Annotated in this window: 84 protein-coding genes and 1 riboswitch (1 of these 85 only partly in view); of the genes, 36 read left to right on the forward strand and 48 right to left on the reverse strand. The window is 38.2% G+C overall.

Annotated elements, in window-relative coordinates; genetic code table 11:
* The 9 genes from apaG to glgB all read right to left on the reverse strand — a co-directional run.
* Positions 1–320, reverse strand: partial view of a Co2+/Mg2+ efflux protein ApaG gene (apaG, locus tag AOB46_RS13210; RefSeq protein ID WP_241489210.1) — the 5' portion only. Its footprint begins 55 nt before the window's first position; the window shows 320 of its 375 coding nt (coding positions 1–320); the start codon lies at positions 318–320; the stop codon falls past the left edge of the window.
* A 94-nt stretch (positions 321–414) separates the two neighbouring features.
* Positions 415–1,668, reverse strand: a complete 1,254-nt coding sequence (gene odhB / locus AOB46_RS13215; RefSeq protein ID WP_062700101.1) for a 2-oxoglutarate dehydrogenase complex dihydrolipoyllysine-residue succinyltransferase — start codon at positions 1,666–1,668, stop codon at positions 415–417.
* A gap of 39 nt (positions 1,669–1,707) precedes the next feature.
* Positions 1,708–4,518: a 2-oxoglutarate dehydrogenase E1 component gene (locus AOB46_RS13220; protein ID WP_062700103.1), complete on the reverse strand. Its 2,811-nt coding sequence runs from the start codon at positions 4,516–4,518 to the stop codon at positions 1,708–1,710.
* Between the two features lie 124 nt (positions 4,519–4,642).
* Positions 4,643–5,683 carry an SRPBCC domain-containing protein gene (locus AOB46_RS13225; RefSeq protein ID WP_062700105.1) on the reverse strand — a complete coding sequence of 347 codons (1,041 nt, stop codon included), beginning with the start codon at positions 5,681–5,683 and terminating at the stop codon, positions 4,643–4,645.
* Between the two features lie 151 nt (positions 5,684–5,834).
* Positions 5,835–7,316, reverse strand: a complete 1,482-nt coding sequence (locus AOB46_RS13230) for a hypothetical protein (protein ID WP_062700107.1) — start codon at positions 7,314–7,316, stop codon at positions 5,835–5,837.
* Between the two features lie 438 nt (positions 7,317–7,754).
* Complete coding sequence (locus AOB46_RS13235; RefSeq protein WP_062700109.1) at positions 7,755–8,882, reverse strand: hypothetical protein; 1,128 nt, start codon at positions 8,880–8,882, stop codon at positions 7,755–7,757.
* A gap of 539 nt (positions 8,883–9,421) precedes the next feature.
* Positions 9,422–10,690: a glucose-1-phosphate adenylyltransferase gene (locus tag AOB46_RS13240; RefSeq protein WP_062700111.1), complete on the reverse strand. Its 1,269-nt coding sequence runs from the start codon at positions 10,688–10,690 to the stop codon at positions 9,422–9,424.
* A 78-nt stretch (positions 10,691–10,768) separates the two neighbouring features.
* A complete protein-coding gene (locus tag AOB46_RS13245) occupies positions 10,769–12,175 on the reverse strand; it encodes a glycogen synthase (protein WP_062700114.1) in 1,407 nt (468 codons plus the stop codon).
* A gap of 32 nt (positions 12,176–12,207) precedes the next feature.
* Entirely contained in the window at positions 12,208–14,157 is a 1,950-nt protein-coding gene (gene glgB, locus AOB46_RS13250) for a 1,4-alpha-glucan branching protein GlgB (RefSeq protein ID WP_062700116.1), read from the reverse strand.
* A gap of 199 nt (positions 14,158–14,356) precedes the next feature.
* On the opposite strand from glgB, the gene AOB46_RS13255 reads away from it, so the two are divergent.
* The 9 genes from AOB46_RS13255 to AOB46_RS13295 all read left to right on the forward strand — a co-directional run bounded on the left by AOB46_RS13255 (position 14,357) and on the right by AOB46_RS13295 (position 24,025).
* Positions 14,357–15,478, forward strand: coding sequence for an alpha/beta hydrolase (locus tag AOB46_RS13255; RefSeq protein WP_062700118.1), 1,122 nt, complete (start codon positions 14,357–14,359; stop codon positions 15,476–15,478).
* Positions 15,479–15,482: 4 nt separating this feature from the next.
* Positions 15,483–16,898 (forward strand): M17 family metallopeptidase, encoded by a 1,416-nt coding sequence (locus tag AOB46_RS13260; protein WP_062700120.1) that lies wholly within the window; start codon positions 15,483–15,485, stop codon positions 16,896–16,898.
* Positions 16,899–17,038: 140 nt separating this feature from the next.
* Positions 17,039–18,250: an acetyl-CoA carboxylase biotin carboxylase subunit family protein gene (locus AOB46_RS13265; RefSeq protein WP_062700122.1), complete on the forward strand. Its 1,212-nt coding sequence runs from the start codon at positions 17,039–17,041 to the stop codon at positions 18,248–18,250.
* 99 nt (positions 18,251–18,349) lie between these two features.
* Complete coding sequence (locus AOB46_RS13270) at positions 18,350–19,063, forward strand: alpha/beta hydrolase-fold protein (protein WP_062700124.1); 714 nt, start codon at positions 18,350–18,352, stop codon at positions 19,061–19,063.
* 63 nt (positions 19,064–19,126) lie between these two features.
* Complete coding sequence (locus tag AOB46_RS13275; RefSeq protein WP_062700126.1) at positions 19,127–20,080, forward strand: RimK family alpha-L-glutamate ligase; 954 nt, start codon at positions 19,127–19,129, stop codon at positions 20,078–20,080.
* A gap of 30 nt (positions 20,081–20,110) precedes the next feature.
* On the forward strand, positions 20,111–21,229 hold the full coding sequence (locus AOB46_RS13280; RefSeq protein WP_062700128.1) for a carboxylate-amine ligase: 1,119 nt from the start codon (positions 20,111–20,113) through the stop codon (positions 21,227–21,229).
* Positions 21,230–21,264: 35 nt separating this feature from the next.
* The gene (locus tag AOB46_RS13285; RefSeq protein ID WP_062700130.1) at positions 21,265–22,098 is read left to right on the forward strand and encodes a type 1 glutamine amidotransferase; all 834 of its coding nucleotides are present in this window, start codon (positions 21,265–21,267) and stop codon (positions 22,096–22,098) included.
* A 218-nt stretch (positions 22,099–22,316) separates the two neighbouring features.
* On the forward strand, positions 22,317–23,501 hold the full coding sequence (locus AOB46_RS13290) for a hypothetical protein (RefSeq protein WP_062700132.1): 1,185 nt from the start codon (positions 22,317–22,319) through the stop codon (positions 23,499–23,501).
* Between the two features lie 29 nt (positions 23,502–23,530).
* Entirely contained in the window at positions 23,531–24,025 is a 495-nt protein-coding gene (locus tag AOB46_RS13295; protein ID WP_062700134.1) for a MepB family protein, read from the forward strand.
* Positions 24,026–24,157: 132 nt separating this feature from the next.
* Here the strand turns inward: AOB46_RS13295 and cphA are convergent, their stop codons facing one another.
* Positions 24,158–26,788, reverse strand: coding sequence for a cyanophycin synthetase (gene cphA / locus AOB46_RS13300; protein ID WP_062700136.1), 2,631 nt, complete (start codon positions 26,786–26,788; stop codon positions 24,158–24,160).
* Between the two features lie 202 nt (positions 26,789–26,990).
* Between cphA and AOB46_RS13305 the strand changes: the two genes are divergently transcribed.
* The 3 genes from AOB46_RS13305 to AOB46_RS13315 all read left to right on the forward strand — a co-directional run bounded on the left by AOB46_RS13305 (position 26,991) and on the right by AOB46_RS13315 (position 29,162).
* Entirely contained in the window at positions 26,991–27,878 is an 888-nt protein-coding gene (locus tag AOB46_RS13305; RefSeq protein WP_062700138.1) for a cyanophycinase, read from the forward strand.
* A 101-nt stretch (positions 27,879–27,979) separates the two neighbouring features.
* Entirely contained in the window at positions 27,980–28,822 is an 843-nt protein-coding gene (locus AOB46_RS13310; protein ID WP_062700140.1) for an isoaspartyl peptidase/L-asparaginase, read from the forward strand.
* A gap of 103 nt (positions 28,823–28,925) precedes the next feature.
* Positions 28,926–29,162: a YtxH domain-containing protein gene (locus AOB46_RS13315; protein WP_062700142.1), complete on the forward strand. Its 237-nt coding sequence runs from the start codon at positions 28,926–28,928 to the stop codon at positions 29,160–29,162.
* A 165-nt stretch (positions 29,163–29,327) separates the two neighbouring features.
* Here the strand turns inward: AOB46_RS13315 and AOB46_RS13320 are convergent, their stop codons facing one another.
* The 4 genes from AOB46_RS13320 to AOB46_RS13335 form a co-directional block, all read right to left on the reverse strand.
* Complete coding sequence (locus AOB46_RS13320; RefSeq protein ID WP_062700144.1) at positions 29,328–30,119, reverse strand: class I SAM-dependent methyltransferase; 792 nt, start codon at positions 30,117–30,119, stop codon at positions 29,328–29,330.
* A 13-nt stretch (positions 30,120–30,132) separates the two neighbouring features.
* Entirely contained in the window at positions 30,133–30,630 is a 498-nt protein-coding gene (locus AOB46_RS13325) for a hypothetical protein (RefSeq protein WP_131724376.1), read from the reverse strand.
* Positions 30,627–31,154: a PH domain-containing protein gene (locus tag AOB46_RS13330; protein ID WP_062700148.1), complete on the reverse strand. Its 528-nt coding sequence runs from the start codon at positions 31,152–31,154 to the stop codon at positions 30,627–30,629. The genes AOB46_RS13325 and AOB46_RS13330 overlap by 4 nt, the downstream gene beginning before the upstream one ends.
* Positions 31,155–31,252: 98 nt before the next feature.
* On the reverse strand, positions 31,253–32,347 hold the full coding sequence (locus AOB46_RS13335) for a leucine-rich repeat domain-containing protein (protein ID WP_062700150.1): 1,095 nt from the start codon (positions 32,345–32,347) through the stop codon (positions 31,253–31,255).
* 278 nt (positions 32,348–32,625) lie between these two features.
* Here AOB46_RS13335 and AOB46_RS13340 point away from each other — a divergent pair, with 278 nt between their 5' ends.
* Positions 32,626–33,591 carry a dimethylarginine dimethylaminohydrolase family protein gene (locus tag AOB46_RS13340; protein ID WP_062700152.1) on the forward strand — a complete coding sequence of 322 codons (966 nt, stop codon included), beginning with the start codon at positions 32,626–32,628 and terminating at the stop codon, positions 33,589–33,591.
* Positions 33,592–33,622: 31 nt separating this feature from the next.
* Here AOB46_RS13340 and AOB46_RS13345 read toward each other — a convergent pair whose 3' ends face one another.
* From AOB46_RS13345 to AOB46_RS23395, 5 genes are all read right to left on the reverse strand, one after another.
* Positions 33,623–34,957 (reverse strand): leucine-rich repeat domain-containing protein, encoded by a 1,335-nt coding sequence (locus tag AOB46_RS13345; protein ID WP_062700154.1) that lies wholly within the window; start codon positions 34,955–34,957, stop codon positions 33,623–33,625.
* An 8-nt stretch (positions 34,958–34,965) separates the two neighbouring features.
* Positions 34,966–36,318, reverse strand: coding sequence for a histidine--tRNA ligase (gene hisS, locus AOB46_RS13350; RefSeq protein WP_062700156.1), 1,353 nt, complete (start codon positions 36,316–36,318; stop codon positions 34,966–34,968).
* A gap of 280 nt (positions 36,319–36,598) precedes the next feature.
* On the reverse strand, positions 36,599–37,054 hold the full coding sequence (locus tag AOB46_RS13355) for an HRDC domain-containing protein (RefSeq protein WP_241489211.1): 456 nt from the start codon (positions 37,052–37,054) through the stop codon (positions 36,599–36,601).
* A 14-nt stretch (positions 37,055–37,068) separates the two neighbouring features.
* On the reverse strand, positions 37,069–37,401 hold the full coding sequence (locus tag AOB46_RS13360; RefSeq protein ID WP_062700158.1) for a single-stranded DNA-binding protein: 333 nt from the start codon (positions 37,399–37,401) through the stop codon (positions 37,069–37,071).
* Between the two features lie 184 nt (positions 37,402–37,585).
* Complete coding sequence (locus AOB46_RS23395) at positions 37,586–37,753, reverse strand: hypothetical protein (RefSeq protein ID WP_157845063.1); 168 nt, start codon at positions 37,751–37,753, stop codon at positions 37,586–37,588.
* Between the two features lie 409 nt (positions 37,754–38,162).
* Here AOB46_RS23395 and AOB46_RS13365 point away from each other — a divergent pair, with 409 nt between their 5' ends.
* Genes AOB46_RS13365 through AOB46_RS13395 form a run of 7 tightly spaced genes read left to right on the forward strand, consistent with a single transcriptional unit; the run spans position 38,163 to position 42,753 of the window.
* Positions 38,163–39,068, forward strand: coding sequence for an arginase family protein (locus AOB46_RS13365; RefSeq protein ID WP_062700270.1), 906 nt, complete (start codon positions 38,163–38,165; stop codon positions 39,066–39,068).
* Positions 39,069–39,662, forward strand: a complete 594-nt coding sequence (locus tag AOB46_RS13370) for an HPP family protein (protein WP_062700160.1) — start codon at positions 39,069–39,071, stop codon at positions 39,660–39,662.
* A gap of 8 nt (positions 39,663–39,670) precedes the next feature.
* A complete protein-coding gene (locus tag AOB46_RS13375) occupies positions 39,671–40,015 on the forward strand; it encodes a hypothetical protein (protein WP_062700162.1) in 345 nt (114 codons plus the stop codon).
* Positions 40,016–40,031: 16 nt separating this feature from the next.
* On the forward strand, positions 40,032–40,946 hold the full coding sequence (locus tag AOB46_RS13380) for a TIGR01777 family oxidoreductase (RefSeq protein WP_062700164.1): 915 nt from the start codon (positions 40,032–40,034) through the stop codon (positions 40,944–40,946).
* Positions 40,947–40,973: 27 nt separating this feature from the next.
* Positions 40,974–41,555 carry a GDP-mannose pyrophosphatase NudK gene (gene nudK, locus AOB46_RS13385; protein ID WP_062700165.1) on the forward strand — a complete coding sequence of 194 codons (582 nt, stop codon included), beginning with the start codon at positions 40,974–40,976 and terminating at the stop codon, positions 41,553–41,555.
* 35 nt (positions 41,556–41,590) lie between these two features.
* The gene (locus tag AOB46_RS13390; RefSeq protein ID WP_062700167.1) at positions 41,591–42,049 is read left to right on the forward strand and encodes a DUF2750 domain-containing protein; all 459 of its coding nucleotides are present in this window, start codon (positions 41,591–41,593) and stop codon (positions 42,047–42,049) included.
* Positions 42,050–42,054: 5 nt separating this feature from the next.
* Positions 42,055–42,753, forward strand: a complete 699-nt coding sequence (locus tag AOB46_RS13395) for a DUF2306 domain-containing protein (protein WP_082377134.1) — start codon at positions 42,055–42,057, stop codon at positions 42,751–42,753.
* A gap of 233 nt (positions 42,754–42,986) precedes the next feature.
* Here AOB46_RS13395 and AOB46_RS13400 read toward each other — a convergent pair whose 3' ends face one another.
* A complete protein-coding gene (locus tag AOB46_RS13400) occupies positions 42,987–45,443 on the reverse strand; it encodes an SEL1-like repeat protein (RefSeq protein ID WP_062700272.1) in 2,457 nt (818 codons plus the stop codon).
* Between the two features lie 261 nt (positions 45,444–45,704).
* Between AOB46_RS13400 and AOB46_RS13405 the strand changes: the two genes are divergently transcribed.
* Positions 45,705–46,469: a hypothetical protein gene (locus AOB46_RS13405; RefSeq protein WP_062700169.1), complete on the forward strand. Its 765-nt coding sequence runs from the start codon at positions 45,705–45,707 to the stop codon at positions 46,467–46,469.
* Between the two features lie 229 nt (positions 46,470–46,698).
* Positions 46,699–47,592: a retropepsin-like aspartic protease gene (locus AOB46_RS13410; protein WP_062700171.1), complete on the forward strand. Its 894-nt coding sequence runs from the start codon at positions 46,699–46,701 to the stop codon at positions 47,590–47,592.
* Positions 47,593–47,719: 127 nt separating this feature from the next.
* Here AOB46_RS13410 and AOB46_RS13415 read toward each other — a convergent pair whose 3' ends face one another.
* Positions 47,720–48,181, reverse strand: coding sequence for an Lrp/AsnC family transcriptional regulator (locus tag AOB46_RS13415; RefSeq protein WP_062700174.1), 462 nt, complete (start codon positions 48,179–48,181; stop codon positions 47,720–47,722).
* Between the two features lie 154 nt (positions 48,182–48,335).
* Positions 48,336–48,522, forward strand: a riboswitch (cobalamin riboswitch).
* Positions 48,523–48,698: 176 nt separating this feature from the next.
* Between AOB46_RS13415 and metE the strand changes: the two genes are divergently transcribed.
* Together metE and AOB46_RS13425 are read left to right on the forward strand one after the other, a co-directional pair.
* A complete protein-coding gene (gene metE, locus AOB46_RS13420; RefSeq protein ID WP_062700176.1) occupies positions 48,699–51,038 on the forward strand; it encodes a 5-methyltetrahydropteroyltriglutamate--homocysteine S-methyltransferase in 2,340 nt (779 codons plus the stop codon).
* Between the two features lie 187 nt (positions 51,039–51,225).
* Positions 51,226–51,672, forward strand: coding sequence for a KTSC domain-containing protein (locus AOB46_RS13425; RefSeq protein WP_062700178.1), 447 nt, complete (start codon positions 51,226–51,228; stop codon positions 51,670–51,672).
* Between the two features lie 252 nt (positions 51,673–51,924).
* Here AOB46_RS13425 and AOB46_RS13430 read toward each other — a convergent pair whose 3' ends face one another.
* From AOB46_RS13430 to recQ, 12 genes are all read right to left on the reverse strand, one after another.
* Entirely contained in the window at positions 51,925–55,110 is a 3,186-nt protein-coding gene (locus AOB46_RS13430) for an efflux RND transporter permease subunit (RefSeq protein ID WP_062700180.1), read from the reverse strand.
* 7 nt (positions 55,111–55,117) lie between these two features.
* Positions 55,118–56,179: an efflux RND transporter periplasmic adaptor subunit gene (locus AOB46_RS13435; RefSeq protein ID WP_062700182.1), complete on the reverse strand. Its 1,062-nt coding sequence runs from the start codon at positions 56,177–56,179 to the stop codon at positions 55,118–55,120.
* 9 nt (positions 56,180–56,188) lie between these two features.
* A complete protein-coding gene (locus tag AOB46_RS13440) occupies positions 56,189–57,541 on the reverse strand; it encodes a TolC family protein (protein ID WP_062700185.1) in 1,353 nt (450 codons plus the stop codon).
* A gap of 98 nt (positions 57,542–57,639) precedes the next feature.
* Positions 57,640–58,233 (reverse strand): TetR/AcrR family transcriptional regulator, encoded by a 594-nt coding sequence (locus tag AOB46_RS13445; RefSeq protein ID WP_062700187.1) that lies wholly within the window; start codon positions 58,231–58,233, stop codon positions 57,640–57,642.
* Positions 58,234–58,601: 368 nt separating this feature from the next.
* Entirely contained in the window at positions 58,602–59,426 is an 825-nt protein-coding gene (locus tag AOB46_RS13450) for a S1 RNA-binding domain-containing protein (protein WP_062700189.1), read from the reverse strand.
* Between the two features lie 108 nt (positions 59,427–59,534).
* Positions 59,535–60,386 (reverse strand): DUF4476 domain-containing protein, encoded by an 852-nt coding sequence (locus AOB46_RS13455; protein WP_062700191.1) that lies wholly within the window; start codon positions 60,384–60,386, stop codon positions 59,535–59,537.
* A 102-nt stretch (positions 60,387–60,488) separates the two neighbouring features.
* Positions 60,489–61,892: a dihydrolipoyl dehydrogenase gene (gene lpdA, locus AOB46_RS13460; RefSeq protein WP_062700193.1), complete on the reverse strand. Its 1,404-nt coding sequence runs from the start codon at positions 61,890–61,892 to the stop codon at positions 60,489–60,491.
* Positions 61,893–62,019: 127 nt separating this feature from the next.
* The gene (locus AOB46_RS13465; protein ID WP_131724377.1) at positions 62,020–62,367 is read right to left on the reverse strand and encodes a hypothetical protein; all 348 of its coding nucleotides are present in this window, start codon (positions 62,365–62,367) and stop codon (positions 62,020–62,022) included.
* A gap of 61 nt (positions 62,368–62,428) precedes the next feature.
* Positions 62,429–63,508, reverse strand: coding sequence for a glycosyltransferase (locus AOB46_RS13470; RefSeq protein ID WP_410470270.1), 1,080 nt, complete (start codon positions 63,506–63,508; stop codon positions 62,429–62,431).
* On the reverse strand, positions 63,508–64,287 hold the full coding sequence (locus tag AOB46_RS13475) for a formyl transferase (protein WP_062700199.1): 780 nt from the start codon (positions 64,285–64,287) through the stop codon (positions 63,508–63,510). The genes AOB46_RS13470 and AOB46_RS13475 overlap by 1 nt, the downstream gene beginning before the upstream one ends.
* Positions 64,274–65,254 (reverse strand): polysaccharide deacetylase family protein, encoded by a 981-nt coding sequence (locus AOB46_RS13480; RefSeq protein ID WP_062700201.1) that lies wholly within the window; start codon positions 65,252–65,254, stop codon positions 64,274–64,276. Before AOB46_RS13480 ends, AOB46_RS13475 begins: the two co-directional genes overlap by 14 nt.
* 67 nt (positions 65,255–65,321) lie before the next feature.
* The gene (recQ, locus tag AOB46_RS13485; RefSeq protein WP_062700203.1) at positions 65,322–67,526 is read right to left on the reverse strand and encodes a DNA helicase RecQ; all 2,205 of its coding nucleotides are present in this window, start codon (positions 67,524–67,526) and stop codon (positions 65,322–65,324) included.
* Positions 67,527–67,684: 158 nt separating this feature from the next.
* Here recQ and AOB46_RS13490 point away from each other — a divergent pair, with 158 nt between their 5' ends.
* The 4 genes from AOB46_RS13490 (at position 67,685) to tatC (ending at position 71,332) form a co-directional block, all read left to right on the forward strand.
* Positions 67,685–68,644 (forward strand): SIS domain-containing protein, encoded by a 960-nt coding sequence (locus AOB46_RS13490; RefSeq protein ID WP_062700205.1) that lies wholly within the window; start codon positions 67,685–67,687, stop codon positions 68,642–68,644.
* Positions 68,645–68,659: 15 nt separating this feature from the next.
* Positions 68,660–69,223 (forward strand): Crp/Fnr family transcriptional regulator, encoded by a 564-nt coding sequence (locus tag AOB46_RS13495; RefSeq protein WP_062700207.1) that lies wholly within the window; start codon positions 68,660–68,662, stop codon positions 69,221–69,223.
* A gap of 323 nt (positions 69,224–69,546) precedes the next feature.
* Positions 69,547–70,233: a type 1 glutamine amidotransferase domain-containing protein gene (locus tag AOB46_RS13500; RefSeq protein ID WP_062700209.1), complete on the forward strand. Its 687-nt coding sequence runs from the start codon at positions 69,547–69,549 to the stop codon at positions 70,231–70,233.
* 271 nt (positions 70,234–70,504) lie between these two features.
* Positions 70,505–71,332: a twin-arginine translocase subunit TatC gene (gene tatC / locus AOB46_RS13505; RefSeq protein ID WP_185113869.1), complete on the forward strand. Its 828-nt coding sequence runs from the start codon at positions 70,505–70,507 to the stop codon at positions 71,330–71,332.
* A gap of 15 nt (positions 71,333–71,347) precedes the next feature.
* On the opposite strand, the gene gwsS is transcribed toward tatC, so the two are convergent.
* The 5 genes from gwsS to AOB46_RS13530 form a co-directional block, all read right to left on the reverse strand.
* Positions 71,348–72,430 carry a grasp-with-spasm system SPASM domain peptide maturase gene (gene gwsS / locus AOB46_RS13510; protein WP_062700211.1) on the reverse strand — a complete coding sequence of 361 codons (1,083 nt, stop codon included), beginning with the start codon at positions 72,428–72,430 and terminating at the stop codon, positions 71,348–71,350.
* Positions 72,412–72,648, reverse strand: coding sequence for a hypothetical protein (locus AOB46_RS13515; protein WP_062700213.1), 237 nt, complete (start codon positions 72,646–72,648; stop codon positions 72,412–72,414). Before AOB46_RS13515 ends, gwsS begins: the two co-directional genes overlap by 19 nt.
* 2 nt (positions 72,649–72,650) lie before the next feature.
* A complete protein-coding gene (locus tag AOB46_RS13520) occupies positions 72,651–73,637 on the reverse strand; it encodes a hypothetical protein (RefSeq protein ID WP_062700215.1) in 987 nt (328 codons plus the stop codon).
* 53 nt (positions 73,638–73,690) lie between these two features.
* Positions 73,691–73,930: a hypothetical protein gene (locus AOB46_RS13525; protein ID WP_062700217.1), complete on the reverse strand. Its 240-nt coding sequence runs from the start codon at positions 73,928–73,930 to the stop codon at positions 73,691–73,693.
* 121 nt (positions 73,931–74,051) lie between these two features.
* On the reverse strand, positions 74,052–74,645 hold the full coding sequence (locus tag AOB46_RS13530; protein WP_062700219.1) for a Crp/Fnr family transcriptional regulator: 594 nt from the start codon (positions 74,643–74,645) through the stop codon (positions 74,052–74,054).
* Positions 74,646–74,871: 226 nt separating this feature from the next.
* Here AOB46_RS13530 and AOB46_RS13535 point away from each other — a divergent pair, with 226 nt between their 5' ends.
* Entirely contained in the window at positions 74,872–76,503 is a 1,632-nt protein-coding gene (locus AOB46_RS13535; RefSeq protein ID WP_062700220.1) for a M1 family metallopeptidase, read from the forward strand.
* A gap of 167 nt (positions 76,504–76,670) precedes the next feature.
* Positions 76,671–78,527 (forward strand): peptidase M61, encoded by a 1,857-nt coding sequence (locus AOB46_RS13540; RefSeq protein ID WP_062700223.1) that lies wholly within the window; start codon positions 76,671–76,673, stop codon positions 78,525–78,527.
* 183 nt (positions 78,528–78,710) lie between these two features.
* On the opposite strand, the gene AOB46_RS13545 is transcribed toward AOB46_RS13540, so the two are convergent.
* The 3 genes from AOB46_RS13545 to pepE all read right to left on the reverse strand — a co-directional run bounded on the left by AOB46_RS13545 (position 78,711) and on the right by pepE (position 82,062).
* On the reverse strand, positions 78,711–79,877 hold the full coding sequence (locus tag AOB46_RS13545) for a sensor histidine kinase (protein ID WP_062700225.1): 1,167 nt from the start codon (positions 79,875–79,877) through the stop codon (positions 78,711–78,713).
* Between the two features lie 7 nt (positions 79,878–79,884).
* A complete protein-coding gene (gene dacB, locus AOB46_RS13550) occupies positions 79,885–81,252 on the reverse strand; it encodes a D-alanyl-D-alanine carboxypeptidase/D-alanyl-D-alanine-endopeptidase (protein WP_062700227.1) in 1,368 nt (455 codons plus the stop codon).
* A 117-nt stretch (positions 81,253–81,369) separates the two neighbouring features.
* Entirely contained in the window at positions 81,370–82,062 is a 693-nt protein-coding gene (pepE, locus tag AOB46_RS13555; protein WP_062700229.1) for a dipeptidase PepE, read from the reverse strand.
* A 193-nt stretch (positions 82,063–82,255) separates the two neighbouring features.
* Here pepE and AOB46_RS13560 point away from each other — a divergent pair, with 193 nt between their 5' ends.
* The gene (locus AOB46_RS13560; protein WP_062700231.1) at positions 82,256–82,813 is read left to right on the forward strand and encodes a tetratricopeptide repeat protein; all 558 of its coding nucleotides are present in this window, start codon (positions 82,256–82,258) and stop codon (positions 82,811–82,813) included.
* Positions 82,814–82,926: 113 nt separating this feature from the next.
* On the opposite strand, the gene AOB46_RS13565 is transcribed toward AOB46_RS13560, so the two are convergent.
* Positions 82,927–83,424, reverse strand: coding sequence for a YdeI/OmpD-associated family protein (locus AOB46_RS13565; RefSeq protein ID WP_062700233.1), 498 nt, complete (start codon positions 83,422–83,424; stop codon positions 82,927–82,929).
* A 268-nt stretch (positions 83,425–83,692) separates the two neighbouring features.
* On the opposite strand from AOB46_RS13565, the gene fsa reads away from it, so the two are divergent.
* Positions 83,693–84,346, forward strand: a complete 654-nt coding sequence (fsa, locus tag AOB46_RS13570; RefSeq protein WP_062700235.1) for a fructose-6-phosphate aldolase — start codon at positions 83,693–83,695, stop codon at positions 84,344–84,346.
* A 59-nt stretch (positions 84,347–84,405) separates the two neighbouring features.
* On the opposite strand, the gene AOB46_RS13575 is transcribed toward fsa, so the two are convergent.
* The 5 genes from AOB46_RS13575 to AOB46_RS13595 all read right to left on the reverse strand — a co-directional run bounded on the left by AOB46_RS13575 (position 84,406) and on the right by AOB46_RS13595 (position 89,164).
* Positions 84,406–85,272, reverse strand: a complete 867-nt coding sequence (locus tag AOB46_RS13575) for a GLPGLI family protein (RefSeq protein WP_157845064.1) — start codon at positions 85,270–85,272, stop codon at positions 84,406–84,408.
* An 8-nt stretch (positions 85,273–85,280) separates the two neighbouring features.
* Entirely contained in the window at positions 85,281–85,853 is a 573-nt protein-coding gene (locus AOB46_RS13580) for a sugar O-acetyltransferase (RefSeq protein WP_062700239.1), read from the reverse strand.
* A gap of 121 nt (positions 85,854–85,974) precedes the next feature.
* Entirely contained in the window at positions 85,975–86,880 is a 906-nt protein-coding gene (locus AOB46_RS13585; protein ID WP_062700241.1) for a GLPGLI family protein, read from the reverse strand.
* A gap of 58 nt (positions 86,881–86,938) precedes the next feature.
* The gene (locus tag AOB46_RS13590; RefSeq protein WP_062700243.1) at positions 86,939–88,792 is read right to left on the reverse strand and encodes a M56 family metallopeptidase; all 1,854 of its coding nucleotides are present in this window, start codon (positions 88,790–88,792) and stop codon (positions 86,939–86,941) included.
* Positions 88,793–88,798: 6 nt separating this feature from the next.
* The gene (locus tag AOB46_RS13595) at positions 88,799–89,164 is read right to left on the reverse strand and encodes a BlaI/MecI/CopY family transcriptional regulator (protein WP_062700245.1); all 366 of its coding nucleotides are present in this window, start codon (positions 89,162–89,164) and stop codon (positions 88,799–88,801) included.
* Between the two features lie 341 nt (positions 89,165–89,505).
* Here AOB46_RS13595 and AOB46_RS13600 point away from each other — a divergent pair, with 341 nt between their 5' ends.
* From AOB46_RS13600 to AOB46_RS13610, 3 genes are all read left to right on the forward strand, one after another.
* The gene (locus tag AOB46_RS13600; protein ID WP_062700247.1) at positions 89,506–90,087 is read left to right on the forward strand and encodes a hypothetical protein; all 582 of its coding nucleotides are present in this window, start codon (positions 89,506–89,508) and stop codon (positions 90,085–90,087) included.
* Between the two features lie 110 nt (positions 90,088–90,197).
* Positions 90,198–90,755: a Crp/Fnr family transcriptional regulator gene (locus tag AOB46_RS13605; RefSeq protein WP_157845065.1), complete on the forward strand. Its 558-nt coding sequence runs from the start codon at positions 90,198–90,200 to the stop codon at positions 90,753–90,755.
* Positions 90,756–90,847: 92 nt separating this feature from the next.
* Positions 90,848–91,981, forward strand: a complete 1,134-nt coding sequence (locus AOB46_RS13610; RefSeq protein WP_131724378.1) for an alpha/beta hydrolase family esterase — start codon at positions 90,848–90,850, stop codon at positions 91,979–91,981.
* 437 nt (positions 91,982–92,418) lie between these two features.
* Here the strand turns inward: AOB46_RS13610 and AOB46_RS13615 are convergent, their stop codons facing one another.
* Positions 92,419–92,871 carry a GNAT family N-acetyltransferase gene (locus AOB46_RS13615; RefSeq protein ID WP_062700253.1) on the reverse strand — a complete coding sequence of 151 codons (453 nt, stop codon included), beginning with the start codon at positions 92,869–92,871 and terminating at the stop codon, positions 92,419–92,421.
* Between the two features lie 89 nt (positions 92,872–92,960).
* On the opposite strand from AOB46_RS13615, the gene AOB46_RS13620 reads away from it, so the two are divergent.
* Positions 92,961–94,403, forward strand: a complete 1,443-nt coding sequence (locus tag AOB46_RS13620; RefSeq protein WP_062700255.1) for a PLP-dependent aminotransferase family protein — start codon at positions 92,961–92,963, stop codon at positions 94,401–94,403.
* Positions 94,404–94,790: the final 387 nt, after the last annotated feature.

A 94,790-nucleotide genomic window follows, 5' to 3' on the forward strand; every position in this document is an offset into this window, starting at 1 on the left:
AATTCCTGTGTCTCCATGTTTTTAACCTGGTATTTTCCGCTCATGCTTCCTACCCCGGAACGGAGCATCACATTGGAAAAATAAGCGAAATTTTCGCCCACGGAGATCTCAGGGGTTAAACCGATTACACCGTCACCTATAATCTCGGTATATCCAAAACCTACGTCAAAGATCAGCCATTTTCTTTTGAGCACCTTAATGGGGAACAATCCGTCATTTTCAATGGTGATATTATACTTAAAGACATAGCGGTTTTCGGATGGATAACTGTTTTTACTATCATATTCAGGAATTACTGAAACTTTGATATTAGAGGTCATTTTTGAAAACATCATTTTGAGTATTTCCTTAATAAGTACAAAAATCTCGCCTTTTTAGGCGAGATTGTAAAGTTATATTATATTTTTAACAAAATTATAATCCAAGGCCTTTTCTTTCGTCACCTCCCATTAATACTCCAACAGGATTGTCGATACCTTCTTTTACCGCTACAAGGAATCCTACAGATTCTTTTCCGTCGATAATTCTGTGGTCATAAGACATGGCAACATACATCATTGGTCTGATAACAACCTGCCCATCAACAGCAACCGGTCTCTGGATAATGTTGTGCATACCAAGGATTGCAGATTGCGGAGGGTTGATAATTGGAGTAGACATCATAGATCCGAAAGTACCACCGTTGGTAATGGTGAACGTACCGCCAGTCATTTCATCAACTGTAATTTTACCGTCTCTTACTTTTGTAGCAAGGTCTTTGATATTGGCTTCAATTGCACTGAAAGACATATTTTCTGCATTTCTCAATACAGGAACCATTAATCCTTTAGGACCTGAAACCGCAATTGAAATATCACAGAAATCGTAGTTTACTTTGAAATCTCCGTCAATAGATGCATTTACATCCGGGTACATCTGAAGAGCTCTTGTAACCGCTTTGGTGAAGAAAGACATGAAACCAAGTCCTACACCGTGCTTCTGAGCAAATTCTTCTTTATACTGCTTTCTTAATCTGAAGATTTCAGACATGTCAACCTCGTTGAAAGTAGTTAACATTGCTGTTTCATTCTTCACAGAAACTAATCTCTGGGCAATTTTTCTTCTAAGAACAGAAAGTTTTGTTGTAGTAGTAGATCTTGAACCGGTAGCAGTAAGAGGATTTCCTCCTAATGCAGGAACAGCTGCTAATTCAGCATCAGTTTTAGTGATTCTTCCGTCTCTTCCTGTTCCTGTTACCTGTCCTGCATCCATTCCTTTTTCGTCAAGAATTTTCTTAGCAGCCGGAGATGGAGCTCCTGTAGCATAAGTTTGCGGAGCGGCAACCGGAGCAGCCGGCTTCGGAGCCTCTTGTTTAGCAGGTTCAGCAGCTTTCGGAGCTTCTTCCTGTTTTGGAGCTTCAGCAGCAGGTGCAGCACCTTCTGGTTTTGCAGCATCCATATCAATTAAACAAACTACCTGACCTACTTGTACTACATCACCTTCTTCTGCTTTTAAAGTGATGATCCCACTTTGTTCTGCAGGTAATTCCAGGGTTGCCTTATCTGAGTCTACTTCAGCGATAGGTTGATCTTTTTCTACATAATCACCATCTTTTACAAGCCAAGTTGCAATTTCAACTTCTGTAATGGATTCGCCCGGTGAAGGAACTTTCATTTCTAAAACTGACATATTGAGTATTTTTTATTTTTTAATTGATTATTATTTAAATTAAGCTGTTACAGGTCTTTTTACAGGAGCATCGTCTCTGTCGAAAACTCTGTTGATTACAGCATTCTGGTTCTTTTCAAACATTTTGTGGCTTCCCGGAGCAGGAGTACCGCTTGGTACCGGAGCAATAACTTCAATTCCTGTGTTTCTGAAGTTTCTCAGGATATAAGACCAGGCTCCCATATTTTCTGGTTCTTCCTGAGCCCATATCAATTGTTTTCTGTTCTCATATTTGCTGAAGATTTCTTCAATAGCATCTGTCTGAAGCGGATATAGCTGCTCGAATCTTACCAGTGCAATATTTTCACAGTTCAGTTCTTCTTTTTTCGCTAATAATTCGAAATACAGTTTACCTGAGCAAAGAACTAATTTTTCTACTTTTTTAGGATCTGCTGTAGGATCGTCCAAGATTGGCTGGAATGATCCTGTTGCAAAATCTTCAAGCGGAGAAACTACTTTCGGATGTCTTAATAAAGATTTAGGGCTCATTACCACCAATGGTTTTCTGAACGCCCATTTCAACTGTCTTCTTAACAGGTGGAAATAGTTGGCAGGGGAAGTAACATTAGCTACAACCATATTTTCATTGGCACAAAGGGTAAGGAATCTTTCCAGTCTTGCTGAAGAGTGTTCTGCCCCCTGTCCTTCTGAACCGTGAGGTAAAAGCATTACCAATCCGTCCTGAATTTTCCATTTTTCTTCTGCCGCAGCCAGATATTGATCTACAATGATCTGAGCACCGTTCACGAAGTCCCCGAACTGAGCTTCCCAGATCGTCAATGTATTAGGAGAAGCCATTGCATATCCATAATCAAAGCCTAAAACCCCGTATTCTGAAAGGTGAGAGTTATATACATCAAATCTGCTTTCTGAAATGTGTCTTAGCGGGATATATTCTTCTTCCGTATCTTCTGTTTTTACTACGGCATGTCTGTGAGAGAAAGTACCTCTTTCCACATCTTCTCCGGAAATTCTTACATTGTGTCCTTCCACAAGAAGTGTAGCATAAGCCAACCACTCTCCCAGCGCCCAGTCTAATGAATTTCCTTCAATAGCCTTGATACGGTTTTCGAAAAGTCTTGTAATTTTATTGATGAACTTTTTATCAGCAGGAAGCGTTGACATTTTAAGGGCAAGTTCTTTCAATTTAGCCAGGTCGTATTTTGTATCAACCGGTAACTGAACTGCTCCTTTTTTTCCGATCGGGTAGTTTACCCAGTCTTCAGCCATGAACACATCCATTACGTTTTTCTCGATCTCTTTGGAAGCATCAAAGTCCTTATCTAAAAGTGCTTTAAAGTCTACCTCCATCTTTTTGATGATATCGTTAGAAATTACACTGTCGTTGATTAATTTCTCTTTATAAATTTCTCTTGGATTCGGGTGCTTAGAGATTGCCTTGTACAGGTTAGGCTGAGTAAATCTTGGTTCGTCCCCTTCGTTATGACCATATTTTCTGTATCCTAAAAGGTCAATGTATACATCTTTTCCGAATTTTGCTCTGAAATCAGCAGCAAAGTGCATTGCATGAACCACTGCTTCTGCATCATCTGCATTTACGTGCATTACAGGAGATTCTGTAACTTTCGCAATGTCTGTACAGTAAGTTGAAGATCTGGCATCATGGAAGTTGGTGGTGAAAGATACCTGGTTGTTGACAACGATGTGTACAGTACCTCCTGTTCTGTATCCTTCAAGCGTCATCATCTGTGCCACTTCATAAGCAATCCCCTGACCTGCAATAGCACCGTCACCGTGGATGATGATTGGTAAAACCTTAGAATATTCTTTATACTTATCATCAACCTTTGCACGGCAGATCCCTTCTACAAGAGCTGCTACGGTTTCAAGGTGAGACGGGTTCGGGGTAAGGTTAATACAAACTTCTTCACCTGAAGCGGTTTTCACTTTCTTTGATGATCCCAGGTGATATTTAACATCTCCGGAGAATACGTCTTCTTCAAATTCTTTTCCTTCAAATTCTGAGAAGATCTGTTTGTATGATTTCCCGAAGATATTGGATAATACATTCAGTCTTCCTCTGTGGGCCATTCCTAATACCACTTCATCTACTCCCAGCTGAGAAGATCTTGAGATCAGCTGATCCAGAGCGGGAATCAATGTTTCTCCTCCTTCCAGTGAGAATCTTTTCTGTCCTACAAATTTGGTGTGAAGATAATTTTCAAAGGCTACCGCCTGATTTAATTTTAATAAGATTTCTGTTTTTTCGTTGGCAGAAAGACTTGGATGGTTTTCATTAACCTGAAGCCATCTTTTGATAAAATCTTTTTCTTCAACATTGTTGATGTGCATATATTCCACTCCGATAGAATCGCAATAGATGTTTTCCAGGTGCTTGATAAGATCTGCCAATGTTGCAGGTTCTTTCATCCCTGTTTCAACAGCACAGTTGAATTTGGTATTTAAATCTTCTTTAGAAAGTCCGAAATTCTCGATGTCTAAAGTAGGAGTGTAATGTCTTCTTTCTCTAACCGGGTTTGTTTTAGTGAACAGGTGTCCTCTTGTTCTGTAAGCCTCAATAAGGTTTACTACTTTGAACTCTTTTTTGATGTGTTCCGGAACTTCTCCGCCTGCTACGGCCTGAGAAATCTGCTGTACTGGTGCAGCGCTGGCCGGAGCCTGGGTGTATTGGATGTTATCGTCATCTCCGTAGTTCTCCAAAGCAAAATCGAAACCTTGAAAAAAGGCTTTCCATGATGGCTCTAAAGAATCCGGGAATTTTAAGTACTGTTGGTATAAATCCTCAATTAACTGAGAATGAGCTGCGTTTAGGAATGAAAATCTGTCCATTATTACAGTTTATCTATTATTAAAATTTATTTGTAGAATTAATCTTCAAATTTAATAAAAAAAACCGATTTGGAACAGCCTGAAGGCATTAAAAAAAATTATCGAAAAAATTATTTTTTTAAATTTACTTAAATACTGATAATGAGAGCTTAACATTCACTTCCTGCCCTTCTATCGGACGCTCAATGAAAGTCACACGAATATCTCCGAAGCGCATCTCGTCTTTTTTGGCTTTCTGAATCAGCTGCTGAATTGCCCTTATTCTGCCTTCGTAACTTCCTTTGTAGTATATGATGTAATTCTGAGACGGATTTACGGTTCTGAAATTAAAGTTATTATCCGTCACACCAATCTTCCTGGAAAGCGGGATTCCCAGAAAGTACGATATTTCTTTGTCTTTATAATTATCTGCATCCGTAATCAGCACCGGATATCCGAATTCATCATCTTTTTTACCCAGATCCATCGTTACATAATTGTAGACTTTGCTGTAGTTCATGACGATATTTTTGTACAGTGCATCTTTTTTGTTCGATGCACTTACATTGGTTCCCAAAAGCACTTTATCTTCTTCATTTTCCACCATAAGGCTGTCATATTTGATGGAAGCCATCTGATTGTCTTTTTCTACCTTATTACCCAGAACATTTTTCAGATTGACCATGCTTTTATTGATATTTTCAGCAAAACGGTCCTCAGTCCAGAAATTCTCAACCCTTCTGAGAACAGAAAGCTTGGGAGTATGTACATTCCAGATAATTCTGGTTTTTTCAGCGGAAACAGCTTTGAACTTCACTTCTACCACTGTAGGATTTTCATTACGGTCCTCAAAAAGCTGATATCTTAACGATCTGTTAGGATTTTCATAGCGGATGAACATTTCTCCGTCTGTATCATTTTTAGGGTCTACATAGCTGATAGCGCTCCCCTGTCCTTCATAGGGAGTGTAGTAATCAATATCAATAGACGGCGAACTTGTAAAAAAGTTATTCCATCGGGTAAAATGCTGCAGATTATTAAACTGGGAAAAGACTTTATCAAGGGGATAATCAATCTCTTTTTCAATTTTAAAATCTTTATTTTCATCCACAAAATAATACATGGAAGCAGCATAAGCTCCAACCAGAAGAACAAGAATTACGGCTGTTATTTTAAAAAAACGCATCACACAAAAGTAATACAAATAAAAAAAGTGACCAATAAGCAGATCATTTTGTAGTATAAATTGTAGTATAAAAACAGCTCAAAAATATTCTTTTAAGCTGTTTTATATCAATTTTTCAGGCAGCAGGGGTTCTTTTATTATTTTTCAGCTATTATTTATAATCTGCTTTAATTTGCAACTGATCAAACCATTGTCCAAAAGTTACTCTAACATTTCGCCCTGAGGCACACACTGCATATCCGGTCATATCAAGCCGGTAGGTTCCAGCAGGCAGATCAATCATAGCGGTTGATGTATTGTAGGTATAGCCATTGAGAATGGTATTACTAGTTGCACCATTGGTATAGTTACTTGCGCCATATCCAAAATTGTCCTGAATAATTGTATTTGTTACCGTATTAGTTACTTTAAGGCTTGTTTGTGCAAGATAAAAAGCTGAATCTGTAAGTCTTACCCCTGACGTATTCAAAAAACCTGAAGATACACTGTAAGAGATAGTAATTATTGCCGGCCTTGCTATAGTAAATGTTGTATTATAAATATTACCTGTCCCGGTACTGATTGCTGTGTTTCCTGCAGTAGTACTTACACTAACTCCGGTGTTACTGATAAAGTCATAGTTGGCAAAAAGCAGTTCTGAAGATTTTCCCTGATAGATATCCCCTGTAGTATTATCAATCACTAAAGGAACGGTACCGGAAGAAGGAACTGTAGAAGTAACAACCGGTAAAGTAGTTACTCTTATAGGCGCTGAAGCAGCATTCACTTCCAATGCTCTGCTTGGTGCAGTAGTCCCTATTCCAACCCTGTTCCCCGAAGCATCTACGGAAAGGGTAGTTCCGTCCACTGAAAAGGCATTGGCTGAGGTTCCGGTAAAGGCTAGCGTATTGGCTCCCTGTGTTACGGTTCTGTTGCCGGTAAGGGTTCCATCGGTGTTATAAATATTCGTGTTGGTATCTACAGGGGCATTTACCCAGGTCGGGGCTGCTCCAGGACCACCGGAAGTAAGTACCTGACCTGCTGTTCCTGCACTTCCTGCCGTTGTGGCATTACCGCCTACGTTAAGCTCATTAGTAACCTGAAGGCTTCCGTTTACATGCTGGGTTCGCTGAGGTGTGGATGTTCCTACCCCAACCCTGTCATTTTGGGTGTCAATTGAAAATAATGATCCGTCAACACTAAACTGATTAACAGAAGGTGTTGTAACTGTAAACCCTAAGGTCTTATCATTCATTGCCACAATACGATTAGCCTGCAGGGTACCGTTGTTGGTATAAATATTATTCACTCCAGAGCCGGAGCCTGCGGACATCCTCTGCCATAAAGTTCCGTCAAAATAATAATATCCTACTGTTGTAATATTAACCGTTTTCCCTGATGGGGTAGCATTAGAGGCATCCGTTACATAAATTAAAGTCCCGGTCTGGGCTATTGTGTAAGCAGAAGATTTTTGATTAAGGTCCAAAAGCGTTAAACGTGGAGAGATAAGCCCTTCAGGTGTTCCTGCTGTTGCTCCTGTTGTCTTTGAAGTCACATCAAGCGTTGCCGCCGGTGAAGAATTGTTGATTCCCACCTGGGCTTTTGGAAGAAAAATGCCTCCCAAAACCACCAGCAAAATAATTTTTTTGTTCATCTTTTGAAGATTTTATTTGATATCGCAAAATTACAAACATAAAAAGCCAGCAACAAAAAAACCAACAAATAAATAACTGAAATACAATACGTTACAAATTTATTGTATTTAAAATTTAAACCTTAAAGATTAAAAAAATTAAAAATATGCATAACAATATTAAAAACACAAATCAAATCAATACAACATACAAGCATCATAGAATATTATACAAAATATTTGATCTTGACTCAAACAGGATTTTTTTCATATAAGATAAATCATTCATTGAAATTTATTCTATAAATGAACGTTAAAAAAATGAAAAAACAGATTATTTTTTAATCTCAGATAGTTAAAACGACCCTATATTTATAAAATTTGAATATTTTTTCATCTATAAAAATAAAACAGACCACCAGAGGCAGCCTGTAAACACGTTTCAATATGATAAAAAATTTAAAATACTTCAACAACCTGGGAGAGCTCGTTGTTACCACTAACCGAAATAAGATTCATCTCATATCTGTACATTTTATCGGTGACTGGATCATATATTCTGATAATATTTAATTCATTAACCTGCCCAATAACAGTACTCCCCGCAATATTCGCAAAAGTGCCGTTGGCCGTTCCTGAACTTGACGCTACAAAATATCCATTTGATGACCAATGTTCTGTTACAAAGGAATTGTATGCCCTGCTTCCGGTTCCCGTAAAACGAATCTGAATAACATTTCCTGTCGTTACACGGAATTCAAAATCTCCAACATTAAGCACCGGTACATTGGATTGAGACTGTAAAGGAGTTTTAAAGACCTTGCTACCTGCTGTCTGGCTTATGGCCTGTAACTGAACCCATACTGTTCCATCAAAATAATAAGATCCGGGAGAGGTAACATTCACAGTCTGTCCGCTGGGGGCTGTATCTGCAGCTGTTGCATATACAATAGTACCGGCATGAGAAGCCGTATAGGTTTTGGCTCTCAGCTGGGCCCCGGTAATTCTTGGCGGGATAATCCCGTCAAATCTGGAAGTATTAGCGGGCTCACCTGCAACATCTAATGTTGCCAGAGGAGCTGTTACAGTTATTCCCACCCTGTTATTCACGGCATCTACACTAAATGTTGAGCCATCAACATTAAAGTGGCTGGTCCCCGTAGTGGCCGTACTGTTGAAAGAAAGCGTATTGGCTCCCTGTGTTACGGTTCTGTTGCCGGCAAGGGTCCCGTCACTGGTATAAATATTATTTGAATTATTAATTATTCTTTGCCATACGGAACCGTCAAAATAATAGTAACCTGTGGTTATAATATTAACCGTTTTCCCTGATGGGCTAGCATTAGAGGCATTTGTTACATAAATTAAAGTCCCGGTCTGGGCTGCTGTGTAAGCGGAAGATTTTTGATTAAGGTCCAAAAGCGTTAAACGTGGAGCGATAAGCCCTTCAGGTGTTCCTGCTGTTGTTCCTGTTGTCTTTGAAGTCACATCAAGCGTTGCCGCTGGTGAAGAATTGTTGATTCCCACCTGAGCTTTTGGAAGAAAAATTCCTTCCAAAAAAACCAGCAAAATAAATTTTTTGTTCATCCTTTGAAGATTTTATTTGATATCGCAAAATTACAAACATAAAAAGTCTGCAACAAAAAAACAATCAAATAAACAACTGAAAAACAATAAGTTACAAATTTATTTTATTTAAAATTTAAACCTTTAAAGATTAATAAATTAAAAATATACAAAGCAATATTAAAAACACAAATCGAATTAATATAATTCGAAAATATCATAGGATATTATACAAATTATCTGATCTTGACTAAAACAGGATTTTTTTATACAAAAAAAATCATTTATTAAAATTTATTCTATAAATAAACATTTAAAAAATGAAAAAACAGACTATTTTTTTATCTCAGATAGGAGAAATACAATATATTATATTTAATATTTAGAAAATTTTGGATATTTTTTCATCTATGAAAACAAAACGGACCATCCGGGGACAGTCTGATCAATAATAAAAAAGTGACCAACATATTGATCACTTTAGTAGTATATTTTAACGTATATCTCTGTTTCAGAGAAATTAATTACACAAAATTTTGAAACCGTTTATGAAAATCCTTCTATCCGATGTGTGTCCCCGGCGGAAGTACCGCGCCTTTTTTCACCACTACAATACCGTCCTGAACAGAGTGAGTTCCATAGTCTCCATCAGGAATATGTTTCCCACCGATGATTTTAACATTATCTCCGATATAGCAGTTTTTATCCAGAATGGCTTTTTCAATGTAACAGTATTTACCGATTCCCATATTTGGACGGCCGCTTCTGTCATTCAGTACAATTTCTGTGGTATTCTGATAGAAATCTGCTCCCATCACATAGGAATTTACGATGGTACTTCCTTTGTCAATTCTTGTTCTGTTTCCAATCACGGAGTTTTCAATTTTATCAGCCATGATGATGCATCCGTCTCCGAAAACGGCTTTGCTTACATAAGAACCATTGATCTTGGATGGCGGAAGCATTCTCGCTCTGGTGTAAATAGGCGATGAACCGAAAAGATTAAACTGAGGGAGATCCTGGCACAGATCCAGATTGGCTTCGTAGAAAGATTCAATCGTTCCGATATCCGTCCAATAGCCCTCGTACTGATAGCTCAATGTTTTATATTTCCCGATGGAGCTCGGGATAATATCTTTTCCAAAATCATCACCAGCTCCTTCTTCAAACATTTTTTTCAGAATATTCTTGGTGAATATGTAAATACCCATCGAAGCCAGATATTCTTTTCCTCTCCGCTTATTTTCTTCTGAAACCTCAGATTTTAAGCCATCCAGCATATCATAATCCGGCTTTTCATAGAAGGACGTAATATTACCGTCATCGTCTGATTTTAAGATTCCGAAACCAGTGGCATCTTTGGCAATTACGGGAATCGTCGCAATCGTCAGGTCACCTCCGTTATCAATGTGGAAATCCAGCATTTCCCTGAAATCCATCTGGTAAAGCTGGTCTCCGGAAAGGATCAGAATATAGTCATAATCATATTTTTCAAGATGTTTCATGGACTGACGCACAGCATCTGCTGTTCCCTGATACCAGCTGTCGTTTTCAACGTTCTGTTCCGCAGCCAGGATATCAACAAAACCTTTGCTGAAAATGTCAAAATGATATGAATTTTTGATATGGGAATTTAAAGATGCTGAATTAAACTGCGTTAATACCAGAATCTTATTCAATCCGGAGTTCAGGCAGTTTGAAATAGGAATATCCACCAGCCTGTATTTCCCCGCAATAGGAACTGCCGGTTTTGATCTGGAATAGGTTAATGGAAATAGCCTTGTTCCTCTGCCTCCTCCTAAAACTATGGAGATTACGTTTCGTTTCATAAATTATATTGCGTTTTTATTTAGTTCTACAGTTCTCCGGATATTTATGCATGTATATGCTGGCTATCCCTGCCGTTTTTAGTTATTATATAAAGCTATGTATTTTTCCGCAGATTTCTCCCATGCAAAATCAAAACTCATATTGGCATGAATCAGATTTTCCATTGCCCCTTTCTGATTATATACTGCCAGAGCCCTGTTCATCGCATGAACAACATCATCCACACCGGGATAGGTGAAATTCAGACCTGCTCCGCCTGTTGAAATATCTTCTACCGTATCTTTCAGCCCTCCGGTATATCGTACTACCGGAACTGTTCCATACCTCATGGAATACATCTGGTTTAATCCACAGGGCTCTACTCTAGACGGCATCAGCAGAAAATCTGCGGAAGCATAGATCTTATGGGAAAGATGTTCTTTATATCCAAGATCCAGAGCAAAATTGGTATAGGTATACTCGTATTCTTTAAGCTTATTTTCAATATAGGTATTTCCTGAACCTAAAATCATAATATTTAAAGCGCCATAACTCTGCTTAATACTTTTCCAGACCACATCCGGTAAAAGATCAGCTCCTTTTTCCGTAGCAAATCTTCCGATAAAAGCGAATAGCGGCAGTTCGGGTTTCAGGCCATATTCTTTGCAGAGCTTTTCTTTATTCTTTTTCTTTTGAACTGCTGCATTTTTGATATTGAAATTAAAATCCAGCATCGGATCTGTTTCCGGGTTCCATACTTCCGTGTCAATTCCGTTGATGATTCCGTATGCTTTTCCGAATTCTTCACGAACAAGGCTTTCCAGTCCTCTGAAACTGACAAAAAGCTCTTCAAGATATCCTTCAGAGACCGTTGTAAAGGCATTGGAACATTTAATCATGCTTGCCAATGGGTTCATAAAGCTATTCCAGTCCATCAGACCCCATTTATACGCATCGAAAGCCGGCATATAATTCGCCATATTCCAGCTCATCATTCCCTGATATTCACCATTATGTATGGTACCAATCGTTTTCACCCCTTTTAAAAATTTAAATTCAGGGCAATGCTCAATCATAAACGGAACGAGCCCTGTATGATAATCATGGCAGTGCAGAATATCCGGGCGGATCTCCATGGCAGACAGCCAATGAAGAATACCATGCTGAAAAGCCAGAAACTGGAAACTTTCATCCTGATACCCGTAAGGGTTTTCCCTATCCAGCAGTCCCGGAATTTTCACCATATACAGCTCAAATCCCAGCACATCTGTTTTTTCTCTCATGACCTGAACCTGCAGCATATTAGCTCCCTGATGAATAAATCCGTCAAAAACGACCTCAAACTCATGATCATAAACAAAGGATTTATTATACCAGGGCATTACGACTTTGGCATTGATTCCTTTTATTTTATTCTGATATTTGGGCAGGGCTCCCACAACATCAGCCAGGCCGCCAACTTTGGCTACCGGATAGCATTCTGTACTTAAATGATATATTACCATAGTTTTATTCCTTTCTTTATTTCAGGATGAGGTTATTCTTTTTTATGCTTAATTCTGTGCAGCTTGTATTTTTTATCTTTACGAAGTCTCAAAACAATTCCTGCCAAAGGAGGCAGCTTCACGGTTATGGATTTCGGGAATCTCATCCATTCTTCATATTTTTCATTGAGAATTTCTGCTTCTATGCCGCTTCCACCATACTTTTCATCATCCGAATTAAGAACGGTTTCCCAATGTGTCCCTGCATTCACGCCAATCCTGTATTCCATAATACGGGGAGTGAGGTTGAGGACAATCATCAGCACATCATCCCTTCTTTTTCCTTTTCTGAGATAAACGTATACTGAGTTTTCGAGATCATCTGCTTCTACCCATTCAAACCCGTTTTTATTAAACTGGTTTTCGTACAGTGAAGATTCTTTCTGATATAGATGGTTGAGGTTTTTCACCAGTTGCTGAAGACCTTTATGAACAGGATATTCCAACAGGTGCCAATCCAGGCTCCGTGTAAAATTCCATTCTCCCGTCTGCCCGAATTCATCGCCCATAAAAAGCAGTTTAGCCCCCGGATGAGTGTACATGTATACATACAAAGCACGAAGGTTGGCAAATTTCTGCCATTCATCACCCGGCATTTTATAGATGAGGCTTGCTTTTCCATGCACCACTTCATCATGGGACAAAGGCATCATATAATTTTCATTATACATATACATAGAAGCAAATGTCAGCTTATGGTGATGGTATTTCCGATTAGCGGGATCTTCTTTGAAATAATCCAGGGTATCATGCATCCAGCCCATCATCCATTTCATTCCGAATCCTACTCCATCCTCATGAACCGGTTTTGTAAGCAGAGGAAAATCTGAGCTTTCCTCAGCAATCGTCATAATGTTATTTCCGAATTCTTTATAAACCGCTGTATTAAATTCCTGTAAAAAAGCTTTGGCCTCAAGGTTTACATTTCCGCCATATATATTAGGTTCCCACTCTCCTTCATTTCTTGAATAATCCAGGTGAAGCATAGAGGTTACGGCATCTACCCTGAGCCCGTCAGCATGATAACGGTCCAGCCAGAACATGGCATTGGAAATCAGGAAAGATTTCACTTCATTTCTTCCGTAATTAAAGATATGAGATTTCCAGTCGGGATGAAAACCTTTTCGCGGGTCTTCATGCTCATAAAGGTAAGTACCGTCAAAACGGTGAAGACCGTTGGCATCTCCGGGGAAATGAGAAGGAACCCAATCCAGGATAACCCCGATATTATTTTTGTGAAGCTTATCAATCAGGAACATCAGGTCCTGTGGAGAACCAAATCTTGAAGTTGCCGCGTAAAACCCCGTAATCTGGTATCCCCAGCTTGGATCATACGGGTATTCCATAACAGGCATGAATTCCACATGAGTGAAACCCATTTCTTTGATATAAGGAACCAGTTTTTCAGCAATATCACGGTAATTCAGAAAACGTTCCGGATTATTCCCTTCTCTGACCCACGAACCAAGATGAATTTCATAAACTGATAAAGGAGCTTCCAGACTGTTATTTTTTCCTCGATTTTCCATCCAGTGTTCATCATTCCATTCATACCATGTTGTTGAAACCAATGATGCCGCCTGAATATTCTGCTCCCAGCTCAACGCATAAGGATCACTCTTTTCCAGGATTTCACCTCTTGCCGTTTCAATAGCATATTTGTATAAAGTTCCCCAGCTAAGTCCGGTAATAAACCCTTCCCAGATCCCTGAACCATCCCAACGCGGGAATAAAATGTGATCTTTATGGTTCCAGTTATTGAAATTACCAATCACAGAAACTTTTTTGGCATTGGGAGCCCAGACCGAAAAATAAACTCCTTTTACTCCGCCTTTTTCCACCGAATGCGCTCCGAATTTATCATACAGCTTATAATGTCTTCCTTCCTTAAAAAGGTAGATATCATGATCAGTAAAAAGCGTATATGTTTTAACAGAGTTCATCAAGACCGGACTGTATTTAATTTTTCTTTGAAACTACAAAAATTCCCACCAACAACCGTTAATTATTAATCAAATAATTATTATGTTAATTTCTTCTTCGGCACTTCTACCAAATATATCACATTTTCTATTATTTTTTTTAAGGTTTTAAAACAATCTTTTTTATAAATTTAGCTGCCAATTTTATTAAACACGCATGATGAAGTTTGAACTTTATACTGACGAAACCGACGACAGAACGGTATACATTACAGGAAATTTCAACAACTGGAACCCCAAAGACCCAGACTATCAGCTCAAACAGCTTGATCCGAATACTTACAGCATAGAGATTGACAGCCGGCTCCTGCCGGATACCATAGAGTATAAATTCACCAAAGGAGGCTGGGAAAATGTAGAGCTTGATCAATACGGAAATATAACCCCCAACCGGAAAGTTGAAAAGTCGGCAGGAAAAGCTTCCGATACTATAGAAAAATGGAGGTTCAACTGGGGTCCATTTAAAAAAGAATTTTTCCCCATTGCCGAAGTAATCTCCGAGAAATTTTATATTCCGCAGCTTGACCGATACCGTAAAGTATGGGCCCTTTTACCTTATGATTATTATATTTCTGATAAAAGCTATCCTGTGCTTTACCTTCAGGATGCTCAAAACTTATTCAATGAAGGAAGCGGTTACGGAAACTGGGAAATAGACAAGAAACTCTCAATCCTTGCAGAATACGGCCGGGGCGATGTTATTATTATTGCCATTGAACACGGAAGTGAAGACCGCATTAAGGAATACATTTTTGATAATGACAATATAGCCAACGGATCGGAAGGCAAAAAATACATCCGTTTTATCACTGACACCTTAAAACCTTTTGTAGACGGAAACTACCGGACAAAAAAAGACCGTGAGAATACCGGAATAGGCGGCAGTTCGCTGGGCGCCCTGATAAGCATCTACAGCGGCTTCCTTTATCCTGAGGTTTATTCTAAACTGCTGATCTTCTCTCCTTCGCTTTGGGTTGAGCCCAACAACAATTTCCCGATGATGAATTTCAGGGTGCCTTTCAGAACAAAGATCTATCTGTACGGAGGCGGACAGGAAGGCTCGAAAATGGTCAAGAGGATTCATATTTTTGAAGAATATCTGAAAAGATGGGAAAAGAAGAATCTTTTCGATTTTGAATTCAGAACCAGCGTAAATCCGGAAGGTACTCACAATGAGTTTTACTGGTCCCAGGAATTTCCCAGAGCTATTGAATGGCTGTTCTACGATAACAAAGAAAATCCTGCTGAGGTAAAACCGCAGCAACAAAGCATTAAAAATTAAACTTATGAAACTGATCAATAAAAAAAATAAAAGTTACTCCCAGATTTTCCAGCTATTTACTGAAGAAGAATGGACAAAATCAAGTAAAAATTACAATAAAAATATCGCTTCCCTTTTTTCCGGAAAAAAAAATGAGGTTTTCGTGAATGCCAATGAAGAAAGTATCATCTATTTCATTGGATTAGGCAAGTCTGATATACAGAACTTTGAGATCCAGCAGACTGCCGTTAAGTTTTCCCAGACCCGGAAAGAAAAACTTCAGGCTGCCCCCACTCTGGTTCTGGCTGATTTTCTGAATGAAAAACAATTTGAGGAATTCATTAAAGGTCTTCTTATGGGAACATACAGCTATCCATTTGATAAAAGTCATCCTTTCTGGAATACAAAATTTGAAATCCATTTTGAAAACCTGAGTCAGAAAAAACTGGATACTATAGGTACAAAAGCAGAAGCTTTAACCGCAGGACAGACTGCCTGCCAGGAATGGCTTAACAAACCTGCCAATCTTAAAAATCCGGTTATTTTAAGCTCATACCTTAAAGCGCTTGCCAAAAAATATGATTTAAAATATACGGCATTCAACAGGAAAAAATGTGAGGAATCAGGACTAAACGCTTATCTTTCAGTAAACCAGGGAAGCGCTTATGATGCAGCTTTTACTATTCTGGAATACAAAACCTCTGTTAAAAATGCCAAAACAATCGGACTGGTGGGAAAATGTGTGGTTTTCGATACTGGTGGCGTTTCTTTAAAAAATCCCGACAATATGCATTACATGAAGTCTGATATGGGCGGTGCAACAGCAGTTATCGGAGCGCTGATCTATGCCGCAGAAATGAAACTTCCCGTTAATATCATTGCTATTCTTCCAATCACTGACAATGCCATTTCTGAGAAAGCATTTCTTCCGAGTGATGTGATTACAGCCTACAACGGAAAAACTATTGAAGTATTGAATACGGACGCAGAGGGCAGAATGATCCTGGCAGACTCTCTTTCCTATCTTGCTAAAAACTATAAGACAGAACTTCTGATTGACCTTGCCACCCTGACAGGAAGCTCTGTAAGAATGTTCGGAGATACCTGCGGCGCCTTGTTCTCAAATAATGAGGAACTTAAAAATCTGCTGATCAGAACCGGAGACAAAACCAATCAGAGACTCTGGAACCTTCCATTATGGGATATCTGGAAAGATGACATTCAGTCCGATGTTGCTGATCTGAAAAACATTTCAATGAAACCGTTCGGAGACTGCATCATAGCAGCCAAGTTTTTGGAACAGTTTATTGAAAACCATCCTAAATGGGCCCATCTTGATATTGCCGGTGTGGCTTTCGGAAATACCGGATATGCAAAGGAAAAGGCAGCAACAGGCTTTGGAGTACAATTATTGGCCGATTTAATTGAAAATTATCACTAAAAATTAGTTTATTACAAAATTTCTCTGTATAATTGATTAGTAATTTTCAAAAACGCAGTTTATTTTGATTTTTAACATTAATTAATCAATAAAAAATTGCTTTTATTTTTGAATATTTACTAAATTCTAAAAAATATTGTATGGAGGAGAAATTTATAGTATGTATTTCGTGCTATTACAAGGGCTATGATTTCATGGATGAAATGAAGACGCTCGGTAATAAAATCATCCTGGTAACTTCAGAGAATCTCAAAGAAAAAAACTGGCCCTGGCATGCCATTGATGAGGTCTTTTATATGGCCGAAGAAAGGCCTTCGGTTTGGAATATGGAACACCTTGTTCAGGGATTTTCCCATCTGATGAAAACCAGAAAAATTGATGCCGTTGTTGCATTGGATGATTACGATGTAGAGAAAGCAGCACTTATCAGGGAAACCTTTCGTATTCCCGGGATGGGACAGACCACACACCGTTATTTCAGAGATAAACTGGCTATGCGGCAGAAAGCTAAAGACTCAGGGATTAACGTTCCGGAATTTACAGCAGTCTTTAATAACGATGAAGTAAACCGCTTTACAGAAAGAGTTTCTGCTCCCTGGGTTCTAAAACCAAGATCAGAAGCTTCAGCTTCAGGAATAAAAAAAATCACTTCTAAAGACCAGCTTTGGGAGGCCCTGGAAACCCTGGGAGAAGAGCGGCACATGTTCTTACTTGAAAGTTTTAAACCGGGAGATGTTTACCATGTTGACAGCCTTACGTTCAACAGGGAGATTGTATTTACCTCGGCATCCAGATATCTGGCTCCGCCCATGCAGGTTTCCCATGAAGGAGGTGTATTCAGATCGAAGACATTAGGAAGATACTCTGATGAATTTAAAGCCCTGGAAGAAGTTAATGCAAAAGTACTCTCAAGTTTCGGGCTGCTTAACGGAGCCACCCATACAGAATTCATACGAGGAAAAGAAGATGGTAAATGGTACTTTCTGGAAACATCATCCAGAGTTGGAGGGGCACACATTCCCGACCTGGTAGAAGCTTCGAGCAGCATTAATATCTGGCGCGAATGGGCTAAGATTGAAGATGCTTTATTACGTGGAAAAAACTATGAAGCGCCTAAACCCACAGGATATTATTCAGGACTGATCGTTGCTCTAATCAAAGATAAGCATCCGGATTACAAGGCTTTTGAATGTGAAGAGGCTGTAAAATTCCTTCCGATAGACTACCATGCAGGAATTGTCTATAAATCTACCGATCCTGACATTATCCAGGAAAGACTGGATAATGCCGCAGAAAAAATACAGACGGAAATGCTGAATATCCTTCCTCCCAAAAGCAAACTGACTTCATAATCAGAAAAATAGGAATATTGAAAGGAAAATTCCTCTACCAAACTGAGAAATCTGAACAGATTAAATTCATAGGACCGAAATATTAAAACCAGATAAAAAATGCCTCATATAGAACACACAGATTACTATTCAAACATATTAGGAACAAGCCTTAAAGTAGAAGTCACAGGGCATCACGGTTATCCCATTATTATGTTTCCGACTTCACAGGGACTGTATACTCAAAATCATGATTTTCACCTTAACAGCAGCATCAACTGGTTTATAGAACAGGGAAAAGTGAAGCTTTATAACATCCAGACGATAGACAGCTGGAGTTTTTATGACGAAAAAATTTCGCCACAGCAAAGGATAAAGAATTATGAATTATATGTACAATTCCTGATTAAAGAGTTTATCCCATATATCCAGAAGCTCCACAAAGTACATCGTGTAGCTATTGCCGGAGCAAGTTTCGGAGGCTATCATGCGGCTAATTTTGCGTTCAGGTTTCCAGATGTTGTCTCCCATCTGTTCTGTCTGTCGGGAGCTTTCAGCATAAGAAATTTCATGGACGGGTATTCGGATGACCTTGTTTATTTTAACTGTCCGAGAGAATTTGTACGAAATGATGAAGCCTGGAAATACAAACATATGCATATTGTGCTCAGCACTTCCGATCAGGATATATGCAGGGATAAGAATATTGAAATGGCTGAAATCCTACGCTTAAAAGGAATTGATTTCTGGTATGACGAGAGAAAATGGATTAATCATGACTGGCCCCTTTGGAGAATGGTTTTTCCAACATTTATAGGAGCCTATTTTTCTTAAAAAACGTACATTAGTGAGAACGATAATTTATTATTCAATACACATCAATTAAAAACAAAAATTATGGCAAAAAAAGTGGGAATTCTATTCGGTATGGAAGATACATTTCCTTGGGCGTTTATCGACAAGGTTAATGAACTTGGTGGTGGAGAAATCATTGCCGAGCCGGTAAATATCGACAAGCTGGAGCAGGGTGCTGATTATGGCTATGCAGTAATCATCGACAGAATTTCGCAAAATGTTCCCTTTTACAGAGCTTATCTGAAAAATGCAGCACTTAACGGAACTTATGTCATCAATAATCCGTTCTGGTGGAGCGCTGATGAAAAATTTTTCAACAATGCGCTGATGACCAAGCTAGGCATTCCACTTCCTAAAACAGTACTGCTTCCTTCGCATGAAAGACCTACAGACACTTCTGAAACTTCATTCAGAAATCTGAAATTCCCCCATGACTGGGAATACATTTTCAATTATGTAGGATTTCCTGCTTATATGAAGCCTCACGATGGCGGAGGATGGAAAAATGTTTACCGGGTGGAAAATCCGGATGACCTCTGGAATAAATTAAGCGAAACAGAGCAACTGGTGATGATGGTACAGGAGGAAATTATATTCGATGACTATTACAGGGTGTACTGTCTTGGCAAAAAGTATGTTCATATCATGCCTTACGAACCGCGCAATCCTCACCATTTAAGATATGCAACCACTCACCAGACTCAGGGTGAAGAACTGGAAAAACTATTAAAAACAATCCATGATTACACCATTAAGATGAATGAAGCTCTCGGGTATGATTTCAATACCGTAGAATTTGCGGTAAGAGACGGGATACCTTATGCCATTGATTTCTGCAACCCGGCTCCAGATGCGGACAGAAACTCAGTTGGCGAAGACAACTTTGCATGGATCGTAGAGCATGCCGCCAAACTGGCTATAGAAAAAGCGAAAGAGTACGTTCCCGGAAAGCCTAATATCTCCTGGGGAACTTTTGTAAAAGACTCTGTACAATAAAGAACTGAAAAACAAAAAACACGGAAAAAAATGCATCAATTTACTATCGGAATCGAAGAAGAATATCAGATCATTGATGTTGAAAGCAGAGACTTAATATCTCATGTTTCCAAGATCATTGAAGGCGGAAAGGCCGTTTTAAGCGAGAATTTAAAGCATGAAATGCACGAATCCATGATTGAGATGGAAACCGGCATCTGCCAGAATATCCAGGAAGCCAGAGCAGAGCTCACCAACCTTAGAAGACATCTGATTAATACAGCCCATGAACAGGGCCTTAGAGTTTCAGGAGGAGGAACACATCCTTTCTCTCACTGGTCTGCCAATAATATCACACAAGGAGAAAGATATATCAAAATTGTGGATGACATGGGAGATGTTGCCCGTGAGAACCTTATTTTCGGACTTCACGTGCACATCGGAATTCCGAACCGTGAAGAAGGAGTAAGAATTCAGAATGTTATGCGCTACTTTCTGCCCCATGTCTATGCACTTTCTACCAATTCACCGTTCTGGATAGGCAGATATACAGGATTCAAATCCTACAGGCAGGAAATTTTTGTTAAATTCCCGAGAACCGGTATTCCAAGCTATTTCAATTCTCTTGCTGAGTTTGACAGTTATGTTGATCTGCTTGTAAAAACCGGAACTATTGACAATGCTAAAAAGATATGGTGGGATCTCCGGGTACATCCGTTCTACCCTACCATTGAGTTCAGGATTTGCGATATGCCTTTAAGAATTGATGAAACCGTGTGCCTGGCTGCCATTATGCAGTGTCTGGTAGCTAAAATCTATAAACTTCACCAACAGAATCTGAGTTTCAGAAGTTACCGCAGATTACTATTAAATGAAAATAAATGGCGGGCCTCCAAAAGCGGCATAGAAGCACACCTTATTGATTTCGGGAAAGAAGAATCCGTTCCATACCCTCACCTGTTGAAAGAACTTCTCGAATTCATTGATGATGTAGTGGATGATCTTGGATGCCGGGAAGAAGTAGAATATGCATGGAAGATTATTGAAAACGGAACCGGTGCAGACCGCCAGCTTCAGATCTACAAAGAGACAGGAGACCTTACCAAAGTAGTTGATTATATGATCTCTGAAACTGAGTATGGCATAACACATGGCGAAACAGCTTCATAATATTTTTGGTAACTTTGCAAAAAATATGAAGTAGTATGAAAGATATCCGAATTGCTCTGCTGGACATGAACAATAATCATGCGAATCAGGGATTCAGGAATATTAAAGAGATTTCTGAAGCTTTTCAGCAGAATTCTGAAGAAAACGTAGTGATTCAGACCTTTGATGTAAGGTTTAAAAATGAAATGCCGGACATTAATGACTTTGACATTTATATTTCTTCGGGAGGACCTGGAAACCCGCACCGTGAAGGTATGGAATGGGAAGATAAATTTGCAGGCTTCCTGGATTCTGTTTTTGAGCACAACCGATATAACGAGGATAAAAAATATGTTTTCCTGATCTGCCATTCTTTTCAGTTAGCCAGCATCCACTGGAAACTGGGGAACATCTGTAAAAGAAAATCCTATTCCTTCGGAGTGATGCCGGTTCATAAAACAGAAGAAGGAAAAGAGGAATTTTTATTCAAAAATCTTCCGGATCCTTTCTACGCCGTAGATTCAAGAGCATATCAGTTTATTGAGCCGGATCTGGAACGTTTTGAAGAACTTGGAATGAAAATCACTGCGATTGAAAAATTCCGCCCGCATATTAACCTGGAAAGAGCAGTAATGGCCGTTCGCTTTTCTGAAGAAATATTCGGAACCCAATTCCACCCGGAAGCAGATCCGCAGGGAATGGTTGAAAACCTGAAAGATGAAAAGAACAAAACAGCCATGATTGAAAACTTCGGAATGGAGAAATACCTCGAAACTATGGACAGAATTGATGATGAAGACAAAATTGTTCTGACCAGAAGCCAGATTCTTCCGAGATTTCTTCAGTTTGCAAAAAAAAACATTCGGAAAGGTTGTGAAGTTTTAGCTTAAAAAGTAAATCACAAAAGTTCTTTTTAACACGAATACTTAAGTTAGTCTATTATGTATAGACATTTAAATCGTAGTTTGAATGTAGAAAGCTTTTGTCTCTTTTGTGGTTAAAATTCTTTCAGGAGACCTGAAATTTTATAATCCAATTAACATTTAATCAATACCAAATCGGGCAAAGAACTGCTCGATTTTTTAAATCAAAATCACAAAGGAAAAATATGATCCCAAAATACAGAAAACAGTTCAATCAGGAATTTTCACAGGAAAAATATAGCCAGCTTAAAGAATCTCTGGCACAGAAAGGAGGTATAACTCCAACATTCAGGGTTTCGGAAAGCCCCATCTTCCTGACCAGAGAGTTTAAAAATAAGCTTATTGATGCTACGGAAAGTATCATAGATCAGATTAAAGGCCTGCCCTCAGATCTGCTTCAAAAAGCCGTCCCTGAAAACTGTTATGTTCCGAATGACACGGATAAACCTCATTTCTTTACGATTGATTTTGGAGTATGCAGACATGAAAACGGAGAAATAGAGCCCCAGCTGATTGAATTACAGGCTTTCCCGTCATTATATGCTTTTCAGAAAGTTTTTGAAGAGACATTCTGCGATATCTATCCTTTTCTTAATGAGATTAAAAACAAAATGCCTGACCATGAATTCAGAAATCATCTGAAGGAAATTATTGTCGGCAGTGAAAGCCCAGAAAATGTTATTCTCCTGGAAATATTTCCTGAAAAACAAAAAACAGCTATTGATTTTGCCCTTACAGAAAAATTATTAGGCATAAAAACAGTCTGCCTAACCCAGGTTAAAAAGGAAGGCAAAAAACTGTTTTATGAGAAAGATGGCCGGAAAACAGAGATTAAAAGAATTTATAACCGTGTTATCTTTGATGAGCTGGACAGGATTCCGAATCTGGTTACTGAATTTGATTTCCGTGAAGAGGTGGATGTAAAATGGATCACTCATCCTAACTGGTTTTTTAAGATCTCTAAATTCCTTCTTCCACTGCTTAACCATCAGTATGTTCCGAAAAGTTATTTTCTGCATGAATTTCCGGAACATGAAAGTCTTGAGAATTTTGTACTGAAACCTTTGTTTTCATTTGCCGGAAGTGGCGTTAATTTAAACCCGACCAAAGAAATTACTGATGCCATTGAAGACAAAGAAAATTATATTCTCCAGAGAAAAGTAAGTTATGAACCGGTATTTGAAGACATCAACGGAGATTTTTCAAAAGCAGAAATCAGACTTCTTTACGTATGGCATGAAAACGACGACCGCCCCGTTTTACTGGAAAACCTGGGAAGGATGACCAAAGCCGCCATGGTTAATGTAGATTTCAATAAAAAAGATGCGATCTGGATCGGAAGCTCCAACGCCTTTTTTGGAGAAGAATAACCTGTAAAAACTTATAAAATAAAAAATAAATGAAGCTTAAAGATGTTGATGAAATGATTTTTCAGCCGCTCAGACTGAAAATTTCAGATGCAGAAGAAGACGCTGAATGTAAGGAGTATTCCGGAATGAACTTTACTTTAAATCAGCTGAATATAAAATTCCGTACCGCTAAAATTACTCCGACAAAAACCGGACAATTTGTAACGCTCTGGAAAAGAAATGAACAAAAGGAAACAATCCCATTCAAATCCAGCGACCGCTTTGATTTTTACCTGGTTTCCACTTCTAAGGAAAACAATGCCGGGATTTTTGTTTTTTCAAAAGAAATCCTTGCGAAAAAAGGGATATTAACTCACGTAGGAAAGGAAGGAAAGAGAGGATTCCGGATATACCCAACCTGGGATAAAACGGAGAATAAACAGGCTTCAGCCACTCAAAAATGGCAGGCAGAATACTTTCTTGACCTTTCTGAAAATAAAGTCTCCTGGCATCAGAAAGCAAAGCAGCTGTTTGGTTTGGAATAATATTGTAATTTTTTTAAACGCAAAGTTGAATTTTGCAGATGATATTCCAAGAGAGCAAAAAGTAACTTCCAACTTTCCTCTTCCCATTTCAAGCAATAAAAAACGCCCGGAATTTCCGGGCGTTTTTTTATATTATCCATTTTTATCGTCTTCCAGCAGTTCTCTTGCCTGGTACTCCTGAACAAGATCAATGGCGTTGGAGATTACATCACTGAGGGCTGTGATGAAGGTTCCTTCTTCAGCCATTCCCATTGCATGCTTTAAAGCTTCAATCTCTTTAGGAATAATCTCGTAGCTTACATCTCTTCCGGCTTCGTTGATTCCGTCTATAATCAGACCGTTGATTTCATCTTCGGTTCTGCCTCTCAAATGTTTTTCATTCCGGATAATAATGTAATCAAACATTCTTCCGGCAATCTTTCCGCATTCTTTAATATCATGATCCCTTCGGTCTCCTACTCCGGAAATAATCCCTATTTTCTTGGTCGCTTCTATATTTTTTAGATAATCTTCAATGGCTTCATACCCTGCCGGATTATGGGCGAAGTCAATCAGAACTTTAAAGCTTTTGAACTTAAAAATATTCAGCCTTCCCGGTGTAAGCTGTGCACTTGGAATAAAAGTTCTTAAAGAGTTGGAAATATCTTCAATTCCGAAGCCGTACAGATAGCTTGCAAGACTGGCAGCCAGAACGTTTTCAATCATAAATCTGGCCTTTCCTTCCATTGTAATCGGGAAATCTTTGGCTTTTCCTATCCTGATTTTCCAGTCTCCTTTTTTAATGGTAACAAAACCTTCTTCATAAACACAGGTAATTTTCCCTTCTTTTGCAAACTTTACAATATGGGGATTATTTTCGTCCATACTGAAAATAGCTACATTACTGTCCAGATCATTTACAATCTTCATAGAATAGGCATTATCTGCATTCAACACACTCCATCCTGCTTTCTTTACACTGTCCAGCACTACCCTTTTTACCTTGGTAAGATCCTTCAGGTTGTGTATATCATTCATTCCGAGATGATCCTCCTCAATATTGGTCAGAACTCCTATATCGCATTGTGAAAAACCTAACCCTGAACGCAGGATTCCTCCCCTCGCTGTTTCCAGGACCGCAAACTCTACAGTAGGATCTTTCAGTACGAATTCTGCCGAAAGCGGACCTGTGGTATCTCCTTTTGAAAGCATGGTATTTTGAATGTAAATACCGTCTGAAGTAGTAAATCCTACTCTATATCCGTTGCTTTTAACAATATGGGAGATCAATCTTGTTGTAGTAGTTTTTCCGTTGGTCCCGGTTACTGCAATAATTGGAATAGTAAACGGTTTTCCCGGAGGATAAAGCATATCCACCACCGGAGCAGCAACGTTTCTTGGCAGTCCTTCGCTTGGTGCCAGGTGCATTCTGAATCCCGGAGCAGCATTAACCTCTATAATTGCTCCTCCGCTTTCCTTTAACGGCTGGGTTAAGTTTTCTGCCATAATATCAATTCCGCAGACATCCAGACCTATAATTTTAGAGATCCTTTCTGCCATGGTAATGTTTTCCGGATGTACCATATCGGTAACATCAATAGAAGTTCCTCCCGTAGAAAGATTAGCGGTAGATTTCAGATAAACCACCTCTCCTTTCTGAGGCACTGTTTCAAGGGTATACTGAAGTTTTTCGAGAAGCTCCAGAGTATCTTTATCAACTTCTATTTCGGTCAGAACATTTTCATGTCCGTAACCTCTTCTCGGATCTTTATTTTCTTTATCAATCAGCTCCTGCAAATTCAGCTCTCCGTCTCCTACTACGTGGGCAGGAACTCTTCTTGCTGCAGCAACCATTTTATTATTAATCACCAGAACCCTGAAATCGTATCCTGTGATGTACTTTTCTACAATGACTTTTCTGGAATATTTCTGAGCATGCTCCAATCCTGTTTTTGCCGCTTCCCAATCATTCACATTAATAGAAGAACCTTTTCCATGGTTCCCGTCCAGTGGCTTTAAAACGATTGGATATCCTATTTTACGGATAACAGTATTCAGGCCTTCTTCATCCACAACCAGATCTCCTATCGGTACAGGAATGGCGGCATCATGAAGCATTTTTTTCGTCAGTTCCTTATTGCAGGCAATATCTACTGCAATAGAGCTCGTTTTTCCGGTAATGGTGGCCTGAAAACGCTGCTGATTCACTCCATAGCCCAGCTGTACCAAAGAATTGGTTCCCAATCTGATCCATGGAATTCTTCTGGAAACGGCTTCCTCCACAATACTTCCTGTTGAAGGACCTAAACGTACACGTTCCCTGATCTCTTTAAGCCTGTGAATACAGGCATTCATATCATATTCTCCGCCATCAATCAAGGCCTGTGCTATCTTTACTGCTTCTTCAGCGGCGTAAATTCCAGCATTTTCTTCTATATAATTAAAAACGACGTTATATACGCCCGGAGTTTTTGTTTCTCGGGTTCTTCCGAAACCTACATCCATTCCTGCCAGGGTCTGAATCTCTAAAGCAATATGTTCAATAACATGCCCCATCCAGGTTCCTGTTTCTACCCTGTGGAAAAAGCCTCCTTCTACACCTTCCGAACACCTGTGGGTAATTAGTGACGGGATGAGTTTTTCAATTCTTTCCCTGAATCCTTCGATCTTATTGGTAGGGTAATTTTCCATTTCTTCCAGATCCAATCTCATCTGTATCAGCTTCTTTCTTCTGATACTCCAGATATTCGGGCCCCGAAGTGCCTGTATCTTCTCAATTTTCATAGTCTATTTGTATTTTTTAACGTTAACAATAACTCCTTCAAAAATCAAAGATAATGTAAAACCCTAAATGAAACTATACCACGTTTAAAGATTTCTCAAAAAAGCATTAAAAATTATTAACAATCCTAAAACCCTAAAAATCAATTTAAATATGGCATGAATTTCGCCAAATGTGAATTATTTTTTAAATTTGTACCCTATGATGAAACCTGTTGGAAAATTAATAGTTATCGGAGGTGCTGTAAACAAAGGAAGTTTTGCGGAGACCGATTACGATCAAAATATCGAAAAAAATCTTAATTTCTTTGAAAGAGGAATTTTAAGAAAAATCATAAACGAATCAAAACACAAGGAAGATTCTGTAATTGAGATTGTTACAACAGCCTCTCAAATTCCGCAGATTGTGGGAACAGAGTATAAAAAGGCATTTGAATTTCTTGGTGCCAAAAATGTGAATGTTCTTGATATTCACAACCGCGAGGAAGCCAACTCTGATGCAATGGTAGCAAGAGCCAATGCCGCTGATGTTATGATGTTTACAGGCGGAGATCAGCTGAGACTCACTTCTATCCTTGGTGGTACAAGATTTCACGATACGATTTTACTGAAATACCAGGAGCAGGATTTTATCTATTCCGGAACTTCTGCCGGAGCTGCTGCGGCCTCTGAAAATATGATCTATCAGGGAAGCAGCTCTGAAGCCCTTCTGAAAGGAGAAATCAAAACAACTCAGGGATTAGGTTTGATTGATAATGTAATCATTGATACTCACTTTGTACAACGGGGCAGAATAGGCCGTCTTTTCCAGGCAGTAGTCAACAACCCGAGAACACTGGGAATCGGATTGGGAGAAGACACCGGGCTTTTCATTCATAATGATGTGATGACTGCTGTGGGTTCCGGTCTTGTAATTTTAGTGGACGGAAGGTTTATTAAAGACACCAATCTTACCAATATCAATCTTGGAGAACCTATTTCCATTGATAACCTGACTGTTCACGTTATGTCTATGAATGATCATTACGATCTTACGACCAAAACGCTTACCATCGAGAATTCGCAGTTCAACCCGATTCCGCAGGACAAATAATAAATAATAGCTGATGAGCAGTAAGTAATGGTTTTTAAAATTTAAACATTACCTTCGTTCTGAATATCATTTATTAATAATCAACGATCATTTATATTTTTATGAAAGTCATTATCCACGGTGGTTTTTTCTCTGAAAGCGATCAGAGCCATGAAGTAAAAACGGCAAAGCAGAATTCTCTGCAATCTATTGCTCAAAAAGCTTTTGAATATCTTCAGGATCATTCTGCTTTTGACACAGCAGCCTATGCTGTTTCTCTCCTGGAAGATGATCCGTTATATAACGCAGGTATCGGTTCTCAGATCCAGAGCGATGGGGTCATCCGAATGAGTGCGGCTATTATGAACGGTGAAACCCAGAAATTAAGCGGTGTCATCAACATCCAGGATGTAAAAAACCCGATATTTGTTGCAAAGGAACTTATAAAGGAAGATGACAGGGTATTAGGCGGAAACGGAGCTAAAGTTTATGCTTCAGAGCATGGTTTTGAGAATTTTTCCACGGAAATTCCCCAACGCAGAAAAGAGTATGAAGCGAAGCTGGGATCAGCAGGAAAAGGAACTGTTGGCTGCGTTGTCCTTGATAAAGAGGGAAAGCTTGCTGTTGCAACCTCCACGGGAGGAAAAGGTTTTGAAATTCCGGGAAGAATCTCTGACTCTGCCACTGTGGCAGGAAATTATGCCAACGCATTCTGCGCTGTAAGCTGTACAGGCGTTGGAGAAGATATTGTAAGCAATGCCACTGCCGCCAAAATTGTTACAAGAGTTACTGACGGAATGAGTCTGGAAAAAGCGTTTCAAAAAACTTTTGAAGAACTGAAAACTATCGACGGATTTGCAGGTGCCATTGCTATTGATAAAGACGGAAATCTCTATCATCAGGACTCATACCCTACTATGGTTTTCGCCAGCTTTGATGGGGAAAAATTTGAAGTCTTTCAATAATTTTAACATTATTTTATAATTTCATTTATTTTTTTGGCACGTATTTTACATGATTACTAATAACAAATTTTAATAGTTTAACAACCTTAAAAAAATAGAAATCATGGGAAATAAAACAAAAGGCTTATTGGCTTTACTAGGAATTGGGGCTTTAGCATACTGGAAATATAAAAACTCTACGCCAGAAGAGCAACAGGCTGTAAAGGATAAGATTAATAATGCTAAAGACAATCTCAACAAATGGGGAAATGATCTTAAGAATAAGGCAAATGACGTAGCATCCCAGGTACAGAGCAAAGTAGAGGAAGCTAAAACAAAAGCCGAAGATTCTTTAAGCTAAAGGCAAAATTAGTTTTTTTAACATTCATATATAGAAAAAGTCACTGTAATTATATTACGGTGACTTTTTTAATTGTGCTTTGAGATATAGAAACCTTAGGTTTAATAATCGTAAGCGTTAAAACTATAAGATTATTTTACCCGGTAACTCATGTTTTAACAGCTATTATTTTTTATCTGCTGCCAAAGCAAACACAATGGGTATTTTGTTTCCGAACTGAGGGATTCTCCATTTTCCTTTTTCAAATTCATCTACATGTCTGAAGCATGGGTATGGAGACCAATCGAATTCCTGGAAAGTTTTCAGCTCAATTCCGTTCTGGAGTAAACTTTGCAGAACTTCTGCCAGTGAATGGTTCCACATTACATATTCCTGCACAATATCTGCTGACTGATCTGCATAAGTTCCTTCATAGGTTTCTACGATAGGCTTTTCATTGAAATAGTTGTAGGCAACTTTGGTAAAATCATCATCAAACATCCATACTACAGGATGAAATTCTGCCATGATGAATTTTCCTCCCGGCTTCAGGAAATGACTGATTACCCCCGCCCATTTATCAAGGTCCGGAAGCCAGCCTATAGTGCCATAGCTGGTGTAAACAATATCAAATTTCTGATCAAGGACATTGGGTAGGTCATATACATCGGAACAGATAAATGTTGTATCAGTACCGCATTTCTGTGCCAGATCTTTTGCTGTTTCAATAGCTTTATCTGAAAGATCAATTCCGGTAACATTCGCCCCCATTCTGGAAAGCGAAATGGAATCCTGTCCGAAATGACACTGTAAATGCAGGATTGTTTTCCCTTGTACATCTCCAAGAAGATCCAGTTCTATAGAATTTAATGAACTTCTTCCTTTCAGGAATTCATCTACAAAGTAAAAATCCGACTTCAGATGAGGTTCTACTTTAGCATTCCATGATTTTTTATTGATTTCTAAATAATTTTCCATAATGGTTTGTTGTTTATTTCATGTTCCCCGGGAGTAACGGAAATCCATCTAAGAGGGCTGTCTCTGAATCATCTTTTATTTTATGACAGTCTGATCTTTTGGGATCTTTATTCACTTCTTTAATACACCTGTTACGATGTAAATAGTAAACAGCCCTGTAGTCTGCATCCGGATTCCCGGAATCTGTATTATTTTTAATTTGTATTTTCGCTTTGATAAGCTTTCGGTTTTTATAATAGAACTGATTATTATAAGTATAATCCGCTCCTGTCTTCTTCTCTATCTTTATATATTCCGGATGTTCGGGATTAAAGATCACGCTTACAGTTGAAACTATTTTATCCTCTCCTCCACTACTGATTCCGGAAACAATGCTGTCTTTTTTTAATCCGGTACCGGTATCGAGTAACTGAGTCTGACGGTCGGTTTCCTTGATGTAGGCTTCTCTATTCTTCCGGCTTGTGCAGGAAACAATAAAGCATAACATTAAAAGTAAGTGCAATAACTTCATATCTGATTAAGCAGCATTTTCTTCTGCTCCGTAAATTCTTCTTCACTAATCATGCCGCCTTCTTTTAACCTTTCCAATTGTTCCAGCAATTCAAAAAGCATAGGTTCATACGCGGGCACCTTCGGTCTGGACATGAAATCTCTTACTTTTTCACAGAATAATTCTGCTTCATATTTTCCTACACCATCTATCTCAACAATGTCATCTGCAACATGGATATCAATAGAGCCCAGCATAAATGAGGTCTCGTATTGTATGGAACTTATTTTATCGTAGGAAAAATCCTGTACTTTCAGACCGTACATAAATTCTTTATCTACAAAAATCAATCTACGGTCTGTTGCCGTTAAGATGATGTGATGATTGGTCGTTTTACTCCGTCCTTCAACAAGATAAACAATTTTTTCATCTGCTGAAAGAATGCTTGGAAGCGCACGTATCTCTTTTCTGGCAAAAAAGGTAGGATTGATATCCAGCTTTTCGAGCTCATCTTTTATTTCGTCTAATCTTGATCTGCTATCCATGGTTTTATTTTACAGCTAAATTACTATTTCTCCGCAAAAAATGATTTTATTATTATTAAAAAACTGTAATGAAAGCTATCTTTCTTTTACACCCCTGTCTAGAATCCTCTTTTTGCCGGACTATTCAGATGTATTTTGGTATTGGGCAGTTTCTTTCTCAGGCTTTCGGCTTCCGCAGAAGAAATTTTGTTTCCCGAAAGGAACAGCGTTTTCAGATGGATAAGTTTCTCAATTCCCGGCGGAAGACTTTCGATCTGGCAGTCCGAGAGATCAATGATTTCCAGATTTGAAGCGTTGTAGAGCCCGGTAAGGGCGGATGGGCTAATCTTGCATTTTGAAGCAAAGAAATATTTGAGGTTTTTCATTTTTTCCATACCCGAAGGAATATTCTGAATCGTGTTATTATTGTAATTTACCTTCACTAAATTCTCAATATCGTACAATGCGGAAGGAAATTCCTTAAAACTATTATGATCTAAGGTTATTTCTACAAGATTTTTAAGCTTAGAAAGGCTCACAGGAAGGGTTTTCAGTTGATTTATGGATAGATCCAGTCTTTTCAGGTTTTGTAAATCTCCTATTTCATCCGGCAGGCTCTGAAGCATGCTCTGGCTTACTGAAAGGGCTTCCAGTTTCTTTAAACTCCCTATGCTTTTGGGAATCACCAAAGGTCGGAAAATAAAATCCTTTTCGTCTACAATCGCTTTATCAATTGTTCTGCATGCAAGGTTCAGAGTTTTTAGATTTTTCATGTCTCCCAGGTTGGAAGGATATTCTTCCAGAAAAGGACAGAAAAAGCCAAGGCTTTCCAGATTTTTAACCCTGATAATCTGCTGGGGAAATTCTTTGATGAATATGGAATGAATAGTAATTTCATGCAGTTTATTCAGTCTGGAAAATGAATTCGGAAATTTGGTTACCCCCGTACTTCCGCTCATGCTGAACTTCTCGAGGTTTTCCAGACGATCTATATCTTTTGGTATTTCCGTAAATTCTCTTTCGCTGATAATACTCAGAACCCTCATTTTCTTCCAGTCAAGAATATGTTTGGGAAATTCTTTTAACTCATCTAACGACACTACTTCATTTTCTTTGGTAAGATCCTGCCGCTCGAAACGGTAGGTTTCCGAATATTGGGCACTGCACATCAAAGCAGCGCAGATAAAAATTACAGATACTATTTTTCTGTTCATGGTTTTTAATCTCTAAAATTATTCAACAGTCATCAGGTTACGGGGAATACATCATTTTGTAATTCCTGTTTAGCTGAACAGTTTTTCTTAATTAAAAAAGTATCTAAGAAAACGAACCAATTCCACAAACCCCATAATTAGGCAGACTATTTATATCTTTCTAAATTTCGTCTAAAAATAAGTAATTTTTATAATTTTCCAGACTGTTATTACTTCAGACATTGACATTCATTAAATTTTAAATACTTTTGTCATCATAGTATATCAAACTTCCTCTTATGATCTTTGTTGAAAATGAATTTTCTCCCTTAAAAAAAGTAGTTCTCGCCCAGTCTGAATTTGGTTTCCCCAAAGAACCCAGGCCGGAAGACCTGCGTTTCCTGAGTGAAGAAGCCATAAAAGAAAACCTTGAGAATAAAGGAAAAGATTATGCTGAGGCTTTTCCTGAACTTCAGAAACAATGGGAAAACGAAAGGGAAAATCTTAAAAAAACACTGGAAAAGTATGGTGTAGAAGTTCTTCGTCCCCGTAAATTATCTTCTACAGAAAAAGAAGCCGTGGGAACTGCAGGATATTCTAACTTTTTCGTCAGAGATCCCTTTTTTACGGTGGGAAATTTCGTTATTGAATCATCGCTTCGTTTTTTACACCGCAGAAATGAAGTTTTCCCGGTACGGGATCTCTTTTTTCAGGAAGTATACCCCGAAGAATGTGGTTATGTGGCAGTACCTCATCCTGAAATTGCTGATCCCGGAGATTCTACATTGGGGAAAGGTCCGTTTCTGGAAGGTGGAGATGTTCTTGTATTAGGCAAACAGGTCTTTGTAGGAAACTCCGGTCTCGCTTCCAATGAGCTGGGAATTCAATGGCTAAGAAAGCTTTTAAAACCACAGGGATATACTGTTGAACAGATCAGGCTTCATCCCGACATTCTGCATCTGGACTGTGCTCTCGGATTTGTAAGAGAAGGACTGATGATCGTATGCGAAGAAGCATTTTTAGATGGAATACCAGCTTCCCTGAAAGATTGGAAAAAAATACGCGTAACTTTAGATGAAGCCATGAATCTGGCCACCAACGGCCTTCCTGTATCACCTGATGTTTATATTACAGATCCTGCTTTCAAACACATCGGAGCCCAGATTGAACAGGAAAACATCAAAGTGGAATATATTGATTTTTCGATCAGCAGAAGCTTTGGAGGCTCTTTTCGTTGCAGTACACAACCTCTTTTAAGGCATTAAGAAATAAAATTTTGAATGTTTGCAATTTTATTTAAATGCGGATATCGGTATAAGGTAATGCTTTTTTCAATTCCTCAATATCAGTTTGGGATATTTTATTTCCCCACAGATAAAGGCTCTTCAGATTTCTGAGTTTTTCAATTCCTTTGGGAATGGTATTAATCTGGCATTCCGAAAGGTCCAGTGATTCAAGATTTTCCAAATCATAGATCTCTTTCAGATTATCCTGAGATATTTTATTTTTATCAAGACCTAATTTCTTCAGGTTTTTAAGCAGCTTAATTCCTGATGGAAGGCTTTCAAGCTTACAGCTGCCCATTTCCAGTATTTCTAAGCCAGTGAGAGTGTACAGTTCTTTAACAGATTCGGAATAAAGCGGGTTAGCTCCGATATTCAGGAATTTCAAATGCTTCATATTTCCTGCTCCGGAAGGAATTTTACTGATTCCACATTCGTATACATTCAGCTCTTCGAGATTGGGAATTGAATACAGTTTTTTTACATCGGAAGATATCTTATTTCCTGCCATCCCCAATATCTTCAGGGACTTCAGATTTTCTGTTACAAAAGGAATTTTTTCAATCAGGCAAAAATTAAGATTAAGCTCCTGAAGATTTTCCAGTCCAGAGATTGCTTTTGGGAGTACAGTAAACCGGTTCTGTTGAAGGTTCAGCTTGGTCAGATTCCTGAGAAAGCCAAAACGTTCAGGTAAATCAGTCAGGCTGTTGTAACCCAGATCCAGGTCTTTTAACGAAGTCAGACCTTCTATTTCATCAGGAAGGCTCTTCATCTGATTGCTGACCGCAATAAATTGTTCCAGACTCTTCAGGTTTCCTATGCTTTTGGGTAATATCAACGCCGGAAGGTTTGCAAAATTAGTATCCACCGATCTGAAATAGGATAAATCCAGTATTTTAAGATTTTCCAGATCTCCGAGATTTTCCGGCCAGTTTTTAAGCTTTTTATCTCCATATTTAAAATCCTGCAAATTTTTAAGTTTTAAAACTGGCTGTGGGAATTCACTTCCTCTAAGGCTGATATTTATTCTTTTTATATTTTGAAGATCTGCAAAACTTTCAGGAAAGGTGATATTTCCTCCATAGCTGATCAATTCAAAATCCTCAAGATTTTTAAAGTTCTTTATTTCCGCGGGAATTTCCCGGAAACTTTCATGAGCTCTTATCTTTAAGATTTTAAGATCTCTTTTTAAAATTTCTTTGGGAAAGTCTTTGATATTATTTAATGATATGCTCTTTTTTTCTGCATTATAAGCATAAGGATCCGAAGGTCCCGGAGGAAGGGAAACCTGGGCACTGACGGTAACCGCCAATGCCAGCCAGCCCAAATAAAGAACTTTCTTAATCATGAAATTTATTAGAGATTTAAAAATTCTTCTACGGAAACTGTTTTCTGTTCTCCCGCTTCAAGATTTTTAAAAGTCACTGTGCTATTTTTTATTTCTTCCTCACCCAGGAAAACAAGGTTTTTAATTCCTTTCTTTTCGGCATAGGTAAATTGTTTATTGAGTTTTGAATTCTCCGGATAGAGTTCTGCTGAAATTCCTTTTCCTCTCAGCTGCATAATCAGCTTTAAAGCTTCGGTTGTTTCTTCTCCTCCAAAATTGGCAAACAGGTATTCTATTGAGGAAGATGCTTCTTCAGGAAACAGATTAAGTTCCTCCATAACCAGATAAATTCTGTCCAGTCCGAAAGAAATTCCGATTCCCGGAATATTTTTAACACCAAAAACTTCTGTAAGGTTATCATATCTGCCGCCACCGCCGATAGATCCCATTGCTGCTTCATCTGCTTTTACTTCAAAAATAGCCCCGGTATAATAATCTAATCCTCTGGCAAGGGTAATATTGAATACGAGGTTCTGCATATCAACTCCCAGATTCAGTGATTGGGTAAGAACAAATTCCAATTCTTCCACTCCTTTTAATCCGATTTCGTTTCCTGCAAATTTTTCTTTCAGTTGAAGAAGGTTTTCCAGTGCATCATCAGACTGCTCAAATAAGAAATCCAGTTTGTCTATAGATTCCTGAGAAATTTCTCTTTCCAGTAATTCTTTAACAACTCCGTCTCTTCCGATTTTATCCAACTTATCTAAAGCCACAGTAAAATCAATCAGCTTATCTGTAATCCCTGCATATTCGGCTAATCCGGAAAGGATTTTTCTGTTGTTCATGTGAATCGTTACGGATACTCCCAGCTCTGCAAAAGACTTCAGATAAAGCTGAACGAGCTCTACTTCCTGTAACAGGCTTTTACTTCCTACCACATCAGCATCACATTGATAAAACTCTCTGAACCTTCCTTTTGCAGGTCTGTCTGCTCTCCAGACCGGTTGAATCTGGTAGCGTTTAAAAGGAAAAACAAGCTGTCCCTGATTCATAGCCACATATCGTGCGAAAGGAACTGTTAAATCATATCTCAAAGCTTTCTCTGAGATTTTCTTTGTTAATGCCTGATGATTTTCAACAGTAAGCTCATCTTCAGAAACTTTATCCAGATAATTTCCTGAATTTAATATTTTAAAGATCAAACGATCTCCCTCCTCTCCATACTTTCCGGTTAATGTTGAAAGATTTTCAAAACTTGGAGTTTCTAATGGCTGAAATCCAAACAATTCAAAGTTCTTCTGCAGTGTATTGATGATATATCGTCGTCTTGAAACTTCCAATGCGGAAAAATCACGTGTTCCTCTTGCTAAACTTGGCTTCATTGTATAATGGGGTAAATAATATTAATAATTAAATACTTATCAGGGATCTCCGGCTCAAGAAGTGGTCCATCAGTTCTTTTAATTCCTGAACATTCAATTTTTGAAAACCTTTGATATTCTTTATTTCCGGAACTTTTCAGTTTGAAAAACAAAGATTCAATGACATTTTTTGATAAGCCTTGCAAAAATAAGGAATTACAGGGACTTAACCCAGCATAAAAAAGCCGAAGAAGCAATCTTCTTCAGCTTTTGCTGTTAGGTAATCATTTATTCTGAAAAATCAGACACTTTCAAGGATCTCCAGAATTTCTTCACCATAATTTTCAATCTTATGTTTTCCGAAACCTTTAATATCAAGCAGTTCCTCTTTTTTTGCGGGTTTATACTTCGCCACCGATACCAATTCTTTATTACTCGCAATGAAGTAGGTGGGCAGGTTCTGTTCTCTTGCTTTTTCTGATCTCCAGAGCTTCAGGGCAGTCAGAATCTGTTCTTCATCAGAGCTTAAAATCTCATTATCAGCAGAGTATTTTACCACTTTGGATTCTCTTACTATATTTTTCAGGGGCTTTACCTCTTCAAAATACAATATGACAGACCAATAACATTCGTCATTTACAAAAGCTGTTTCTACTTTTATAATTTCATTCACTTCCAGGAAATCATCAAGCATTTTTTGATCTTTATATAAAAATTCTTCCGGAAGCCTGATTTTAAAAACCTTTACTTTCATCATTTGTGCTTTTAGAATTATTTTCCTCCCAGCAGTAGAATTTCGTCTACTCTGATTTCTGTTATATGCCGCTTAATACCATCTTTGTCATCATATGACCGGTACGTCAGCTTTCCTTCAATAGCAATTTCTTTTCCTTTGGGAGCGTACTTCTGAAGTATTTCCGCCGGTTTTCCGAAAGCAATCAGATTATGCCATTGTGTTTCTTCCACCTTTTCTCCTTTTGCGTTGGTGTAGTGATCATTAGTAGCCAGAGACACGCTCGCTTTCAGAGTTCCGTTGTCGAAGTTTACTATTTCTACTTCTTTTCCTGTGTAACCAATTAATGTTACTTTGTTTCTTAGTGACATAGCTTTAAAATTTTTAAGATTAATAATTCAGATCAGAGACGTTCACTGTTTTCTCAAATCTCTGTTGCAAAGATTGCCACTTCCTCAAAGCATAGTCGGTTATAAACTATTTAAATTCATTTGTAGTCGTTTGTAAACGGATAATGAAGTAAAAAATTACAGTCTTTGAAACCTGTTAAATTCTTTATTGATAGTAACTCCAGACCACCACTCTACTGATTTGAATACCCTCATCCACATAGGTATAATTTTTTGCATCTTTTTCAAGAATTTCTTTAGTAGGAATAAATTTTGAGTAAAAATCTTCCATTTTTTCAAAAAACAGATGCCCGATAACCTTAAGGAAAATCATGAACTTCTGATTGCTGATTATATCTTCTTATATGGCAAGCCCTTTTCAAGCCTCCCGGAATACTGATTTTGATAAATTTTAAGTGTGTTGTTGTATAATACCGAAAGTTCCTGAAGCTCAGACGATCTTAAAAGATGAACAAGTATCATTGACGGGCTTCATAAGTTCTTATCCCAAATTGAGGTTAATAATTATTTTCTCTGACGGTGTCCGGGGGGGGGGAGGTGTTCCGGATACAGTTTTTTTATTTTCTTCTTAAAAGAATGCAGTTAATTTCGTTTTCTGATATTAAAACGAATTGAATCATGCATTTTTATGTTTCTGTTTTAATTTATTCTGAAGGTATATTCATTGAAGATCTATCCGTTTGCAAACGGATAATTCCGTATCTTTGAGAAAATTTCTTTTTATGGAAAGAAACATCAGTATTTTTGAGTTCCCTCTCAATCTGGGTCTTAAGAAAAAAGATCATGAGACAGAACCCGGTGTAAGGAAACTTCCGGACTGGCTCAGAAAGTTTGGTTTCCACAAAAGAATAGATCCACAACATATTTTTAGACTGGAAGCTCCTGAATATTCCATGGATATGGATGAGGAATCTGGTGTACGAAATGCAGACAGGATCATTGAATATGCCCGAAAACAAGCGGAACTTATTCTGAACAATCATCATGCTGAACATTTCAACATCATGCTGGGCGGTGACTGTAGTATTCTGATCGGAAATGCTCTGGCATTGAAAAAGCTGGGCAATTATGGACTTTTTTATCTTGACGGTCACACTGATTTTATTCCATCCACGCTTTCTGAAACCGGTGCCGCTGCCGGTATGGATCTGGCCATTGTTTCCGGATACGGCCATGAAAAACTGACTGATATTGACGGACTTAAACCTTATTTCCAGGAAGAAAATATATTCTGTGCCGGAAATGCAGAAACCGATGATGAAGAATATACGGCAGAAATCATCCGTTCGGATATTCAGTATTATGATCTTGACCGTCTCAGAGAAAACGGATCTGCAAAAACAGCGGAAAATTTTCTCACGATGGTGCATCATAAGGATCTTGACGGATTTTTCATCCATCTGGATGTAGACATTCTCAAAGATGAACTTATGCCAGCAGTAGACAGCCGGATGGAAGACGGAATTGATTATAGCCATCTCACGGAAATGCTGGTTCCTCTGGTGAGGTCACCCAAATGTTTCGGAATACAAATTACCATTCTTGATCCCGACTATGATCCTGAAGGAGTTTATACCCGGCCATTTATCGATAACTTAATTCAAATTATAAATAATAAAGAAGAGTAAATGAAGAAGGCAATAAAAAGAACTTTCAGGGTCTCAAAGTATGTAATCTATAAGGAAACGCTGGTTGATTATAAAGAGCATTTCTGGTCTTTTCTGGGTGCATTTTTTGGAATCGGGATCATTGCTTTTATCCAATCGCATTCTTTAACGGAGACTGAAAATATATTCCTGATTGGTTCTTTTGGCGCTTCAAGCGTTTTGATTTACGGAGCGATTCAGAGTCCCCTGGCACAGCCCAGAAACCTGATCGGAGGACATGTTCTATCAGCTATTGTAGGGGTTACTGTTTACAAGATTATCCCTGATATTATCTGGCTTTCAGCTCCATTGGCCGTAGCTTTTTCTATTGTTCTGATGCAGTACACAAAAACTCTCCACCCGCCCGGCGGCGCTACGGCACTCATCGCTGTAAGTTCCACGGGGAAAATTCCTGAGCTGGGGTACTGGTATGTTATCTCTCCTGTTTTATCAGGGTGTATTATCCTGCTGATTGTGGCTTTATTTTTCAATAATATAACGCCTAACCGAAGCTACCCTTCCCACAGCAGGTTTAAAAGACTGTTAAAGAAAAGACATAGCCACCACATAAAATAAACGAAACAATGAACTGCCTGGAATGCGGCGAAAAAATTATCGGAAGGGCTGATAAAAAGTTCTGCAACGACGCCTGCCGGAATGCCTACAACAATAAGCAGAACAAAGATTCTAATAATCTGATGCGGAATGTGAACAATAAACTCCGCAAAAATTACCGTATTCTTGCAGAGTGTAATACGGAAGGGAAAGCAAAAGTACCCAAATCCAAATTAGACAATCTAGGTTTTGATTTCGATTATTTTACGAATCTGAAGGTGTATAAAAATGGTGCTGAGTACCGGTTCATTTATGACTACGGCTATAAATTTCTGGAGGATGATTTTATCCTGATTGTAAAAAACCCAAATTAACCCAAACCTCATCATTATGAAGGAAATTGTTCTGATCACAGGTGCAGGCGGCATGGTCGCACAGGAGCTGTCTAAAAAGATAAGCAAGGAATTTGAAGTAAGATTCCTGACCAGAAAAAAGAAGCATGAACATGAATTTGAATGGGATATCCGAAAAGGAACAATTGATGAAGCTGCTCTGGAAGGGGTTTCTCATATCATTCATCTCGCAGGAGCCAATATTTCTGAAAAACGCTGGACTAAAGAACGGAAGGAAGAACTAATCTCCAGCCGTGTGGATTCCGCGGGCCTCCTTCTGAAGGCAGTAAGAGATAAAAAGATGAAGCTCAGGTCTTTTATTTCTGCTTCGGGAATTAATTTTTATGGTACGGAAACTACGGAAACCATTTATACAGAAGATGACATGCCGGGAAATGATTTCCTGAGCGAAGTTGTGATTCTGTGGGAAAGAGCTGCGGATGATTTTAAAGAACAGGATCTGGCAGACAGAGTGGTAAAAATAAGAACAGCCGTAGTACTTTCAGAAAAAGACGGAGCCTTGAAAAAAATGATTCCAACAATACAATATGGCATTGGGTCTCCTTTAGGCAGCGGAAAACAGTATATGCCCTGGATTCATATCGACGATCTTTGCTCAATTTATGAAGCAGCCTTGAAAAATACTGAAATCAACGGTGCTTATAATGCTGTTGCTCCGGAACATACAACTAACGAAAACTTAACGAAGAAAATCGCTGAGGTTCTTAAGAAACCTTTATTCATGCCCAATGTCCCGTCATTTGTTTTAAAGATGATATTGGGAGAACTGGCAGACGCACTTCTGAAGGGTTCAAGGGCTTCCTCCCAAAAAATACAGAGTACAGGATTCAGATTCAGATTTCCTGATCTGAAAAAAGCTTTGGAAGATTTATTAATTCAAAACAATTCATAACACATTATATCAAAGGTTAATTATTATATGCATACCCCCCAAGTAACCATCAATCAAACAGAAATTCTCTCAGATAACTGGTACACTTTAAATAAAGTGACGTATTCTATTTCAAAGAAAGACGGTACAACAGAAATCCAGAGCAGAGAAGCTTATGACCGCGGAAACGGCGCAGTTATCCTGCTTTATCATAAAACTTTAAAAACGGTTATATTAACCAGGCAGTTCAGACTTCCCACTTACATCAACGGCAACCAGGACGGGATGCTTATTGAAGCCTGTGCCGGGCTTCTGGACAATGATCACCCTGAAGAATGCATCAAAAGAGAAACAGAAGAGGAAACCGGATATAAAATCTCCAATGCTGAAAAAATATTTGAAGCATATATGTCTCCCGGTTCTGTTACTGAAATCCTGCATTTTTTCATTGCAGAATATTCTCATGACATGAAGATAGCAGACGGAGGCGGACTGGAAGAGGAAGGTGAACACATTGAAGTACTGGAACTTCCCTTTGATAAAACGTTGGGTATGATAGATAACGGAGAAATCAGGGATGCCAAAACAATTATGCTGCTGCAACACCTCAGAATTAAGGGAATTTTATAATTCGAAATTCATACAATACTGAAATTAACAAACATATGCTACAAGATCATATTACGGTAGAAAACCGCCATAAAGACTTTATCAGAAAAGTCTGTGAAACTGAAATCATTTATGCTTTAAAAGATGAAACCGGATTTGCAGTCTCCTATTCCAACGAACTGGAATATGAAGATGGCGAACCTGTACAGATCATCTGCTTCTGGTCTGATCATGCAAGGGCCAAATCCTGTATTGAAAAGGAATGGAGTCATTATGAAGTATCAGAAATTTCTCTGAATGATTTTATCGAAAACTGGTGCCTGGGAATGAATCAGGACGGATTGGTTGCAGGAACTCAATTTGACACTCATTTGTTCGGATATGAAGCAGAACCTCTGGAACTGATTCTTAATCTTATTGAGGAACTTAAGAAAACAGGAAAATCTGTCAATTTAAGGAAATTCGAAAGCATTGAGGACCTGGAAGCCCAGGTTAAAGAAACTTTAGAGGATTAAAAAGGATGACAAAGTCTATTGGAATAAAGATCATTAATGCGTTAGCTATACTTTCTGTGATGATATTCAGTATTGTCATGCTGCAGACGATCTTCCAATATACCGGACTGGAAAAGAATGTGGGCTTTCTACTGTTTAAGCAGCAGGTGGTTGACAATCCGTACTGGATGGCTTTTTTCTATATCCATATTTTTTCGATAACGCTTTGTCTGCTGGCTGGTTTAACCCAGTTTTCCAATCGGTTTCTACAGGAAAACAGAAAGCTGCACAGGATTATTGGTAAAATTTACGTTTATAATATTCTCATCATCAATGTGCCGGCCTGTTTCGTTCTGGGAATTTTCTCAAATGGCGGATTAATCGGAATTACCGGTTTTACCATTCAGGATGTGCTTTGGGCTTATTTTACAACGAAAGCGGTACTTTCCATTAAAAAAGGAGATATTTCCGGCCATAGAAGCTCTATGATCTTTAGCTATTCAGTAACCGTTACTGCCATTACCTTCAGAATCATTAAAAACCTCTTCTACAATGAAAATTTTCAAGATTATGAGCTGTTTTATGGGATTAATGTCTGGCTGTCTATGATTATCAATCTTTTAATTGCATTTTTCATCATTAAAAGAAACCGGCAGATATCAACGTTCAAAACTGATGTTATTGACAAAAATAAATCCTGCCACAAACAGCACCAAAGCGAATGAGCCGATAAAAATCAATGTATTCCAAAGCGTTTCATATTTGCTGTTCTTCGTCCAGCGATTGAAAAAACGCATCATAAAATAAGCAATCCCACCAAAGATCAGGATAATAAAGCCCAGGAATAAGTATAGTGTCACGTTTAAATAAGTTTATACCAAAACTATTACATTAAAATTAAAAAACAATCATTCAAACCTGAATAAATTGTGAAAAAAGCATTATTATCAAATATTTGTCAGCTCATATCATTCTCTTCACCATACTTTTTCCACTTCTTATATTTTTCAGGATCAGCAAAATCGGGATCTTCTTTGTAATAATACAGTAATCTTTCCAAAGCATAGAAATAGTTCATATATTCCAGGGCATCTTCATAATATCTGAGTGCTTTTTTAATATTCTGTTTCACACCGAAGCCATGATCATACAGGATTCCATAATAGATATGAGAATAAGTACCTTCATGGTCCTGCCTCAGATAACGCTGCAAATTTGCATAATCTCTTTTCTGGTAGTAGATCTCAGATATATTTTCCCGGTTGAAATTGTATTTTTTTTCTGCTTTTTTGTAATAATCGAGGGCAAGATCATAATTTTGCTCCACATATTTTCCATGAAAGTAAAGATCTCCCAGATTACCTAGTGCCGTACCATTACCCAGATCTGCCGCCTTACCATAACATTCCAATGCTTTCTGAATATCCTGGGGGTATCCTATTCCATTGTGGTAATGGTATCCTAAGTTGTTCCATGCATAAGACTCGTTTTGTTTTGCTGCTTTTTCATACCAGGAAAGCCCTTTCTGAAGATCATAAAACTCAGGATAATCTCCATTGGTAAGGATAAATGCGAGGTTTGTCTGCATAGAGGCATCTCCACGCTCTGCACCCATCTTGTAAAGCCGGACAGCCTCTCTGATGTTTCCTTCTTTTTCCATTTTGGCAGCCTTAGATTTCAGGGTTTCATTATCAAAGTGGCTCTCATATCCCGGACCGGTTTTTTCAGTCCATTTCTTGTAAAAATCAAGGAAATATTTCTGGTCCTTTCCGCGGAGGTTATATCTTTTTTCATACAGAGCCCCCATTTCAGAATCAGATACTTTCTGAAGTCTCCTGTCTGTGTTCAGTATCAGCATGTCTGATCCTCTGAAAAGACATAAAAGCTGCTTATCATAGTCTATCCCTTCACAGATATAGTCATATGTCGGACTTGAAACATCCGTCTTCCGGTCATAGTAAAACATTCCATTCTGAAGGATGATCCGGCAGATTTCCGGCCTACATGATTCTATTTTCTGATGTTCCCTGGAAAACGGAACCAGCCAGTGGCCTTCCGAGGCATCATAAAGTCCGGTTCCTTCTGAAGCTGAAACAATAAACACATTCTTCATTTCCTGAACAAATGAATCAACCTGAATATTTTCAATCTCAAGTTCTCTGAGCCTGAACTGCGAGCTGACGGTGTCATAGATCCGCCATTTCTTATCTTTTCTGTAAGCAGACACCGTATAGCCATCCAGTGTAATCAGCTTGTCAATTCCTTCATCCAGAAGACTTCCGTCCGGTCGGATAATACTGATTTTATGCTGAAATTTATTAGGATTTACCCAATAATATCCGTTAGCCATCTCAGACAATGTATCTTCAGGATATTCTCCCATATAAACTCCTTCAAGGTTATAATAAGCCCTCTTTGAAGTCCCTGGCAGCTTTCTGAAAACAAGACCCTGATAATCAAAATTAAACGGGGTTTCAAAATTGCCGGCAACTATTTCCTTATTTAGCGGGTTAATCAGTCTGAAATATTCTCCTTTTTTTGCATTGAACAGTCCTCTGTGGTTCAGCAGCTCCAGATCATCAAAGGTATTCGGAACCGACCACTGCCCTGCGTTTATATCCATAATACCCCACAAACCATCATCCTGAACCAGCCCGTAATTCTTTTCGTTTATGGAGAATGCTTCCAAAACATCCTGATAAAGGCATTCTACGGCCAAATTACCGTCATTTTTAAGGTAACCGAACTTGCTGTTTTTCTGAACAACGGCAATTCCTTCCTCGTTAAAATCATAGATTTCATCATACACTGCCGGAACAATTACATTTCCTTTACTGTCTGTCAACCCCTGGAAACCATTTTCTTCAAAAGTTTCGTAGTGCTCTTTATAGGCTTCATCATTCCAGTAGCCCAGTCCGTAATTAATCCAGTCTGTTTCCAGAATTTCAAGGAATGAATGGTATCCTGATCTTTCCAGGAAAGCGTTTTCCAAAACCTTCAGGTCCATTTTCTTAACGGCTTTATTGTAGATAAAATACTGGCCTTTTATGTCTTCAATCCAGTCTTTAGCCTGATCAGAATGCCTGTCTTCACTCATATTGAAAACATCCCAGGCATCCATTTTTAAAGTATCATAAGGGAGCAAATCCAGGAATTCAAACATTTTATTCACCGGTTCATAATATACCTTCTTATAATGCAGCTGGTAATGATCTGCCAACAATTGATAAAATGTCCGCAGTTTTGCAACACCTTCCTGTCTGTCAAAATACATCAGCTTTCCTTTTGACCTGGGGTTTCCAAAAAACAGAGGAAGCAAAAGTACCGGAATCTCGTAATTCCATTCCCCTAAATACCAGGGATACTGCTCATTATTCTTCTCGTCAACATTATATACATAAATACGGTGTGCCATAATAATCTGTGTGTATTTGCATGGAGGATAATTTAAGCTGGTTTTTTCATTGCTTACCAATCAGTTTCTGATTCATTTATATACTCTTCTTTTTCTGATCCGATTGACTGCTCTCCATGTTTCGTGCAAAATAATAAAAGAAAATGAAAAACAGGCTGTGGCCTGCATAAATTCAGGGAAAATTAATCGTTAAAAAGAGCATTATATCCTTTATTTTTGAATTTAAAACCTTAATTTTGAGGCTATAATTTCTCAATCTATATGAAAAAAATAGTAACCGGGCTTTCCCTGATGATGTCGTTTGCAGTCTGGGGACAGAAAGCTTCCGGTAAAACTCAGAACCTGGTACAGTATTCCTACCAGACCTTCGGCTGTGACAATAAAGGATATTTTAATCCTGCAAAATATAAAAAGAGTGAGATTGACGATACGTATAAGCTTTTGTACAAGTTCAGCGGTCTTTATTTCGACAGTCCTACCGTATTCAAACTTTCCGGGCTTGAAGATATAAGAAAAAATAAAAATACCTATCTCCAAAAGCTGGAACAGCAGTATCAGGAAAAGAAGAAAGAACTGTATGGTCTTAAAGTAATTGACCTGCCCGTATGGAAAGACCTTCACAAACAGGCAATGCAGACTTTTGAAAATGAATACCAGCTTAGCAAAGATGATATTACCGCCTTTTCCGATCCTTCATCTCTGAAAAACAGTAAATTTTACAATACCTGCAGAGAACAGATTGATGCTATAACAGCCTCTGACAAGCAAAAAATGTATGCAACATGGAAAAGTCATGCAGAAGCCAGCAGCAGAAGAAATTCTAACCCACAGGCGGTTATGGCAACCTTTAATGCAAAGTTTAATGATCCTCAAAAAGATGATTATGCATTAATTGATTTAATTGGTATTTCATTTCATAATTGTGCCAATAACAGCTTCAGACCGGCGGTAGACGAAGAAGGAACTGTATATAAAACTTTTGATAAGATATTTACGAAACTGAAGATGGATTGTGATGAACCTTAAGCTTTGGCTTAAAAGATTTCATAACATCTCTACAAATAACCTTTATACCTTTTTTTGGTTGAGCTTAAATCAATTTAATAGAAACAGGACCTGATCGGGTGCTGTTTTTTTGCTGACACCCGAAAAAGAATAATGAATGTTAACAGCACGGTTAAGGAAAGGTTAATGACAGACTAATCTTTTGAAAAGGTGGCGATTCCCTTTATTTTCGCCGGTAAACCAAAACGTTATGAAATTCATTTATCTTTTTTTAGCAACTTTCCTCAGTGCAGGAATATCGGCACAGAATGGTCCTGTGATTATCCCATTTTCACTGGAAGATCATTCCATTTACATCTATTGCAAGGTCAATAAAACGGACAGTATTAAGTTTTTATTTGATACTGGTGCCAGTAATTCTGTTATCAACAGTAACGCTTGGAAAAAACCGGCTCTCATCATTGACGGCAAGTCTGTAAACCAAGGCTCCAACGGAACCAATACAGTGGAGCACAGCAGCCACAATACCATACAATTCGGGACTCTTGAAAAAAAGGATGTCCTTCTTACTTTGATCCCTTATGAAACCAATCATTTTGATGGGGTTTTCGGCACAGATCTGATGCAAGGAAAGATCATTGAAATTGATTATCATAAAAATGAGATCCGGTTTCACGATGAAAACAGCCGGACCATAGATTTTACAGGCTATGAAAAAATGAAACTGCATCTGGTGGATGATTACCCTGCTGTAGAAAGCAGCTTCATCGTTAATGCTAAAGAATATTCCGGGTTATTCGGTCTTGACAGCGGTGCGGATGATGCACTGACCATTGCTTCACCTTTTGCCAGAAAACATACTTTGGCAGCCTCTATGAAAAGAATAGGAAAAGCAACAGCCCAGGGTTCGGATGGCTCCGTATATGAAATGCCTGTGGTACTCTGTCCTTCCCTGAAATTTGCCCAGAAGTTTCTTTATAATCTCCCGGTTACTCTTTCCAATTCTAAAGAAGGTATTGATTCTACAGAGAAAATGGCCGGCTTTTTCGGAAATAAATTCCTGAAAAGATTCAATACCATTATTGATTTTAAAAGACAGCTCATTTATTTTAAGCTCAATAAGCACCTGTATGAAGCTATTTAGTAATTAGTCTTTTTAAACCATAAAAAGCTGTTTAAATTTTATCTGAAACATGAAGAGTTTCTTTCTTTTATTCACATCCGGACCAACTTGTAGGATTCTTCCGGAAGTCAGGAACAAATGCCCGGTTTTATATCGAAACTCCGTATGCATTTTTCACCTCTGCCATCACAAAAGTACTGTGTGTGCTTCCGATAGAATCTACCGATCCCAATGTATTGAAGACAAAATCCTGATAATGTTTCATGTCTCTTACCTGAACTTTCAACAGGAAATCGAAATCACCGGAGATATTGTAACATTCCGCTACTTCTTCAATCTGAAGAATATCTTTTACGAATTTATTTCCCACATCCCTGTCATGAATTTTTAACTTAACCTGACAGAAGACCGTAAAGCCCCGGTTCAGTTTTTCCGCTTCCAGAACGGCCGCATAATGTTTGATATATCCTTCCTGTTCCAGTCTTTTGACCCTCTCAAAAACAGGGGATGGAGAAAGGTTAATTTCCTTTGCCAGCTCTTTAACTGTCAGTTTTGCGTTCTTTTGCAGGATTCTCAACAGCTGAAGATCCTTTTCATCAAGTCTTTCCACAGGATAATATTCTTTTTTACGATCATTTTTTCAAAAATACAGAATATTTAGCTTTAAAATAAAGTCAATTCAAAATATTATTCTTAATTTTTATAATACAACCAACCAATTATCTAAATTCTATATCTTTATCCCCTATTTTGTTCTTTAAAATACTTCATCAAACGGAAGAGGTTTTACATCGCGTAGATTAATAGGGAATCGTGTGAAAATCACGAGCTGTCGCGCAACTGTAAGCAGCATACCAAAGGTTTCTGTCCAAGCATATCCACTGCCAAAAGCGGGAAGGATGACAGACACCGCTGCAAGCCAGGAGACCTGCCTGTTCCGGATTGACAATGCTTCCGCGGTCTGAAGCTTCAGGTCATACAGATGATATCTTTTGAACGTATTTCACCGTTAACAGGAAAATTACGTCCTTTTTGTATCCCTGCATTTCCTTTTTTTCTTTCCCGGCAGTATTGAGAAGCATTCAAAAGAGCTTTTAAGTCATTGTTTAATTTAAAAGTTTGAAAAAATGCAAACACACCTACTTGGCTGCCCGCGTATTGGCAGCAACAGAGAACTTAAAAAAGCCTGTGAACTGTATTGGGCAGGCAAAGCATCATTGCAGCAGCTTCTGGAAACCGGGGAAGCCATCAGCCAAAATAACTGGAAGATCCAGCAGGAAGCAGGAATAGATCTTATTCCGTGTAATGATTTTTCGTATTATGACCAGGTACTGGATATGACGCTTAGTGTTGGCGCTATTCCGGAGCGTTATAAGGGTATTGCCTCTGAAGAATCTTACTCAGAGCTTGATCTTTACTTTGCCATGGCCAGAGGCTATCAGAACAACGGCCTGGACATCACCGCCATGGAAATGACTAAATGGTTTGATACCAATTACCATTACATCGTTCCTGAATTTCGGAAAAACCAGCAGTTCACGTTATTTTCCGATAAAATCATCAGAGAATTTATCCGTGCCAGACAATCCGGAATCAATGCCAAACCTGTCATCATCGGGTTGATTACTTATCTGCTTTTGGGTAAAGAAAAAGAAGAAGGTTTCGATAAACTGGATCTGGCTCAAAATCTTCTCCCTGTTTATATTGAAATCCTGAAAGAACTTGAACGCCACGGTGCAGAATATATTCAGTTTGACGAGCCATTTCTTGCTCTGGATTTAAATGAAAAAGCAAAAGAAACGTATAAATATATTTACGGTGAAATCAGAAAACACTTCCCTGATTTTAAGCTGATCATTACCACTTATTTTGAAGGATTAAAAGACAATCTTTCTCTGGCATCTTCCCTGCCGGCAGATATTCTGCATATTGATCTGGTACGTTGTCCTGAACAATTGGATAACGTTTTACAGGCCATTCCATCAACATTAAGCCTTTCCCTGGGAGTTGTGGACGGAAGAAATATCTGGAAAAATAATTTTGAGAAATCGCTTCAATGGATAAAAAAAGCATCGGAGGAGCTCGGACCGGAAAGAGTATTCATTGCCCCTTCCTGTTCCCTGCTCCATGTTCCTTTCGATCTTGATTCTGAAACTCATGAAGAAGTTTTATCTCCTGAAATTAAGCAATGGATGGCTTTTGCCAAACAAAAGATTGGTGAAATTGCTGTGTTGAAAAAGTTAGCATCAGGAAACCAGGATTACCACACATTGCAACTGCTGGCCGAAAACAGAAAAGCACTGGAAAACCGTAAAATTTCCACACTTATCCATCATCAGAAAGTAAAAGACCGGGCCTCCGTAACTACTGAGGCTGATGCGCAGAGAAATAATCCGTTCAGTATCAGAAAAGAGATTCAGCAGAAAGCCTTACAGCTGCCTTTATTTCCTACAACAACCATTGGTTCATTTCCTCAGACCAAAGAGGTAAGAAACTGGAGAGCCAAATTCAAAAAGGGAGAACTTACAGCCGGACATTACGATGAACTGTTGAAAAAAGAAACGGAAAAAACGATCCGCTGGCAGGAAAAAACAGGAATTGATGTACTTGTTCACGGAGAATTTGAACGAAATGATATGGTTGAGTATTTCGGGGAACAGCTTTCGGGATTTGCCTTTACCCAAAACGGCTGGGTACAAAGCTATGGAAGCCGCTGTGTAAAGCCACCTGTGATCTATGGTGACGTTCACCGGCCTCATCCTATGACGGTTTACTGGTCTGCCTATGCTCAATCTTTGACCTCAAAATGGGTAAAAGGAATGCTGACAGGTCCTGTAACAATCCTTCAATGGTCGTTTGTGCGGGATGACCAGCCCCGTTCTCTTACCTGTAAACAGATTGCATTAGCCATTCGTGATGAGGTGACTGACCTGGAGAAAGCAGGCATCAGAATTATTCAGATTGATGAACCTGCCATTCGTGAAGGTCTTCCGCTAAGGAAATCCGACTGGCAAATTTATCTGAAATGGGCTGTAGAAGCCTTTAGAATTTCTGCCAGCGGCGTGGAAGATGCTACCCAGATCCATACGCATATGTGTTATTCTGAATTTAATGATATTATCCAGAATATTGCGGACATGGATGCAGATGTAATCACGATAGAATGTTCCAGAAGCCAGATGGAGCTGCTGAATGCATTTGCTGATTTCAAATATCCGAATGAGATTGGTCCGGGCGTGTATGATATTCACTCACCAAGAGTTCCCTCCAAAGAGGAAATGGTAGAATTACTGAATAAGGCACAGGCAGTAATTCCTGCACAGCAGCTTTGGGTAAATCCAGACTGTGGTCTGAAAACAAGGCATTGGGATGAAACGGAAAAAGCCCTCATTGCAATGGTAGAGGCTGCAAGAGAAGCAAGCAGAGAGTATGTTAAAAGGGAAAAACTGAAGAATCACAGGTTGTAATTCCAGATTCTGGGTCTAGGATTCTTTTCTTTTTTTTGGAGCGGGCTTTAGCCCGCTCATGTTTAATCCTCATATTTACTGTATATAAATTTCAGTTTCTGATCATTAAAGAAATTAAAAATGAATAAGTTATGATTTTTACAATTTAAAAGCTTAATTTTGCACCCCGAAATAAGGATCATACATTATGAAAAAACTGGGCGAGCACAGAAAGCTTTTAGGCGTTGATAAAACCGTTACATTAAAGGAGTTAAAAACTATTTACAGAAACGTAATGAAGGATACCCATCCTGATAAATTTATCAATGATGAAGCCGGAAAATTAGAAGCAGAGGAAAAAAGCAAATCGGTGATTGAAGCCTATCATTTTCTGGTGAGCATTAATCCTGAAACGCAGGAAAAGTATAAGGAAGAATATACCGAGACGATAACCAAATCCAATATTCAGGATTTTTACCTTGAAAAATCGATTTTAACTGTTCAGCATTTGAATGGAAATATCTATGAATATATGGGAGTTCCGAGAAACACCTATATCAAAATGGTTAATTCTGATTCACCAAGCCGCTTTGCAAGAAGACATATTTACGGAAGTTTTATCTATAGAAAATCCGGTGAAGTTATGGCAGATTAATTTTCTGCTATATAAAAAAATAATACAGGCTTCCGGAATGAACCGGAAGCTTTTTTGTTGAAGCAATTTCCACAAAAAGCACTACAAAACACTGGATATCAAATATTTTCAACTCGCCATCATCAAAATACTTTATATCATTAAAACAATATTGGATAGAATTTAATTCATCGGCAAAACGACCAGCCTCAATCGAAATAAAAAAGCGCCTCAGATAATCTGAAGCGCTTTCGGCTAATTAAAGGTTTTATTTTAGTCTAAGTGTTTTGGAGTAAATCCATCTTCACTTAGTTCTCTGTGTACATAATCTGCTTTCATTTCAGCTTCGTAGTCTACTTTTTCATGTTTACCCATTCTTCTCAGAAGAGAATCGAATAAAGAGTATACTACCGGAACAATGATCAGGGTAAGGAATAGAGACGATGTAAGACCACCGATAACTACCCATGCAAGACCTTTATTCATCTCAGCTCCGGCTCCTGTTGCCAATGCAATCGGAAGCATACCGAAGATCATCGCGATCGTTGTCATCAGAATCGGACGAAGACGTGCGTGATTAGCCTGGATCAATGCATCATGTGTATTGGAACCTGCTGCCTTTCTGGCATTCGTAAAGTCTACGATCAGGATCGCGTTTTTCGCTACAAGACCAATCAACATGATCATCCCCAGCATGGTGAAAATGTTCAGTGAATTCGCAGTCAGGGCAAGAATTACCATTACTCCGATCATCGCCAACGGAATAGAGAACAATACCACAAACGGATATACGAAACTGTCATACAGGGAAACCATTACCAGGTAAACCAATACGATCGCTGCTAATAATGCAATACCTAACGTACCGAAACCTTCCTGCTGGTTCTCCATATCTCCACTCCAGATGTAATCAACACCAACAGGTTTATCTTTACTATCCTTGAATTGGGCTGCCCATTCATTGGCCACGTCACCCACCGGTCTACCTACTGCTTTAGCTCTTACTTTTACAGATGGTGATTTATCTCTACGCTCAAGCAAGCTTGGCCCTGAACCCATTTTTACCTCTGCAAACTGGCTTAAACGAACCTGCTGCCCCTGAGGGTTGGTAAACATTAGATTTTTAACGTCGTCAATGGATTGTCTGTTGGCATCCCCGAAACGGATATTAATGTCGTATTCATATTCTCCGGCTCTGAATTTTCCATCGGTATTCCCGTTGAATGCAGTCTGCATTGTTTGTCCTACACTTGAAAGGTTTAAGCCTAAAGACGCCATTTTATCTCTGTCGATGTTCACCTGAACCTCCGGATTACCTGTGTCTGTTGATAATTCAGCATCTACCGCTCCCGGAACTTTTTTCAGTAATTCCAAGATTCTTGTCGCTTCTTTTACCGCCGTTGCGTTATCCGGTGCTGTTACTACCATTTCGATCGGTGCATTTTCAGCTCCCATGATACCAATTGGCGCTGTTTTGAATTCAACACCTGTGAATTTCTCTTCTAATGCTCTTTTTACTTTTGCGGCTTTGATGTTGGTACTTTCAGAACGTTCAGACTTATCTGTCAGGTTTACCTGAACTTCAGACTGGTATGTTGTAGCCTGAGCCCCACCAAAACCTGTTGACTGCTGTCCAACCGTTGTGATAAGATCTACCACATCTTTATCATTTCTTAAAAACTTCTCAACATCTAAGGTTAGCTGGTTGGTTTTTTCAATCGTTGCATCTTTTGATAATTCCATCTGAACCAGGAACTGTCCACGGTCGATCGGCGGGAAGAATTCACCTCCGATGAATCCGAATGCTACCAGCATAAATGAACTGATCAGAACAACGAATGTAATAATTACGGTTGAAATTCTTCTTAAGGTTGTTTTCAGACACCATTCAAGAATATCAGTGATCCAGTGGGTGAATTTCTCAATTAAGCCTTCAAACCAAAGGATAAATTTCTCAAACCAGTTTTTACCTGTTAAATGTTCCAGCTTACCGAATCTTGATGATAACCAAGGAATGATGGTAAATGAAGCCAATAGTGACAATAAGGTGGCAATAACTACCGTGACGCAGAACTGGGCAAGGATATTGGCAACAAGACCTGAACTCATCGCAATCGGTAAGAATACCACTACAATTACCAGGGTAATGGCTGCTACAGTAAACCCGATTTCCGAAGCTCCGTCATAAGCTGCTCTGATCTTGCTTTTCCCCATCTCCATGTGACGGTAAATGTTTTCAAGAACCACAATCGCGTCATCCACAAGAATACCTACCACAAGCGAAAGCCCAAGTAAACTCATTAAGTTCAGCGTATACCCCATCAGATTCATTCCGATGAATGCTGCTACCAACGAGGCAGGGATAGAAACCATTACAATAAACGCGTTTCTGATACTGTGAAGGAATAATAACATTACAATTGCCACAAGAATAATCGCTAAGAATAAGTCGAAAATAACGTGGTTGGCAGATTCAAGGGTAAAGTCTGTAGTATCGTTGACTACTTTAACTTTTATCCCCTGAACTTTATAGGCATTTTCTACCGTTTGGATGGTTTTCTGAACACTTTCAGATACCGCAACCGCATTCGCATCAGACTGTTTTTTAACCTGCATTAAAATGGTTGGGAACTGGTTGAATCGTGCTACTTTTTCAACATCTTTCTGGGAATCGAAAACTGTAGCAATATCAGATAAACGTACCTGAGCTCCGTTTTTATTGGAAACTACAAGGTTGTTCATTTCTGCAATCGACTTATACTTTCCGGATAATCTGATCGTAGATTTTGTTGTTCTTGTTTTCAAGCTTCCCGTTGGGAAATCAAGGTTTGAGGAAAGAATCGCCTGCTGTACGTCTGCAATTGAAAGCCCGTACCCCTGAAGCTTTTTTTCATCCAGGTTCACCTGGATTTCTCTTTCCTGTCCTCCTACAAGATCCACCTGTGCCACACCGTTTACACGGGAGAAAATAGGTTCAATCTTTTTATCTAAAAGGTCATAAAGATCTTTACTGTTCAGCTTATCAGATGAAATACTCATCGTAATGATCGGTAGATCATCCAGGGAGAATTTGTTCAGAGACGGTGCATCTACATCATCCGGAAGGTCTGCCAGAATGGCGTTTACCTTTCTCTGGGCATCATTCAGGGCATAATCTACATCGGCACCATCATTCAGCTGAACCATGATTACGGATAAACTTTCATAAGAAGAAGATTCTACCTTTTTTACGTTCTCCAAAGAACCTACGGCATCTTCAATCTTCCGGGTTACGGAAGTTTCCACCTCCGCAGGTGAAGCTCCCGGATATACCGTAGAAATGGTTACCATGTTGGTTTCAAACTTCGGAATCAACTCGTACCCCATCATGGAGTAACTCAAAATACCTCCCAGGGTAAGTATCGTAAACAATACGATAACCAGGGATGGCCTTTTAATGGATATTTCTGCTAACTTCATCTTTCTTCTACTTTACGATATTGATTTTGGATCCGTTATCAAGGTTGATCTGGCCGCTGGTAATTACCTGCTCTCCTCCGTTCAGACCACTTAATATCTGAACTTTGTCGCCATATACCTTACCGATTGTTACTTTGATCATTTTAGCTGTACCGTTCTGAACGATGAAAAGCTGTCCTGAGCTTACTCCGTTTACAAAGGCTTCTGCAGGAACGGTAATCATATTCTGTGTTTCAGCACCGTTATTGGTTTTAAAGGTAGCTGTTGCATACATCCCCGCTTTCAGGTTTCCTCTGTTCTGAACTTCAATTTCAACAGGGAAATTAAGGGAAGCATCACTTTTCGGAGCAATGAATGTAATTCTACCTACAAAAGAGTCTTCAGGCAATACATTCACTTTAATGGGAACTTCCTGACCTAACTGGATTTTTCCGATCTGGCTTTCATCCACCAGAACTGATAGTTTCAGGCTGTTGATGTTAACGATCTCAAACATTGCTGTTCCCGGAGAAACCACAGTTCCCGGCTCCACCATTTTTTTGTTGATGGTACCGCTGATCCCTGCGCGAATGCTGGTATCGTTTACTTTTACTCCTTGTGCTCTTACAGCAGCCTGCGCATTTTTAAGCTGTAACCTTGAATTATCCAACTGCTGCTTGGTAACCCCTCCTGTTTTATAGGCATTTTCATAACGCTGGTTATCAATAATTGCATTCTGAAGGTTATTCTGGGCCTGGGTAACATCCACTTCAATGGCATCTTTCTTTATGGTTGCCAAAACCTGTCCTGCACCTACTCTTGAGCCTTCTTTTACCAGCACACTTACAATACGTCCGGAAATTTCTGAAGACTGGTTCATTTCCTGCTTAGGAAGGAATGTTCCGTTAGCTGAGTAATCTGTATCAATATTTTCTCTTGTAACAGTTACCACATTTACATTAATCTTATCGACCTGCTTTGCCACCTCCTTTACTTCCTGGGTCTGTTTCTCTTTGTTACCTGCAATCTTGTAAGCTGCAAGACCTACCAGCACTGCTGCTACGATGATATATATTAAAGTTTTTTTCATTTTAGTTTATTATAGGTTTTGTAGTGTGTTGAGTTCTCCTTTAGCCTTGATCAGCTTGATCTCAGCCTGCTTATAGTCTAATAATGCATTGGAGTAGTTCTGTTTCGCCTGTGTTAAAGCATTTTCAGAATCCAATACTTCTGTAAGGGTTGCCAGCCCGTATTGATAGTTAGACTGGGTATTTTTCTGTACTCTTTCTGCCAGCTCCACATTGTCTTTCATACTCTGGATATTGATAATGGCATTTTCCATATTGGTAATGGCATTTTTGTAATCAAGATCCAGGCTCAGCTGTGTTTTCTGAATATCCTGATCTATATCCTGAATATCGATTTCTGCCTGCTGAATTTTAGCTTTTGTAGCTCCTCCTGTGAAGATCGGAATATTAACATTCAGTCCTATTGCTGAGTAATCACTCCAGAGTACTCCGTTGTTAAGTCCGTTGGTTAAAGGGAATTTCTTACCCATTCCTGCCCAGCCATAGCTTGCTGTAAGGTTTACCGTAGGATACAGATAAGCTTCTGTTGCTTTTTTATTAAACTGAAGAAGTTCTCTGTTCTTGTTTAAAACTTTAAGTTCTGTACGGTTTTCCAGATTCACATTGCTGGCAATAAGCTCAGGTTTTGGCTCAATGGTTTTTTCTTCAAGCTCGATGTCTGTACCAATTGGAACTCCCATATAAAACTTCAGCGCATTTTTAGAAAGCTCAACAGAGTTGATCAGCTGCTGTTTATTGGAACCAATGTTGGTAAGCTGTACGTTGGTACGGTCAAGATCAATAGATTTGGCCAAGCCATTATCCACTAAACTTTTGATCACATTTCTTACTTTTTCTGTATTAGCGTAGCTGGCTTCCACTGTTTTAAGGTTCTCTTCCTGAACAAATACCTGATAGTAAGCAGTTGCTACGTTCTCAATAATTTGTTCATTGGTAAGTTCTGCATTCAGAATATAGAATTCTCTGGTAGATTTCGCTGCTTTAAGACCTGTAAAAACTCGCTGGTCAAATAAAGCCTGCTGAAGCTGAACTACTGCGCTTGAACTCCAGGGTTGACCTAACTGTGCTCTGATTCTTTCTCCGCCAAATTCAAGCAAAGATTCCTGAATAACCGGATTGTAGGTAAGACCGGCTGTAGCACTGATCTGCGGAAGAGCTCCGGCTCTGGCCTCATCAATTTTATATTCGGCTTTTTTCACCTGTAAAGCGGCTTTTTTAGCTTCTGCCTTATTCTGCAATGCCTGTTTGATTGCCTCCTGCAAAGAAACCTGCTGCTGTGCAGATACCGATGAAAACCCGAAAATCATAAATGCTGCAGCTATCCCAATTTTTAGCTTTTTAGCAGTTATACGTTTTCTGTTCATAATTTTATACTTCGTTTATTTTTTTAATTTGATCTTTCTCTTTCAATGTTTTTATTTCTAAAGGACGAATCACTTTTAAAAATACTTTAACATTTTTTTTAGTTTTTGAATAACATATTGATAATAATCTCTTTTCTTTCGGAAATGATCTTATCATATTCTTCATCGTTAATCATCAGATTCTCCATAAATAAAGGTCTTATGGCACTTGGAAAAACGAGAAGCGATACCATGTTCAGGATAAATTGTACCGGAGCCATTTTCTCAATATTTCCCAGCTCCATTTCTTTTTCAATATCCTTGTACAAGGTTTCCAGAATATCTTCTTCTATTTCTCTCTGATGGCAGTTTCCTTTATTAATCTGGGAAACAATATAGGTTTCCAGATATGGATACTGAAGGCTTGTAGAAAGGCTGCTTTCGATAAATTTGCTCATTTTCTCCTTAAAAGGAAGATCTGAGGTCTGAATGATTTTCGATTTTTCCTGCTCCACTTTCTGGGCTTCGTCAAAGATGATCTGGATCAGATTGTCCCTTGAACGGAAGTAGTAGTTAATAAGCGTTCTGTTTACTCCGGCTTCATCTGCAATCTCCTGTGTAGTTGCGCCAAATTTTCCTTTCACAAAGAATAAATTCTTCGCGGTTTCCTTGATCAATTCCTGTGTTTGGTCCTTTTTTGCTTGATTTGACATTATTGTTAAACAATTTTGTGCAAATTTAAATCAAATTCTGTTTTTGACAAAATTGTTAAACAAAATAATTAAACAAAATTGTTATGACATGCATCATGTTTTTTGCTGTACTTATATGGGTTCACTTTAACTTAATTGAGCCGTAATGTTAAGAAAGTCCGTTATGAAGGGATGGAAAACAGAAGAAAGAGGCTGGAAGTTACTTTTACCAAAGATTTCTGTAAAATCAAATTAACTAAAAAAATACATGATTGATGCCTAACTTCAAACTGAAGCCGAGTATTAAGGACAGGCTAGTCAAGACCAAAAAAAAAGACCACCCAGTGGGCAGTCTCAGTATATTTTAGACTTTTTAAGATCAATCTAAATTACAACAGTCGGATTTTATCATCCAAAATATCAATCACTTTATCCTTATACAGTCCGCCGATTGCTTTTTTAAAATTCTTTTTACTCATCTGAAGTTCCTCTTTGATCTCTTCCGGTGAAGATTTATCTGAAAGATGAAGCAGTCCGTAATTTTCCTCCAGCCTGTCCAAAATCTTCTTTCTGAATTCATCAATATTTTCAAAACCTTCCGGCTGTAAGGAAACATCAATTTTTCCATCCTCACGGATCGCTTTAATATACCCTGTCTCTTCAGACAGCGGATAAAGCTTTTTGAATACATCTGATGCATATACCAGCCCGATATATTTCTTATTGATCACAACATTCCAGCCCAATTCGCTCTCATTCATCATAATCAGATCTACTTTATCTCCTTTTTTGAAAGGCAGGTCCTCATATTGTGGATTTCTTTTGAATTTTGTTGTTCCGGTGATCAGCTCAAGGTCTTCATCCACATAAATATGGACAAGATATCTTTTGCCTTCAATGATTTTTGATTTCTGCTGTTTGTATGGAATAAAAAGATCTTTGATAATCCCCCAATCCATGAACGCTCCACTCGGAAGGCTCTGTACACAGCTCATAACCGCAAACTCTCCTACTTCAGCCAAGGGAATTTCAGTGGTAGCCTTTAATTTATGATCATCCTGATAAACAAATACCTCTACCTCTTCACCGATTTCCTTTTCATCCTGAATAAAGATCTTTGGCAAAAAAGCCTTTTCACCTGATTCATCCGTAAGGATCCATCCTGAAGTATTTTTTTCTGAAATTTTTAAAGTCTGGGTTTTTCCGAGTTGCATTGATGATAAAATTAGCTGACAAAGGTACGGAAATTTGAAGATTTTAAGCCATCGGATTCCTTTTATGATTTTTAAAGTTGTTTTTAGGCTTTATAAGCTGTAAAAAATTTATGATCTTGAAATATATTCCATGAGTTCTTTTCTGCTGTTTTCGAAATCGAAAGCATCGTAGACCAAAAAGTATTTGTTTTTATCTACACATTTCCTGTACATTGATTTGGCAAGGGAGAGCCTGTTTTTATCAAAGCTGATGAATTTTACCAGATCTCTGATCTGCGCCGAAGTAAACAGGGAATTGTTCATCTGCTGATTGATCATGGCAATTTTATTATCATCAAACCTGGCATTTCTCTGAAGCATATCAAAAAACTGGCGGAAGGTATTACTATCCATTACATTTCCGGAGTTATTCCAATTGCCGGACTGATTTCCGTAAGGATTATTCCATACATCATTCCAGTCATTGAAGGCGTACTGTCCCTGAACCGGATAAGAATCCAGCAAATACAACCCTTCATTGGTAAAGAAATCCAGTACCATTCTGCTGTTATTCCTAAGCGTAAGGGTAGTTCTGTAAATCAGGAATCCGTTATTATAGACTGAAATAAAATTTCTTCCGGACTGAAGATCAAAGAAACGGTATTTCCCGGAACCGCTTGAAATGGCCTGATCACCTACTTCAACCGTAAAGTACCCCTGTTCAGGAATCCGCAGAAAAATTTCGGCATAACCGTAATTACGGTTCCATTGATAATTTGGATTTTTAATTCTGTTTTGCTGCCCGTTTATACTGCCACTTCTGGAATTGTCGAAAGATCTGTTTCTTGTATTAACATTTCCCTGCGTCTTCATTTCGGTTCCTGTTGCTTCGTTTTTCAAAAGTTCGCCTGCCTTTCCTGCTTCCTGTGCAGATAAACTAAGTCCTGCGAATATGATTAAACTTGTAAAGATATTTTTCATAGGTAAAATTTATTATTCCGAACTCCATTTCTGTGCCAAAAAAAAGAGAAACAGAAACTGCTTCTCTTTAATTATTTAAATATTTTAATTTTTCAAATAAAATTACATATGGATCGGTCTTTTTGCCGTAGCATCCAATGCAGCTTCTTTAATAGCTTCAGCATAAGTTGGGTGAGCGTGAGAACTTCTTGCGATATCTTCAGCACTTGCACGGAATTCCATAGCAATTACTCCTTCTGCAATAAGGTCAGCCGCTCTTGCTCCTACGATGTGCATTCCTAAAACCTCATCAGTTTTCTCGTCAGCAATAATCTTTACAAGACCATCAACATCACCGCTTGCACGGCTTCTTCCTAATGCTCTCATCGGGAAAGATCCTACTTTGTAAGCGACTCCCTCTTCTTTCAGCTGCTCTTCAGTTTTACCAACTCCTGCAACTTCAGGCCAGGTATAAACAACACCAGGAATCAGGTTATAGTTGATATGTGGTTTCTGACCTGCTAATGTTTCAGCAACAAAGACACCTTCTTCTTCAGCTTTGTGGGCAAGCATTGCTCCTTTGATCACGTCACCAATTGCGTAGATATTAGCTACGTTAGTCTGTAAATGATCATTTACTTTTACTCTTCCTCTTTCATCAAGCTCTACGCCTGCTTTTTCAAGGGCAAGTCCGTCTGTGTATGGTTTTCTGCCTACAGAAACAAGGCAGTAATCTCCTTCTACCACAACTTCTTCTCCTTTTTTATCTTTAGCAGTGATCTTAACCGTATCTCCGTTTCTCTCAACAGCAGAAACCGCCGTAGAAAGCATAAACTTCATTCCCTGCTTTTTAAGAACTTTAGTCAATTCTTTGCTTAAAGCTCCGTCCATTCCAGGAATGATCTTATCCATAAATTCAACAACTGTTACCTGAGCTCCTAATCTTAAGTATACAGATCCTAATTCAAGACCGATTACTCCACCTCCGATGACCACAAGATGCTTAGGAATTTCTTTAAGGTTTAAAGCTTCCGTAGAGGTAATCACTCTTTCTTTATCTAATGTGATGAAAGGTAAAGAAGATGGCTTAGATCCTGTTGCGATGATGGTATATTTAGACTCAATGATTTCAGAAGAACCGTCATTTTTCGTGATTTTGATCTGAGTAGCAGATTCAAAGCTTCCTACCCCTTCAAAAACAGTGATTTTGTTTTTGTTCATCAGGTAGCTGATTCCGTCTGTATTTTGTTTTATTACCTCATTTTTACGTTCAATCATTCTTACAATATCTGCCTGTGGCTCATTGATAATGATTCCATGGCCCGCAAAATTGTGCTTTGCGTTCTCAAAATGCTCAGAGCTGTCAAGAAGCGCTTTTGACGGAATACATCCAACGTTAAGACAAGTTCCGCCTAAAGTTGAATATTTTTCAATAATTGCTGTTTTGAAACCTAACTGCGCTGCACGGATAGCAGCTACATAACCACCGGGACCGGAACCTATTACGGTAACATCGAATTGACTCATGTTATTCTATGAATTTGTTTATTATTATCTTTCTTAATTCTCACAAATTTACATATAAATTATCAAGCGCCAAAGTGAGTTTTATCAATTTTGAATTCAGGAAGTTTTAAATATCTTAATGCACCGGTTAATCCAGTATCACTTTTCCATTCCCTATTGTTCCCTGGCTTTCAAAAAACGGACCTCCATATACATACCATTCAAGATTTTCCAGATGTTCCAGGGCGTTTTCCGGAGTAATCTGCGTCCGGTCCTTTTTTGAAACAATTCCTTTGTACCACCTTCCTGAATTGGAAGAGTTTTCAAATTCAATACAATAATGAATCCATATTCTCTGGCACAACTTACATTGCTGAATTGTTACTTCTCCATGCCTTCCGTTAGTGTGATCTATACCTAATTCTGAACTTCTGTATTCAGTATAATCGGAGGTAGGTTTTTCACAGGCACAGCCTATTTGGGGGATCTTCGTCATTATATTTGTTTTATCAGGCATCAAATCTAAGAAAATAAAAGCCCATAAGGCAAATAGGGTCCTACTGCTGCGTTAGTTCATGCAAAACTTTTTCATACTGATCCAAAATAATATCTTTGGAAAACCGTGATCTGATGGAATTCTTTATGGATTCCCTGTCGTAATTCCTCTGCAATACGCTGATCACTTTCTGTGCAAAATCTTCATAATTTTCAATATCGGCAATTTCCCCGTTTATATGGTGCTGAATGATCTCATTGATTCCGCCGGGACAGTTATTCGCTAAAGAATAGGTGCCGCAGGCTCCCGCTTCGAGAAGTACATTCGGAAAACCTTCATATCTTGAGGAAAGAATAAAAAGATCTGCATATTTCAAAAACTGATACGGATTTTCCTGTTTTCCATGAAAGATAACATTTTTCAGGTCCAGGTTTTTTTTCATCGCGTACAGTGTTTCTTTATCGTCTCCATCACCAAGAATATGGAGCAGGATATTTTCATGGGTAAGCTTAGAGAAAACGTTCAGCAGGTTATCAAATCCTTTTCTGGAAGATAAATTTCCGATCGCCACAACATTTTTGTAATCTTGTTTAAAACGTTCAGGTTTCACGGAAATTTCCAGTTTTGCATTGATAAAATCGAAATCCACGGGATTATTGATTTTGACAATCTTATTTTCTCTGATGTTGAAGTTTTCTATTAGATCCGTCTTCATGTCATCACTTTGTGCAATGATCCGTTGAAAATTGTTATAAAAATTATAGAAAACCTTTATTTCCTTTTTGGTTACATGCTGTGAGACTACATTGGTTTCTCTGGAGATAAATTTAGTCTTTTTTAAAAACGGGATAAACGGAGACATAAACGCTGAGATTTCGCCCCAGCCTGAGAAGAAAACATCCGGTTTTTCTCTATAGATAACCGGTAGAATTTTAAAAATTGAAAACCGTATCCTTTCTATGCCCAATTCCCGGACTTTTATATTGGGTTTAAGCTGTGAGGTGGGAAAATCTACATTTTTAAAAAGGAAAAGGGTAAAATCATATTTCTCATCATCCAGATGATTGAGCAGAGTAAAAATAATTCTCTCAGCTCCTCCAAAGGTGAGTCCCGGTAAAAGAAAGTAAACTTTTTTTTTCATTATTTCACGCCTCTGAAAATTCTATAATATAAATACTGCCAGATAGTAGGATGATACCAGATGAAGTTTTCTTTTGTTCCGATTGTGGTTTTCAGGTTATCATTACAAAAATCCTCAATGGCAAGCTTTAATATTTTGCCACCTTCTGCGGTTTGGTACAGCGGATATGTTGTAAAATTATCTGATTTTTCCGGTGAAACTCTTGCCTGGTAAATGACATCACCTGTATCTACCGATTGATCTACCAGATGTACAGTAACTCCACAGTTTTCTCTGTCATTATTGGCCAAAGCCCAATATCCGCCATGGATACCTCTGTATTTTGGAGTAATTCCTTCATGGGTATTCATAAAAACAGCATTGGTATTGTTAAGGATTTTCCTGGAAATAATTCTGCAGCCGTTAACAATCACTAAATCCGGCTTCAGCTCCTGCAGCAGCTTAAGTGTTTTATTTGAATTTACAGAATCTGTTTTTGTAAGAACGGTTTCAGGAATCGGAGTCAGATCTATTTTTAGTTTTTCGATGACTCTTTTTGTCTGGTTTTTCGAGAATTTCTTAATAAACGGCAGCAGCAGAAGACCAAACATAATTTGTCCGCCCACGTTTACCCAGCCTAACCTTTTAGCTCGATTTTTCATAATCTGCTTCATAGGTACTGCTTCCTCCTGCAGCACGGCAGAAATATCAAAATCCTGTATCAGGGTATTATAAATAATTGCCGACGACCGTGTATTTCCGGTTAGCATGACAATTTTTTTACTGTTATTTTTTTTCATATTCTGCTGCTATTTCAGACATGTTTTTGCTTTGGAAATTATACTTTTGGTTTAATTTTTTGTAGTGCTGAAAGATTTCTTCCAGGTACCCGAAGTTGATATCCTGATGAATTCCAATATCATGCGGATGAAACCAGAGGTGAAAAATTTCGTTGTTTTTAGCGGCATATGTCATCTGTTGTTTTATTCTGCGAAGCTTCAGCCCGTCCAGGAATTTTATTTTTTCTGAATATGGCCTTAACCAGCGGCTTGCCCTAACGACCGTAAAGCCATCTTTATGAAGATCAGACGTTTTCTGGGTGTGATGGCTTCCCACTTTCACAAAATAGTCCAGATACCTGAAAGCTCTTTTTATCAAGCCTTCTTCTGAACCTTTTGCCGGAGAATGATACCACGCCTTTTCTGTACCGCGGTAGATTAAAATTCCATTTTTTTTAAGGATATTCAGATAACTGCTGTTAATCTGATGCCGGGGAAAGATAAAAGACCTTATCTCAATTTTATGGGCAGCAGAAACAGCAATAGCAGACTGTATGTCTGCATCAAACTGATCTTTAGTCTGCCCGTCTTCCAGACAGTAATAGTGTGAAAAAGTATGGCTTCCGATTTCCTGATTCGGAGCTTTCTGAACGAGTTCCACTAATGGCTTTCCATATAAATAAAGATCATCCATTCCCTGTGAAGACGGAATGAAATCATGATAAGGGGAAAGCTCTTTTTCCAGATAAGAAGGTGTGTTTTCGGGACAATATTGCTGTAATTCCTGAAAATCGCCGGTCATCATGGCTCCCACTGATGCCCAGGTACAATGAATATCATACTGGTTATACAATTTCAGGAGCTTAGGAACAACTTCCCAAACTCCTGCAATATTCTGACCATATTCCTGAATCGTTTTTTTATCCCGGATTCCCCAGTACAGTTCAAAATCCAAAGATACGGTGAAAATGCCGTTATTTTTTTTCATAAGTGTTGTCTGCAAATTTACAGTTTTTTCTGATCTTTCAATCTTAAATTAAAAACTGCTATTTTCATCAATTAGCTACATCGCTTATAAATTTGATTCTCAGCATTCTTACCTCTTCATCTGAAAGTTCATCTCCGAATTCATCCAGAAGCACCTTCATACTGTCACTTTCAGATTCGTTCATGAATTCCATGAAGCCTTCTACAATATCTTCATCGAAATTGTCTTCTATATAGTAATCAATATTCAACTTGGTTCCCTGATACACAATACTTTCCATTTCCTTCAGCAATTCATTCATTGAGAGGTTTTTGGCTCTTGCAATATCTTCAAGATCAATTTTTTTATCGGTACTCTGAATGATGAATACTTTATGGCTTGATTTGTTGGCCACCTGCTTCAGTACCATATCCTGGGTACGTTCGATGTTATGGTCTTCTACGTAAGTTTTAATGAAGTCTGCGAATTCTTTACCATATTTTTTGGCTTTTCCTTCGCCTACTCCATAAATTTTGGCAATTTCCTCTACCGTTATCGGATACTGAACCGTCATATCTTCAAGGCTGGGATCCATAAAGACGGTATAAGGAGGAATTCCGTGTTTTTTAGCTACTTTTTTTCGCAGTTCTTTCAATTGTCCGAACAAATTCTGATCGAGGCCTCCTCCTGCCTGCATCTGTACCTGATCACTGTCTGCTTTGGTCTGGGTAAGATCGAATTCCCTGTCTTCGGCAATTAAAAATGGTTCTTTCAGCTTTCCGCTCAGAATATTTCTGCCTTTCTCAGACATTTTCAAAACCCCGTAGGTTTCGATATCTTTTTGCAGGATCCCCTGAACGGTAGCCTGTCTTAAAATAGTTTTCCAGTAATTATCTTTTTCTTCTTTCCCAAATCCGAAATGGGAAGTCTGTTCCAGTTTATAGGACTTTGTAACAGCTGTTTCTTTCCCTGCGATAACAGAAATCAGATCTTTAGCTTTAAATTTTTCTCCGGTATCTTTAATCAGTTCCAGAACTTTTTTCAGGTCCTCAGCAGCATCTTTTAATTTGGGAGGATTGGATGAGTTGTCGCACATCATGGCCCCTTCCCCATTTACGGGATCAAAATTTTCTCCGAAATAATAAAGGATATATTGTCTGCGGCTCATTGAAGTTTCGGCATATCCTACCACTTCATTTAATAACTGAAGTCCAATTTCTCTTTCTGAAACGGGTTTTTGTGCCAGGAATTTTTCCAGTTTCTCAATATCCTTAGGGTCATAGAATGCCAGGCAATGGCCTTCTCCGCCGTCTCTTCCAGCTCTTCCTGTTTCCTGGTAATAGCTTTCCAATGATTTAGGGAAATCATAATGAATGACAAAACGTACATCGGGCTTATCAATTCCCATTCCGAATGCAATGGTTGCCACAATTACGTCTACTTCTTCCATCAGAAACTTGTCCTGATTAGCCACCCTTACTTTCTGGTCAAGGCCCGCGTGATAAGGAAGCGCATTAATTCCGTTCACCTGGAGCAGCTGAGCGAATTCTTCAACCTTTCTTCGGCTGAGACAGTAAACAATTCCTGATTTTCCTTTATTCTGACTGATAAATTTTACGATTTCCTTATCGACATTAACTTTCGGGCATACTTCATAATAAAGGTTAGGACGATTGAAGCTTTCTTTAAAAACCAGCGCATTCGTCATGCCCAGCGTTTTCTGAATATCATCCTGAACCTTAGGAGTTGCTGTAGCCGTTAAGGCAATCACCGGTACGTCAGCAATCTTATCAATAATTTGTTTCAGATTCCGGTATTCCGGCCTGAAATCATGTCCCCATTCTGAAATACAATGCGCCTCATCAATAGCAAAGAAAGAAATCTTCACATCTTTCAGGAAGTCTAAATAATCATCTTTAATTAATGATTCGGGGGCAACATACAAAAGTTTGGTTTTTCCGCTTTTAATATCGTCAAAAACCTGTTTGGTCTGTGTCTTATTTAATGATGAATTTAATACGTGGGCAACCCCATCGTCTGACGAAAGGCCGTTTACTGCATCTACCTGATTCTTCATCAACGCTATTAAAGGCGAAACTACGATTGCCGTGCCTTCGGAAATAAGTGCCGGAAGCTGGTAACATAAAGATTTACCACCTCCTGTCGGCATCAAAACAAATATATCTTTCCCATTCAATAGGTTTTCTATAATCTGTTCCTGCTGGCCTTTAAATGTAGAAAACCCAAAATACTTTTTCAATTCGCCTGATAAATTGGCTTTTTTTGCGCTCATCTAATTTTCTATTGCTAAATTTGCATGTACCTCAAAGTTATAAAAATTCTGCTTAAAATAAAAGCGAACGAATTTATAAAAAATAAAATTTATATTAAATATCCTTTTTAAAATATAACGTTTTTTAAGAGATTTTTTGTATACCACATACTCGTAAAATGGAAAGAACCGACATTATTTCAATTGCCAGAAGCACTTTAGAGATAGAAATTTCAGAACTTGAAAAATTAAAAAACAGGATTGATGAAGATTTTGCCAGAGCCGTAGAGATTATTCATTCGGCTAAAGGGAAATTAATTGTTGTAGGAATCGGAAAGTCGGCCCATGTCGGCAACAAGATTGTTGCTACTTTAAATTCTACCGGAACCCCTTCACAATTCCTTCACGCATCGGAAGCCATCCACGGAGATCTGGGCGTGATCCAGAAGCAGGACGTAGTGTTATGCATTTCCAACTCCGGAAACTCCCCGGAAATAGCAAATCTGGTTCCTTATTTAAAGGATTATTCTTCCGCCCTTATCGGGATGACCGGAAATAAAACCAGTAAGCTTGCCGAATTTTCTGAAATTATTCTGGATACTCACGTAGATGTGGAGGCCTGTCCGAATAAGCTGGCGCCAACCAGCTCCACCACTATCCAGATGGCACTGGGCGATGCACTTGCCGTGGCTTTAATGGAGCTGAATGATTTCAAAGCAAACGACTTTGCTAAATTCCATCCGGGAGGAAGCCTGGGGAAAAACCTGACTTCAAAAGTAGAACAGTTTCTTTCTTCGCAGAAGCCACAAGTATCAGAAGATTCGTCTATCAGGGATGTGATTATATCCATCAGCGCTTCAAGCCACGGAATAACAGTGGTTACGGATGATGAAAAAATTATCGGCGTAATTACAGACGGCGACCTGAGAAGAATGCTGATGAAAGAGGGAGATATTGCGAAGGTACAGGCTAAAGATATTATGTCCGGGTATCCGAAAACCATTGAAAAAGATGCTCTTGCCAAAGAAGCAATGAAAATCCTTAAAGAAAACAACATCGGGCAGCTTGTTGTAACGGAAAACGGAAAGTATTTCGGAATTATCGACCTTCATAAACTTCTTGACGAGGGAATCAATTAATTGTATCTGTTCTGTATGAGCCAGTTTCTGAAAGCCCATATCTGTGAAATCATTCATCTGAATGATGATGAGTTTGAAGCGGTACTGCCTTTTTTCACCCAGAAGAAATTCAGGAAAAGACAGTTTCTGATTCAGGAAAACCAGCCCGTTCATGAAATTTACCTGATAGAAAAAGGGATTCTTAAAAGCAGCACCGTTGACAGCACAGGAAAAGAGCACATTCTTCAGTTTGCAGCTCCCAACTGGTGGATTTCAGATTTCGCAGCCTTCTTTAAACAGGAAAACGCTTCACTGGCCGTTGACTGTATTGAGAATACGGAAGTGTATTCCATAACTCATGAAAGTTTAAACAACCTCTGTTCAAAATTTCCGGCTATGGAACATTTTTTCAGGGTGAAGTCTAATTTTGGTTATGTGGCCTTACAGCAAAGGATACTTTCATTGATCAGCAAATCTGCCAAAGAGCGATATGAAGATTTTGTGCGGCAGTATCCGGGCTTTACAGAGCATATTCCTAAACAGTTTATTGCGAGTTATCTGGGTGTTTCAAGAGAGACATTAAGCAGATTATATTCTTAGATTTATTTGAAACATTACAATTGAATTAAGTTTTAAATTTTGTTAAGGAAAAAATCAAAGATTTTTTTATAAGCATAATATCTTTAAGGTAAAACCAGACTTAATATCCTAAAAACTTATCCCTCTTAATGGTTTAAAATAATGACGAATAAAGAATATGGTATCGTTTCAAAGATAAAATTCTCAATTTTAAATAATCTTTATAAAGGTGTGATGAAGATCACACTTTTTTTTTGATAAAGATCCTTCCTTTCCGGTAGTAAAATGTGAAACTTTGTACTCATCAAAACGAATACAAAAAATAACATTTAATACCGAATACAATGAAAAAGAAAGCATTAATCGTAGTTACGAGCGTAGAAAAATATCCTGAAATGGACAGAGCTACCGGCTTATGGCTGGGAGAAGCCGTTCATTTTTATGAAAAACTGCATGAAAAAGGCTATGAAATAGATTTTGTAAGTCCGAGAGGAGGTTATACTCCGCTCGATCCTGTTTCGCTTCAGATGTTTGTACAGCCTGCAGACTGGAAATATTATGCTGATGAAACATTCAGAAATAAACTGGCAGATACCTTAAAGCCTTCTGATGTCAACGCAGAAAATTACAGTGTGATTTATTATTCAGGGGGACACGGTGTAGTCTGGGATTTCCCGGAAAATACGGAACTTCAGGAAATTGCCCGCAAAATCTATGAAAACGGAGGGATTATTTCTTCGGTCTGCCACGGAGCTGTGGGTTTATTTAATATTAAACTTTCAGGCGGAGAGCTTCTCATTAAAGGGAAAACACTTACCGGGTTTTCCAATTCTGAGGAAATTGCCGCGGAACTGGCCGATCATATGCCTTACCTTACTGAAGATGTTTTGAAAAGCAGAGGCGCCCATTATGTAAAAGCAGATCAGGATTTTGTTTCTTTCGCTGTATCGGACGGACGTTTGGTTACCGGGCAGAATCCACAGTCCGGAGGGGCTGTTGGAGAAAAAGTCCTGGAAATTCTGGAGAAATAAAGCCGGTTTACGATCGGAAAACCAAACAAGATCATGTACAGAATATCTGTTCATGATCTTTTTTTATCCCGAAGATTAACTTAATTTCGGGAATTCTAAAAAACAATCATGATTATATTATATATTCTGATTATTTTCAATTTTAAAAGAAATGAATGTCAAGGAAAGAGGATACGACTTTAGTTTGTACAGGCCACGGTAATTTTAAACTTCAAACATCAGGCTTTTCATCAAATATTTCATAAATTTGTGCCTTTAAAAAATATATTCAGTGAGTGAAGGTAAAGACATGTCCTTTCTTGGGCATATTGGAGAATTAAGAGGACATCTTATCCGCTCGATTATTGCGATTATCATTGCGGCTTTTGCTGTCGGCTTCAATATCAACTGGATCATGGACCATATTTTTTTCGGGCCCACAAGAAATGATTTTCCTACGTTCAAGCTGGTGAACCATTTTTCCAGAATGATCTTAGGGGAAGACAGTATTCATCTTCCGAAGGATTTCCCGGTTCGTGTACAGAGACTTTACCAGCAGTTTAATGTGATGATGGCCGTTTCTATTTTCGGCGGAATGGTGGCCGCATTTCCTTATATTGTATGGGAATTGTGGCGTTTTATCAGTCCGGCACTTCATCCTAAAGAAAGAAAGAATTCCATTTATATCATCAATGCGGTTTGGATTCTGTTTATGACAGGTGTATTATGCGGTTATTTCTTAATTCTTCCGTTTGCTGTCAACTTCGGGGTTATTTTCAAGATTTCGGATATTATTGTTCCGTTATATGATCTGAGTGATTATACTACGCTATTCCTCCAGGTTGTTTTAGGAATGGGTGTTATATTCCTATTTCCTATCCTGATTTACTTCCTGACCAGCATAGGTATCCTAACTCCGATGTTCATGAAAACCTACCGTCGTCATGCTATCATTCTAATCATGGTGGTTGCCGCAATCATCACTCCTGCCGACGTTTTAAGTATGCTGATGGCTGCTTTCCCGCTACTGATCCTTTATGAATTCAGCATTATGATGTGTAATATCACTTACAAAAGGATTCAGAAAGCTAACGGGAATCTTCCGGCAGTGCAGAAATAGCTTCCTGAACCTTTTTTAAAGAATCTCTCTCATTCCGTAATAGTCGATCGCTTTCTGCTTCATGGGATGGGTGCTCCATTCTTCCCATTCACAGGTTTTCGGATCATAGCCGCATTTTAACGGTGCTGAGTATTGATCTTCCGGATTTTCTATGTAAGCTCTGCAGTCGATACAGACGTGACGGAATTCACAATCTTTACATTTGGTAATCTGGTTTTTTGTGATCTTCCAGTATTTTTTAAATCCTGTTTGGCTGATTGCTTCCTGTAAAGAGGTATCTCTGATATTTCCGAAGTTTTCTTTCATTGCAGGGCAGTTTCTGATATTGCCTTCAGCATCAATGGAGAGTTTACGATTCAGACAGGTATTGTGATTGAGAGATTCTGTATATGCAGGAATATTAACATTGAATAATTTCGGGCTCATAAGACCGCAATATAAAGGACTGCTGATTTTTTCTGTAACCTTCACAATCATTCCTCCGTTTTCGTTTTGCAGCACTTGGGCATCATCTGCATTGGTTATGATTAAGGTACTGATTTTTTTATGCGTGTTCACCAGACTGACTATTGTATCACAGAACTGTATTTCCCCTTTATTTTCAGGCAGTATCACTTCTATTGACTTAATCTGTGTTGACTTTATTTTTTCAAGTAAAAGCTTCAGCTGAAGGGTAGATACTTCATTAAAGAACCTGAACTGAAGATGATTACAGCAGAGTTTTTCCAACTGGGCAAGAAAAGCATCATTGAAATAATCAAAGTCTGAGTAAGTATCCAGAACTGCATGGGAAATATGGGCTGGAAAGAGCCATTCTTCAGGCATTTTAGGAAAGCGGCTAATTTCTTTTGAAGTACAGAAAAAGCATAATTCATGTTCCACAAGAAATCCAATATAATCATCCAGAACTTTTTGGGATTCCGGGTTTAATTTTTTCCTGACATTATTGATGTTAAAGCAGTCTTTTTTATTGAATAATTCAGCTAAAGACAACGGAATAAGATGAATTTCACCCCGCTGAAGATCACATATCGATGCTCTTGATGCCCCTTTCACCAAAGCACAATTGCTGTACAGTTTTAACCATTCAGATTCCATATCACAAGTTTTGAATAAGGTTTATAGAAAGGAATTCCTCTTTCCAGTCTGGCATCATATCTACCGAGTACTTCTAAGAAGTGATCCTGAACATCACTTGTGTGTTTTTTCTGCAATATCCAGACATCCCAGAAAGCGGAATTCAATGGCAGATGGTTTTTGTTTTCCCGGGTCCAGTTTATAAAATCTCTCCGGACCTGATCTGTTTTTTCATTCATTATTATTGGTTTAAAAATCGGGCAATACTTCGTTCAATATCATAATTACAGTTATCTGAAAGCCATTGAAACTGTCCTACAGGATTGGCTTCCAGAAAAACATATTCTTTATGAACGGTATAAATCATATCTATGGAAGCACAATTCAAATCCAGACATTTCATCAGCTTTATTAATTTTCGGGTTTCTTTCAGAGGCAGCCGGTAAGGGATACAACGATTCGGGCGTTCTGCATCATAATTTCTGAAATCTACTTTGGTCCTTTCATTAGCCTGGGAGAAAATAGCCATAGGATACAGCTTGCCATCAAGGTAAAAAATGCGCAGTTCATATTCTTTTTCAATATACTTCTGCAAAAAAATATATCCTTGTGATATATTGCTTCGGATTTCCTTTAACTGCTGAATATGGGACTCTGTAACAATAGTGGGAGGAATTCTTACGACAACATCAAAATCTTCATTCCAGTTAACTTTTATATCGTCAAGCATCACATCTTTAACAATGATCTTTTCATGAGACCTGTAAAAGTTTTCTATGGCTGATATATTGGAGGAAACCAGTGTTTCAGGAATGAGAAGTCCCGCTTCTTTTGCTTTATGAAGGGCTTTTAATTTATTGATATTATTATCGCTTCTTTTATTTAACCGTTTTTTGAACAGCTTATCATACCAATCAATATACGCTTCATGAATAACTTTTTCTTCAAAATTATATTTATCATAAACGTTTAAGAATATATTTCTGAATGATTGCCTATCATATTGATCCAGTACAGATCCCGGATGATAACCATGATCTTTTAAGTACCCCCGCCTATACCAATAGGCGTCGTTGCCGGCAGGATCTGCATGGTTGGAAATCAACATACTTTCTACTTCAAGATCTTCACTTCTGACGCAGGCGGCGGATGGATATTCAAAATAGATCCAGTCCAGAACATCATTGGTGGAATAATCCTGCTGAATGGAGTTAATTCTTATATTCATATTCCCTGAATAAATAGAACATGTTCCGCCCTGTCAGACGGAACAATTCTTTATTAAAGCCTAACAGTATACCATCTGCCTTCAATACAATATTCCCTGTGCATAAGAGTTCCCTCACTGTTAAATTCTTCGCGGTCTTCAGAATAGGTGTAAGTCCCGTCTTTAAGACCGTCAATACCTTTAGCAATATAAGATCCTCCTCTTGTGGCACATCTTTCACCCCCTTTAACTGTTCCTAACTGAGGTCTTGTTAACGTTTTAAATTTGTCTGAATTTAGATTTTCCAGTTGCATAATTTTTGTAATTTTTAGTTAATACACTCCCTTCCGCCGGAGTGTTTCGGCGGTTCTTCCCCTTTTTTCTTTGGCCACTGAAGAATAGGCCGCAATTCGTAGCTACTGAATATTTTAAATTTTATGAATTCTGTTTATTTGTTGTTATACCCCGTTTCAAACGGCTAAGCGATGGATTTTCCATCCCCAGGAATGAAGCGATATAATACTGCGGTATGTGGGATGGCAGATCCGGAAATTCTTTAAGAAACTGCATATAACGATCCCGGGCACATAAAAAGGAAATGGTTTCCATTCTGTGTAAAAGAGCAAAAAAAGATTCTTCGGCAATAATGCGCCCTGCCCTTTCCCATCCTTTGGAAATCTCATACAAATTTTCCAGATCATCTACATTGATTACCCAGATAGAAGACTCTACAATTGCTTCAATATAATAGGTACACTGAATCTTTTTCGTCATACTTCTTAAAGCCGTAACCAATTCTCCTCTGCCGCTCAGGAAAAGAATATGTTCTTTAGAATGATCATCGATAAAATAGGTTCTGAAAATCCCTTTTTCTATAAAACCCAATTGTAGGCAGATATCCCCCCGCTGGTTAAAATAGGATCCTTTCTCATAGGTTACTTTTTTCCATAAATGTTTTGACATCTCAATTTCATCATCATTCAGCTTCAGGTTTTCTTTTAAAAATGAAAGTAATGCTTCAGAGTTCATAGGCGTATTCTATTATCTTTTCAAAGTTGCTTTTCTCAAAAATATTTACATTTTCCCTATGTTTCATTAACAAATGTTAATCAAACAAGAAAAAATTAAATATTCAATAAGTGAAAATATACTAAAATCAAAATATGATTAACAACTCTCATGATCAATCATAAAAAAACATCTTTCAGTTGGCATTAATTTTTCTATTTTTGAAAGATTATTAATGTAATTCACTATGAAAAAGCTGACGTTTACCCTTCTCTTTATTTCAGGATTTGCTTTCGGACAGATTTTTGAAAAAAACAGGGTTTTCACCAAACAGGATACGTTAAAAGGTTCTGACACCCGGTTCCGGAACTTTTGGGATGTAAAGAAATATGATCTTTCTGTGGAACCTGATTTTGAACAGAAGAGTATTAAAGGGAATAATAAGATCAGCTTTGAAATCACTAAAGACATTACGAATCCTGTTTTCCAGATTGATTTGCAGCAACCTATGAAAGCAGATAAAGTGGAAGGAAGCTTTCCGGTTACAGGCTATAAACAGGATGGTGATTTTATTTTCGTCACTTCTAAAAAGAAGTTTAAAAAAGGGGAAAAGTATACCATGAATATTATCTATTCCGGAAACCCGGTAACTGCAAAAAAAGCACCCTGGGACGGAGGCTGGATCTTCACCAAAGATAAAAACGGAAATCCCTGGATGAGTGTTGCAGATCAGGCAGAAGGTTCATCACTCTGGCTGCCTACCAAAGATATCTGGAGCGATGAGCCCGACAATGGCATTATTATGAAGATCATTACTCCCAATGACCTTACGGGGGTTGGCAACGGCAGGCTGACGGATAAAAAAACGGAAGGAAGCAAGACAACTTATACATGGGAAGTAAAAAACCCGATTAATGATTATTCTATCATTCCGAATATCGGGAAGTACGTTAACTTTAAAGATACTTTTAACGGTGAAAAAGGAAAGCTGGACCTGGATTACTGGGTACTCGATTATAATCTTGAAAAGGCAAAGAAGCAGTTCCAGCAGGTAAAACCAATGCTTTCTGCTTTTGAATACTGGTTCGGACCTTATCCTTTTTATGAGGATTCTTATAAACTGGTAGATTCTCCGTATCTCGGTATGGAGCATCAGAGCAATGTAGCCTACGGAAACGGATATCAGAACGGATACCTCGGAAGAGATCTTTCCGGAACAGGAATTGGCATGAACTGGGATTATATTATCATTCACGAAAGCGGCCATGAGTGGTTTGCCAACAATATTACAGCGAAAGACATGGCGGACATGTGGATTCATGAAAGCTTTACCATGTATTCCGAAGTTCTTTTCACTGAAAAATATATGGACAAAAAATCTGCCGATATTTACGCTCAGGGGCTTCAGAACACCATTATGAACGACACTCCGATCATTGGCCATTATGGGGTTAAAAGCGAAGGAAGCGGTGATATGTATCCTAAGGGAGCCAGTATGATCCACACGATAAGACAGGTCATCAATAATGATGAAAAATTCAGGCAGATCCTGAGGGGAATGAATAAAGACTTCTACCATCAGACTGTTACCTCCGGGCAGATTGAGGATTATATTTCATCCAAAGCAGGAATTGATCTTTCAGGCATTTTTGATCAGTATCTGAGAACGACCAAAGTTCCGACCCTTGAATATTCACAGGACAATGAAACTTTGAAATTCCGTTACACCAATACCATAAAAAATCTTAAGCTCCCGATAAGAATTGACGGGGAACAAACCATTAACCCCACAGAGCAATGGCAAAGCGTAAAGTTAAAGAAAAACACACCGGTTGAGTGGAATAAGAATTATTATGTGCATTATGTGAAAGTTCAGTAAATCATATATATAAAAGACAAATATGCTTTTTTACTTTCCGGGAGCTCCCCAAACTCCAATCAGGGGTTTCCCTTTTATGCCCCTAAAAAATTTTAAGAAAAGTTTAATATCTCATTTCGTAACAAAGCGAGAAAAACAACTACTACTTATATAAAAATTCAAACTTAATGAAAAAAACCACACTTACCCTGGGTCTTTTTGCCGCTTTAATGGCCAATGCCCAGTCTATCAAAACAACGATTGATCTTGTTCATGTAAAAGATGATAAGGTAGCCGTTACCATGGAGTTCCCGAAAATGAAATCAGGAGACGTAAAATTCCATTTCCCTAAAACAGTTCCGGGTACTTACTCTGAAGATGATTACGGAAGATTTGTAGAAGGAATTAAATTTTATGATAATAAAGGCAAAGAGCTTACTTACACTAAAGTGAATGACAATACGTATTCCCTTAAAAATGCCCAAAACCTGACGAAAGTAACCTACCTGGTGAACGACAGTTTTGATGAAGAAATGGATGCCTCCAAACATAAAGCGGTATTTTCTCCATCAGGGACCAATATTGAGGAAGGAAAGGTATATCTGATCAATACCCACGGTTTTATCGGCTATATTGATAATATGCAGGATGTACCTTATCAGCTGGTAGTTCAGAAGCCAACTGACTTTTATGGAACTACCGCTCTTGTAGACCAGGATAAATCTGACTCCACAGATACTTATACATTAGCCAATTATGCAAAAGTTACAGATTCGCCGCTCATGTACACCAAGCCGGATTATGTTACCTTCAATGCAGGAGGAATGGATCTGGTATTGGGAGTTTATTCAGCATCCGGAAAATACAAAGCGGCTGATTTTAAAGACAATATAGAAAAAATGGTTATTGCCCAAAAGAAGTTCCTGGGCGATATGAACACCAACAAGAAATATGCAATCATGCTTTATCTTTCCGGAGGTGACGGACCGGATATCAAAGGTTTCGGAGCTTTGGAGCATCATGAATCCACAAGTGTGGTCCTTCCTGAAGCCATGCCTAAGGATGCTATCGACAAAACCCTTACCGATGTGGTTTCCCACGAGTTTTTCCATACGGTAAATCCGCTGAAGACCCATTCTGAAGAGATTCATTATTTTGATTATTCAGATCCGAAAATGTCCCAGCACCTTTGGATGTATGAAGGCGGAACAGAATATTTTGCCAATCTTTTCCAGATTCAGGAAGGCCTGATCAATAAAGATGAGTTTCTTGAAAGAATGGGAGAAAAGATCGCCAATTCCAAAAATTATGATGATACCATGCCATTTACGGTGATGAGTAAAAATGTCCTGAAGGAACCTTATAAAGATCAGTACAGAAATGTTTACGAAAAAGGAGCCCTTCTTGCAATGTGCCTGGATATTGAGCTTAGAAAGCTTTCCAACGGTGAAATCGGCTATCGTGATATGATCAGAAAATTATCTCAGAGATTCGGAGAAAATAAACCATTCAAAGATGATAAGCTGATTGATGAACTGGTAGCAGTAACCGGATATCCACAGGTAAAAGACTTTTACAATAAATACATTGCAGGAAACCAGCCAACTCCTTATGCAGAATACCTGAATATGGCAGGAGTAACCGTTAACAAGCAGGAAATTCCTCCTATCTTCTGGTTTATTAAAGATCCGAACCTTACCGGATATAACGAAAAAAATAAAACCCTTGTTTTTCAGGAAACCGCAGCCTTATCTACGTTCTCAAAAAACATTGGGTTAAAAAGTACCGATGAAATTTTAGCTTTAGACGGAAAATCTATTGATATCCAGAAGATGCAGGATTTTGTAGGATATGCAAAATCAATTAAAGACGGTCAGGAGGTTACAGTTACCATTCTTAGAAACAATGATGGTAAAAATGAGAAAATGTCGCTTAAAGGAAAGGCTGTTCTGGATAAAATGAGTATAGAAACGCTTCAGTACAAAGCCAATCCTACCCCTGCGGAACAAAAGCTGCAGAATCAGTGGCTGACAGGGAAGAAATAATAATTCATTATATAATAAAGGCGGAGTATTTCTCCGCTTTTTTATTTTTATTGCTGATTGTAAAAATCTGTAAAGTCGGAATATTTATATTTTGCTATACAAAAATTCAATTCTCCTTTGTAGAAACGTATAGGCTTAATAATGTGTGTCTTTTAAAAACCTATAAAGCTTTGGAAGAATCGTCTAAGCCTTTTTAATGGTAATTCTAAAAGTTGTACCCTTTCCTACTTCGGTTTGGGAGATCTTAATATCTCCGTTATGGTATTCATGAATAACCCTTCTCGCTAATGAAAGTCCCAGCCCCCAGCCTCGTTTCTTTGTTGAATATCCCGGCTTGAAAGCATTCCTTGCCTGCTGCTTCGTCATTCCGCTTCCGGTATCTTTTACTTCAATCAGGATATTTTTATTCCTTTCAAAAACGTACATATCCAGAATACCTTCTCCTTTCATGGCATCTACTGCGTTTTTCACCAGGTTTTCAATTACCCAGCTCATCAGGATCTTATTATGGGGAACCTCAATGGTATAGGTAGGAAGGTGCAGGCTGAATTTTATTTTTTTTGAAATTCTCGTTTTCAGATAGTCATAATTTTCGAGAATGGTTTCATTGAAATTCATATCGTTAAGCTCGGGAACAGAACCGATTTTTGAAAAACGTTCAGAAATGGTTCTCAGCCTTTCAATATCTTTTTCAATTTCATAAACGCCTTCAGATTCCGGGGTTTCCAATTTCATAATTTCTATCCAGCCGATCATTGAAGATAAGGGAGTTCCTATCTGATGGGCCGTTTCCTTCGCCAGTCCTGCCCAGAGATATCCTTCATCTGTTTTTTTTATTGTTCTGAAGAACCAGAAAGAGAATCCAAAATACAGCAGAATAAACAATCCCAGAATATAGGGTGAATAGCGCAGATTATTCAGCAACCTGGAGTTGTCATAATATACAAACTGATTATTACCATCAGGAACTTTGATTTCTATGGGGCCATAATTCTTTTCCATACGGACTATAAGAGCCTGAAGCTTTTCAGGATCTTTTATAGTGGCTTCAGGAATATTCCGGTAATATCCGAGATCTATGATCGGTTTTTTATCTTTATCCGTTACAATAAACGGAATTGTATTATTAATGTTAAGAATCTCAGGCAGAAGATCAAGCACATCTGTATCCGGAGTTTTTACTTCCTGCTGGATTCTTATCGCCTTTGAAAGAAGACTTATCCTTTTAATCTCTTCTTTTCTGAGAAAATTGATTAATGACGTAGATGCCACAACTATAGCCACCACCAGGACGGTCATCACAACAAAAATAATCCAGTTATTCAGCCGGGTAAGTATGGATTTTCTCACGGTTTGTTTATTTTAAAACATTCAGGATTTTCTGCAGTTCTGCACTTCCGCTTCCCTGATAATTGTTAATAATGATTGAAAACACATATTTTTTGCCGTCTTTGGCTGTATGGTACCCTGCAAAAGACTTGGTATCTCTCATGGTACCGCTTTTCATTTTCATTCCGTTATCCTGAACAGGGAAACCGTCATAATAAGCATCAAACCAGGATTGTTTCTTTGCATATAGAAGGGCCTGTACTTCGGCTTTGGCAGCAACATAATTCTGAGGTGAAAGTCCGCTTCCATCGGCAAAATTAATCATATTCGGATTGATGCCTTTTGATTTCCAGAATTCCTTCAGATAAGCAACCCCGCTTTTAAAGCTGGAATTTCCTTTTTTCTCTTTCCCCAGTGTTTTAATCAGGGTTTCGCCATAAAGATTCACACTTTTCCGTAAAAACCAGTATATAATTTTCTCCAAAGCCGGCGACTGATATGTAAGGATTGTATTTTTAGAAGTTTCTAAAACCTTCCCTTCCAGTTCAAGCTGTGAAGAGGTTGTTACTTTTCCTGAAATTTCTATTCCCGCTTCTTTCAGCCATTGTCTGGCTTCTGTTCCCAGCTGTAAAGGCGGATTGGGCACAGAACCTGAAACGGTAACGGTTTTCCCGGCCGGCAGGGTTCCGTTTATTAATGCTACTTCAGAATGCGGTGCGGTAAAGATGAGGCTTTGGTCAGAGTTTCCTCCTGCTTTAAGGTCATTCAGCCACTTTACATTTTCCAAAGGATAGGAAAATCCTTTAAATTCTGTTCCGTTGATATTGATATCAAATTGATTTTCACGCCAGTTCACTCCCCAGACTCCGGCCCCATAATAGTTACCAAGGTCATCCCACGGCCAGCCTCCCGGAATTGTCTGATGGTCAAAATAGGAATCATCAATCACCAGATCGCCGGAAATTTTTGTGATCCCGGAACTTTTCACAGCATCAATAAATTTCTTTTTAAATGCTTCGGGCTTATAGGCCTCATAGCGCCAGCTTCCCAATGTAGGATCGCCGTTTGAGCTGATGAAAAGATTTCCGTTCAGCATACCTCCCGACAGCTTTCCGGAGTAACCGGCTGTGGTTTTAAAGGTATAATCCCTGCCCAGGGTTTCAAGGGCAGCTCCCGCAGTAAATATCTTTTGTGTTGAAGCTGTTGAAAGCCCTTTATTTCCCTGATATTCATAAACCAGATTGCCATTTTCATCGGAGACATACAATGACAGGCCGGATGATATAGCCCCTGAAGAATCCATAAGATCTCTAGTAACCTTATCCAGTTTCTGAGATATATTCTGGGCAAAAAACAGCTGTGTTGAAAGCGTAAAAACCGCAATCGTTCTTTTCATTCTGTGGTTGTTTATTCAAATATAATTAAAAAAAAACCTTTTTATACATGAAGAATCGGCTCATTTATTTTAAGCCGGATATCATCAATTGAGAGAATCTTTTTTATTTTCGTCTCATTACAAAGTGCTTCCAGCTTCTATTTCGTAGGGTTCTTTACCTTTTTCAAAAATTCTGGTCAGCTCGCTTCCTTCCACTGTGATCCTGTCATTAATCCTTCTGATCCAGTTTCCTTCTCTGAGTCCCACAACTTTGATGTCATTCTGAGTCAGGAATTCCTTAATACGGGTTTCTCTGGTTTCTCCATTATGTTTAAGGTCAGGATTCGGATCAAGGTAATGCGGATTGATATTGAAAGGAACCAGCCCCATACAGTCAAAACTTGGCGGATAAACAATCGGCATATCATTCGTGGTTTTCATATTCTGCCCTCCGATGTTGCTTCCTGCACTGCATCCTAAATATGCTTTTCCTTTTTCTACATTTTCCTTAAGTACAGACATCAGTCCTTCTTCATGCAGTGTTTTAACCAGTAAAAAAGTATTTCCTCCACCTGTAAAGTATCCTCTGGCATGATGTAAAGCTTCAGCCTTATTCTCAAACTCATGCAGCCCTCTTACTTTAATGTGAATGGTTTCGAAAAAGGATTGTGCTTTTGCGGTATACTCATCATGAGAAATCCCGCCCGGTCTTGCAAACGGGATAAACACAATTTCGTCTATTCCTTTATATAGCTGAATTAGTTCTTCTCTTAAGTATTCCAGATATTCTCCACCGAAAATAGTGGATGTTGAGGCTAATATGATGTTCATACAAGAAAGTTATATTGATTAAAAAAATAGTTGGATTACAAAGATAGACCCCAGATCTCAACGAATCAAAAATTAAATTAAAAAAAACAGCAATCCCGTTAATATTTTCTAAAAAAGCTTAAAGCTTCTAAAATCTGAGGTTTTATGGAATTATTATTGAACTTCAACCTGTAGAATTTTTAAATATAAGATTATGAAAATGGTTAAAGTTAATATTAAAAATCTATTTTTAGGTTTACTGCTTGCAGGAAGTGCAAGTGTTGTACATGCTCAGACAACTCAGACGGATAAAGCCGGTACTACTGCTGCAGCCACCACGGCACAATCTGCTAATCCTGTTATTGAAGGGCTTAAAAAGCAGGTTGAAGCCAATCCAAAAGATACGGAAGCACTGGCAAAACTCGCCAATGCTTATCAGGAAGCATCTGACTGGACCAATGCTATTGATACCTGGAAAAAAATATCCGCTTTGCTGCCGGATTGGGCTCCGTCCTATTACAGCCAGGCCTACGCTTATCAATCTGCTAAAGATGATGTAAATGCAAAACTGGCTTATGAAAAATATATTGCTGCCGTAAAGCCTGAGGAAGTGGAGCAAAATAAGAAAAATCTGGCTTATGCTTATTTCTATATTGCCTTTGCAGAACAGAAAAGTGATCCTATTAAGGCAAAAGAACATATTGCTAAGTCCATACAATATGACCCTACGAATCAGGATGCTGTAAAACTCAGCCAGGCCTTAAATTCATAAAAGTAAAATCCAGAATACCGGATCGCCCTTAAAAGTCATACTTTTAGGGGCTTTTTCAGATATAAGCTCAGTATTGATTTAAATCGAAAGAATTGTGTTTTATATTTATTGTTTTACTCTTTCTTTTCAATTTTCTTCCCGAAAAAATCGGTTTCACCGTGTAAATGCCTGATGATTTTTTCAATATTCCGCTGAATACCGGCTTCAGTTTTCAGATTGTTGATGTAGCGGATCAGCTCATGTTTTCTGGATGGAATTAAATTTTCAAAATTCTCGGAAGCAACAGTGCTTGCCTTTATTGCTGCTTCTAACTGAGGATGAATGGAAATACCTCTGTCTGTATCATCATATTCTACAGAGACTTCAATAATTTCTCCAATCCTTTTGGGAGAGTTTTTCAGCATGGCAAGATTTACATACAGCCTCCATTCACCCAGATATTTCATCAGGTTCTGCTGAAATGCTACTCCGTTTACTGTTCCTTTTACCGGAATGGGACTTTTATCTTTCCCTGATGCTTCAAATATCTTATTTAAAACATCTTCAGGAAGAAAAACAAACGGATTGATCCCGATAATTTCCAGTTGGGTAGTAAAGCTGCTCTTTTTCATGATGAACAAATGTACAGTTAAATTTTATTTTAAAAAATTACTTTTAGGTATAGGTATTGGAAGCCTCTGTAAGATCAGATTAAATAAAAAATATAAACACATATTATTGGAATCCTTCGTAGCTTCCCTCTTCCGGCTCCCGGCTTCAAACCTGTATAATCAGACGTGAGGTTAATTCCATTGTGTGCTCATTACAATCAACTTCAATTAAAATTTTCCACTCACAAAGGAATCCTTATCTTTGCAGCAAATAAATCGATCAAACAAAATGAAATTTTTTATTGACACAGCCAATTTAGAGCAGATCAAAGAAGCAAGAGACCTTGGAATTTTAGATGGTGTTACCACCAATCCTTCCTTAATGGCAAAAGAAGGAATTCAGGGCGCTGAAGCAATCAGGAATCATTATAAAGCGATCTGCGAACTTGTAGATGGTGATATTTCTGCTGAAGTACTTTCTACTACTTATGAAGAAATGATCAAAGAAGGAGAAGAGTTAGCGGCTATCCATGAAAATATTGTGGTAAAGATCCCAATGATTAAAGACGGTATCAAAGCTTTGAAATATTTCTCTGATAAAGGGATCAAGACAAACTGTACTCTGATCTTCTCTCCGGGACAGGCTCTTTTAGCTGCCAAAGCAGGGGCTACCTATGTTTCTCCTTTCCTTGGAAGATTAGATGATATTTCTACTGATGGTCTTAACCTTATCCAGGAAATCAGACTTATTTTTGATAACTATATGTATGAAACGGAGATTCTTGCAGCTTCCATCCGTCACTCTATGCACATCATCGACTGTGCTAAGATTGGTGCTGATGTTATCACCTCTCCGCTTCCTCCAATCCTTAGCTTATTGAAACATCCGTTAACAGACAGCGGACTGGCTCAGTTCATTGCTGATTCTCAGAAATTAGCTTAAAAACGACTGTTATTCATATATAAGAATCCCGGAATTGTATGATTCCGGGATTCTGTTTTTTATTTCAGCAGATCAAGTTCAAGAATATTGTTCTGCTTTTTCAAGTTATCTTTCATTCTTTTTTCCTGATCTCGTCTGACTTTTTCAGGATCTATAATTTTTCCGCTACTATCTCTTACTTCTGTACTCACTCCTTCACCCATCATTTTTCGGTGTCCCTTCATAGGATCATTCAGGAAATCTTTAAAAGCCTTTTTATACTTCTTTTCATTCACTATAATCAGAGGATCATAACGTTCCTTGTCTTTGGAACTTTCCCAATCATATCCGGCAGGAAGCTTTTTAACTCCTTTCAGCTCAAACAAATGGGAATTTGAAGCATCTTCGAGCTTCACAATCAATCCGGGCAGGCCATGAAATTTGTAGGGCCCGTCCTGAATGGGCAGGTCTGTTGTAAACCATGCTATCCATTTTCTTCCGGCAAACTCACAGGTTGCTTTCTGTGCAGAAAACTCCCCTATTTTAGCTTTATCAGGGAGAATTTTCCAGTTCTGCACCCTTCCGTCCTGTACCTGATATTCATCAGCGGCTAAAACGGTGTAGTAATTAACGGAATAGTCAGGATATGATTTTTCAATACTGTACCTCACTTTTCCTTTGAATTTCATTCCTGTAAGCTTAAGATCTGTCGTTCCGCCTTTCATCTGCTTTTCTAAAGCTGCTTTCATAAGAGAATCGGATTCAAAATAATCCTTGCTGTAAAATTTTGATCCTTTGGGAGAAATATCAAGAAACATCATTTCCGTTTCCTGCTTATCTTTAGCGGTTGAATCAATGGTAAATTTATATTCATACGTAAAACGCTGACTCTGTCCGTAAAAAAACATTCCGGTTAACAGACAGAACAAAAAAACACTCTTTTTCATATTCATACTCATGATTTGTTATTTTCTTCAATATTCTTTATAACCCTGCACGGATTTCCCACCGCTACAACCTGATCAGGAATATCTTTGGTTATGACGCTTCCTGCCCCTATCACAGCATTATTTCCGACAGACACTCCCGGAAGTACAACAACATTTCCGCCCAGCCACACATTATCTCCTATTGTAATTGGCCGCGCATACTCCAGACCTTTATTTCTCTGTTGAGCATCTAATGGATGTCCTGCAGTATAAAAACTACAGTTAGGGCCAATAAAAACATTGTTACCAAAAGTTACTTTGGCACAATCCAATATGGTAAGATTATGATTGGCATAAAAATTTTCCCCGACCTCGATATTATATCCGTAATCACACCAGAAAGACGGCTCTATACAAATATTTATTCCTGTGCTTTTAATGATTTTACGGATCAACTCATTTCTTTTCTGAGTATCGGAATTTTTTAACTGATTATATTCCAGGCACAAGTCTTTACAGGCCATTCTTTCACGGATCAGTTCTTCGTTGTAATTGGCATCATACAGCATTCCTGCTGCACATTTTTCCTTTTCTGTCATAAAGAGTTTAATGTTTTGAGTTCATGGTTTTATTCAGGGCTAAAGGTAAGATAATAAAAAAAGAAAACAGGATAGTTATAGTATCTATCCTGTTTTTTTAAGATTATAAAATGAAATAACTTTAATTCACCAGATCCGGTTCAATCGGGTTATTATTTTTCTTAAGGCTTTCCCTGGTTCTTTTTTCTATTTCCCTGAATACTTCGCTGGGGTCAGACATTTCTTTTCCATCCTCGGTTTTCACCTTAAAAACCACTTTGGAATTGTCACTTCCGCCACTCCTGTTCATCATTTCTCTCATATTTTTAGAGGGATCATTCACATAAGCTTTCCAGGCTTTTTTATATTGCTCTTTCGATATTTCAAGGTCCTTACTCCCTATTCCCAATACTCTCACATTACCCGGAAGTGTAATTTCCTGCTCCTGTCCGGGAGTCTGTATTGTTTTGTTGCCTGCAAGGGTCATACTATGGGAACCTGTAGCATCTTCAATTTTAACGATAAGCCCCGGAAGTCCGTAAAATTTATACGGTCCATCCTGAAAAGGGATATCAGAGGTAAACCATGCGGTCCATTCTCTTCCTCCAAAGCTTGTTGTTGCTTTTTGGGTGTCATATTCTCCTATTTTCTGCTTTTCCGGTAGAATTTTCCAAACCGGCTTCTTATCTTCCAGCACTTTGTATTTGTCTGTAGAGATGCTGGTAAATAGGTATGTTTTAAATTCAGGATACTGTTTTGTTATTTTATAAGATACCTGCCCCTGCTTTTCTCTTCTGTTAACACTGATGCTTCCTGAGCCTGATTTCAGCTGTTTCTCCAGATCTGCCCTGGACGTTGAATCTGCGACAAATTTATCGTGACTGTAATAAGTTGAGCCCTCTTTATTAATATCAAGCAGCATCATTTCTTTCTTCACGTCTTCTTTGTTATTGGAATCGGGGATAAATTTATACTCATAAAAAAACCTGTTGGTTTGTGCTCCGGTGAGAATACCTGCAAGCAGTAACAATAAAATCTGAATTTTCATAGCTTATTTCAAAATAAAAAGCTTTGCCAATCATGGAATGACAAAGCTTAATGGAACTTTATTTCTTTGTCTGGATTCTTATTTCGCCTCGTCTGATGCTGGCTGAGCCGTTTTTATTAATGGTGATGCTGGCAATCTTATCAGGCTTCAGAGCTTCCATTTCTTCTCTGGAAACTTCTTTTCCGTCTATGAATATCCTGGTATTATTCCACTCATTCAGCTTGAATCTCTTTACTCCGTTCATTGTGATCTCTCCTTTAGGATCTTTCCGGATAAAATCGGCTTCCATTTCCACTTTTGGCATATCCGCCATTCTATCAAAGTTGAAAGATCTATATACATACACATTTCTTTCACCTGCATCCAGAGCTCTCCGTTGTGCCTCCAGTTTAGCTTTTTCACCTTCCAGCTTTGCACTTTCTATGTCAAGTTTTGCTTTTTTCCTGGCAATTTCAGCCCTTACTTTAGCCACTTTTGCAGCTTTTTTTGCATCTACGGGAGCAGCTTCTGCTTTAGGGCTCCAGTTTTCATATACATAATCATTGGATTTGAAAAGTCTCATTTTAGGAGCTCCTGGTGGCGATGGAGGTGTTGACGGTGCTCCTGGACCTCTTGGCGGTGCAGGAGGCGCATCCGGGAAATCAATATTCAGATTGGAAAGATCCGGTATTTCCACTCCCATATCTTCCATCGCTTTCATTTTGTTTTTCCATTCAATGGATTTGAAATATTCATTCACTTTTTTCAATTCCGAAGTATCAAAAGTGTAAGCTATTTTAAAATTATCAGAATTTGTGATTCTTCCAATTTCTCCGGAAAGCTCTCCTATCTCTTCAAGACTTTTCTCAAATTCTTTGCTGTCAGGCTTCATACCTTTCAGTGCCTTACTTTTTTCCTGTATCTTTTGTCCAAGAGCCTTAATTTCTTTCTGACTTTCAGGCTCTTTAAAAAACTGGGATTTTACAGCTTTTTCAGCTTTTTGAGGGGTAACTGTATCTTTTTTAATCTGAGAAACAGCTTTCTCAATCACTATGTTGGTTTCTTTAATTTCTTTATTTTTAGCATTTACCAGGTAAGCAAAAGCTACTGAAAATAATACCGGAAGGGCAAAAATTCTGCGCGCATATCCGAATTTGGTTTTTGGTTTTTGTAACATTTTAAGTCGTTTTTTTAGATTTGAACTTAGAAACGGACTTGTGGCAGGCAACTGTGTTCCGGAAAAGTGGCTTGCTAAAAGCATCTGCGCAAATGCTTTGGTGTCCGATTGCTTTACGGCCTTTTTATCAGCCAGGTATTCGTGTATTAAACTAATTTCTTTTTTGATGATATGAAAGAAAGGATTGAACCAGAAAAGAGAAGTAATGATTTCGATAAAAATTTTATCAAATGAATGTTTCTGTTCAATATGCACCATTTCGTGCTTTAAAATCTGTTTTCCAATGTCAGAATTCAGGGTAATTGTATTCTTCCAGAAAAGATTTTTAAAGTAAGAGAACGGAGCTTCGGTAAGGTCAGTATGGTAGAAGTTAATTCCTTCAATATTTTCCTTTTGAAACTGACTTTTAAGCTGTTGGATCCTGATGACCCCATAGATCAGTTTCCCTAGAAAATAGAAAGTAACCAGTCCCAGAGCTGAAAAAATAATTCTAAAATAAGTGTGGTCATTGTTAATATTTTTTTCTGTGTTAAAATTCTGCAGCTTGTCAAGAAGCATATATACATCATTATTAACTTCTATGGTAAAGTCTTCTATTTTAATCAGCGGGAGCAGCAATGATACAACCATGGCGGCCAGCAGATAAAACCTGTTATAATGATGAAACGTCTTGTCTTTTAAAGACAACTGGTAATATAAAAATGTTACACCGGAGCATAAAATTACTTTTCCAAAATATAGAAGTAGTGTTTCCATAATCAGTTAGTCTTTGTTTTTAAGTTCGTTCAATAACATTTCCAGATCTTCTACAGTCATTTCATTCTTTTCTACCAGGAAGGAAACGGCACTTTTATAAGATCCTTTAAAATAGTTTTTTACAAGGCTTTTCATTGTTTTCCCGGAATACTGTTCTTTAGAAACCAATGGAAAATACTCATGCTGTCTTCCGTATACATGATAGTCTACGAATTCTTTATCTTTCAAAACTTTTAAAATAGTAGAAACAGTGTTGGTATGCGGTTTGGGTTCAGGAAAAAGATCGAGGACATCTTTTAAAAAGCCTTTTTCTATTTTCCATAGGTATTGCATTACCTGTTCCTCTGCTTTTGTTAAAGTCTGAATTTTCATATTCTTATCATTTAATCGTTGATGTGATACCGTTTTATTACCCTTAAAAACTCATATCACTAAGAAATTAGTTATACAAATGTAGAAATAAATCCATTGCTCACAACTATTTTTTTAGTGATAAAAACAAAATTACTATAATTAACTGAAAATCAGCTGAATAAATTTTATTAAAATATGTTAAATTTTCAACGTACTGAATTTACCACCTTATTAATCGGCAGAAAAACATGAAATAACGCTGTAAATTCTTAAAACTTGTTAATTTTTATTAAATAAAATTAAAATGAATTTGTTTTAACCGGGAAATTATATTTATTTTAGTGCTTTAAAAATTTCTCATGAAAAGATATAATTTATTGATTGTACTATTACTGCTTATTTTTAACGTTACTACGGCTCAAAAGAAGAACTCTCCTGCTGCAGATCTCAGCATTCTGAAGGAAACTAAAACAAAGATTGAAAATACGGTTCCATTGGTTATTACCCACCTGCAAACCATTGCAGATAAGGAAGGCGATGGTACTATTGTGACCAATGGAAAGACAGCGTTAAGTAAAGAATATGGTATTCTGGAATCTGAATGGTTCCTGTACAGAAATAATATGAAGAACTGCATCCTGAACAATTCTTCCAAAAAAGCTAAAAAATGTATGGAATACCACACGCTCTATCTGAGAAATACATTTACCAATTACAATAATTATATCAGTAACCTTACCAGAAAAAACGGATATCTTGGAGTAGAAGGTGATACAAAATTTGATTTTAAGCCCGCAGAAATTGCTACAAAATTAAGTGAAGCTTATTTCAATGCCAATGATGCTGCCGGAAGAATGAAAGGAGAGCAGAAAAAAGACTTCTTAGGACAAACTATGTCTGATGATAATAAGCTGACACCTTTTGCTCAGTTAGCTCAATAATCATTGTAGAAAAATAAACTGAATCCTGCTTAAAAGCAGGATTTTTTTTAATATTTCTTTATATCGCTATGCTGCACATTTTTACTGCCATAAACTCCTATATTGCTTCAATGATAGATAATGAAGATATCCAACCCATTTCATTATCACTTGAAGGAATGATGGCTATTTTTACGAAATTACAAAAAGAAGAACTTCCTAAAAACAGTCTTCTTGTAAAACCCGGACATATCTGCGAACATATCTATTTTGTAGAAAAAGGAGCTGCCCGGATTTTTTATTATAAGGATGAAAAAGATATTACCGACGGCTTTCGAGGAGAGGAAACTTTGTTGTTATCAATTGTAAGCTTTATCCGCCAAAAGCCTGATAAACGCGGAATAGAATTACTGGACGATTGTATCCTGTGGAAACTCAGCTATAAAGATCTGGAGGAACTTTCAGACAACTATCCGGATATTCAGTATCTGTATAGAATGATTATGAGCAGTGTACTGATCATGACGCAAAACAGGATTGACAGGATGCTTTTTCAAACAGCAGAAGAAAGATATGAAGATTTCATAAGATCACACCCAAGAGCGGCAGAGCTTCTTACCCTGGGCATGATTGCTTCATTTTTAGGGATAACCCAGGAAACGTTAAGCCGAATCCGGTCCAGAAAATAACCTTTTGACAAATATCAAAATATTTATTTTTTTCTTTGATTTTTATCAAATTGATTGTGCAACCTGTCTCAATATCTTTGAAAAAAAAAGATATGACTCAGAAATCGATTTTATTTTTATGCCTGTTATTCGCAGGTATTTTTTACAGTCAGCAATGGCAGACTGTATCCATGCAGCATAGTTCCGGATTAAGAGAATATTCCGTTTATGTACCAACCGGTTATAGTTCTCAAAATCCTGCCTCACTTGTCCTCACACTCCATGGGCTTGGAGATAATATGATCAATTTCAGAAATATTGGTTTTGATACTCTTGCCGAAAGCAATAATATTATTGTAGTCTGTCCGCAGGCCCTGAGTGATCCTTTATCCGGAACCGCATGGAACTCAGGTGCCGGGTTTTCATGGTATACTCCTAATTCCAATATTGATGATATTGGATTTATAAGTACTCTGATTGATAAAATAAAACAGGAGTATAGTATCAATCCCAATAAAATTTTTGCCTGTGGCTTTTCAATGGGTGGATTCATGACTGAAAGACTTGCACTGACTTTGAACCATAAAATAAAAGTATTCGCTTCTGTAGCCGGAACTTTCGGAAACGGAATTCTGCCTGTAGCGGCAGGAACTCCCGGCAGGCCAGTCTCTATCGCTCATTTTCATGGTACAGCAGATTCTACTATTGGCTATACTAATAATAATTTTGGAAATTCTGTAGATCAGATGATCAACTACTGGAAAAATAATAATTCCTCTGTCAATGTTCCGGTACATACATTGCTTCCGGACTCCTCCAATGATGGATATACTGTGGACCACTACCGATATACCAGCCCTAATAACAATTCTGTCATTGAGCTTTTTAAGGTCAATAATGCAGATCATATATGGCTTACCGCACAGAATGACATTTCCTATACTCAAAAGATCTGGGAATTCTTCAATCAGAACAGCAGCAATCTTACCGTTTCAGATACTTCAATTAAAAAAGATATATCCGTATATCCTATTCCTGCCAAAGACTTTATCAATATAGACTTACCAAATTATACACATATAGAATTAAAGATATTTGATTTAAGCGGAAAAGAGGTTTTCTCAGAAAATACCACCCTGAACAGTAGTCACCGATATACCTTAGCGTTACGCTCAGTCGGTATTACCCGTGGGGTTTATATCATATCAATTAATAACAATATCACAAAGAAAATAATAATAAATTAAATAGGATCAGATTCAAAAATAAGCAGAACAAACATTTTTTTTCAGGTTAATTGAGATTTTGGCTTAGCCCCACAATTTTTACGCCTGATCTGGAAAAACCTAAAAGAGAATCGGTTATGATTCTCTTTTTTATTTTCAGAATAATCTTGATAAAAATTCAGAAAAGATCTCCGCCTGAAAGCAGTTATGGGTACTAATCATAAAAACATTCGGGAAAAAGTAGAAAATGATGGCGGAGATCATTAAACATAAATAACTCTGCAAACCAGTCTTCCTCTGGTTAACAAGAGCAATACAAAAGTAGGATTCCGGGCTGTACTTCTTCAAAAAAAACTGTAGAATTAAACAACATTTCATGTAGAAGTAATTCTACTCCGCATTACGTAGAAATAACCAACGGAATATGCAAAATGCTGTCTAAAGTACGCCCGTCATATCTAACTTCTTACCCACCAGTGATAATAATTGTGCAATCCGTCATATTCAAAACCACAGCGCGGATAAAGTGAGTTTCCAATATCATTGGTTTTCTCAGTTTCAAGCATCAGTCCGCAGGCTTCCGTTTCCTCGCACCATAGTTTGCTTCTGTCTATGAGGCCAACTGAAATTCCCTTTCCCCTATAATCCGGATGTACGAAAAGATCGCTTAAAAGCCACTGTTTTTGAAGTTTTGTATAATGAAATAATTTATAAAGCTGTACAAACCCAACGGCTCTGCCTTCTTCGAAAGCCAGAAAAATATCAGATTCATTGTTCAGCAACCTTTCTTTCAGGAATGCTTTTCCTTTTTCCACATCAGATTCCTGACGGTAAAAAATACGGTACAGATTGAAAAGTTCTGCAGCTTCATTCAGATCTTCAAGACCTGCTTTTTTAATGGTGTAATTCATTGTCGTGATTATTTTTAATTGACAGGGCAAAAATATTTTTAAATAGGACTACATTTGTATTCCAGTTTGTAATTATTAAGTAGTCCAGTATGTTTCCATTTGAACACCTTATTACTATTGACAAAGAAATCAGTATGCCTGTTTACAGGCAAATTGCAGTATCAATCATTAATGCCGTCAGAAACGGATCTTTAAAAGCAGGAACCCATCTTCCCGGAACCCGGGATCTTGCCCGTACCCTTGGAATACACCGTAAAACGGTTATAGCGGCCTATGAGGAACTCCAAGCCCAGGACTGGATTACTATTATTCCAAGAAAATATACCGTGATTTCGGAGCGTATTCCTGTATTTAAGCCGAGAGAGTGGAATAACACAGATTTTTTGCCCGCTTACCAGAACAATTTTGAGCTCCCATTTAAAATGATCCGTGAGACTGAAATAACTGATCCTGCTATGGTTCCTGATATTATTATTGACGACGGACATCCGGATGTAAGATTATCCCCCATTGATGAGCTCCTGAAAACATACCGTTCTTATACTTCAAAAAGACATACCATTAAAAACGCGGGTATCGGCACCGGACAGGGTACGCTTAAACTCAGAGAAGAACTTACCCGTTATCTTTCCGAAACCCGGGGTCTCAATATCAGTCCGGAGCATCTCCTGATTACTCATGGCGCTCAAATGAGCATTTATCTTGCAGCACAGCTTCTTTTAGGTCCCGGATCAGCTGTTATTGCAGGAAAGCCCAATTATCCTGCGGCCAATGACGTATTTAAAGAAACGGGAGCCTCTATTATTGAAGTTCCTGTAGATGAACATGGTATTAATACGGATCTTCTTGAAAATCTATGCCGGAAAAGAAAGATCAGTGTGGTATACGTTATTCCTCATCATCATTATCCAACTACCGTAACACTCAGCGTAGACCGAAGAATGAAACTGCTGGAGCTTTCTATCCGGTTTTCATTCACTATTATAGAAGATGATTATGACTATGATTATCATTATAATTCTTCACCATACCTTCCTCTGGCAAGCAGTAATCACAACGGAAATATTATTTATATTGGTTCCTTCTCAAAAATTCTGGACCCTTCCCTCCGTATAGGCTTTATGACAGCACCTAAAAATTTTATCGCCCAATGTACTGCACTCAGAAAACTGATTGATGTAGGCGGAGACGGATATATGCAAAACGCTTTAGCCTCATTGATCAGACAGGGAGAACTGAAACGACATCTTAAAAAAGCAAAGAAAATCTATCATCAGCGCAGGAATTTTTTAGATATTGTATTGAAAGAAAAATTAGGAGATCATGTTTCATACGTACTTCCTTCCGGAGGAATGGCCATCTGGGTCCGGCTGAATCCAGAATATCCAGTCCGAAAACTGACACAAATTCCCGGCCTGGAAATTATACGTACTGATGAAGAGCAGAATGCTTTCCGCTTTGGTTTTGCCTCAATGGATGAACAAGAGCTGGAGGCTGCTGCAGAGATTTTGAAAAAACACATTCTGAAGTAATAAAAACAACAGAAATAAGCCATGTTTTGTAAATTTAGACTGACTTAATTTTTGAGACTTAATTGAAATTTCCACTGTCTGAGCATGGCTATGGTTTATATATGAAGAAGAATCTGATCCGTGTGAGTTTGGAAATTTCAGAAATCAATCCCAATTTTTAACGAATGACTCCGGTCTTGAGTCTGTTTACTTTTTTTGATTACGCTGAATCTTAGATTTCAAGAAAAGGTATAATAGAAAATAATCTGCTTCAGCAATCCATTGTTGTATTGGATTACATAAAAAAGAGAAGAGGCTGTCTCAAAAGTACCCCATCTCTCGAACTCCTGTCTGACAACTTTTGTTGTTTAGGAGATTCTCAGAGCGTTAGTTTACCTTTTGAGACAG

Source organism: Chryseobacterium indologenes, from assembly GCF_001295265.1.
Classification (GTDB): domain Bacteria; phylum Bacteroidota; class Bacteroidia; order Flavobacteriales; family Weeksellaceae; genus Chryseobacterium; species Chryseobacterium indologenes_A.

Bases quoted from the DNA above. Each gene is read 5' to 3' on its own strand.
- AOB46_RS13220 (WP_062700103.1), bottom strand. From the start codon at position 4,518: ATGGACAGATTTTCATTCCTAAACGCAGCTCATTCTCAGTTAATTGAG.
- cphA (WP_062700136.1), bottom strand. From the start codon at position 26,788: ATGAAAATTGAGAAGATACAGGCACTTCGGGGCCCGAATATCTGGAGT.
- AOB46_RS13540 (WP_062700223.1), top strand. From the start codon at position 76,671: ATGAAAAAAACCACACTTACCCTGGGTCTTTTTGCCGCTTTAATGGCC.
- AOB46_RS13380 (WP_062700164.1), top strand. From the start codon at position 40,032: ATGAAGGAAATTGTTCTGATCACAGGTGCAGGCGGCATGGTCGCACAG.
- odhB (WP_062700101.1), bottom strand. From the start codon at position 1,668: ATGTCAGTTTTAGAAATGAAAGTTCCTTCACCGGGCGAATCCATTACA.
- hisS (WP_062700156.1), bottom strand. From the start codon at position 36,318: ATGAAGCCAAGTTTAGCAAGAGGAACACGTGATTTTTCCGCATTGGAA.
- AOB46_RS13325 (WP_131724376.1), bottom strand. From the start codon at position 30,630: ATGAAGTTATTGCACTTACTTTTAATGTTATGCTTTATTGTTTCCTGC.
- recQ (WP_062700203.1), bottom strand. From the start codon at position 67,526: ATGAGCGCAAAAAAAGCCAATTTATCAGGCGAATTGAAAAAGTATTTT.
- AOB46_RS13395 (WP_082377134.1), top strand. From the start codon at position 42,055: ATGACAAAGTCTATTGGAATAAAGATCATTAATGCGTTAGCTATACTT.
- AOB46_RS13500 (WP_062700209.1), top strand. From the start codon at position 69,547: ATGAAAAAGAAAGCATTAATCGTAGTTACGAGCGTAGAAAAATATCCT.
- AOB46_RS13355 (WP_241489211.1), bottom strand. From the start codon at position 37,054: ATGATGAAAGTAAAGGTTTTTAAAATCAGGCTTCCGGAAGAATTTTTA.
- AOB46_RS13295 (WP_062700134.1), top strand. From the start codon at position 23,531: ATGAAGCTTAAAGATGTTGATGAAATGATTTTTCAGCCGCTCAGACTG.
- AOB46_RS13620 (WP_062700255.1), top strand. From the start codon at position 92,961: ATGTTTCCATTTGAACACCTTATTACTATTGACAAAGAAATCAGTATG.
- AOB46_RS13390 (WP_062700167.1), top strand. From the start codon at position 41,591: ATGCTACAAGATCATATTACGGTAGAAAACCGCCATAAAGACTTTATC.
- AOB46_RS13590 (WP_062700243.1), bottom strand. From the start codon at position 88,792: ATGGAAACACTACTTCTATATTTTGGAAAAGTAATTTTATGCTCCGGT.
- AOB46_RS13575 (WP_157845064.1), bottom strand. From the start codon at position 85,272: ATGAAAAAGAGTGTTTTTTTGTTCTGTCTGTTAACCGGAATGTTTTTT.
- AOB46_RS13260 (WP_062700120.1), top strand. From the start codon at position 15,483: ATGAAACTGATCAATAAAAAAAATAAAAGTTACTCCCAGATTTTCCAG.
- AOB46_RS13310 (WP_062700140.1), top strand. From the start codon at position 27,980: ATGAAAGTCATTATCCACGGTGGTTTTTTCTCTGAAAGCGATCAGAGC.
- AOB46_RS13595 (WP_062700245.1), bottom strand. From the start codon at position 89,164: ATGAAAATTCAGACTTTAACAAAAGCAGAGGAACAGGTAATGCAATAC.
- AOB46_RS13585 (WP_062700241.1), bottom strand. From the start codon at position 86,880: ATGAAAATTCAGATTTTATTGTTACTGCTTGCAGGTATTCTCACCGGA.
- AOB46_RS13225 (WP_062700105.1), bottom strand. From the start codon at position 5,683: ATGCGTTTTTTTAAAATAACAGCCGTAATTCTTGTTCTTCTGGTTGGA.
- AOB46_RS13320 (WP_062700144.1), bottom strand. From the start codon at position 30,119: ATGGAAAATTATTTAGAAATCAATAAAAAATCATGGAATGCTAAAGTA.
- AOB46_RS13245 (WP_062700114.1), bottom strand. From the start codon at position 12,175: ATGGTAATATATCATTTAAGTACAGAATGCTATCCGGTAGCCAAAGTT.
- AOB46_RS13445 (WP_062700187.1), bottom strand. From the start codon at position 58,233: ATGTCAAATCAAGCAAAAAAGGACCAAACACAGGAATTGATCAAGGAA.
- AOB46_RS13565 (WP_062700233.1), bottom strand. From the start codon at position 83,424: ATGAAAAAGAGCAGCTTTACTACCCAACTGGAAATTATCGGGATCAAT.
- AOB46_RS13240 (WP_062700111.1), bottom strand. From the start codon at position 10,690: ATGAAACGAAACGTAATCTCCATAGTTTTAGGAGGAGGCAGAGGAACA.
- AOB46_RS13560 (WP_062700231.1), top strand. From the start codon at position 82,256: ATGAAAATGGTTAAAGTTAATATTAAAAATCTATTTTTAGGTTTACTG.
- AOB46_RS13270 (WP_062700124.1), top strand. From the start codon at position 18,350: ATGCCTCATATAGAACACACAGATTACTATTCAAACATATTAGGAACA.
- AOB46_RS13430 (WP_062700180.1), bottom strand. From the start codon at position 55,110: ATGAAGTTAGCAGAAATATCCATTAAAAGGCCATCCCTGGTTATCGTA.
- AOB46_RS13255 (WP_062700118.1), top strand. From the start codon at position 14,357: ATGAAGTTTGAACTTTATACTGACGAAACCGACGACAGAACGGTATAC.
- AOB46_RS13335 (WP_062700150.1), bottom strand. From the start codon at position 32,347: ATGAACAGAAAAATAGTATCTGTAATTTTTATCTGCGCTGCTTTGATG.
- AOB46_RS13315 (WP_062700142.1), top strand. From the start codon at position 28,926: ATGGGAAATAAAACAAAAGGCTTATTGGCTTTACTAGGAATTGGGGCT.
- fsa (WP_062700235.1), top strand. From the start codon at position 83,693: ATGAAATTTTTTATTGACACAGCCAATTTAGAGCAGATCAAAGAAGCA.
- AOB46_RS13305 (WP_062700138.1), top strand. From the start codon at position 26,991: ATGAAACCTGTTGGAAAATTAATAGTTATCGGAGGTGCTGTAAACAAA.
- AOB46_RS13525 (WP_062700217.1), bottom strand. From the start codon at position 73,930: ATGCAACTGGAAAATCTAAATTCAGACAAATTTAAAACGTTAACAAGA.
- AOB46_RS13520 (WP_062700215.1), bottom strand. From the start codon at position 73,637: ATGAATATAAGAATTAACTCCATTCAGCAGGATTATTCCACCAATGAT.
- AOB46_RS13495 (WP_062700207.1), top strand. From the start codon at position 68,660: ATGAGCCAGTTTCTGAAAGCCCATATCTGTGAAATCATTCATCTGAAT.
- metE (WP_062700176.1), top strand. From the start codon at position 48,699: ATGCAAACACACCTACTTGGCTGCCCGCGTATTGGCAGCAACAGAGAA.
- AOB46_RS13290 (WP_062700132.1), top strand. From the start codon at position 22,317: ATGATCCCAAAATACAGAAAACAGTTCAATCAGGAATTTTCACAGGAA.
- AOB46_RS13435 (WP_062700182.1), bottom strand. From the start codon at position 56,179: ATGAAAAAAACTTTAATATATATCATCGTAGCAGCAGTGCTGGTAGGT.
- AOB46_RS13370 (WP_062700160.1), top strand. From the start codon at position 39,069: ATGAAGAAGGCAATAAAAAGAACTTTCAGGGTCTCAAAGTATGTAATC.
- lpdA (WP_062700193.1), bottom strand. From the start codon at position 61,892: ATGAGTCAATTCGATGTTACCGTAATAGGTTCCGGTCCCGGTGGTTAT.
- AOB46_RS13340 (WP_062700152.1), top strand. From the start codon at position 32,626: ATGATCTTTGTTGAAAATGAATTTTCTCCCTTAAAAAAAGTAGTTCTC.
- dacB (WP_062700227.1), bottom strand. From the start codon at position 81,252: ATGAAAAGAACGATTGCGGTTTTTACGCTTTCAACACAGCTGTTTTTT.
- AOB46_RS13365 (WP_062700270.1), top strand. From the start codon at position 38,163: ATGGAAAGAAACATCAGTATTTTTGAGTTCCCTCTCAATCTGGGTCTT.
- AOB46_RS13480 (WP_062700201.1), bottom strand. From the start codon at position 65,254: ATGAAAAAAAATAACGGCATTTTCACCGTATCTTTGGATTTTGAACTG.
- AOB46_RS13360 (WP_062700158.1), bottom strand. From the start codon at position 37,401: ATGTCACTAAGAAACAAAGTAACATTAATTGGTTACACAGGAAAAGAA.
- AOB46_RS13600 (WP_062700247.1), top strand. From the start codon at position 89,506: ATGAAAAGATATAATTTATTGATTGTACTATTACTGCTTATTTTTAAC.
- AOB46_RS13580 (WP_062700239.1), bottom strand. From the start codon at position 85,853: ATGACAGAAAAGGAAAAATGTGCAGCAGGAATGCTGTATGATGCCAAT.
- AOB46_RS13405 (WP_062700169.1), top strand. From the start codon at position 45,705: ATGAAAAAAATAGTAACCGGGCTTTCCCTGATGATGTCGTTTGCAGTC.
- AOB46_RS23395 (WP_157845063.1), bottom strand. From the start codon at position 37,753: ATGATTTTCCTTAAGGTTATCGGGCATCTGTTTTTTGAAAAAATGGAA.
- AOB46_RS13490 (WP_062700205.1), top strand. From the start codon at position 67,685: ATGGAAAGAACCGACATTATTTCAATTGCCAGAAGCACTTTAGAGATA.
- gwsS (WP_062700211.1), bottom strand. From the start codon at position 72,430: ATGGAATCTGAATGGTTAAAACTGTACAGCAATTGTGCTTTGGTGAAA.
- AOB46_RS13470 (WP_410470270.1), bottom strand. From the start codon at position 63,508: ATGAAAAAAAAAGTTTACTTTCTTTTACCGGGACTCACCTTTGGAGGA.
- AOB46_RS13455 (WP_062700191.1), bottom strand. From the start codon at position 60,386: ATGAAAAATATCTTTACAAGTTTAATCATATTCGCAGGACTTAGTTTA.
- AOB46_RS13465 (WP_131724377.1), bottom strand. From the start codon at position 62,367: ATGACGAAGATCCCCCAAATAGGCTGTGCCTGTGAAAAACCTACCTCC.
- AOB46_RS13475 (WP_062700199.1), bottom strand. From the start codon at position 64,287: ATGAAAAAAAATAACAGTAAAAAAATTGTCATGCTAACCGGAAATACA.
- AOB46_RS13235 (WP_062700109.1), bottom strand. From the start codon at position 8,882: ATGAACAAAAAATTTATTTTGCTGGTTTTTTTGGAAGGAATTTTTCTT.
- AOB46_RS13615 (WP_062700253.1), bottom strand. From the start codon at position 92,871: ATGAATTACACCATTAAAAAAGCAGGTCTTGAAGATCTGAATGAAGCT.
- AOB46_RS13410 (WP_062700171.1), top strand. From the start codon at position 46,699: ATGAAATTCATTTATCTTTTTTTAGCAACTTTCCTCAGTGCAGGAATA.
- AOB46_RS13425 (WP_062700178.1), top strand. From the start codon at position 51,226: ATGAAAAAACTGGGCGAGCACAGAAAGCTTTTAGGCGTTGATAAAACC.
- AOB46_RS13280 (WP_062700128.1), top strand. From the start codon at position 20,111: ATGCATCAATTTACTATCGGAATCGAAGAAGAATATCAGATCATTGAT.
- AOB46_RS13440 (WP_062700185.1), bottom strand. From the start codon at position 57,541: ATGAACAGAAAACGTATAACTGCTAAAAAGCTAAAAATTGGGATAGCT.
- AOB46_RS13375 (WP_062700162.1), top strand. From the start codon at position 39,671: ATGAACTGCCTGGAATGCGGCGAAAAAATTATCGGAAGGGCTGATAAA.
- AOB46_RS13345 (WP_062700154.1), bottom strand. From the start codon at position 34,957: ATGATTAAGAAAGTTCTTTATTTGGGCTGGCTGGCATTGGCGGTTACC.
- pepE (WP_062700229.1), bottom strand. From the start codon at position 82,062: ATGAACATCATATTAGCCTCAACATCCACTATTTTCGGTGGAGAATAT.
- glgB (WP_062700116.1), bottom strand. From the start codon at position 14,157: ATGAACTCTGTTAAAACATATACGCTTTTTACTGATCATGATATCTAC.
- AOB46_RS13530 (WP_062700219.1), bottom strand. From the start codon at position 74,645: ATGAACTCTGAAGCATTACTTTCATTTTTAAAAGAAAACCTGAAGCTG.
- AOB46_RS13330 (WP_062700148.1), bottom strand. From the start codon at position 31,154: ATGGATAGCAGATCAAGATTAGACGAAATAAAAGATGAGCTCGAAAAG.
- nudK (WP_062700165.1), top strand. From the start codon at position 40,974: ATGCATACCCCCCAAGTAACCATCAATCAAACAGAAATTCTCTCAGAT.
- AOB46_RS13605 (WP_157845065.1), top strand. From the start codon at position 90,198: ATGATAGATAATGAAGATATCCAACCCATTTCATTATCACTTGAAGGA.
- AOB46_RS13285 (WP_062700130.1), top strand. From the start codon at position 21,265: ATGAAAGATATCCGAATTGCTCTGCTGGACATGAACAATAATCATGCG.
- AOB46_RS13450 (WP_062700189.1), bottom strand. From the start codon at position 59,426: ATGCAACTCGGAAAAACCCAGACTTTAAAAATTTCAGAAAAAAATACT.
- AOB46_RS13515 (WP_062700213.1), bottom strand. From the start codon at position 72,648: ATGAATGAAAAAACAGATCAGGTCCGGAGAGATTTTATAAACTGGACC.
- AOB46_RS13265 (WP_062700122.1), top strand. From the start codon at position 17,039: ATGGAGGAGAAATTTATAGTATGTATTTCGTGCTATTACAAGGGCTAT.
- AOB46_RS13610 (WP_131724378.1), top strand. From the start codon at position 90,848: ATGACTCAGAAATCGATTTTATTTTTATGCCTGTTATTCGCAGGTATT.
- AOB46_RS13230 (WP_062700107.1), bottom strand. From the start codon at position 7,316: ATGAACAAAAAAATTATTTTGCTGGTGGTTTTGGGAGGCATTTTTCTT.
- AOB46_RS13535 (WP_062700220.1), top strand. From the start codon at position 74,872: ATGAAAAAGCTGACGTTTACCCTTCTCTTTATTTCAGGATTTGCTTTC.
- AOB46_RS13400 (WP_062700272.1), bottom strand. From the start codon at position 45,443: ATGGCACACCGTATTTATGTATATAATGTTGACGAGAAGAATAATGAG.
- AOB46_RS13275 (WP_062700126.1), top strand. From the start codon at position 19,127: ATGGCAAAAAAAGTGGGAATTCTATTCGGTATGGAAGATACATTTCCT.